This is a genomic window from Butyrivibrio sp. WCD3002 (assembly GCF_000424265.1).
In the GTDB taxonomy this organism is placed as follows: Bacteria; Bacillota; Clostridia; order Lachnospirales; family Lachnospiraceae; genus Butyrivibrio.
Map to the genome: position 1 here is coordinate 1 of NZ_AUJO01000015.1, position 113,903 is coordinate 113,903.

Below are 113,903 nucleotides of genomic sequence, written 5' to 3' on the forward strand. Positions count from 1 at the left end.
ATTTTATCACAATTAAGGGTATAATATGAACATAGGATGTCGATAAATAATAATATATGCACACTTTTACAAAAGCTTTCTTTGATGAGGGGAAAAGACATGAAAAGCTTCGGAAGATTGTGTGACAGGGTTATTTTGGTTATTAACTCCAACTATCCCAATCGCACCGACGACTATGATAAAAACATTGAAGCTCTTACTTTGGAATTAAAAGAAAATAAATGGGACTCAGAAGAAGTCCTTTCTCTTGCTGACAATGCTTTTCAAAATGATGTCCAGCTATATATCCTTTTCTTATCTGCAGTTTATCTGTGTACAATGGATTCAGCTTATCTTGTCCAGATTGAGAACATCCTTCTTAAGGATTCTCTTGATATGTCTATGACAACCTCTCTTCTTTTCCAGACCAGATATTTTCGTTTTATTGAAGGAAAAAACGACGACTATCCCTTCAGGAGAAAAGTCTACAGACATATTGCCACTCGATTTCTAAATAAGCTTGGGGCATCAATCGATATGATCCCTTATGATAAGCGCGATCACGAGCTTGTTTTTGTTGTCACAGGGCAGCTCCTTGACGAAAGGCACGCTCCCTCCCGTATAGTTCTTTCTATTTGCTATTATCTACAGAAATATTTTGGCTATCTGGTTCAGCTCATTGTCACAGGCGAACCCATAGATACCAATGCCACATCTGCCTATTGGTCAGGTGACATCGTTATGCCTACCTACATGCCCTATTGGGGTGATCAGGTCTATCGTTTTCACGATGAGGATATCCATTACTACCAGATCGATTTAAATAGTTCCACTAAAGAAAAAATCCTTGATGTCATTGGAAAACTATATATTAAAAGACCGGAATTTATCCTTCAGTTTGGCGGGTTTCCAATGACGGATCTGGTATGGCGGTCAATGTCGACATTTATCTCCATTCCTGCAGGGAATAACTATGATGTGTCAGATGCACATCTTCTTGTTTCTTATCAGAAAAATGATGCCGATGCAGAAGAAGAGGAAAAATACATACATTCTCTAGGTCAGGAAACCTTATTTATCAATATGCAGGCGCTTCCTCTTACAGAAAACTCAAAGGAAGAAGAATATACAAAGAAGGCCTTTGGCATAGACCCCGACAGCTTTACAATAGTCATTGCCGGCAACAGGCTCGATGATGAGATAACGGATGAATTCAAGGATGTAATGAACAGAATCATAAATGAAAACGATAATGTTACATTTGTCCTTATCGGCAAATATGAATTACCTCTTCCTGAAGGTATTGATTCCCATACCGTCAGACTTGGTTACAGAGAGGATTTCGTTCAGACAGTCTGCATAACCGATCTTTTCCTAAATCCAAAGCGTGCAGGCGGATCAGGCGGTGCGCTGCGATCCATGTCAAACGGAATTCCCGTGATCACTTTACCTGACTGTGATGTAAGCGCATTTACGGGAGAAGACTTTGTATGCGACAGCTATGACGAGATGGTCTCCCTGACTCACAGATATATAACAGATGCTGAGTTTTATACATCACAATCTCAAAAAGCCAGACAGCACTTTAATGAACGTAACGTAGGCGTAAATATGAAAGAACAGATGCAAAAATTAGTCGACAAAGCACTGGAGATAGGGAGAACCCAGAAATGAAAAGGATAAATATCACACAGTCATCCATGCCGTCCTATGAAGAATATATTGAAGCAATAAAACCCCTTTGGGACTCCCACTGGCTCACAAACATGGGCAATTACCATCAGGAGCTTGAAAACAAACTGAGGGAATATCTTGATGTTCCCTTTGTATCCCTCATGGTAAACGGTCATATGTCTCTGGAGCTCACGCTGCAGTCCTTTGGTTTTCCTGAGGGGAGTGAAGTTATCACTACGCCCTTTACCTTTATTTCCACTACTCACGCAATAGTACGAAACAGATTAGAGCCTATCTTCTGTGATATCAAGCCGGAGGACGGCACTATTGATGAGTCGAAAATCGAGGATCTTATCACTGAAAAAACCGTGGCCATTATGCCTGTCCACGTGTACGGCAATATATGCGATTATGAAAAAATCGAGGATATCGCATATAAATACGGGCTTAAGGTAATATATGACGCGGCCCACGCCTTTGGCGAAAGGATAACCATAGCGGATCCTTCAGGCCAAAAGAAGGAAACTGTCGGAGTAGGCAATCTCGGAGATGCATCCATCTTCAGTTTCCATGCCACAAAGGTATTCAACACCATAGAAGGCGGTGCTGCTGTTTTCTCAAACCCTGCTCTCTATGATAAGCTTTATAACCTGAAAAACTTTGGCATCAGAGGCGAGGAACTGGTTGTAGAGGTTGGTGCCAATGCAAAAATGAACGAGTTCTGCGCAATAATGGGACTTTGTAATCTTAAGCACATCGACGATTCCATAGCTTCAAGAAAAAAATGTGCTAAGAGATATGACGATGCTCTTGCATCCGCTAAGGGAATAAGCTTTCTTACTCAGAGAGCTGATTCTTCAAAAAATTACGCCTACTATCCGATTGTTATTGAAGAAAGCTATGGACAAACCAGAGATTTCCTTTATGAAAAGCTGAGAGCAAATAATATTTTCTCAAGAAAGTATTTTCATCCTATTACATCAGATCAGGCCTGCTTTAAAAACAAATACAAGAACTGCAATCTTGATATCGCGAGAGATCTTTCAAAGAAAGTTCTTGTGCTTCCGATCTTCGAGGCTATGCCGCAGGAGAGCCAGGATAAAATAATAGACATAGTACTTAACCCTGCAAAATAGTGCTTGCTATTAATTCGGTGTGGTGTTATATTAGCATACGCTACATTTTTAATACGAGTGTTTACGATCTGTTTAACAGATCTTCCTTCCCACTCGCAAAAACCTAAAGGAGAAAGAAATGAAAAAGAATGTATTATTTATGACTCAGGCAGCCATTATCGCTGCTATCTATGTTGTGCTTACCATGATGGTAGCAACAGTCAACCTTGCAAGCGGTGCTATTCAGTTCCGCGTATCCGAAGCACTTTGCGTACTTCCATTTTTCACACCTGCTGCTGTTCCGGGCGTTATCATCGGATGCTTCCTTAGTAACGTACTTACAGGCTGTGCACTTCCGGACATCATTTTTGGAACACTTGCTACAGCAATAGCTGCGGTAGTTTCTTACAAGCTTAAGAATCACAGATTCCTTGTAACACTTCCGCCTGTTATCTCAAACGCACTTATTATTCCTTTTGTACTTAAGTTTGCGTATGGTATGGAAGGTACCATTCCGTTCTTTATGGTTACAGTTGCTGCCGGAGAGATTCTTGCATGTGTTATCTGCGGATCAATCCTGATCACAGCTCTTATGCCTGTTCGCAAGTATATTTTCAGCGCTGAAGCTGCAAACTAATATTATATTCATGAGTCAAAAAAGCGGCGGATTAAAATAATCAAATCCGCCGCTTTTTCATGTCTACGATATCTTTGCCATATCTATCTGATGCACTACCCCCGCTTCTCCTGTGGACTCTTTTAAAAAGACTCCGCTTGATCTGAACTGGGCATTTATCATGAAATCATTTCCTCTTGATGTAAACTGCGTATCTGCTTTTCCAAGATAGATTGCTCCTACATCCGCTTCCTTCAGTGTCATAAGTGTTTCATTTCCGTTTTCATCATGGCACCAGACCCTGAGCTTTTCATAGATTTCATCAGCTTCATCTATCCAGTCGTTATTATCCTTATCGAATTCTGCCAGCTCTGCAAAGCCATCGCCGGTTCTTGCCCCAAAGAGCTCTGTTCCATTATTTATAACACCGTCACCGTTTCTGTCATAAGAAAGGAAGCCGCTTCCTGAATCAAGTCTTCTTATTTTATCTTCTGTGCCGTCTGCGTCCAGATCAAACACAAAGGACTGATCCGATACGCTGGTCACTCCGCTGCCGACATTTATTACCAGGGGATCGATAAGCTCTGCAGGCTGCATATGAGTTATTCCGATGGACTCACAGAATTTACTTGTCATGGATACATTTATTCCAAAATGAAGCTCTCTCCCATCCGCTGTCATGGCAGTTCCCTGGGCTTCAAAGGCTGTATGCTCCTCTTCAATGTGGGTGTAGGTTGCTGTAGTAACGCTCATAAGCTGATAGGAGCCGCCATTCATTTTTGCGGTTAACTCCTTCATGTACTCGTTCATTTTATTGTTTTTTCCTTCACCGCCTCCAAACAATATCTGCATAATGTTTAACAGCTTTTCTACTATCTGCCGCCTGAGCTCATCTATCTCCGATACCTTCTTATCCACAGGCGTATCACTCATCACGGCAAATTCACCGTCTGCATTATAATTGGTAAACAGCACATCCTTGAAATCCGCTACCCCTTCACTTTTGTTACTGATGGAAGTCATCCCTTTCTCCATGCGGAATTCGGAGCGTGACACATACTTTCTCTCCGAAACCAAATTGATGTTGCTACTGGCAATTCTCATAAGCATCCCTCCATATTAAATGAAAAAAACACAACACTTAACTAAGCTATGCCCATTTTGAGAATTACTTTTCTGGTAAAAAAAGAAACCGGGCATAACTATATAAGCTCTGCCCAGCTTCTGATTCTTATATCGTCATTTCGCTCTTTTTTTATTAGCATTGTGGTATAATATTTTTATGAAACTCAGTGACGTAATGAAAGATTCCAAAATAAAAATTCACGCTAGTATTAACGGACATGGGATTCTTCTCATAACCAAGGCTGCCATCGGTGTTCGAGACGGCCTGTTAGTTGAGTCTTTAACTTATTTTGATCATGATCTCACGTTTCGTGAACCCTGCAAAATAATCGCAGTCAACAAAAGAGACGGCAGAAGCTATCAGTTTGAATCAAAATCCATCGGTCCTGTAGAAACAAAATACGGTAAGTACCACCTTATAAGATGTCCTGAGGATGGTCTTGTGATCAACAGAAGACAGGCTGAACGCTACGACATCGATAAGCTTGGTGTTATTCGAATCGGTAAAGAAGGCGATATCAGAAATGCACTTGTATATGATATCTCCATGAAGGGAATTGCATTCATTCTGGATAATGACGCTGTGTGCAGAGTAGGCGACCATATCACGGCTTCCTTCAGATATGATCCGAACTACTTCCATTTCTATGCCTGCGAGGCCACCGTCGTAAGAGTTTTCACACTTGATAATCAGCTGGCGATCGGTTGTACCCTTGATTCTATGGGTGCTGATCTTGTTACGCTTATAAGTAATAAAAAGAAAGAGAAAGCCGGCATTAAGATTAATGATATTCTGAATTATTCTCAGTCATCTGATGAGGCCGTAGCATCGGGAGATAAGATTCCTGTTAACTATGTTCCTCCGATTCCTGCTGCCGAGTCTGATGATATTACAAGGCGTCTTGCCGAGCAGCTTCTGTCACCGGATGATGCCGCAGATCTTATTCCTGAGCGCGGAGAAAATGAAATCATAAGATCAAGAGCAAGCCGTGTTGCTGATGCTCATAATATACCCGAGATAGCAGATAATCGAAAGGATAAGACTCCTGCTTCAGATTCTTCTGCAAGGCAGGGATCACTGTCCATTGAACAGCTTGTTGATCCGAATGATCTGGCAGAGCTCCAGTCTATAGAAGACAGGACTCCCTCAAAGGCAAAAGCAAATCAGGAGCCAAAACAAGCGCAGACTGCTACGCAAAAGCCTGAGTCCGCAGCTCCTTCCGCAGCCGCAAAAAAACAGGCAAGCTCTTACGATCCTGCCCGTTCTCTTGCAAATGCAGCTAATGCAAATAATTCAAAGGTTCATCTAAAGAGCGCTGCTCCCTCTGAATTTGATGGATATTTCAATCAGAAGGGCAATGCCGTTGATGAAAGCCTCTTCATAAAAGGAAACAAAGAAGATGGCTTCCTGACTCCCGAGCAGATAGCTGATATCATTGATCTCGAGAGAATAAATAAAAGTGAATTTTAAGCCATTGCCGGCGGCATTCCATCTGTAGATGTTATAAAGAACTGCTCTACACGGATGCCGGCTGACATAGCATAATATCTAAGGGTATGTCTTCCGTTTCGAAGCTTCACATCCACCAGAGGTACCCAGCGCCAGATGTTCTCAGCTGAGAATCTCCAGATTCCCTGGCCACCGTAAAGGTCCTGCTCTGAGTATATCTTGTCATCAATGCCTATTGTGAAGTGCGATTTTGCAGCATCCCACATAAGAACCCTAGCCCATATACGGTAGGTTCCTCCCCTTGCTTCAAATACATAGTGAAGTGAAGGGGCTTTTTTTATGGCACTTGTACCGCCCCATTTTGTCTTGTGGAAATTCTCAAGCGCCGCCTCATCTCTTATATACATTGCAAGGCCTGTCTCCCCGTGGGAGGGCGAATTACAGTAATCCCAAAGATCACTCTCAGTATATGCAGCCTTGGATCCGCAAAGGGCAGAAGCTGCTTCTATGAGAATTCTTCCATCCTTTTCCTGCATGGGGTGAAGTCCCTGAGCAAGGATCTCGGAAGCCGGGATAGGTGTTCCATAATGACTGAGGAATTCCATATGTTCACCGATTCCATCGCCCTTCTGCTTTCTCAGGGCATAGTATACGGGTCTTGGCGGCAGCTCATAAGCTTCCTTACCATAGAAATCCCATGAAAATCCCGCAGCATCAAAGGAAAGGGGAAGGCGCAGATCGCCGCCTCTGATTCCAAGTGTATTTTCTCTTCTCTCCTTTGTATAAATAACAAATCTTGAGAACGCAAAATACTTGTCCACTGCGTGGAATATAATTCTGTGGGCACCGGCCTTTATGTTTGGAAGACGCAGATAAAGCTTATCCACATTATTTCTTACGTTATTCTTCCAATCACCCTTATACTCATCGATGGACTCGGATTCTATCAGCTCCGCAGGATTTTCATCCACGGATACTCCTATTCTAATCCTGCCCATGGCATTAAGAGACGGGAATCTGTGAAGCTCCAAAAGGAACGCACCCTCACTGGTAACCGTTACCTCATAGGTAAGAGTTGCCCTCTCCATTCTTGCTTCTACAAGAGATCCTCTGTTTCTTCCAAGGTTCGGAATGCGAATCCATGCACCGGAAAGATCCCTTACCATGTCGGCCTCGATTCGGAGCATTCCGTCATCCTCCATGTGCGGAGGGAAGACAATATTGTTTTGTCCAAGAAGAGTTATGCCTCTGAAAAGTCTGATCTCTACAGGTATAACACAGCTTTCACCTGTCATGAGAGCCATGATATGTATTTCATCCTTGATGGAAACTATCTTATCCTCAGGCTTAACATCGCCCCTTTCGGACATCTGGGTAATCATTTCCGGAACGGATTCCCAGTCTACCTCAAGAAGGATTCTTTCTTCGCCCTTTATTCTGATGTCGCCATGACCCTCAAAGCCTACTATGCTATCCTCAGCAATTCTGAGCCATCCCGGCAGATCAACCGTTACCACGATTTCATTCTCGCCGGCATTTGCAATTTCAAACCACTTTTCAACGGGCTTAACAAAGGTAATGGCACTGTCATCGTTCTGACAGGTGATTATCAGATGGTCCGCTGCCTTCTCAAGGGGAGGCTTGCAGGCCGGATACATGGCAGTTCGCGGCGGCGGAAAATCCTCAGGGGTAAGTATTCCATCCCATTTTCCGTTTGCCATAACATGGTTGTAGAAGTAAAGCATACCTCTTCTTGCATGGTCAAAGGACAGCGCTTTTTCCGTATAATCGGCGGCACTGTGGGTCTTACCCTGTCTCATGCAGAGGTTACTTCTGTCCGCATAATAATACATGGTATAGGTATAATATGCGGCGTGAATTTTCATAAGTATAAGCTGGAAAAACGCATCCTTCTCGTTGTCCGGAAGAGAATGGTAGATACGGTTTCCTGTTTTAAACATATATTCATAGCGGTGAATTCTGCTTACCGCCTCGTCTGTATAAGCAGTCTGTGAAAAAGCATCCACATCCATCTGCTCGACCTTGCGCACATTGGTAAGCTGGTCAAACTCAACCAAAAGGGGAGCCAGCTTCTTTCCATGTCTTCCGCTGAAGGTCTCATCTATCCACTGGGCAAGGAATTGCACCTCATCACCGCAGATAGTGTTTTCTTTTCCTATATCCCATGCCAGCTGGGCATAGTAGGTAATCTGCTGCTCAAGGGGTTTTATCGCACCAAAGTTTGTTACCCAGAGCTTTCTGATTCCCTCCTCGTATGCCTTTTTCAGCTCGTTACGGGTCTGAGCAAGGGGCACGGAACAGATGAAAAGATATGACTGTCCTGGCGGTGCCCAATAGGAATTGTGATAATAAATACCGTTTCCGCCGGGGCGTCTCTTCTCTTCCTCATTAGGATATCTTCTGACATGACCGTAATTATCATTAACCCATATAAGGGTATAATCATCCGGAACATGTAATCCGTTATCATATAATTCAAGAACTTCCTTGTAGGGAACGAAAATACGCATGGGCTTATAATCTAAGGTTGTATCAAGAATCTCCTGCTGGATTTCCATTACATCCTCTAAAAGCTCTATCTTTCCTCTAAGGAGGTCATCCCCCTGAAGTCCCGAAAGGGCAACGGTCTCAAAGCCCGAATCGTGAATTCCGCGCATTCCGAGAGTATAGGTAACCTCATAGTCCTTATTCTGTTCAACACTCTCACGCCAATATTCGATTATTGCGTCACGGCTTTTATCTGAGGCAGTGATATCATATCTGACATCGCTGTAGCCCTTTTTCTCAAGCCATGGTCTCCACTCCTTATTGTTGCTGCGCATCAGCATGTCGCAGTGGGAGGAACCCACTACTATGCCCATCTTGTTAGCAAGAGCACCATTCTGTTTGTCGGCATTAAAGGAGTTCACATGCATGGCAGGCCATATGTAATTAAGCCTAAGCCTTAGCATAAGCTCAAATATTTTTTCATAGGTCCTGACGCCTATGGTAGTCTCGCCGATATAACGCTGAACCCACTGTTCCAGCTCTTCCTCGTCGTTAATAAAAATTCCGCGGTACTCAATGCTTGGATGATCGGAAACATGATAATCATCCGGAAGCATCACTTCCATCTTTGGTTTAACCGGCACATCCGCCATGAAATACCAGGGTGATACCCCAAGAATGGTTCTGCAAAATTCATAGATACCATAGATTGTTCCGCGCTTATCTGATCCTGCTATGACCAGCATTCCGCGCCTGTCGCGTATTACATAGGCTTCCTTGCGCCTTCTTCCGGACGTGCTGAAAAGGCCTGTAAGATCTTCCTCTTCCAAGTCATCACACACGCCAACCGTTCCTACCAGTACTCTCTGGCAGTCCGGATCTGCAGCTTCAGTATTAATTTGTAGCACACGTTTAAAGTCCCGGATCAGATTCGATACCGCAATTTTGACTGCTTCTGATTCGCGCTCGCTGATTGTCACCACAACCGATGAGTACTGCCTGATTGTTATCCCCATCCTTATCCCCCTCGTGAGATTTTTAGTCAAGCATATAATCTATTTTACCAATTTTTTATAATTATGTGCTATAGCAATTTTACGAAATTTTCATAATTAATTGTATAAAATGCCAATGAAACAATTAAGAAAAATAAATGCTTGTTTTAGTGGTTCATTTGTTGCAAAATAAAGATTGTACCGATAGTGAAGTATTTTCATATCAGAAAATGGGCGAAAACATGCAGAATTACATCTTACTTGACCGATTTATTCAGGTGCTTTCAAGCACTGAGAACTCTGTCGATTCCGCTCAGGAAGCATTCGACGAGATTGCTCCTGCCTATAGTATCACTCGTATTACATTGGATATGAATATCCCCGAAACGCGTCAAACCCCTACAGGTGAGGTGCGCCATTTATCTGTTTACGAGGGTGAGATTTCTGATGATACCGAAGCCGAGATTGTATGGCTTGAGGAATCATACAGGACTTTTGAGAACGGGATAATAACCGCAAAGGTTTATGCACCCATCAGTACCAACTGGAGTCCCGAGGAGCGCCAGGTTCTGCTTTCGATCATGAAGGTATTTCTAATTCACATCGGCAGATGCAGGCTTGTTGAGCTTGTTCAGAGAAGTGTTCTTACCCAGTATCTAACAGGACTTCCCAATTCAGGAGGCTTCCTTTCCTTTGCCACGCAGAAAATGCTGGCGGGAGAGCTTAAAAAATATAATTCCTATTACTTTAATCTTCGCGGCTTTGGTCTTATAAACAGGCGCTACGGCCCCGAGGAAACAGACAATATCATAGTCAGATATTCCCGGGTACTTTTAGAGTTCACCTCAGAGGATGAGATCATAGGTCACCTTGGTGGCGACAATTTCGTTGCGCTTATCAGGAAAGAAAAAACCGAAGCTTTCCTTAATCTTTTACAAAAAACAGAAACCTTCGGAATCAAGGACGGAGCAAAGGTTCCCATTACCATCAGCGCAGTTGCGGGAGTTTTTGATATCGACGACTCAGTAAAAAATCCCGGACAGGTTATTGGCAGAAGCTCCATAGCCTGCAGCGTTGCAAGATCCTTATCCAATGAGCCCTTCCTCTTTGTAACAAAGGAGATGAGCACAAGGGTTTACCGCGAAAAGCAGATTGAAGACCGTTTTGAAGAAGGACTTTCACAAAGGGAATTTAAGATTTATTACCAGCCCAAGGTAAATACCCAGACAGGCGAGCTTGTAGGTGCTGAAGCCCTCTCCCGCTGGCTGTGTAAAGGCGAATATGTCTATCCCGCAGAGTTTGTTCCCGTTCTTGAAAGAAACAGCTATTCTGTAGGTCTTGATATATATGTTATTGAGGATGTTTGTCGCACCCTCAGAGAATGGATTGATCACGGAATGGATCCTGTTCCTGTATCAGTCAATTTTTCAAGAAGCGATCTTACAGACGAGCATCTGGCGGAGCAGATACTTAAGATAATTCATAAATACGATATTGATCTTGATTATATTCAGATAGAGGTAACAGAGACTGCCACTTCAAAGGAAAAGGGACTTATTACCGATTTCCTCCATAAGCTGAAGGGCATGCATATCGCCAGCTCCATAGATGATTTCGGTACCGGCTATTCATCCCTTGGAATTTTGAGAGACCTGCCGGTCAATACCATAAAAATCGACAAGTCCTTCATAGATGCCGAGGTTCTGACCTCCCGCGATGAGACCATTCTAAGAAACATTATCCGAATGGCAAAGGAGCTCGATATCGAGGTAATAACAGAGGGAGTTGAAAGAAAGGATCAGATAGACCTTCTCCACAGAGTGGGCTGCGATCTGGTACAGGGCTTTTATTTTGATAAGCCCCTTGAAAAAACAGAATTCGAAAAACGCTTACAGACAAAAAAATATGATGTATAAAAAATTTGCGGCATTATTTCAATGCCGCAAAAATTATGCTTGCTACTATCTGCAAAATTACAAATCTAATCACAACCTGGGTATCTGACCATTCCATATTTTTACGAACATGATCATGAATAGGTGTGCGAATATTGTTCATGATATGAATTTTGCAAAAACGAATAAGTGACACCTTGATAAGTCCAAGGCCGCCATCAATTATCAGCACGATTGACAAAATAAGGTAAGCAAAAGGGTGTCCTGACTTCATGGCAAGTATCGCGATAAAAAATCCCAGCGCTCTTGAACCCGCATCTCCCATAAGCATGCTGCTGGGTGAACAGTTAAAGTACAAATATGCCAGAAGCACAGCGCAAAGTATCTGGCCTGCGGTTGCCATACTTCCAAGATTTTCAGAAAACAGGAAAGCAAATGACATTACAGTTACAATTACCAGCGATCCGCAAAGACCGTCAACTCCGTCAGAGCAGTTTGTAACATTAACCGCAATCCATATCAGGATCACCCCAAGGATGAAATAAACCACATAGGGGATATTGAACTGAAGCGTGAAAAAGGACACTTCCGTTCCGTTATACTTTAGGAATGTGACCATGGTCAAAACTGAGATAACCAGATCGATCAGACCTTTTTTATACTCGTTCCAGGGTTTTTCTGCCGCATCATCAAGATATCCGCTTAGCATCATCAAAAACAGAAATACCAGATACAGTATGTACTCAAAGGAAAGCGGAAGGAACAGCAGGGATGCAATTATAAAATCAATCACAAACACTATGCCAACGCCTCGAAGTTTCCCCTTGGAAAGCGCTCCGTTAATAGCAAAAGCGCGGCCCTGATCCTGAGGAAGAAAGCCAAATCTCATATTAAGAGTGATGAAGGTAAGTAAAAATGCTACTGCCATTGCGATAGCAGCTGTCTGAACCGGCGCAAAATATCCGAATAAAATATCATATAACATAAACTAACTCCTTTATATTTATAATAATATGTTATAATTTTACTCATGTTTACTGATTATAATAGCGAAGGAATTAAATAATGGCAACTTTTTCAAATAAACTAAAGGACCTTTTTGCTCCTTATATTCACCCATCTATCAGGGAAAGTATTTATCACATCAATTTACAGTCAAACAGAGCTTTCACTCTTTTCATGTCCATTTTAGAGTCCGCTATTTTTATATTCATGATTTTCTTTGAAAAGGGAATCTTCGGTGAGCCTTTCGTGCTTCTGATGTGCTTATATGCTATTTCCACAAGCTTGTTATTCTTTTTTATAACAAACTATGCCCTAAGGAAATCACACAAGCCCTATAGCAGGTACAGATTTATTTACATAGCCTATTACATTTCTATCCTGGCATTTGGCATGTTCACTTCTTTTTACCATTATTCCCATGGTGAACAGATGCTGGCCTTTTTTGCTACAGAATTCTGCGTAGCCAGCTTTCTGATTTTACCGCCCTGGTGTTCTATTTTACTTATCATTGGCTCATATATCGGATTTTATGGCATTTTGTTTGCTTATGACGGTGCTCCTACAGTAAATCTGGTCAACTATATTATACTTACCTTTCTTACTACCGCAGGTTCAATCCGTAAATATCGCACCCAGGCTACTGAGCTTGAGCGAATTCACAGAATAGAGACTATGAATGAGATGATGCAAAATCTTCCCGTTCATGATGCCACAACCAATTTAAAGAGCAGATATGCTCTTCGCGATGATTTTACCTCTTATCAGAATCATCCCATAATAGTAATCATGCTTGATATTGATGATTTCGCATCCATAAACGAAACCTACGGCACAAAGACAGGTAATGAAATTCTTAGTAATATCGGCGATCTTGTAAGTAAATATCTTACAGAAAATGCAGCCTACAGATATGGTGATGACTCCTTCCTGATTATTCTTCAGGATGTTGACGTTGATGTCGCAATGCAAAAGCTGTCAAGATTTGAGCGTAGCATAGCAACACTTAAGATTCCGGAAACTGAAATCCCCGTGCACAGCAACAGCGGATATTCCCACGGAACACCTCGTGATGAAGAGGATCTGCGCCTCCTTATTGATGCTGCCGCAGCAAAAAGAAGAGAGTTCTCATAAAAGCACTTTCTATATTTAATTATTGCGGAATTGTTAATTTGGACTTTTTCAGAATGACCTTTTCTGTTAAAATGGTAAAGGCGTTTTCTTACGCCGCATAATAAGGAGGATTATATTATGAAGTTAAATAAGAGATTTATGAGCATTGTTCTTACATCAGTAATGCTCACAGCTGCTGTTGGTTGCAGCAAGTCTACTGAAACAGAAGACGCTTCAGAGGGACTTTCATGGGAGACAATTGAAGATACTACATCAAGCGATGCATCTTCAGAGGAAAGTGTCGAAGAAGAAGTCGTAGCCGAAGAAGAGCCCGTAGTAGCTGCTGAGGTTCCTGCAGGAATGTATCTCAGTGAGCTCACAGGTGAGCCTATAGATGAAGCACTTAAGGATCAGCGTCCTATCGCTGTTATGGTTGATAACGAATCAATCGCTCTTCCCCACTACGGAACATCTGAAGCAGATGTTGTATATGAGATGATGAACAGTACTCAGAACGGCCGTATCACACGTCTTATGTGCCTCGTAAAGGATTGGGCATCAATCAAGCAGATGGGTTCTATCAGAAGTACAAGACCTACAAACATCATCCTTGCAGCTGAGTGGAACGCAGTTCTTTGCCACGATGGCGGTCCTGCTGTTCACATCAATCCTTACCTTGCTAAGGAATGGGGTACAAACCACTTCTCAGGAACATTCTCTCGTGTAGATAACGGTAAGAGCCGTGAGTATACAGAGTACATCCTTCCCGGAGATCTTGAGAACAACTTCTCCAGCAGCGGATTCTCAACAACCTACAACGAGTTCACACCTGAGGGCGTTAAGGAGAACCACTTCAACTTCACAACATGGGGTAACGAAGTTAACCTCGAGAACAAGGGCTATGCTAAGTGCCTTGATGCTACAACAATTGACATCGCATCATTTACACACAACACTTCAAAGCTTGTTTACAACGAGTCAACTAAAGAATATGAGTACTATGAATATGGTAAGCAGCACCTCGATGCAGAGGATAGCGCACCTCTTTCATTCAAGAACGTTATTCTTCAGAAGTGTACCTTCAATCAGCTTGATGATCACGGTTATCTGATCTACAACTGTATCGATATCAACCAGCCCGGTTACTACTGCACAAACGGTAAGGCTACAGATATCGTATGGACCAAGGTTGGTGAGCTGAACAAGACTCAGTACTTCGATTCACAGGCTAACGAGCTTGAAATCAACAACGGTAAGACCTACATCGCTCTCGTTCCTGCTGATACATGGGATACTCTTGTAATCGAGTAAATCAGAAACATCTGAATAAATGACTATAAAAACCTCCGGTGGTATCCATCGGAGGTTTTTATTATTTGATCATCTCTTTGAATTTTTCAGGAGGAACAGGACGGGAGAAGTAATATCCCTGAATCATGTCGCAGCCTATTCCCTTTACATATTCATACTGGCCTTCGGTTTCTACGCCCTCTACTACAATTGGCATATCCAATTGTCTGGCCATCTCTACAATCGTATTTATAACTATCTTGCCCTTATCTGAGCTCTCTATTCCATCCATGAAGTGCATGTCTGCTTTAAGAACATCCACATGAGCATCCTTGAAGGTATTAAAACTTGAATACCCGGATCCAAAGTCATCCATAAGGATTCTAAAGCCCACTTCCTTAAGAACTTCAATAGTTTTAAAGAATCTCTGGTTATCCGCAACGAATGCACTCTCAGTGATCTCAAGCTTTATATCAAGCGGAGATAAATGGTACTTCTTTATAAGGTCCACTATTACCTCATACAGATTATCCATCTGAAGGTCACGTCTTGAAATATTTACCGATACCGGAGGTACCAGAATTCCTTCCTTCCTCCACTCAGCTATATATTTGCAAACCTGCTCCCATACATAGACATCCAGCTTATTGATAAAGCCGTTTTTCTCAAATAGAGGAATAAAATCCCCAGGGCTAATAAGGCCATACTGCTTGTCCTTCCAGCGAACCAGCGCCTCTGCGCTACATATCTGCTTGGTATTTGCATCATAGATTGGCTGGAAATAAGGCACAAATGCATTCTCATGGATTGCTCTTTCGCAGTTATGAAGCATATATGCCTGCATCTCGAAGGCATGATCCTGACTCATATCATATACGCATTCATGCTTATCATAGTCATACCTTATAGACTGCATCGCAAACCGGGCTCTGTCACACATAAGGATAGGATTCATTGTCCTGTCCTTAATCTTATACACGCCGGAATATAGAGAAAGGTTGTAATCCATATTCTCTCCGGGATACATTTCATCCAGTGACAGAATCCCCTGCAGCATCCAGTAAGTGCCTTCAGGGAAAAGCCCTACGAAATTGTCCTCTCCAAGATATCCAAGCTCAACCTCCCAGGAAAAGCTTTTTCTCATGGCAGCCGCCACTCTTATGAGGATATCATCACCGCGTTCAAATCCAAACCTCTCGTTTACGTCCTGGAAATTTCTGATATCCAGAACACAAAGCTGATAATTTGTATCGGGATTAAGCGCCAAATCTTCCTCTACTGCCCTGAAGAAGGCTTCTGACTTATAAATACCTATCTTGGGATCTACGGGATTGTCCACAATATACAGCATTATCAGATTGAAGGTTACAAAGGTAGCAAACACAGCTCCCATGAATTTAAAATCGGATATTCTGTAATTCAGCGCCGTGATACAAAAGACAAGCACTACAATCGCAACAATAGTTGACGAAGCAAGTACTCCCAGTCGTCTTCTGTGTCTGATTACCAGATATGCTGTCATTATCACATAAGCAAGAAGTATTACTGTGGATACGAAAATAAATGTTAACTTTTCTAAAGTGACTTCTCCTCTTACCTCAGGATAATAAGCCACATGATTGATCGGATTGATAACAAGTAAGAAAATCATTTGAAGCACGCAGGGAAAAATAGAAAGTAGAGGCCTTTTCTCCTTTGCGCGCACGAGACCAATGGTAATTTTCATTGCAAACAAAAGATACGACGTAAGCGCCAGGGTAAATGCGGATATATTGAAAACATGTATCCTGCCGTCGCTTAACGGTACGAATCTCTTTACAAAATCACTTCCCCATACTAAAAGGATATATAAAATTGTGACAATGATTTCCATATCTATCCATAGCTTTCCTACACTACGGCTGATACTTCTCGCCCTAATTGCAAGAATACCTATGGCTAAGATTCCAAAACTCAGCAGTGTAATCATGGATAATCTCCCACTTCGCGTATATTATCATTATACACAAAAAAATCGGCGAACCATCAGTTCACCGATTTTTTCAGATTTTTTTTATATCGTTTTTATTTTTTCGAATTACAGGAACTTAAATGCATGAACAATAGGTAATTCCTTAGCCTTACCGTTACAAGCATTTACAAAACCGATAATCTGAACTACAAAAAGGACCAGACCAAATACACCGGCTACGATAGGAACAATGATTGTCCAGCAAAGAGCAAGTGCAACAATAGTTACAAGTGACTCAAGAACTAAGAGTCTTAAAACCTCACGAAGATGGAAACCAACAAACTTAGAATCCTTTGCTGCAAGTAAAGCAATGATCATTCCTGCCCAGCTAAGAACATAAATAGCAATAGCAAGGATCTTGTTCTCTGCTATATCTGCAGGATCCATCTCTCCTGTGTGATCTGAAGGATCAACTACATATACCGGCTGATATCCGGGTGCTGCATAAGGCTGCTGCATATTAGGTGCCACTCCGGGTGCGGGATTGGGTGTAGCATTTGCTGCTCCAACCGGTGTTCCACACTTAGGGCATACCTGAGCATCCTCCTCTAAGCTCTCTCCACAATTTGTACAAAACTTCATACCATATACCTCCCAAACGTATTTTAATGCTTTTGCATCCCTATAATAATACACGATTTTACGCAAATATGCTATATTAAAGATATGTCGGACGGAAACATTATTGTCTCATTAAAAAACGTCACCCGCTCCTTTAAATCAGGTGACAACAGGCTTGAAGCCCTGAAGAATATTAGCCTTGAAATTTATGAAAAAGAGTTCGTAGTTATACTTGGCGAAAGCGGTTGCGGCAAGACTACCATTCTGAACATCATTGGAGGCATGGATCACATGTCAGATGGCAGTCTTTTTATCGACGGAAAGGATTACTCCAATCCCACAAGCCAGGAGCTTACTGCGTACAGACGGAATTTCATAGGCTTTGTTTTCCAGGATTATCATCTGATGCCAAATTTAACCGCTAAAGAAAATGTGGACTTTATAGCAGAGCTCCTTCCGAATTCAATGGATTCCGATGAGGCGTTAAAGCTTGTAGGTCTAACAGACAGAGCCGATAATTATCCCTCTCAGCTAAGCGGCGGACAGCAGCAGAGAGTTTCGATAGCAAGGGCTATTGCCAAAAGACCAAGACTTATCCTTGCAGATGAGCCTACAGCAGCGCTTGATTTTACTACTAGCATCGAGATTCTGACCGTTTTTGAAGACATTGTCAGATCTCAGGGCACCACAGTTGTAATGGTCACACACAATAATGAGATAGCTAAAATGGCCAATCGAATTATAAAAATAAAAGATGGTCAGATTGATAGAATAATCACTAATGAACATGTTGCAAAAGCAACTGACCTTTCCTGGTAGCTATAAAGTGTTTTTCAATAAGGTCCCGGCAAGTGTACTTACGCTTATAGGAAAGCCTTAATCTCGGGTATTTATATGGCTAAAACAGGTCGAAAGGACACTTTACGTAACATCAAAAAACAGCTGGTTTCCTGGCTGTCTATCATCATAATTACCTCATTTGCAATCACTGCTTATCTGGGGCTTTCTTATTCTGCGTTTTCTATGGCAAGAGAAGGTAAACGCATCTATGATTCCACAAACTTCCATGACATACAAATATCCTCAAATTGTCTCTTATCGGAGGATGATCTAAATGCAATAGCCGGACTTGATGGAATCGAAAAGATTGAAGGAGTCCTTAGGACCTCCGCTAGAATATCAAATGGAACAAAAACAAAGTCTGCATACATCACATCAATTTGCAGGGAAATCGATATTCCCATACTTCAATCCGGAACACTTCCTGCTTCATCAACCGAATGTGCTGTTGAGCAAAGCATAGCCGATGAACTTTCTCTGTCTATCGGAGATGAACTCTCCCCTCATGATGCATATAATGAAAAGCTTCCCGAGCTGGCAGAGGAAGCTTTTATAATCACAGGTATTTTCAAGCATGCAGAGCATGTAAGCTACGATCTGGATGAACCCTACTGCATTCTCGTCACCAAAGATGCCTTTGACGCAGAGCGTTTTGACGACTGCTATGCTCTTGCGAATATCGTTATAGATAAGCCTGCTTATTCAAAGGCATACGACAAAAAATACTACTCTCTTGTTTCAAAAAGATGTGATGCAATAAAAGAGCTTTCAGATTTTCGCTCAAAGGCCAGATATGAAGACTACACCCTGTTTCTCGAAGATCAGATAATTGACAGTGAAAAAGATCTGAATAATGCCAAGCATGACCTTGCTCTTGCAGGTCGTATGATACCTTCTATGTCCGGAAAAACAGGTCAGATTATGGCTGATCTTGGAAATATGCTCTCTGTAATAATCTCCAAAGAGCCCTCGGAGTATAAAACCGTACCGGAACAAATCTCTGACTATGATAAAGCACTGATTGAATATAACAATGCTCTACTAAAACTGGAGGACTCAAAAAAACGCCTTGATAAACTGCAAAATCAAGGCGAATGCGATTGGTATGTCCTGGATAGGAATTCAAATATTTCCTACTTATATCTAAAAAACAACTCTGAGAACCTTAATAAACTTACTTCCACTTTCTCTATATTGTTTGTGGTCATAGCTATTATGGTCATCTTTGCTTCTCTGTCAAGAATGCTATACTCACAGCGCACTCTTATCGGTGCCTCAAAAGCCCTGGGCCTTACTGACACAGAAATATTCTCAAAATATATTATATTTGGCTTATCGGCCACTATTATTGGCAATGTCCTTGGAATTCTATTGTCCGTATTCATCCTCGAATTAGTTATTTCCATTGGCTATGATAATCATTTTATTTTTGGTCGCTTTCCCTTTGCCATATCTATCCTGCCAACTATAATAATATCCGCGCTGGCTATTACCACAGCATACCTTGCTATTTATGCCTCCTGCTCAAAGCTTATGCGACAGACTGCCAAAAAGCTTATGTCTCCCCTTGCTCCGGACAGCAAGCGTGAGAGCCTTAAAAAAAATAAATTTCTCTCTAAGCTAAGTCTTTACAGTAGGATGATTATTCTGAACATGCAGACTGATATTCTGCGAGTGCTGGTAACAATTATAAGTGTAGCAGGGTGCTGTTCTTTAATTGTTATCGGATTCTCTCTTAGAAGCTCCATATCGGGCTCTTTTGACGGTCAGCTGGCAGAAATATCAACCTATGATGGAAAAATTACTTATAACGCAAATATTTCTGATTCCATTGAAAAAGAAATCTCAAAAGAAATATCTGCAAGCGAGATAGACTATGTAAATCTTTTAGATAAATACGGAAGTTTACAGATAAATGATGTAATGGAGTTTACTGAGTTTTTTATTACAGACGACATAGAGTCTCTTTCAAGATTCCATAATATCCTGGATTATCCAACAGGTAAGCCTCTTTTAGGTAATAACTCACAAGACATAGAAAACCTTTCTGATGGAATAATCATAACAAACAGACTTTCAGAGCTATACGATCTGTCCGTTGGTGACAGCATAGAACTCATCGATGATATGGGACTCCCCCACTCAACAAAGGTTTCCGGCATAATGAAGAACTACATCGGACGCTTTGCCATTATCTCAAAGTCATTATATGAAAAGCTTGTAGATGACAGTTTTTCCAACAACACATTTCTGATAAGAACGAAGAGCTCGATGCAGGTTGCTTCAATAGGCACTGTCATTGATAATATTTCGGGATTACAGGGCTTTGATAACTACTCACCTGCGTCGGAGCTGACTGCCATGTTCCGTAACGTTATGATAGTGCTAAACCTTATAGTTTGGCTGCTTATTATTTTGTCGGGAGTGCTGTCTATGTTTGTGCTTTTAAATCTTGCGAACATGTATCTGATATCCAAGCATTCAGAACTGACAATCATGAGGATAAACGGCTTTACAGTTAAGGAAACGATTGTTTACGCCATTAGAGAAGTCATTATTACCACCTCTATAGGCATCTTCTTTGGAATTATATTTGGCGCTGTTATGGTCTATTCGATTATCAGAAAAATGGAGCAGGTTCATCTTATGTTTGTACGAACTCCGGATGTTTCGGCATGGATCATCAGTGCAATTATAACCATACTTTTTTCTGCCGGAATCTACTATATTCCAATGTCAAAAATAAAGGATCTGTCACTTACAGATCTTTTCTGATTATTGTATCAACGAGTCTTGCAGAGTCCTTGCTTATCACAAAGTTTTTAAACATGCGAAATGGCAGCCATTACAGCTGCCATCTCTTATAGATATTTTTATTTAGAAGTTTTCAAATTATTTGTCGTCATATAAGTGACATCTTACAACATGTCCGTTACCCATATCCTTGGCCTTAGGATCCTGCTCCTTACAAATTCCCATGCAATGAGGGCATCTTGTATGGAACTTACATCCCTTAGGCGGATTAGCAGGTGAAGGGATATCTCCCTCAAGGAGTACTCTTTCCTTCTTGATATCGGGATCCGGCATCGGAATAGCACTGAAAAGCGCCTTTGTGTATGGATGAAGCGGATTTGCAAAAATATCCTCTGTCTCACCTGTCTCAACAAGATTACCAAGATACATAACACCTACTGCATCTGAAATATGCTCAACGACAGACAGATCGTGTGAGATAAACAGATATGTAAGATTATTCTTTTCCTGAAGTTCCTTAAGAAGGTTGATGATCTGTGCCTGGATAGAAACGTCAAGCGCTGATACAGGCTCATCACATACAACGAACTCAGGCTTTACAGCCAGTGCTCTTGCAATACAGATACGCTGTCTCTGTCCGCCGGAGAACTCATGAGGATAACGATCCTTGTGATACTCCTGAAGGCCACACTCCTTCATAACCTCGGTAATATAGTCATCAAACTGTTCCTTGGGAACAAGACCGTGCTCACGTACAGCCTCACCGATAATCTCACCGATAGGAAGACGGGGAGACAGTGAAGAATAGGGATCCTGGAAAATGATCTGCATCTTTGTACGAAGCTCACGAAGCTGCTTCTTATCAAAAGTGCTTATATCTTTACCATTGAAAATGATATCACCTTCAGTTTTCTCAATAAGTCTGAGGATAGTTCTTCCTGTTGTAGACTTACCACAGCCTGACTCTCCAACGAGACCCATTGTGGTTCCGCGGGGAATTGAAAAAGTAACATCATCAACTGCCTTTACATTGCCGGTAACACCACCAAAGAACCCTCCCTTAATAGGGAAATACTTTTTGAGGTGCCTTACTTCAAGAATGTTATCTTTTATTTCATTTGTCTTATCACTCATTAGTTTGCACCTCCTTCCTCAGTTTTCTTACCGATAAGCTCCTCACATCTGTAGCAGCTAACCTCATGAGTAGGTGACACCTTGTAAACTCCGGGATATTTGCCACTGCACTTCTCTACACACATTTCACATCTGTCCTTGAAGTAGCAGTAATCTGGCATATCGATAGGGTTAGGAACATTGCCGGGTATGCTATAAAGCTTGTCAACGTGCTTACCTACAACGGGCTTTGAATTCATAAGTCCGATAGTGTAGGGATGTCTGGGATCTTTGAATATTTCTCTTGCAGTACCTTTTTCAACAACACGGCCTGCATACATTACTACAACATAATCAGCCATCTCTGCTACAACACCAAGGTCGTGAGTGATAAGCATGATTGATGAATTGATCTTGTCCTTAAGGTTTCTAAGAAGGTCAAGTATCTGAGCCTGGATTGTAACGTCCAGCGCTGTTGTAGGCTCATCGGCGATGATAAGCTTAGGATCGCAGGCAAGAGCCATAGCGATCATAATACGCTGTCTCATACCACCTGAGAGCTCATGAGGATACATTGAATAAACACCCTCTTTGTTGGCGATACCAACCATCTGAAGCATCTCAATTGTTCTTTCCTTAACCTGTTCAGGTGTCATCTCGGGATTGTGAAGTGCGATAACCTCATCTACCTGTGCGCCAATTCTGAAAACAGGGTTAAGTGATGTCATGGGCTCCTGGAAGATCATTGACATCTTGTTGCCGCGAAGCTTCTGCATAACAGAAGCGGGAGCATTAACAACATTTATTGTTCTCTCGCCATCATTAAAGCGAATCTCGCCTTCAACTGTCTGACCTGAAGGTCTCTGAACAAGCTGCATAAGTGAAAGGCTTGTTACAGACTTACCGCAGCCTGACTCACCAACGATACCAACAGTTTTTCCCTGAGGTACCTCGAAGGATACACCGTCAACTGCCTTAACTGTACCTATATCTGTAAAGAAATATGTATGTACATTATCAAACTCTACACAGTTGTCAGGATTCTTCATCTGTGTAACATATTCACTTTCAGGAATATGTTTTCTATTTCTCTTTTTCTCAATCTCGGAAGTAATCTTTCTGTTCTCTCTTGAGATTTTTCTGGACTCCCTGGCCGAGATATAATTTGAATTCTTTGCCATCTTAGTCTCCTTATCTCTTCATTTTCGGGTCAAACGCATCACGAAGACCATCACCAATAAAGTTGAATGCAAGAACTGTAAGAAGGATAAATGTTCCTGCAGGAATCCATACAAAGAGGTAATTGGTCATAACGTATGAATCTGTAACTGCGTTGATGATACTTCCCCATGAAGCAGCAGGGTACTTGATACCAAGACCAAGGAAACTAAGTGAAGCCTCTGAAAGGATAACCTCACCAAGACCCATACTTGCAAATACAATAAGCTGAGGAATTACATTCGGTATAAGGTGCTTGAAGATTCTGCGGTATGTGCTGATACCAAGCGCTTCAGCAGCAACCATGAACTCCTGCTCACGAAGTGAAAGGATCTGACCTCTTACAATACGAGCAATTCCAACCCAACCGATAACAGCCATTACGATACAGAGCAGATAAATACGTGCTCTGGGGCTTGCCTGATAATAGTCCATGATTGAACCAAGGATCAGGTAAAGAGGCATTGCAGGGATACAATATACAACGTCTACAAGTCTCATAAGAAGGTTATCTACCCATCCACCAAAGAAACCTGCTACACCACCGATGATCATACCGATGAATACCTCAATGAATATTACAACGAAGCCAATCATAAGTGAAATTCTGCCACCGTACATAAGTCTTGCAAGAAGATCCATACCATTTGCATCAGTTCCTACAAGATGAGCCTTGGAAGGAGCTGCATATGTATCGATAAGTCTGGTCTCCTGGAATTTCTTAATTGTATACTGACCTGTTTTCTTTTCAAATCTGTACTCAATCATATTGCCATCTGCATCAGGATACTCAAATGAACCCGAATTGCCCTGAGCCTCAAAAGCCTCAAGAGCAACTGCCTTGTATGCAGGATCAAGGAATGTGCCCGGATCTATCGCATTGAAGTTCATATTTGATACAACTGCATATCCTTCGCCGCCTGCCTCGATCATTCCTTCGCTGTCAGCACTGTATGTCGTGCCATCAGCTTCAAAAGTGCTCTCACCGGTAGCAACAGCTACAAGAGCATTTCTGTAAAACTCATATGAAAATTGTGTGTCTTTGCTGTAACCGGTAAATGATCTCTTACTTGCAACTGCAAGCTCAGTAGCCTCATATACATCGGCCTTGAAATCCTCACCGTCGAACATGTAAATCTTTCCATCCTGCTCGAAGTCACATCTTCCTGCTTCTACAGCAGCATCAAATTCCTTGTTTCCCTTAAGAAAAACCTGAGCGGGCTCAAGTGAATAAATAAGATAGACATCTGAATCCTCTGCAGCAGGTGCCATTCCCAACATCTGACCATCACGTGTCTGGAAAACATACTTTTTCTTGGAAACAGCAATAAGTGCCTTAGAGTTTATATCAGAAGGAAGCTTTGCTCCATCAACTGACTGGAACTGGAACTGATCTATTTCAGTTGCACCTGCGAAATCCTTCAATACTTCTTCGGTCTTATAGAACACCTTACTCTCTGAATAGGGATAAAGTGCTCCACCTACAAATGCAAAAAGGAACATGCATACAATGATTACCATTCCTACGATAGCAAGCCTGTTTCTAAGAAATCTCTTAAGAACCATCATTCCCGGAGAGAGGACTTTTACTCTGGCTGCATCATCAAGGTGCATTTCTTCCTGACTGTTATCATTTACGTTCTTATTTTCTTCTGCCATTTCTTTATCCTCCTTCCTTAGTTTACTCTGACTCTGGGATCAACCACAGCATAAAGAATATCAGCAATAAGGTTACCAAGTAGTATAAGTACTGCCATAAATACCATGTAGAACATAACAAAAGGTATATCTCCCTGTACTACGCACTGATATGATGTATAACCTATACCGGGAATCTGGAACAATGTCTCAGTGATCATAGCACCGGAGAAAAGTCCGGGAAGTGATCCGCCAAGAAGAGTTACGATCGGTATAAGTGTATTTCTGAAGGCATGGTAATTAACTACTCTGTCTTCTGAAAGTCCCTTAGCTCTTGCAGTACGGATATAATCCGCATTAAGCACTTCGAGCATATTGGTTCTTGTATAACGCATAAGTGAACCTACACTTACAACGGTAAGTGTGATTACGGGCATAATCATATGTCTTGCCATATCAAGGATCTTACCAAATGATGAATAAGACTCGTGGTATCTTCCTACTATTCCGTAAAGGTCAAGCCAGCCAAGCTTAACTGAGAATATATATTTCAAAATCGTCGCAAAGAAGAAACTCGGAAGTGAAATTCCGATAAGTGCGATTACCGTAACAGTGTAATCTGTTGCAGAATACTGTCTTCTTGCAGCAGCAACACCTGCAGGTATTGCGATTATAATTTCCAAAATAAATGTCACAAGTCCGAGTGCAAATGAATACCATATAACACCACTGAACTTCTGAAGTACCGGCTGATTCCAAAACCATGAATCACCGAAATCAAGTTTAATAGCCTTTGATGCCCACTTAAAGTAGCCCTGGATTACCCCCGTGTCCAGACCATACTGAGCGTTTAACTGTTCAACCCACTCAGAGTAGCTTTTTGCACCCGGCTTTGTAGACAAAGCCATAGCCTGCTGCTCAACATATGATGTAGGCATACATCTCATGATCGTATAAATAATCATAGATACAAAAAACAGCAAAACTACTGATATGAGTAGACGCTTTAATATGAATTTCTTCATTGTTGTCTATACTCCTTCTAAATAAAATGTCTTCCACCTGAATAAAATTAAGAAATTTCCCGGGGAGTTTGTGTAATCTATATATAATTTCGCAAAGCGAAAATTATTTTCTAAAATAAAAGTTCCAAATAATAATTCTCTGTCGTTTTAAAGCTATAAAGTATTTTTTTACATAATATGTCCGCGGGAGCTAAATTAGCCCCCACGGACAAAGTTATACGTATTATTTTATAAATACGAATTACTTAGTCTTAAGTGTGTTGATCTGATCAAATCCACTTGTTGTGCTGTAGAAGTTGTAGAAAGTTGTCTGATCCTGAAGCATTACAGACTCATCTACATTTACACGCTCAGGAGCGTAAACGGAGCATTCCTGTCTCTGATAGATCGGAATCTCTACTGCATAGTCAACAATATAGTCAAGGCACTCTTTATAGATAGCCTTACGTACTGCCTGATCTGTTGTTGAACGAGCTTCGATAATGAGGTCATCAAGTTCAGGCTGGTTGATTCTGTACATATAAGCAGAACCACCTTCTGAATGATATACCTGGAACATATCAGGGTCAATTGTTGCACCCCATGCTGCACACCAGATCTCAGCTGTACCACCTTCAGTTGCTGTCCAAAGAACAGAAGAATCTGAGAGGTCATTGATGATAAGATCGAAGCCAATCTTAGCAAGGTCTTCCTTAGCTGCTGTAAGGATACCAAATGAAGGATGATCACCTGAACCATCTGCAGGAATCATTGCTTCGTATGAAAGCTTAGCACCTTCAGGAGCTGCTGTAAGCTTACCATCTTCTACTGTGTAACCAGCCTTCTCGAAGAAACCAAGTGCTGCCTGAAGAGCTGCATCATACTTCTCATCTTCTGACATGCCGTCTGTATAAATATCATTACCCTCAGCATCTACTGAGAAAGCAACCTTGTAATCAGGATCTGAAGCCTGAGGTGCTGCCCATGATGTATTTGAGATAGGATAGTTGATTACGTTAGCTGCTTCGCCATAGTAAGAATCAATTACAACGTCACGGTGTACAGCAAGTACTGTTGCAATAGCCTTACGAAGTGCCTTTGACTCTTCGCTTGAAGGATCATCGCCAACCTTAACGTTTTCAGAGTTCATTCCGATGTAACCATATCCGTTAAAGTCTGTAAGAGCTGTATAAACTGTCTCACCCTGTAATTCGCCGTTTGAGTTGTCACCCTTGATCTGCTCAAGTGTTGACTTGTTTGCAGAAGGCTGAGCAATATCGAGTGTTCCCTGTACGATAGCGGGCTCAGCATCAGCCTGCTGTGTAACCTTCATCTGAATTTCCTTTACCTCAGGAGCTCCAAGATAGAAGTCCTCGTTTGCTGTAAAGTAAACGATCTTGTTCTCATACTTCTGGAATACATAAGGGCCTGCTCCAAGAGGAGATGTTGTCTTTGCACGAACTGTTGAAAGATCACCCTTATCGAAACCAAAGTGTCCAGCCTCGTAATCATACTTGGAAGGATCGCCATAGTAGTGAAGAGGACATACAGGTAATGCTAAGCTATAGATAGCTGTTGCATCAAGCTTATCCATATGAACTGTGAATGAATAATCACCAGTCTTCTCGATACCTTCGATTGTTGTAACAGAGTCACCGGTTTCTACTGCATTCTTGTACTCGTCGCCAAGCATATCAAGGATGCTGTCTCCAGCTTTCTCTGCATCTGTAGCTGCAACAACGTCTCCGTCGTAAGCTGCAACGATTTCATTCCAGAAATCATCAACTGTAGGAGCTGTGCCACCCTTAACATCGAATGTAGCACCTGAAGGAGCAGTAAGTACGCCATCTGCTACCTGACCATAGCCCCAGTTTGCCATAGCATTTGCAATAGGATCAGCTGCAACTGCTTCATCTTCTGATACAGCACCGTTTGCTGTGCAGTAATCTGCGATATCGTTGATGAACTGTTCCTTAGCTGCAGGGAAATCTGTCTCCCAGAACTTCTTCTGCTGATCTTCTGTGAAGTATGTGAAGTCTGTGTTGTCCTCACCGGCCTTAACAAGAAGGTTGAAGAGTGTATCAGAACCGCTTCTGTATGCTTCCATACCAGTGATGGGAAGTGCATTGAATGATGAACTTCCATCATAAGAAGGATCAGCAAATACATACATAGAGAAAATAGCATCATCTGCTGTAAGAGGCTCTCCATCTGAGAACTTAACATCGTCACGAAGCTGGAATGCATAATCAACTGTTCCATCCTCGTTCTCTGTTACAGTGATGTCAGAAAGTCCCTTGTATTCATAGGAATTACCTTCATATTCCTTAGTCTCACCCTCGATGCCGTTCATGATAACTTCGCCGAGACGGTCTGTCATAATAAGACCTACTGTTGTGAGGTTCTGTACATTAGAATCATAAGTTGTTGTAGAGAAGAACGGACTGAATTTCTCAGAGAATTCAGACTCTCCAATAACGAGCGGTGCGCCGCTTCCTGTGCTCTCAGCAGCATCTGTTGCCTCTTCTGTGGATTCAGCTTCTGTTGCTTCTGCAGTTTCAGTGCTCTCCTCAGTTGAAGCATCTGCAGTAGATTCTGTCTGATCTGCAGACTCTGTAGTTGCAGTATCTGAGCCTGTGTTTGTAGCGCCGCCACAGCCTACAGCTGATGCAACCATTGTTCCGGCAAGTCCAAGTGCCAGAAGTTTGCCTAACTTTTTCATAGTGCCCTCCATTCCGGGGTTCTCCCCAAAGTGATATATGTGCATCCACCTAAGTGGTTGTCACCTTCATATTCAAAAGCATTACGTAGTCTTTTCTATAGTAATGCCAGCAAAATGCTTGTCGTAATATTTTCCAAACAAAAAAGCTATAACAATAACAGGTATATGCAAAGCCAGATAAATCAGCTCTGATCCGATTTCGTACTGACCTCTTCTTATAATAAGGTAAAGCAGTTCACATAATGAACTGATAACTGCCAGCACAATTACTGCTATCCCGCAAAAGTGCATACGTCCAATACCTTTGTCATATTGTGGGCGTGTCATTCTGGGAGTTGCCCAGGCATATTCCAAAATTCCTACCATATAATACAGAACCGGCAGAAACTGAAAAAAGTACGGAACCACAACCCATAAAGTATGTGATGATGTCTGATTGACCATTCCCTGCAGAATGACAGACACAAACATACCAAGGCCGTATAAAATACACGGCAGATAGGTTTTCTTCTTTACATTCTCATCAAACGGAAGCTGATAGATATCCCCTTTATAGAAAAATCTGTCCCGAAACCTACCCCTTTTATCCAACTCAGGAGCATGATCAAAGTCTCCCTTGTACGGATTACGTAAAATACTCATTAACAAAAAACCCCAAAAAATAAAGCCTAAACAAATTGCCGACAATAAATTATATCAAATGATTAAAAAAAGTCAAGCATTGGCGTACTTTTGTCTTTGTAGCGCGGACACTCACATACTTTAAAGCACCATAGCGGAAACGTAAAAAAACTAGATGCCAGTTATTTCCTTGTAAAAAAGACTTTCCAAATAAACTTTGCATTGGACACAAGGTATCTCATGAAAAGACGTTTTGGATCCTGGAACAATCTGTAGAGCCATTCCATTCCAAGCTTCTGAATCCATACAGGCGCTCTTTTTATATTTCCGGCAAAGAAATTAAAGCCTGCACCAACACCCAGCATCACTCCACTGAGCTGTCCCTGATGAGCTGCCATCCACTTTTCCTGCTTGGGCGCACCCAAACCTATCCAAATAAGATCAGCACCGGATGAGTTGAGCATATCGACAACTGCCTCATCTTCCTCAGGTGTAAGCTCTCTGTAGGGCGGTGAATAATATCCCTTTATATCCATTCCGGGAAATCTTGCCGGAAGCTTTTGCTTTAGCAGTTCTATTGTCTCCTCGGAAGCACCATAGAAAAAGTGTGAAACCTTGCCATCCATTGTGGACTTAAACATAGCCTCCATAAAATCAGGACCGGCAATCCTTTCTGCTTTTACAAATCCTGCCTTCTGAATAAGATTTACGATGGGCTGGCCATCCGGGAATGTCAGAGCAGAACCATTTTGAATTCGCATATAATCTTCATTTTCACTGGCTTCCACAGTTGTATGCACATTACAAAAGCAAATGTATTTTCCTATGAGAGATTTCAAATGACTTCTTACATATAAAACCGCATTCTCAACATTTGAGACTGCAAAGTTTACTCCAAGTACGCCGCATCTCTTTACCATGGCAGAATAATAAACCGCCTGATAATATCCCATATCCCTGATAAGCTTACCTGTGATCCAGATACCATCGAGAGACAATCCAAAATAGGTATTTACACCTATCTTGCCCAGTCTTTCCACTATGTCATTTCTTATGTAATCAGCCGTATCATTCATGGGCTTATTCGGTATACATACGAAAGCATCGCTGCATCCAAGCTTTTCTATCTGCCTGATAAGCTCACTTCTGTTTTTCTCAATATTATCGTTTTCTGTTCTGACTGATTCTCTGGGATATGCTTCATCCAGCTTAAGAATACCCGAAAGCTCATATTCGATGTCCAGATCCTTTAAATGGCTGTGAAGCGCCTCACTGTCATTTTCATAAACAAGGGCAACCAGCTTTCTTCTGTGTCTGTCGGGATTACCTCTCTTTTTCAGAACAAATCTGTAGACAAGTCTGCCTCCAAGAACTATCACCATGTTAAGAATCACCAGATATGCCATGGCGAGTCGTGACATGTAATAGGTGTTCTGAGTCATCATCAGTACCACCAGCAAAAATGCAAACTGCAGTACCTGATTTTCGAAAACAACCTTAAACACCTCAACAGGATCACAATCTTCAAGATTCTTATAGCCTTTACGTCTGCTTCTGTATACATCCAAAAGCACAGCAAACATAACCTCTACAACAAAAATCATACTATAGAGAGGCGGCATCCATTTCTTTTCAAAATACCAGTGAAAACGGATTGTGATCATAGCTATATAGGCAATGCTTAATGAGACCGCATCAACTATCAGCAATATTCTGTTTCTTTTATGCGAGCGGGAAAGGCTCATATTATCAATTTCCTCTTTTACTTAAAGCATCTGTGAATTATGTCTATTACTATATCCTGTTCTTGCTCAGTCATCTTTACATCCGAAGGAAGGCATAAGCCCCTTTCAAAGATATCCATACTCACATCGACTGCTTTACCTTCATCAATGTAAGCATTGCTTCGGCCTCGCAGAAGTCCCTGCACAGTTACAAAGCTGTTTGTTCTGTACATGGGCTGCATATGCATGGGCTTCCAGATTGGTCTTCCCTCTGCATTAAAGGCCATAAGACTTTCAAGTATTTCGGTAGGACAGGATTTTCCGGGCTCTGTATTGTAAAGCACCTTCCTCTCCGATCTTACCTGGGGACACATTGCATTCTCATCGATTATCATACAGCTTAGCCAATAATTAGGCTCTGTATTTTCAGGTATGGGATTCATGGACACCGGAAGGTCCTTAAATCCATCCCTGTATCTCTCATAAATTCTCTTTTTGCCTGCGATATGCTCTTCCAGATAAGGGAGCTGTCCTCTTATAACACCGGCAACAATATTGGACATTCGGTAATTATATCCAAGCTCCTCATGCTGATACCAGGGTGCATCCTCTCTCGCCTGAGTGCTGAGCTTTCTGACTTTATGTGCATCAGCCTCGGAATCTGTTATAAACATTCCTCCGCAGCTTCCTGTAATTATCTTGTTTCCATTAAAGGATATGATAGAGTAATCACCGAACTTACCTGTCTGAACACCCTTGTAGGAAGCGCCGAAGGACTCTGCCGCATCCTCAATAATAAGCGCACCGTGCTTATTAGCAATACTTCTGATCTCATCAATCTTTCCGGGTGTACCGTATAAATGGGCAACCACTATGAGCTTTACATCAGGAAAAATCTCAAAGGCTTTCTCAAGAGCCTCAGGACTCATATTCCAGCTGTCTGTCTCAGTGTCGATAAAAACAGCCTCGCCGCCTTCATAGGCAACAGGATTAACAGTAGCATCAAAGGTCATATCCGAGCAGAAAACCTTATGTCCTGTCAGGGTGCCGACATTTGCCGGCTTTGGTCCGTAAAGTCTCTCTCCGGCCATTCTGATGGCAAGGTGAAGCGCAGCTGTACCAGAACTAAGAGCAACGGCATATTTAAGCCCGATCTTTTCCTGCACCATTCTTTCCACTTCATTGATGTTTTCACCAACTGTACTTACCCAGTTAGTCTCAATTGCTTCATTTATCCACTTACTTTCTTCACCGTGTAGTGTGGGAGAAGCAAGCCATACCCTGTTCTTAAAGCTTTCTATTCCTTCAAATCTCTTATCCATATTTTTACTCCGATTCATTAATGAGCTCTGCCGCGCGCTCCAGCGCCTTTTGATGCTCTTCAGTATGGTCCTCGGCATTATCCTCAGGATGATATGTAACAACTATCCTTTGAACAATTTCTCTTATCTCATCAGCATGCTCTGCCTTGGCCGCTCCGTTAAGTTCCTCAAGCTGAGCGAAAAATCTCATATCGTCCATTGCTATCGGCTTTCCGATATGAATCATTCTGTTTGCTGTATCCTGGAGTCCCTCTTCATCCATAAGCATCTCCTCATACAGCTTCTCACCGGGACGAAGTCCAGTGAATTCAATCTTGATATCCTCGCCCACCTTATAACCTGAAAGCTTAATAAGGTTCTCGGCAAGATCAAGGATTCTTACGGGCTCGCCCATATCAAGAACGAATATCTCTCCGCCCTTTGCATAAGCTCCTGCCTGCATGACAAGACTTACCGCTTCAGGGATTGTCATAAAGTATCTGATAATATTAGGGTCTGTTACGGTAACGGGACCTCCGGCTGCGATCTGCTTTTTAAAAAGCGGAATAACGGAACCGTTGGAGCCAAGAACATTACCAAAACGCACAGCCACAAATTCAGTATCATAATGCTTGTTGAAGGTCTGTACGATCATCTCACAGATACGCTTACTTGCACCCATGATGTTTGTGGGATTAACAGCCTTATCTGTAGATATCATTACGAATTTGCTGCAACCATTCATTGCTGCAGCCATGGCAGTCTTAAAGGTACCAAAAACATTATTCTTGATAGCTTCTCCCGGGCTGTCCTCCATAAGAGGCACATGCTTATGAGCTGCTGCATGATAAACGATATCAGGCTTGTAGGTCTCAAAGATCCTGTTAATTCTGTTGGTATTTCTTACTGATGCAATAAGAACCACCAGATCAAGCTCAGGATGCTTTGTTTTCAGCTCCTGCTGAATATCGTAGGCATTGTTTTCATAAATATCTACTATTATAAGCTTTCCCGGCTTATGGTTTGCTATCTGTCTGCAAAGCTCGGAACCGATGGAGCCGCCGCCACCTGTTACAAGAACAGTCTTACCGCTTACATATCCGGCAATCTGACCAAGATCAACCGCTATAGGATCACGACCAAGAAGATCCTCTACTTCAACATCTCTCAGCTTAGAAACATTGACTTCACCGTTAACAAGCTGATAAACACCCGGCAGGGAACGAAGCTTACAATTGGTCTCCTTACAAAGATCAAGAAGCTTTCTCATATCACTTCTTGAAAGTGAAGGAATTGCAACAATAATTTCTTCTATATCATAGAGATCTGCGCACTCAATTATCTTGTCGCGTCCGCCTACTACTCTTATACCCTGAATGTAATGTCCCCACTTGCTGCGGTCATCATCGATGATACATCTGATAACCATAGTGGAGTAGTTACTGTTAACAATCTCCTTGATGATAAGATTACCGGCTTCACCGGCACCGATCACCATTACGGATATGGAATTCTTTTTATTTTCTGATTTATGCTTAACACTTCTAAAAAATCTGTAGCTGAATCTGCTTATAAAAATAAAGGTTATAAGCAGGAAGGTATACAAAAAATAATAGCTCTGGGGAACCGGCTGTCTTCCAACTCTGAAAAACTGGAGTCCAATGGCATTCATAATTCCGGAGGACACACAGCCCATTACCAGATTCTGCAGCTCTGTCTCACCTGCATAGGCCCACAGGCTGTGATAGAGCCTGAAAAAGTAAAATACGATTATCGTCAGAACTATGTTTATTCCCAAAAACTCTGTTACGGGAACCATAAATTCCGTAGGTGCCAGGTCCACATTAAACTCATATCGCATAAGCAGAGCCAAAAAGCTTGCCGCTATTATACTGATAATGTCATATACGATTAAACCTGCACTTCTATAAAATTTAGCATAATTAAAAGGTTTCTTTTCTGAATTCATAATACTCTATAATACCACAATTTCATTTTTTCTGCTCTCTGATGCACAGAGGCATAAGTGACAGCATCAGAGCAATCGTCATGGGATTACTGAGCTGGAACACCCACTCAGATAACGATGCTACTGCAAAGCATACTGTCATTGCACCGGGAAGAAGTGCACCGGGAATCTCTCCCTTATATCTTATGTAATAAAGCCATCCCGAAATAATAGATATGAGAATAATTGCCGCAAACAATATTCCCGTAATGATTCCATTATCGTACATCACCTGAAGATAGGTGTTATGTGCATGAACCGCAATTTCTCCGGAAGGAAGCTCCGCTCCCATTTCCTCATGTCCCCACAGATTCATCTGCTGAAGGTATGACTTGAAAATAGTAATTCTTCCGTTTGAGAACTCTTCTATTCCATCTGAAAGATTCTGCTCAGTAGAAGCTTCCTCTGTTACCTCTTCAGCAGGAGCATCTTCCACCTCTTCCTGAGGCTGATCCAGCCCAAGCTCGTAGCCTGCCGTATCAAGAAGATACTGTTTGTCCTCTTCAGAAGTAAGGGCTGATTCCAAAAGATCTTTGATCTCAACCTTATAAAACTCACCCTGAACCTCTGTAAGCTTTACACCGTTCTGACCATAGATCGGTCTGCCCTTTTCATCAAAATTGTACTTGTCCTCAGGATATTTGTAGTTGATCAGATCAACGCCAAGTATCTTTTCAGAAAACAGATCGGCAAATCTCTCCACATTCATGAAAAGAGTGCTGCCGGGATTACCGCCACCGTTTAAGCCCGGATTCCAATATTCAATCAGGAAGGTCTTTGGATGAGCTGAAATTGCGGGAAGTATTCTCTGCATGGTAAACGCAGCAGGGAAGCACAAAATCACAGCAAAAGCCATGGTGATAAGCTGTCTAAGGAAATACTTAAACCTTCCGTCTTTATTGTCAGAAGCTGTGACAACACATACAAACAGGAACATCACAATGCATGCAAGGTAAGATGTTCTGGAAATAGTGAATATCAGGTATGCACTTACAAAGCCAAAAAGAATGAATTCCTTCCAAAGATATCTGAATCTGTCCTTAAAGCGCTTGATATCTCTGGTGTCATATATCTTATATGCCAAAAGCACCATTGCCATGCATTCCATAGCTGTCATATACTCAGCCGTTACAGTTACAGTATGGAACACAAAAGGAAATCTTCCTGTATTAAATGCCGGGAACATTCTAAATGCCCAGCAGTAAAGCATAGACACTACAAAATTAAGAAGCAGTCCTCCCATCACAAGCTCAGGATAACCCTTCCTGCTCTCTTTTTCAGGAAAACAGAATCTTCCATAGCAGAACATCAGCATAAGAACGAATGCAGCAAGCACTACGCCCCACCATCTGGTGTTTCTGAAAACAGCAATGGCCGCAAAAAACAAAATAGCTACTACAGCCATAACAGTAATACTGTATCTGCCCTTCTTATCCGATTTCTTTTCGCTTATCATGCGGACGATTTCCACAACGATATTGATAATTAAAAATCCGAAGAGAATTGCAATTACAACGCCATAGGTCATGGCAGCGTTATGAAGATCATATTCCTTCTCGGTTTCTGCCATAAGATGTCCGTTTCTATAGATAACACCGGCCACAACAGTGGCAGCGCAATAGATAAGATTATAAATCTTAAGTATCTTTTCTCTCGGGATAAACAGGCACAGCAGCGCAAGAAGACAGATCATCTCCTTACGTTCTGCAATACTCTGATAAATCGTGTAAAAAGCATTCATGTATTCGCAGCAAAACCATACAGCTGCCGCGATCATACTCATTTTTATAAAATTCAGGACATTGTGCCAAAGCTTTACCTCAAGAGTCGCATCGTTTTCATGGTTAATTGCATAAAGCATGAAAAATCCGCATATAATGACACCTGCCTCATAAAAGACAATATCAATCACTCTGTCATCAAAAATCTTAAGAGGAAAGATCATGATCATGAGCGCTAAGGTTATGGCAACCGCAATGGGATTTCCAACAAATCTTATTACCCTGTGGACAGTAACAAGCTTATTTCTTTTTCCTCCGTAAATAACCGATACCAAAAGGCAAAGCACTGCTGCCGCAAGGACAGTCGCAAGTATTACAAGAAGTGACATTTTCTTTGTAATAGGCTGCTCATAATTATATATAGCAGCAAGGCTGACTCCGCCAACTTCAGTATCATGATAGGCAAAAGAAAGCACATAGGGAAATCTTGCAGGATCATAGGTACTGTATCCAACCCTGAAAGATGAGAAGCATCCGTTTAGAAGAATCGTGTAGGTCTCTCCCACCTCAAGATCAAGTCCAAGGGGAATCGTTACATATCCGGGAAGAGTTTTGTCCCCAAGATAAACATAACGCTCATACAAAACCTCCATTGTCGGTTTATATACCACAACCGACATGTACTGACCTCTTTCAAGCTCACTTACATATACGTCAATTGAATCAATCCTGTCGTACTGGGCAATAAACTTCTGTACCACATCATGATAATCATTTACCCTGTCGGAGGTCATAGTAACCTCTACATCCGCATGCTCACTGATAGTCCTCTGCCAGATTCTTAAGGGAAACACCGACAGCACAATAAGTAAAGCAAAAAGTATAATAACAGCCCTTGCAGCTGTCTGTTTTGTTACAACCGTTCTTCTCATAATTCCTCCACCTGCAATGCTCCAACCTGAAACAAAACAGGAATAATATACCACAAATATACAACGTATCTAACCAGATAAGTAGGTCCTAGAAGCACTGTCATCCATACCAGCATAATGAGCAGGTAAGGATACAAAAGCTCCTTTTTCCTGTGATGGGCCGTCATAAACAAATAAAGACAGCCAAAGAAGTATGCAGCAGGCGAAAACAAAAGCGAAATCACAGGTATATTCTGCTGAAACCTCTCTATTGAAAGCTTTCTGTAAAAATCATCGATAACAGGAATAAATGAAGACCTCTCTCCCGGCAGCTCCACCTCATATCCAAAATATGAGCTGTCCTTATAAGTAAAGGTGAAAACCGTATTCCCCTGATATACGTTTATAACAGCACCGGGATACCAATATCCGTAGGACGTCAAAAACCACGCATTTACGTAGCACATGGGATGCTGTATAAAAAGCTTCGCCCACAGCTTCCAGAAGCCTACTCTGTCACTCTCATATAAAGAATTATTAAAATAAATCTTTAATATATCTGATATTCTCGGAGTGTAATGTGTAAGCCCCTCTTCGCTTAAATAACTGACAATTGCAGCCTTATCTTCCTCAGAAAGCTCATCGCCCTCATACACATAAGTTCTTGCCAGCTGCTGAATTGGCACTGTAAGCATCTCCTGATGTTCACCGCTTTCTGCCTTAAGAGCAGCACCCATTACAGTATTTATGACAAGATAAAGCACAATAGGCACAATAAGAAAAACTTTCCTGCCATGCTTTATTACACTCTTTTTTTGCTTTTCTCTGCCTGCAATCATCACAAAGACCGCAAATACAAGGTACGCATACAATCCGTTATGTCTAAAAAGCATCATAAGAAGTGCACTTATAATTATCTGTCTCTGCTTGCATTTCTTCTTATCATTACCGGAAAGCTCCTCCCATTCCAAAATAAGAATGACAGTAAGCACAAGAAAGGCTGAAAAAAGCCCGTCCTTGCTGGAGCAGAGAGTATACATAACAACCGTTGGAAAAATGCCAAAAAACAAAGCAGTAGCTGTTCTTAACCTTCTGCCTGCACCATGCCTTTTCATGAAGCTGATGATATAGGTAAAAATCCAGGTCATCACAAGCATCTGCAGGACTGTATACGCAAATATCCCTACGTTATAGCTTCCAGTCAGCTTATGAAAAAAAGCAACGCTTCCGCCAAGCATAAGCACATGCAAAAGCGGATGGTGTGTATTAAAGCTTCTTGTTAAAACCTCTGTTACCTCTGTCTGGGCATCATAAACAAAAAAGCCGGGATAAACACCAAGAAGTACGATAAAGCTAAAAAGTGCTATAGCAAACCATACCGCAAGAAAACAGCCTCTGTCGTATCCATTGTATTTACTCATCTCTCTTTTATGGACAACATGTATCTGCTCCTCGCTGCGGCTTAGCCTTACATCTCTTCTGTCCAGGAAAACCCAGCTGAAATGTACCAAAAGAGCAAAACCCATCGCGAGAATCGCAAATACAACGATACCCTTTATATCCGTAAGAACGATATGATCATAATGTTCAAGCTGATATCCCCAGGTTATGGAGAGGGACAGCAATACGCCAAATAAGACCGGCAACAGCCAGGTCTTATTTCTATTACTTTGATTCCTCATGTGTGACCTCGTCGCGAATCACGTACTGCGGATTATTGTTCTGAGAAATATATATTCTTCCGATGTATTCACCAACCAGTCCAAGCATTATCATTAACATTCCGCTCATGAAGGTCATCATTGACATCAGAGCACTGAATCCGACAATAGGAAGGTCAGGATACAAAAGCTTCTTGATTATGGTATATATTCCATATAAAAAGCCAAAGCATGCGATCAGGCCTCCCATCAGTGTTCCTATTCTAAGAGGCTTGATACTGAATGCAGTGAAACCGTTTATCCACAATGCCATGAGCTTTGAAAAGGTATATCCGCTGCTGCCAACAGTCCTTGCTCTGTGGGTAACATCCACATTAACGATATTTCTTGTGGTTCTAAGAACAAGTCCGATTACGTAAGGATAAGAGCTCTTATACTTCACCATCTCATCCACAACAAATCTTCTGGCTGCAAAATAGCTGGATACAAACAGATCCTTTGGCTTACCAAGCATCACATGAGCCATCCACTCATTCATGGCTGTACCGAAATTCCTGAAAAGATTGTGCTGCTTATGACCATATCTGGCATACACAACATCAGCTCCCATCTCTATCTGATAAAGAAGCTTACCAACCTCATCAGCGGGAGTCTGCCCGTCATCATCAAGGCACACGATGATATCGCCCTTGGCCTCGTTAAAGCCGGCCATAAGAGCTGCGTGCTGACCAAAGTTCTTCGCCAGATTATAGCCGCGAATTTCATCATGCTCCTTTACAAGCTCACAGATTTTCTGCCAGGTGTTATCCGGAGAACAATCATTCACCAGAATGATTTCGTAGCTGTAAAGCACAAGCATATCCATTGCGCCTTCAATCTCATTTATAACATCTTCAATTGTCTTCTCCGAGCGATAGCACGGAATAATAAAACTTACTAATTTATGCATAGGATTATTCTACCATATCTGTTAATTTCTTTTCCATCAGAATCATGTCCCTGACCTCGCCGTCAGAGCATTCTACATCAGGGAGCGCCTGCATCTTGACAAAGCCCGCATGCTCATAGCTCTTTCTTGCAGGCTCATTATCCGTGAACACTCTGAGAATAAGCCGTCTTAGCCCCACTTCGTCTTTTGCATAATCACACATAAGAGTGGCCGCTTCATTACCATAGCCCTTACCAAGAGCATCGTCCTCTCCTATGAAAATGCCATACTCAGCTTCCCTAAGCTCCATATCCACATCACGAAGATATACGCTTCCAACGGGCCTTCCATCAGTCTTTTCACAAATGATCAGCTGAATAGCCTCTCCTGTCTCCACCTGGTTCTTCATCCAGCTGTTATGTCCCTCTTCGGTAAACACCTCTCTGTAGATGAAATTATTCCTGACCCTTTCATTGTTACGCCATTTCACAATTAAGGGTGTATCATCGTATGTGATTTTTCTTAAAAAAACCTTAGTTCCATCTTTAACCATAATCTCATTCCTAAGCTCATTGTCCGTGCTAAAGGCAGTGGTCTCAATGCTTTTACCGGCTATTTACCATATAAATAACAAACTCGCCTGCAATTTCATCAATCTCGGTAAGTGAAACACTGATACCTTTTTCTTCATAGTAGTTGGTAAGCCACTGCATATCCGTATCCTTATCGGCAGCAATAAAGCTATTTGCTTCCAGAACGGCATCCTGCATATTGTCAGGTAGTCCGCGGGCTGTAAGCTTCTTTTTTTCAATGGGACTTTTGCTGGCCCAGCCGCCCATCAAAATACTGTTAGAGCCCTTATTTCCATTGGCATTAAACATCCTCTGTGAATAAGTAAAACCATTATCCTCATAAGCAACAGAGGAATACACATCCACAAAATAGAAATTCTCAGAATGCTCTTCAAAATAGCTTTCAAGAATCTCATATACTTCATTATATTCGTATCTGCCTAAGCATTCTCTGCGGGTTACATCAGCCTGAACAGGTATATAGATGAGCATAACCACTGCCAATACAGCCGCAAGAATATTTATAGGGCTTTTATAAAATGGCACTTTTTCAGAATCATCAGTGGAAGCTCTTCCGGCATGTATGCCTGCAATAACCGTAATCAGCACGATGATTTCCAGCATATAAAGAGAATGGGTAATCCTTATGGGATCCCTTCCTCTGACCAGAATATAAAGCCACAGACTGCTTCTTCCAAGGAAAAGAATTATAACCTTACCAATCAGAAGAGCGCCCTTCTTCGCAGCATCTCCCAGAATGGCAATGACAGCCATAACTATCACGTACACATAGAGAATAAGAGCAACGATATTCCACGGCGAATCTGTCATGGGATACTCAAAGCTCTTAGGAAACGATATGCTCCTTAGCCTGTAGAAATAACCAGGCAGCGCTGCCTTAAGCCTTGATGGTAAACTCTCCTCATGCTTTATGGATGCAGCATACTCTGCAATTTTCTTCATGGTATCTGCGTTTATCTCATCATCAAGTCCAAAATTATAATTTATCAAAAGCTCATACTCAGTCTTATCAAGCCCGATAGAATCGTAGAACTCTTTGTTTTCATCATAATCAGGAACCTGATAAAAATCGTAAACTTCCGTCCTGCTATCGAAAAAGGAATTAAATTCTCTCCAACCGGCAGAGCTGTAACCTGCAAAGTGGATTCCTTCGGAAATAAGCAGGCCTGCAGCTATCATCAAAAAGCAGGTCAGTGCCTTCTTAAATGCACCGGTTTCCCTGAAATTATCAATGAACCTGAAAAACAAAACCACCATCACCAGAGGCAGCATCAAAAGTGTCATCTCTGATCTTGTAAGAAAAGCAACAACTATAAAGGCCGCTGCAGTTTTATCTCTGCCCTCTGCGATCAAAACCGCCGCTGCTCCGCACATCATGGCAACAGCGAAGGTGTACTGAACTATAACAAGGTGCCCAAGCATCAAGGATGAACAGATAAGAAGTACAAAGGCTGCTGCCTTCAGGGCCTTCTTTGTTTTACCTGCAACAAAATCCATGATAAGCGAAAGGCTAAGATACTGACAAACCAGAAGGTAAAGTCCATACCAGTCCGCCACGCGAATTATCCTATAGAAAATACTTATAAAAAGACTGACAGGATACAGCATCTGAATGTTATGCCCTTCGGGCTTTCCGGTATAAACGCCTGATAAAATATCCTTCATAAGGACATCATCATTAAGATCATAGAAATAACCGTACAAAAGTCCCACAGCCACCGCAAATGCAGTAACCATGAGACCTGTGCTTATAAAATTACGTTTTCTGTTTTCACAAATATTATTCATATTATCAGTCTTTTCTCCGACTTCCCCATTATCTTCAAAATGACTCATTAAACTGCCTTATAGAATTCCTTTACTCTCTGGATAACCTCTCCCTGATCCTCCTTTGTAAGCTTGTAATACATAGGAAGTCGAAGAAGTCTAAGGCTCTCCTTTGTAGTGTATTTATCCTCACCGTGGAATCTTGAATACTTAAGTCCGGCTGTAGATGTATGAAGCGGTACATAATGTGAAGCAGGCAGGATATCATTACTCTTGAGATAGTCAATCAGGTGACCTCTCTCCTCGCCGTCCTTACATTTAATATAAAACATATGAGCATTGTGTACACACTCATCAGGTACATAAGGAAGCTCGATAAGTCCTGCCTCCTCAAGAGGCTTAAATTCCTCTATATATCTGTTGTAATGGGAAATTCTGTCCTCATTGATCTCATCTGCCATCTGAAGCTGCGCATAGAGATACGCCGCATTCATGTCGCTTGGAAGATAAGATGATCCGGGCATAAGCCAGGTGTACTTATCAACCTTTCCAAGCTGATAGAGAGTTCTGTTGGTACCCTTTTCTCTGATGATTATCGCATCATTTATATAATCCTCATCACGAAGAAGAAGGGCTCCGCCTTCTCCCATGCTGTAGTTCTTGGTCTCATGGAAACTGTAATTACCAAAATCGCCGATGGCACCAAGAGCTTTTCCCTTATAGGTAGACATAACACCCTGGGCAGCATCCTCAATAACAAAAAGATTATGTCTCTTTGCTATATCAAGAATTGTATCCATCTCGCAGCCGACACCAGCGTAATGCACAGGTACAATTGCTCTTGTCTTAGGTGTTATCGCAGCCTCAATAAGCTTCTCATCGATATTCATGGTATCAGGGCGAATATCAACAAATACTACAGTAGCACCGCGAAGTACAAATGCATTGGCAGTGGATACGAAGGTAAAGGATGGCATGATAACCTCATCACCTTCTTTAATACCTGCAAGGATGGCAGCCATCTCTGTGGCATGGGTACATGAGGTTGTAAGAAGACATTTACTTACGCCTGTCTTCTCCTCGAACCACTCATTATCCTTTTTGGTATATATGCCGTCACCGCAGATTTTCTGGTTCTCAACGCATTCCCTGATATATTCCATTTCCTTCCCTGTATAGGGAGGTACGTTAAAATTTATACGCATAAGTTAATCCTCGTTTTTCTTAAATACTATCAGCTTACTGATAAAATAGTTAAGAACTATAACTACAAAAGTTGCAGCCAGTTTTACAGGCATCTTGGGGAATTTCAATAAAGTAATGAAAATAAATATTAAAACATCCTCTACTACAAGTGTAAACAGTCTTCCTGCTGTAAAAGATCCTGCCTGCTTTATGAAGTCTTTCTTTGTATCAACTTTACCGTCAAAGACCCAGGTTCTGTTGGTAAAGAACTGAAACGCAACACATATAACCCAATCGATGGTGTTGTTGACCACCTCATTAAGGTGCATCACACTATCCATAAACCAAAAAAGGAAAATACTTAAAAAGAAGGCCAGTCCTCCAAAGAATAAATATAACAGTCCTTCCTTATACTTTTTGTAAAAGGGTTCAAATATATTAAGAACCGGCAGCGACATTATTTTGTCAAAGATATCCTTCTTTGGTAATTCATTTAATTCCATAATTCCTCTTTTCTTCCTTCAGTCTCTGAAAAACAGTCTGTCATCACTCAGAAACCGCATAAACAATAAAACGACCATTATCAAAAACACTATTATACTTAAAACTGTGAAGGAAGTCCAATAAAAGGTCACATTTTTCTTCTGCCAGTACTTCACCCTCAAGATCCGGATTCACGATAACAACAGGCAGCTCACTGGCATTGGCGCCGCCATAGGAATCCAGAGCGATGGCAAATTTTTCTACGGTATTGGAATCAAGATCCGGCCATGTACTGAAAATCGCAGGCTCCATCTTAAACAAGTATGAAAGACCGGGAGCCTTACCAAACTGCAGAAGCCTTTTATTCTGGAGCTCGTTATCACACAGAAACTCATACAAATCCGTAAGGGACTTGGCATTATTCTTTGTGGTATGCATACCTGCTGCCCTTGGAACATCCTGAGAACCCACAACTGTATCTCTCTTTTCGCCGTCAGTTCCGTCAACAAAGCTATGATAAACATGGAACAGTCCGCCCTGAATGCAAAGAACAGTCAGCAGCATAATAAACATTGCCTTCCATGTAAAATTAAGCTCGCTTTTTCCTGCTGCCTGTCTTACTCGTCTGAACATCCACAAAATGACAGGTGCCACAATGAAGAGATTGTTGATAACAGGATAAGTATAATTGTTACTTCCAAGAGGTGTGATCAGTATTATCAATATTGATGCCAGGCAAAAGGACCTCTCCGAAGCCTGTCCGTGAAGGAGCGGTGTAACTCCAAGCACCAGGAAAACAAGACCTGCAATAAGAAACATCATAGCCGGCTCAAACATACTGTCGTAGTAAAAATAGCTTCTTGTAATGATTTCGCTCTTAAAGAAATATCTTACAAGCACAAGAATACCTGCCACATACAAAAGTCTCTTGATCCAGTAATACTTACCGGGCTTTAGCATTAAAAGGATAGCCGCAGCCATCATAAAGGGTGCAATTATAAGCATATGTCTAAGGCTGCTCCACCAGGCTCCAAGGATAAGTGCCAGCATTCCTGCGCTGGAATAATCGCTGGCCCCCTCTGACATTGCAAACAGTGATCCTATCATCTGTGGATAAGCCGAAAATCCAAAGGCTATACAAATAATTAAAAAAGGAATGATAAATCCAATGAAAAAGCCAAGAACACAATATCCCAGCTTTTTAAAGATCACTTCCTTTTCTCTCTTATGAAGGACCTCATAGTATACCAGAATTACTATCAAAGCAGTTTCAACTATGTTAGGAAATCTCACCATGACGTTAAGACCAAAGAATACTCCCGCAAGAGCAAATCTGTAGGCCTTCTTTTCATAGTCGGTCATGGCATGAAGAAGCATCAGCACGCCCAAGGTAAAAAACATGTAGGTCATGTAGTTATAGAGAATAACTCTTGGGCACCAGCATAAGCTGATAGCTATCATCTCTCCGAGGAAGGTCATCCATCCCGGAATCCATCTTTGCAGCATATAGTATGCGGAAAGGGCCGTGATGCATATAAAGATCGTGCAGTAAATATTCATTCCCAGCATTCCGTCTCCGCCCGGAAGAAGCGTGAAAAGTTTTCCCATAAGATTCGGAATAAAGGTTGCCAGAAACCACATGGGATCTATTGTCCCTGAATACACGTAGTTACCAAGACTGTAGGTGGTATCCGTAACATCTACGCCCTGGGATACTCCTATAAAAGGATAAAGAAATATGATCAGCGGAAACAGCCACTTCTCCATGGGTTCCTGATATTTTTTAAGTCTGAAAATCTCGTTTTTAACAGCTGTAAGCGTAAGCATACTGTTCCCCCGGGTATGTTATCTTTCTTGTGTAACCTTCTGACCATTTACTCTGTAAACCATATCGCACTTCTCAATGGTCTGAAGTCTGTGCGCAATTATTATAAGAGTCTTCTTTCCGTGAAGCCTGTTGATGGAATCCATGATTGCTGCTTCTGTCTCATTGTCCAGAGCACTTGTTGCTTCATCAAGAACCAGAACCTCCGGATCCTCAAAAAGAGCCCTGGCAATACCGATACGCTGCCTCTGTCCACCGGAAAGTCTGATACCTCTCTCACCGATTGTAGTATCAAGTCCATCGGGAAGATTTCTTACATATTCATCAAGCTGGGCTTCCTTCAGCGCCGCCCATACCTTTGCATCATCAATATTCTCATCGGGAATACCAAAGGCCACATTCTTTCTGATGGTTGAATCCAGCATGAAAATAGTCTGAGGAATGTATCCGATATTCTTAAGCCACTGGGGATAATGCTCTCTTACCTCAACTCCGTCAGCAAGAATTTCACCTGTCTCTATTTTCAAAAGACCAAGCATGATATCAACAATTGTTGTCTTTCCTGCACCCGAGGTTCCCACAATTCCAATGGCCTTGCCTACAGGAATCTGCATATCCGCATTCTTAAGAACATAGGCCTCGGAATTAGGATAACGATAGGTGATATTTTTAAGATCGATCAGCTTATGAACAGGAAGCTTTTCTACTTCCTTCATTTCCCTGTAATCCTCGGCATTGTACGAAACAGAGCCGTCGTTTATCTCCTGCTGGAGATTATCGCTTACATTCATGAAAAATGGCTCAAAATATGCTATTGAAGTAAGATAATTATTAATTCTGTTTGCACTTGGAATAAGCCTTGTTGCAGCAGCTCCCATGACACCTACAAGTGCCACCATGTCCTTAAGTGCTTCGCCGCTAATAATTACAAACAGCATATATCCAACCATTCCCACAACGCTTATGGTCTCGATAAGAAGTCTTGGGGTTGAATTATAAAGGTTGTATTTTTGTACCGCATGAACATAGCCGGCACCGCAGTCTGCATAACCGTTTATGAAATAGTTTTCCTTATTGGCAATCTTGATTTCCTTGATACCCATAACGGACTCCTCAATCCATTTAAAAAGTCCGCTGTAGTAATCCTGGTTGTCCTGACCTGCCTTAACCATGATAGGCTTAATGATGAACTTAATTATCAAAAGAACAGTCACAAGCAAAAACGCAATGGACAGCGTCATCTTGGCATCAATATAAAGAAGCATGATAACAAGACAAGCAAAAACGATCATCTCCGAAATAAGCTGCAGACAGCTTAAGATGAGGCCATACATATTGTTTACATCGGAGGTGATATTTCTCTGAATAACCGACGTGTCCGCATTGAGATAATACTCGTAAGGCCTTTGCATGAAATTGATCATCATGCGCCTTGATGTGGCAAACTGATTGGTATAAACAAACCTGAGCTGTATCACATTTATGAAAAACAAAACGATGTTCTTTATGATAAATACAGCTATCAATGCCAAAAAGATTACAATAGCAAACTGGGTAATGCTTGTGCATCCAAGAAAGTTATAAATCGCCGAGAGCTTTTCATTCTCTGACACCTTATCCGGATCTATTACTGTTGTCATTGCAGGTAGCAGCATTGCGATACCAAGAGTCTCAAGAAGACCTCCAAGCAGCATCATAAGCACAATGAGTACCATCTGTTTCTTCTGGCGCTTATCCAAAAGCACCATCATCTTTTGATAAATCTTTTTCATGTTTCTCCTATAGTACCCTCATCCGCCCTTCGGGCACCTTCCCCCATAGGGGGAAGGCAATGTTTTAATACCTTCTCCCTTTTAGGGGAGGCAATGTTTTAATACCTTCTCCCTTTTGGGGGGAGGCAATTTTTAATGCCTTCTCCCTTTTGGGGGAGGCAATTTTTAATGCCTTCTCCCTTTGGGAGAAGGTGGCACGAAGTGCCGGATGAGGGCATCTTAATCGTCAATAATCTGTTCGTTAAGTCGGTGAATCTCAGGCGCTTCATACTTATCCATGAAATCATCACCAAGGAACAGCTTTTCGTCCACAAACTTTATTGAATCAACAACTGTATATACAGATACTAGTCTATCAAATTTGAGCCCTTCGATAAAGTTGAGCATCTCCATGGGGAATGTGCCCGCAAGCAGGATCACATCCGGGAATTTCTCCTTGTAGTCAAGATAATCCCTTGGATGCTGCTTGATCATTACAACAGCTTCTTTACCGTTAACCCTGCCATACTCATTCACAAGGTCTCTGAATAACCGTTCTCTTGTCTCAAGGTCGCAGAGAGGCTCAGATAAAATAAGTACCCTCGGCTTATCCTTACCCTCTTCAAGCTGGGCGGTAAGCTCATCCATATTTTCCACAAAAAGCTTAAGCATAAGCTCCTTGTCGGTTCTTGTAAGCTCCTCCACAAGGGGCTCCCTTGGAACCTCAATGTACTTGGGACAGGGATAATCCAATATGGAAATATCATTAACTTCCATATCTATGCAATATCTTCCCCAGCCGTTCTGTATGAAAATAAGCCCCGTGGAGGCAAGCCACGCCTTGAACTTAAAATGCCCGTTATTGTCATATCTTGCCTGATCACCGTATTTAATACAGTTAAGGCCATCCTCGAGAGCATGATATTTTATCTTCTTGTAATTCAGATAATAGCCGATAGGGTCTGAATCACAGAATACATATATGTCCTTATATTTTTTGAAATTTACAGGAACATATTTCTCCTGAAGCTGTGCAAAGCGCTTGCAAAACTTAATCCTGTTGATCATGTTCTTTGCAAGATTTCCTGTGTTGGTGCGAAGAGGCTTAAGCTCAGGGAAAAAGGTATCCACCTTTTCATCATACTCTATTACTTCTTCAAAGAGTCCGCACTCTCTTGCCCGCTCAACCATCGATCCGAACTTGTTGCTCATCTTAGAGAGCACCAGGGTTGCACGGCCTGCCATATCGCTGCCGATTCCGGCCTTTTCCTTTGCAAAAAAGCCGTCCTCGCTTCTCATTACCTCATGTAAAATATGAAATTCCTTAAGGCATGCCACATACACATGATAAAAGGTGTGGCACACATAAATTCTCTCGTACAAATTAACTCCTTATACCCTCATCCGGCGCTCCGCGCCACCTTCCCCCAGAGGGGGAAGGCTCTTTTTGTCTTCCCCCTTTGAGGGAAGGCTCTTTTTGTCTTCCCCCTTTGAGGGAAGGCTCTTTTTGTCTTCCCCCTTTGAGAGGGAAGGCTCTTTTTGTCTTCCCCCTTTGAGGGAAGGCTCTTTTTGTCTTCCCCCTCTGGGGGAAGATGTCAGCGAAGCTGACAGATGAGGGTTCTATTTTCTTAAGCCTCTATACATCCACAAAAGCCTGTAATATACATAGAATAGCAGATGTGACTTCATCTGCATTGAAATAAGCTTTTTCTCCTCAGGATGAATTCGCTCCTTATAATAAGGATTCTCCTGAAAATCAGGGAAGGCTTCCTTCATTTCCTTAGCCATTTTCTTTGTAAAATTGTAACAACCCTCAATATGCTGTTCTTTTGGCATTGCCGAAAACAGCGTATTAACATAGAAAAGCACAGTATACATGAATTCTATTTCAGGCTTGTAGGTTTCAAGATAGCCATTCTCCTTAGCTTCCGCAAGAATCTGACGTCCTGCAGTCATCCTGTCCTCAAGATTTTTCTTTGAAACAGTATGTACCGTGGAAGCATTGTGCTGATAATAGAAATACAAGGGCTCCTCTATGTACTCAAAGTGCTTAACCCGAAGCATCCAGGTATTACTTACCGCATTATCCTCATAGAAAATATCTTCGGGGAAAATCTTCCTGTTTTCACAGAGCTCATTTCCGAAAACAATATTTCTCTTATAGATTTTTACAACAAGGCTTCCGGTATCAAGAAGAAGCTTTCTGTATTTCTCCTGATCCATGACGCCGGTCTGATCGGCATTGTTATTATGAACTATCTGTCCCGGTTCAAAGGTATAGTGATCAACAAGACTGTAGTCACAGCCAACCATATCTGCACCGGTCTCATCTGCCTTCCCAAGGAGTCTCTCATAGTAGTCAGAGACAACCCAGTCATCAGCATCTATAAAACCGATCCATTCTCCCTTTGCAATCTGCAGGCCTATATTTTTGGCTCCGCCCTGGTGATGATTTTTCTCTGAGTGAAGCGCCTTAAATCTATTTGGATAATCTCTTTCATATTCCTTCATTATTTCGAAGGAATTATCCGTAGAGCAGTCATCCACCGCAATTATCTCTATTTCGCCATCGGGCATTGTCTGTTGCACAAGCGAATCAAGACAGTGCTTTAATTTATCATCACCTGCCATGTTATAAACAGGTACTATCACACTAAGTCGCATTTATCTTATCTTCCGTAATCAAAATAATTATCAGAGTCTGCTAAGCTCTTCATCAAATACCCTGGCAGCCTGCTCCATATCGAAGCGGTTATAACGCTGATCGATCCAGAACGCCAGCATATTATCAGAAAACCTTGCAGATATCTCACATACCTTTGCAGCTTCATCAGCTATGGGCCAAAGCACAGGTGCATATACACCGCGGGCTGCAAGCTTTTTCTCAAAGCCGTCTCTGGTGATATTCTTACCCTCTTCGGTAATTGCGCTTCTTCTCATGAAATCAATATCAAGTACTATAGGCAACATGAAAGGAGTGTACTCATAATCTATTCCGTACTCTGAAAGCTCAGTTTCGGAAAGAAGCTTAAATGCCTTACCGCAAAGAGGAAGTCTGCTAAGTCTTTTGTACAGGTTTCTGTAATTTACATTTCTCCTTGCTTCCAAGGATCCTGCATCCACATTACTCAGAATCTCTGCACTCAAATCAGAAATATGATAGGGATCAAGGCCGTCGCTTAAGGTATCCTCTGCATCAGATAAAAGCTTTCTGTAGTGATCCTTCAGCTCCTGATCTCCGTTTTCAAGATACTCTGTTTTCTCCTTAAGAGCCTCGTATCTCATGGCAGAAAAATCCGTCTCCCCTGTAAGAGCTCCCATAATGAACTCTTTTTTGCTGACAGCAAAGGCTCCGTCGGGAACACCCAGCCACTTTCTTATACTGCCCACCTGGTAATCAGGAACATATTCTTCTTTTCCGTAAAAAGCTTTATCCAGATACTTTTCAGGGTTAAAAAGAATGTGGGTCACATCCTCAATCAAAACAGCATCGGGATATTTATCCCTTAATGCCTCAATGTATCCTCTTACCTCAGTTATTCCATAGAAATTCATAAGAAGTACAACCGGTGCTTTCACATCACCGATCGCTTCTATTAAGCGGTCTGTGCGCACTGTCAGATTGTCATTTAATCTGTAATATACTACCTTAAATCCCCTTACCTCAAAGGGTCTTACCATTGAGTCACAAGAAAGCGCAGGAATAAATACCGTTCTCTGCTCATCTTCTGTATTATCAGCAATTATGTCATCCGCAACAAAACCGATGGCATCTCTGCCGCATCTCAAAAACTCTATATATCTTCCGCTGCCTTCAGCTTTATCAGTAAAGAAGCTGATAAGGTTTTTCCTGTCAAAATTCTCAGTTAAGTTAAATTCGCTTCCGATTTCATACATATCGACAATTCCTCCAGACAGATTAATTACATTATATACGAATTGCTTACCGGCTTTTGATGCCACATGATATACGAATTGCTCCGTTTCTTCGAAGCTCTCGCAATTCTATCATAATTATATATATTCAATGTTAATGCGGGCAAGGGCTCGTTCCGCGTTCTGTGCCGCTTCGTCAGCATCCCTTCCAGTAGCGATAACATGTCCAAGCCTGTCGCCGCTGTTCTTTATACGCTCTGCTTTATCACCGGCTGCCTTATACATAACAACCTCTTCAACACCGGGCATTTTTTTCGCATCCTCCACGCCCTCAATGGATTTTATGGTGCGCACTTCATCATCAGAATCCTCTGCAAATATGTATCTGATGGCACTGCCGTTTTCCCTGGTTCTTTGCCACTTTACCTCTTCGCCAAGGGTAGATGCTATACAGCAATCGATCATATCTACTCCGGTTGAAAGAGGAACCAGCCTTGAGGTTATATAGTCTCCGCCAAGTCTTGCCGCGATCTCCACCAGCTTAGCCCCGGTGGGAGTAACCTTTATCTCTGTATGTGTAGGACCATCCTTTACACCAAGTGCTTTAATAGCCATAAGAGCAACTCTTCTTATATCAAGCTGCTGCTCCCCCGTCAGTCTTGAGGGCTCTGTATGTCCCGTCTCAACAAAGAAGGGAACCTCTGTAACCATCTTATCTGTGATGGTGATAATATGTGTCTCACCGCCTGTTGTAAATGACTCGACACTTACCTCAGGACCTGTCATAAATTCTTCGAGAAGAACCTCTCCATTTCTTGAATACTCATGGGTGTATTCATATATTTCTTTGAGAGATTCCCTTACGCCCTCATCACCTGCAAGGTCTTTGATGCGTCCCTTATTTACCAGAACAACACCTCTGCTGGCCGCATTATCCGCAGGCTTACTTATGAATACATCGGCAAAGTTCTCGGCCTTTTCGAGAAATTCCTCCAGTGACGCTGCCACATAGTAGGCAGGAACCGGCACACCGCTGCTTTTCATGCGTTTTCTCATGGCAGCCTTATTGGTTGCACAGATTGCATCCTCATAGGAAATATCGCATCCTTTTCCAAGCTGCTCATTTACCCATGCGACCGTCCTTACCGGCATGTCGCTGGTGGATGTGATTATATAATCCGGCTCATATTTTTTTGCTGCTTCAAGAACAGCTTCCTTATCAATTGTACTGATACACAAAAATTCATCGGCATCCTTTATTCCAACTGCCTCCGGATCATAATCCAGGGCATATACGTAAAGGCCCTTTTCCTTCGCTCTTCTGATGGCAGGTACCTGCAATGCACTGGCACCAAGGATAAATATTTTTTTCATAAACACCTCGCTAAGTCCTCTCAGCTATAGTTCTGCGAGCGCTTCTGCTATTCTGTCAGCGCCTTGTCCGTCTATAACTGCCTTAAGCTTTTCTCCGATCTCTGCTCTCTCATCTATGCTCATCTCAGAATACTTCCTGAGGGTTGTCATGATATTCATGATGACAAGTCTTTCATCATTTCTGAAATCGCCGGCATAGGGAATAAGCTTTTTCTTTTCAAAGTAGAGTGCATCGGGCTCCATATTTTCCGCAAAAACATAACTGACGGAAGGAACTCCCACTGCACAAAGCTCATACAATGTGGTTCCGGCAGGAGTGATGGCCACATCGCAGCACCCCATTATATCCGCAACATTATCAACATTCTGATGAAGGATCACGTAGCCATCCTCTATATATCTTTGAACCTTATCAGATACCCTGTAGTATCTGCCTGCAAGTACGTGAATCTTTTTCTTATCCTTATCTCTAAAGCCAAGCTCCGGTTCCGTGAGAATTGCCGTGATCAAAATCTCCGATAAGCCTCTTGAATCCGCGCCGCCCGTGGTCAGGAAAATATTATTAAGACCTTCTCCAAAGCCATAAGCTCTGTGGGCTCCTGCGGAGGCCTCTTCATTTTCATCTGCCACAAGATCGATATTCATCAAAAGCTCGCCATCTGTTCCGTAGCGCTCTTCCTTTTGTTCCTCGGTCATTCCCGCAGCAAAAGCCCTGCGCTTCCAGAACTGTTCACGAAGCGGAATATACTTGGTACCAAGAAGAAGCATCGGCATATCCTCTGCATACTTTTCCTCGTAGCCAAGCTCCGGTGCTCCCGGACTGTAATTGACGATGGCCTTAACGGGATATACCTCCTTAAGCATATCGTCCATATACATGACTCTGATACCACCGTTTCTTAGCATCTCAAAATATGGCATAGTCACCTGATAGCTGTCCACCAGCAGAGTTCTTATCTCCTCTTCCTTAAGCAGCCCTAAGAGAACAGGCACCTCGCTCTCCATCCTTCTCCAGTTTGAACCGAGAATCTGTACCTCATAGTCATCACCGATATAAGGTAAAATATTGTCATCTGCGGACACAAAAACGACAGCGCACCCCATCTGCTTCAAACTCGCTGCTATGGTTCTGCAGCGCATGATGTGCCCTGTCGCCACTATTTCATTTGCATCTACACGAATCGCAATCTTATTCAAATTGACTCCAATCCAGCGGCGTTCCGCGTGTTAGCCTGGTCTTAACTTTTTTGCCAAGTACCTCTTCATAGTACTTAGGCTTAATTCCCTGAATATTGTAAGAACGTATACTTCTCACATTCTTCTCTGTGAGCTCTTCGCCCTCTTCCACATCCTCAACAATAAAAAGTGATCTGCGGTTAGTGTACTCTCCGGCCTCTGCTTCCGTGGGGCCATAGAAAACCTTGCCAAGTGCAAGCTCAGCATCGTGAACACCCTTGATCATATCTGCAAACTCTGCGGGTTCCATCGAAAAAGCAGAATCAGCAGAAGGAATATCCCTGCTGAGACAAAAATGCTTTTCAATTACAACTGCGCCGAGAGCTGCTGCCGCAATAGCAGCCGTACTTCCCATGGAATGATCGGAAAGGCCCACAGGCACACCGAATTTTTCACGCATATCTGTAATTGTTCTGAGATTTAAATCCTCTGAAACAGTGGGATATACGCTGCAGCATTTAAGCAGGATTATCTGATCGTTACCCTGAGATCTTATGGCATCAACAGCCTCTCTAATCTCTTCCTCACTGCCCATTCCGCAGGACATAATGATGGGCTTGCCTGTAGCTGCAATATACTTAATAAGAGGAATATCCACAAGCTCGAAGGAAGCGATCTTGTAGAACTCCTCGCCTATATTTTCCAGATAATCCACCGAAGTCTTATCAAAGGGTGTTGATAAGAAGTCAATTCCAAGCTCTTCGCATTTTTTCTTAATAGGCTCCATCCACTCCCAGGGAGTATAGGCCTCCTTATAGAGATCATGGAGATTGTATCCATCCCACAATCCGCCGTGGATCTTAAAAGCCTCTGCATCGCAATCTATTGTAATGGTATCAGCGGTATAGGTCTGAGTCTTAAGACAATCAGCCCCTGCCTTTGCAGCAGCTTCAACTATTGCAAGTGCATTTTCAAGAGAGCCGCCGTGGTTGGCACTCATCTCCGCTATCATGTATGCTCTGTTTTTTTCAAGACATTCCTGTAATCTCATAAAACCTCGTTATCTAAGTATTCCCTGCTCCGTAAGGAAGCGGTACTTAAGCTCTGCAAGTAACCAGTCGCTCTCATTATCAATGTCCTGAGATTCCACAGGGCTTATGATGTAAGGAATCGACCTCTCCATTGTGGTATCCTTCTGAATACGGAATGCATCATTTCTGAAAATATAAAACTGTCCGCACTCATGATACTGGGTCTGAAGATCCTGACTTCTGGTCTCCGCATATTCCGGATGAAGCATCTTCACAAGACCCTTATCATCTATAAAAAGACCACGCTGAGGCGGATAGGAAAACTCCTGCATGGGAACTATGGATTCTGCTCCTGACTTAACAAGCTCGTCCATGGCTTCCTTTAGCTTTCTGGCTGTAATAAAAGGTGCTGTCGGATAAATACAGCAGCCATATTCAAAGCTCTGTCCTCTTTTTTCATATTCACCGAGGACCTCTAGAAGCACATCTGCAGTGGTTGCTGTATCACTTGAGGTCTCTGCCGATCTGAAGAAAGGTACCTTTGCACCTGCTGCCTTGGCAATCTCAGCAATCTCTTCATCATCGGTAGATACCATAACTTCATCAAATATTCCTGACTGTATGGCAGCCTCTATCGAATAGTGAATTATAGGCTTTCCGCAAAAAACCTTGATATTCTTTCTGGGAATTCTCTTACTGCCTCCCCGGGCTGTAATTATAGCTATTGCACTCATGTAACAAACTCCGAAAAACTCTTATTTTCTGTAATAGCTTACGATCTTCTTAACCGCCTCTATTACATCCTTCGCATCATCATCAGACATTCCTGAATACAGCGGAATGGTGATCATCTCATCATAGAGCTTCTCAGCATTGGGGCAAAGTCCCTTCTTATAGCCAAGCTTCTCATAATAAGGGAAATAGTAGGTAGGTATATAATGCACGTTGCAGATGATGTTCTCTGCGCCAAGTGCATCGAAGAATTCCCTGCGGCCAATCTTAAGCTTTTCGGGAACAATTCTCAAAATATAGAGATGGCGTGTACTATCACAGCCTTCTGTTTCCTTCTGAACAAAAATCTCAGGCATCTGAGAAAAGGCTTCGTCGTAAAGCTTCTTTATGGTTTTTCTTCTTTCCATAAACTCAGGAAGCCTGTCAAGCTGGCTGCTTATAAGCCCTGCCTGAATATCTGTAATTCTGTAGTTAGGAGCAAGCATAAGCTGCTCATAATACCAGGGGCCGTCACTCTCATGCTCCATCTGAGCTTCATTTCTTGTTATTCCATGAGCTCTTAAAAGCATAAGCTTATCGTAAAACTCTTTGTTATCTGTAACTATCGCTCCGCCTTCACCGCCTGTTACAGTCTTAACTGCATGGAAGCTGAAGGTACTCATATCAGCAATAGTACCCACATGGGCACCTTTATATTTTGTTCCCACGGAATGAGCCGCATCCTCGATCATAACAAGGCCGTGTCTGTCACAGATTTCTCTGATCTTATCAAGATCTGCTGTCTGTCCTGTGTAATCAACAGGGATAACTGCCTTTGTTTTATCGGTGATTTTTCTCTCAATATCCTGGGGATCAATCTGATAGGTCTCAGGATTGATATCAGCAAATACAGGTCTTGCACCGCAGTACAGAGCGCAGTTTGCACTGGCAGCAAAGGTAATTGGTGTGGTTATAACCTCATCACCCTCTCCTACACCTGCCGCAAGGCACGCAACGTGAAGAGCTGCAGTATCATTACTGATAGCCACGGCATATTTAGCGCCGGTAAGCTCGCACAGCTTTCTCTCCATATCTGTTATTGCAGGTCCTGTAGTCAGATAATCGCTTTTAAGGACATTCACTACTGCCTGAATGTCCTTATCGCTGATATCCTGATGGGAATAATATAATTTTGTAGCTCTTACAGGTGTTCCGCCGCATACAGCAGGAATACCTGTTTTCTCATTATTTAAATCGCTCATTTTTTTCGCCTGTTTTCTTAATGATCAACTGCCTCGTGAAGTCTTGCCTTGATATCCTCAACGCTCATCCACTCAGTGTTATTGCCTGAATCGTAGGAGAATCCATCGGGAACTCTCTTTCCTCTCGGATCGGGCTTCTGACGATCATTAAAGGTAACCTGAGGATATACGATAAAGTGCTTATCAAACTCGTAGGTGAAAGGAGCATCCTCAACTGTAACCATTATCTCATCAAGCTTCTCACCGGGTCTTATACCGATCTCCCTTGTGGCAATTCCGGGGCACATAGCCTCTGCAAGATCCTTAACGTTGAAGGAAGGAATCTTACTGATAAAGGTCTCACCGCCCTTAGCTTCTTCAAGTGCCTTAAGCACAAGCTCAACGCCCTCCGGAAGACTAATCCAGAATCTTGTCATACGATAGTCAGTAACGGGAAGCTCCTTCTCGCCCTTTTCAATAAGGCTCTTAAAGAGCGGAATGATTGATCCGCGGCTTCCTGCCACATTACCGTATCTTACGATTGAGAAATTAATATCCTTGTTGCCTGCATAAGCATTGGCAGCAATGAAAAGCTTATCTGAAACCATCTTGGTAGCACCGTAAAGGTTAACAGGATTAACCGCCTTATCGGTACTGAGTGCAACAACTCTCTTTACCCCAGTATTAAGTGCTGCGTTTATAACATTCTGAGCACCGTTTACATTGGTCTTAATAGCCTCGTCCGGATTATACTCACAGGCAGGTACCTGCTTAAGGGCTGCAGCATGGATAACGTAATCAACACCCTCCATGGCTCTCTCCATACGAGCGCCGTCTCTGACATCACCAATGAAGAATCTCATCTTATCGGCATGCTCTCTGTATACCTTTTCATTAGCCATAGTGTACTGCTTGTACTCATCCCTTGAATACACAATGATTTTCTTGGGGTTGTAATGCTCAAGCACGTATTCGGTAAAGCAATGTCCGAATGAACCTGTTCCGCCTGTTACAAGTATGGTTTTATCATCTAATTTCATTTTTTAACCTCTTTTCAAAGCATAGTTCTAATAGATTATACTATAAAAACTAAAATGTTTCAGCCTTCTTAAGTTTTCGCAAATCAGTAGCATCTATACAGTGTCCACATATCCTTTACGGAAACTTCTTCGATATTGTCTATGTTTGGATTACTCCGGGTTATCTCATCAAGGATAATATCTCTGTTTTCATGATCTGCCGCGTATACTATAACTTCATCTGAGGAATTTATAGAAGCGTCCTCTATCTCGCCGGCATTCTCCTCACTTACGTAGAAGAACTTATCGTATTCCAGAAGCTCATCCGTAAGTCTCCAGATATTGTCAGGAGTTTTTTCGTTAAACATTATAACAACAGGAATATCCTTCTCGTTAACACTCCTTGCGTAAGCAATTCTCGAAGCATCCTCCGGATACAGGAAAAGTACATTTTGATCTACAACCAATCCCTTTATGGTTATAAGCAGGAAAATCAAAAATGTTACAAGAGTAGGAATACTTACTTCCATGAGTCTTCTATGTCCCACAATTACCCTTATTCCAACCTTTATAAAATATACAGCCAAAAGAAGGATAATCGGATAGATCGGCATCTCGTAGCGATTTGAGGTGTTCCCCAGAAGCAGCGCTGTTTTTGCAACTATCAGGAAGTAACCGGCAGTGGCCGCCACAAGAATTCTGACATGAGCTATATGGAGCTTATCCTTTTTATTTTTCATCCTTACAAAAAAGAATAAACCAATTAGCGCCAACACTGAGATTGCTATAACAAGCCACGCAAATCCCGAAAGCAGGTAATCATCAACAAGTCCTACAAAGAATCTGAATCTTTCCCATATATTTGAGCTGTCTGCAAAAGCTGCCTGTGCTTCCTGGCCTCTGTAGCCTCTGAAAATATGAGAAAAAGCTGCAGGATAAAGTAGAACCGCCCCAATGAGTGCAACGCCGCAGCCAAATCCGTAAACCAGAAGATACCCGAATCTCTCTGCCATGGAGGCTGCCTGCTGGGCAAATTCCTCATCATCAAGCAGTTCTCCTATTGTCATATTTATAGGTGTCCGTTCCGGAGCTTCCGGCATCCCTGATGAATCCAATTTCCTCTTTTTCTTTTTAGGCACCATGAAAAGAAACCATAACCCAAAGGAAAGTGCCATCATTACCATAAAGATCAGAAAATAATACTGGGTACTGAATCCCAAAAAACTTACAACCGCTATGCCAAGTACGGTATTCACAAATCCCTTTTTGAATTCTTTATCGAAAGGTCTTGCCAGAACATAGCCAGTAATCTCATTTCCCACATAGTATCTTTTTATAAGACTTATCAGCCTCATGTGGCAAAGTGCCAAAGCAAGCATAAACACCGTGAGCCACATGTACATCCTGATAAACATCACACAGGATATTGTCATGGGATTAAATCCATAGGCAAACATAAGCACAAGTCTCTCACCATCTGACATTCCAATGCTTCTTGAAAGCTTATTCAGAAGAAAAAAGCTGATGGCAAAGCCTATAAGGTTTAACAAAATCCCCTGCCATTTTGAAAACACTCCTGCCGTAAACGAACAGATAGTATGGAGCATATCGTAAAAAAGGGGCGGATGTACATCCCAGGACTGTACAAGATGGACAAGTCCGTAATTAAAGCCCTCCCCGGGTAAAACAACAAACTCATTTCTAACTGTCTCGGAATCCACCCACTCCCTGTCAGGATAATAGAATCCAAGAGTTCTGTTTGTTGAAAAAAAGGAATAATACTCATCCTGATGAAAGCCCGACTTTTGAACGCCATAAAAGCATATCGTTGCAATCTGCAGGATAAGCATTGCAATAAGTATTAAATTGATTTTCTTAGTGACTGTTTCCTTCATTTTCCTGTCTAATAATCGATTCCTTTTAATTTTGCGTGGAGCTTTCTGATTCCCTTAGGGGCAAGTGCAAAAAGCGTAAGATATGCTTTGTTTTTGCCCGTCAGATACTTATTTGAAAGCATATCTCCAAAATGCTTTCTCAAAAAGCCAACCACTTCCTTATTGTAAAAAGCATTATCCTTTGTCATCCTGCTGATCGGAATGTGCAAAAGATAGTCGAGCCTCTGGAAAAGGCAAAATCTGACAGCTGCCTCCCGCAGCTCCGGAAAATCCTTATCTACAAGTCTGTATGCCACATCGGAGTTACGTACAATATCCGTAAATACCGGCGGAAAATAATCCTTCTGATCATTCTTTTTTCTGCTGTTACTGCCCGTTCTGTAAAAGACATGATAGTACTGTCCGGGAAGTATGGCCAACTTTTCCACCCTTTTTAGCATATGTATCATCAGGTAAAAATCTTCGTTGAGCTCATCCTCAGGAAATCCTTTGCACATACCTGTAAAAAGCTCTCTGCTTGTAAGCTTTGTGCAAAAGGAAGCATCTCCTGTGTGCATAAGCAGTGTTCTGAGATGCTCCTGTCCTGTAATAATCTTCTTAGTAGAAGGCGGAATACAAACATCTGGGAGTCTTTCGCCGCTTTCCGCAATCTCATCTCTCGAAGCCTGTACCATAAGAAACGGCGTTCCATCACCATCTCCCTCAAGAGCAGCCTTCATAAGCTCCTCGTACATGTGAGGATCAATATAATCATCCGCATCGACAAAGCCCAGGTAATCTCCTGTAGCTACGCTAAGTCCATGATTTCTTGCCTTACTGCTGCCGCCGTTTTCCTGATGGATGACGATAATATTGTCATGCCCCCCGGCAAACTCCTGAATCCTTGAAAGAGTTCCGTCAGTGGAGCCGTCATCCACAACTATAATCTCCATGAGTTCCTTTGGATAGGTCTGATTGCAAACGGATTCAAGGCATTTTATTATTAAATTCTCTATGTTATAAGCAGGAATTATTACGCTTATTTTCTTTGTAAACAAAAAGCTTCTCCTCTATAAGGTAGTGTTCTCTACTCCAGGTGATTATCCTCCATAAGGGTTCTCCAAAATGAAGGTGCCTTAATAACGTCAGCAGTACTCATAGGACCCTTGGCAGGTACTGCAATGCTTCCTCCCGATATCACCTGATTACAAAAAGCTAACAGTCTCTTAGCGGCATTCTCCGCATTCCACAAGGACACTATAGTCTCATAGGCTGCGCTCTGAAATCTCCGTATCATGGTATCACCGCTATCTCCTGTCAGCATCAAAAGCTTGTTTTTAAAATCCTTTTTGCTGCATCCATCGAAGGTCAGGCCGTTCTCGCCATCCCTTATAAGATATGGAACCGCTCCGGCTTCAGAGGATGCAATGACAGCGCAGGCACTGTTCATGGCTTCATTGACAACAGCTCCCCAGCCCTCAAGATAGTTACTTGCAAAAATAAATACATGACTTTTTTCCATGACGGACCTGACTTCATCAGGATTTTTAGATCCGCATAACGTGATGTATTCCTCCAGCCCGCCAGCCTTTATTTTTTCTGAAAGCTCTGCTCTAAGAGGTCCGTCTCCCACTACATCTATATGAAAATCCACCTTTTCTTTTCGCAAAATCTCTGCAGCATATAAAACAAATTCGGGATGCTTAAGCTTTATAAGTCTTGCCGCAAAGCATATCCTTAGCTGTTCTCCGCGTCTGTACAGCATGGAGGAAAGTGTCGCATCATCATATCTTTTAAGGGGCGGAAAATATCCCCACTTAAAAAGCTTTTCAGGATAGGCGCCTATGAGCTTAAAATCTCCCGATACGTAAGCCCCTGCACAAAGCATATAAACAGGACTGTTTTTATATCTTACATGCTCGTCATATTTCGCCATAAGACCTCTTGGCGAAACTGCTTTCCATCTGCCCTCTCTGTATATTCTCTCACTTACTCTTATTACAGGTTTTCCGGAATTCATCCTCTGCCTTATGAGTCTGTCTCCATCGCTATCCTTTGGAAGTCCTGTCCAGCCAAGCATTAAAACATCGCAGTTCCTGATACAATCTCCACAGAGAGCCTCTTCCTCATAAAACCTATGCACATATGGCAGCTCTTTCGAATCATCGCTCCATCCCATGTCCTTACGCTCCTGCTCCATGGGCACAGCCTCAATAAACCTGAAGGAATCTCCAAGACTCTTATACATCTCATCACAAAAGGGAATCTGATGATGATTTATGAAGTTCGAAACAAAGGTTACAATTATCATACTCCGGTTATTTCCTGATATATTTCCACAAGCCTTTTAAAATTTGCCTCCGCATCATGGGTGATAAGAGCATGCTTTCTGGCATTATCACCATAAACTGCCGCAATCACAGGCTCCCTGAAAATCTGAATGACACATTTTGCAAGGTCGTGAGGATTACCCTCTTCAAATAAAAGACCATCAACATTTTTATCAAGCATGCTGGGAATACCGCCTGTCTGCGAAGCAACCACAGGCACTCCCAGCAGCATAGCCTCCGCAAGAGAATTAGGAGAATTCTCAATTGTGGAAGGACATATAAATACATTGCTCTTAAGAAGCTGTTCCTTCATCTGCTCGGCAGAAAGCTTTCCAAGCATTATCACCTTTCCGCCAAGGTGATTCTTTCGGATAAGTCTTTTTAGATATTTACCATATCCGGTAATTCGAATGGCCAGCGGATATTTGCTCTTACCGGAGGCTCCCTTTTGCTCGTCGGGAACAGTTACGGTTTTGCGCCTGATTTTTCCAATGACACTGTTTCCGGCAACATAAATTTTCGTATCAGGAAACTCTGCCAGTATCTCCGGCATTGCTTCCAGCACAAAATGAAAGCCCTTTAACGGATAATCACCCTGGGATAAAAAGATACTGTGGGTCACCGTATTTACAGATCTCCAGGTACCTTTATAGAAGGTGGATCTCATGGTCTCATTCATGTGGTGATAAATGGCAGAAGGATGTATCTCTTCCGTAACCCTCTTATCAAACTCCGTTCTTCCTGTGATATGTCCCGCAAGAGCAATTGTCTTCTTTTCAGTCTCGCCGCGAAGTCTGAATTTCTCCATCTGCTGAATAAGACTGTCATTTTTATATTTATCTCTGAAGGTCATATCATTCTGAACAGCCTCGGGAAGATGTGCCATATACACCTTTGCTATCTCGCTGCAAACGCCCTGAATTCCAAGAAGCGTCCTGAACGGTCTTCCAAAGGCTTTTATCGCCGCAAGACTATGAGGAAATTCTGTTCCAAAAACATGGATCATGTCAGGCTTAAAGTCATCTATTATCTCCTTAAACCTGTCCTCCATTTTTTCATCATATATCTCGGGAGTATTCAGATCCTCGCTAAATCCGTAGAACCTTACTCCATCAATTTCTTCCACGTCAAAATCGCCCGGAAAACAAATTCCGAGCTGTATCTTTTCCAAATTTCTGCCTGCCCTCAGCTTCTCATAGGCACCGGAAAGCCATCCCTCTCTGTCTGACCAGGGAAGCCCCTTAGCCCTTGCAAAGGCAGGAAGCATTATGTTACATACCCACAAAACTTTCATACTAAGACTCCTTCTATAGTAAGAGGCAAATACTTTTGACGCTTACTATATGAGCAGTTATTTTCGCCCATATATAAGGCTTTTTATTTTGTTATAAAAACCTGCTGTCTTAGGATTCTGCGCTATTTTAGTACGAACAGGAGCAAGGGTAAGCGCCCTTAACAGATCGTACTTCTGAATCTGAGACCTGCTTAGATAAAGATGAATGATCTGCTCCCTCTCCCTCTCGGATATTTTCCTGTTCTCAACTGTCTCTGAAAAGCCGCCACCCTCATAGTCTGCAATGAGCATCTTTAGGTATACGGTCTGAGCCTTTTCAACATATACACATCTAAGAAACTGCTCATAATCAGCGCGGACCTTCCACACTGTATCGAACTGATATCTGAACATAAGTCTGACATCATAGAAGCAGGCCTGATGTGAAGGAACATTTCTGTAGCAGGCAAAATCATTTATCTTTGGAACCGATGAAACTCTCTGGCCTGTCTGCATCTCATAAATATCGCCATAGTAAATGGCAGGAAGCGTCGTTCCAAGACTCTTTATCTGATTCATGATCTGCTCATGAACCTTGGACAGCACAAGAGCACTTGAGAAAACATCTCCGCAGTTTAAGAAGTACACAAATCCCGGCACTTCACCTGCACTTATCTCTGTGCCATATTCCTCCTTGATGCTTTCAATTGCAATATTCATGGCATCGTAAATTCCATGATCCTTGCCCTTAATAATCTTCGCCTTTTTGTCCGGTGATTCTCCCAAAGAAGTAATTCCCAGCATCTGCGCCGCTTTTTCAAGAGAACCGTCTGTAGAGCCTCCGTCCTTTATCACGATTCTGTAATCGCTAAAGCTTTGCGTTTTAATACTGTCAATTGTTTTAATCAGGTCATCACCTGCATTGTAGGCAACAACAATTATTGTAAAAAAAGGTCTTTTCATATTCACACCTCGATAAACTCTTCCCCCGGTCAGCCAAAGCCTCTTTCTGACAGGGTCGCAGGAAGCTCATGGAAAAAGATCGTCACATAGGGCAGAACCCTCACTCCGTCATCAGCTGCTCTTCTCATGTACATTGCAAAGTACAAAACGCAAAAGGCTATAACAGCAACTCTTGCCAGAAACTTAAGGTTCACTCTGGACTTGATGTCCTCCTTCATTCTAAGAAGGATTGCAGGCACATAAAAAATCTGTGTCACCGTAAGATAATAAGCAATTCTGGATACCGTTGGCAAAAATGAGCAGAACACATACAGTGCAAAGGCACCCAGATTACACATGAAGTAAAATCTCATTTTCTTATCGGCCAGTACATCTTTTCCGAGAACATACGCGGCAAAAATCATTACTCCAAGACACCTTGCAATACTTACCGTACTTGTACCGCCGCTTAAAAACTCTGTCCCTTCATAGGAGGGATAAATCTTTATGGCGATCTTTAAATAAATATCCTTAAGAAAAAGCGTTGAGATACAAAGAGCTCCAAAGGCTCCGTACATCCATCTTTTCCACCTGAATGCTGCCAGAGGATAAAGCACCAGAACCACCAAAAGGGACTTATGAAAAAGGGATCCCAAAAGTACCACAAATACAAAGGCCGGCCAGTCCCTCTTAAGGCAAAATCTCATGGCAACAAGAGCTGCACCCAGTGCAAGATAATACCTGACTGTGCTTATGGACTGGAAGTAATACCCCAGAAGCATAAACATCATAAAGGACATCCAAAAATCCTCAGATTGTCTGTAAATCTCACTTAAAAACAGCGCAACAGTAACCGCCGCAAAAATGGCAAACACCGCTACATAATTCTCAAAGCCGGAAATCCTGTAAACAATTCTTGTCAGGGTATTAAATCCCCATTCCGTCGGAACAATGGCATCACTGTAAGCCCTGTGCATAATCTCCACATATTTACTGTAATCGTTACCCACATTCAGCCTTATGGCAGATATTCCTGTAAGCAGCACAAAAATTGCCAGAAGACCAGCACGACTTTTTAACTGGCTTCTGGTAATTCCGCGATATACATAATTATAATCATCTCTTACTAATGCCGTGGGCAGCTTCTGCTTCGACTTTATGGTAAGTGCGATCAAAAGAACCGAAGCTGTCAGCAACAGATATACTATCATAGTCTTTCCACCATACAGTTCTTATCTACTTGCATCCTTTACGCCTTTTGTCATGATAATAAAGCATCTTGGCATCGATATTTCTCTGCACATCTGCTTTCTGTGTGCAAGTAAAAATCTCAGACACATAGGTATCGCAAGATCTCCATACAAATGCTTATAGAGATATCCTCTGTCATAGAAAAACTTCTCGTTATATCCAGAAAACCAAGTAGAAGGACGTCCGCCCTCTTCATGTCCGATCTGGATGCTGGTTCTGTAAATTCTGATTCCCTTATCAAGACATTCCTTTATAAAAAGAGAATCTTCCCCATTACTGTACTTTGCCCCTCCGCCAAAAAGAAGTGAAAAGGTTATGTTTTTTTTGTGAAGCTTCTCCCTTCTGGCAATAATGGCATAGGCGGGATATCTTCCATAGTTCTTGTAAGTCACTCTGGCAAAATCAGTGTTGTGATAGGTCTCTCTTCCCTTAGCCTGCTTCACATTGAACATGATCATATCAGCCTCCGGATGGGAATCAAATTCCTTCTCCACAAGCGCTGTATACCCATCATTCAGAACTATATCTTCATCGCAGAACTGAATAAACTCGTGATCAGCACGCATAAGTGCAAGATTCCTTGAAAGTCCGACGCCTTTCTCATTGCAGTTATATATCTTAAGCTTGTAGCCCTTGTAGCTTTGCTCAGCATAACTGAATTTCATCTTCTGATTGATGACAATGGTATCAGACTGAATATTCATTTTTACGGGCAGTCTGTCCGTATCCTCAGACAGCGCCGAAACCAAAAGCTGTATTCTCGTCATATTAAAGTCCCAAATATCGCTCCATAAACCTCTTGTCCGCATCAATAAGTATCATGCCAAGTACAGGGCATCCCAGCTTTTTAAGCTGCGATATCAGATGTGCGGTCATTGCTCCGTTCCTCTTACCTGCCGTGATCATTATCAGGGCACCGTTAACTGTTTTAAGACTCCCCTCTGCATCCTTGTTATCACCGGGAAGCGGCAAGGGAACAAATTTCATTCTTTCGGAAACAGTGCTTCCAAGTACCGCCTTTAGCTTATCGGTATTTTTCACAGCAAGCTCAGCGCCGCCTCTGTCATCCACGCAGAACACCGCAGCCTCCATAACGCTGCTCATATTTGCCTCATAGGCTGAGAGAAGTTCATTTCTGAAAAATGAAGGCTCCTCCTGTCCATCTCTTGTTATCACTCCAAAAACAGGAATGCGATATCTTTTCTCTGCATCCTCCGGAATAAATACCGCATCGTTCATGGACTCCAAAATAAGCTCAGCAAGAATGGCAATTATAAGCGCTGCTACTGCGCCAAGAATTATTGCTGTACAAATCCTGTCAGATAAAAGTCTAAGCTTTACCTCAGACCTTCCAAGAAGCTTTATCTGATCAAAGGCCGTATTATTTTTTCCGTAGTTTACAAGTGCATCATTCATGGCCAGAGTCATGGCCTCGGTGAGCTCTAAATCAGGGTTTTCCACTGTAAGTACCATAACTCTTACGTCTGATGGAATATCCGCGCTTACACTCTCAGCTATTACATCCTTGGTTATCCCGTTATAACCGGCATTCTCCAAGCCCTTTATCACATCGCCGACTATAGCATCATCCGTCTTTATAAGAGTGTTCCAGGTATAAGCATTGTACCAGTCAACCTGAGTTCCCTTATTTTCATCATAGGCAAAATAAATATATAAAGTGGAATCAGTGTAGTAATTCCTTGGAGCAGCAAAAACTACATTCGAAAGAAAATATATCAGTCCGCCTACAGCAGCACCTGCAACTGCAGCTAATACCACAACCCATAGCTTTGATAACAGCCTTAAGTAAAATGCTCGTAAATTTATTATCTCACTGTCGTAATTCTCTGTTTTTCTACTCATAGTCAGGCAGCTCCTGTCACGTAGCGTTAAGATCAGTTATTATCGATATCCTTTTTGAGAGCAGTTATCTGCGTCTCCTCCACGCCCTCAGTTGCATCAGGCGTAAACAGTATCTTCAGTGTCAAAAGCATAAGCTTAAAATCAAGCCATACCGAATAATTCTCTATATATGCAAGATCCAGCTTAAGCTTGTCATAGGGAGTTGTATTGTACTTGCCATAAACCTGCGCATAACCTGCAAGTCCTGCCTTCACCTTCATTCTGAAAGCAAATTCCGGCATGGTCTCCATGTACTGCTCAATAATCTCCGGTCTTTCCGGTCTTGGTCCGATAAAGGACATGTCACCGCGAAGAATGTTAAACAACTGCGGAAGCTCGTCTATTCGCACGGCTCTGATGAACTTTCCGATAGGTGTAATTCTGGAATCGTTCTTGGTGGCAAGTCTTGCAACACCGTCCTTTTCAGCATCAACGCGCATACTTCTGAACTTCATGATCTTGAACTGCCTCTGATTCTCAGTACATCTAATCTGCTTATAAAGCACAGGACCGCCATCATAAAGCTTGATTATGATTGCTGTGATCAGCATGACAGGTGAAGAAAGCACGACAAGAATAAGAGCACAGACAATATCTACCATTCTCTTAATGGCTCGTTCTTCAACCTTAAGGTAATACTCTCTAAGTAAAAGCACCGGAGTATCAAACAGATGCATCTGAGTAGAGCCCTTTACAAGTACATCCGTAATCTTGGGCATCAGATATACCCTGATTGAATGTGCGTACAGGAACTTAAGAAGCTTATTTCTGTCCTGTGTTGGAATATCCCAGATTACAACCGCATCATATCTTTCAAGGCTTTCCTGCTCGATCTTTTCAATGCCTTCCTTGATATTCATGCACTTTACAATATTATATTTGTCTTTTCTTGAATTGAATTTCCGAAGGATATCATCGACAGGGTATTCTCCGCTTACAAGAAGCATCTGTCTTGCCGGGAAAATAGACCGGTACAGCCAGTTGGTGCAAACAGCCCAAAGGAAAGAAATAATAAGCTGTATTGCCAAAAGCTCCAGCATAGGATAAACCTTTACCAATGCCAGTCCAAACAGTGATATCTGGAAATATGAGATCACATTTACCATCAAAAGGGCGAATATCTGCGACAGGAAAATATCCATGGATTTCAGATATCCTATCTTAAGCCCTCCGTAGGTATTAGATAAAAAGAGTAATAAAACAAAATAGATTGCTATTACAAGCAGGTGTCCACGAAAATACAGGTGGAGTCCGGGACCAACATAATAACCGCCTGCATATCTCGGTTCATGAACCAGCGGATAGTAAATCTTAAGCCAGAAGAAGGCATATACTGCCGTCTGCATGGAAAGACCTATGAGTCCAAGACACAACACAAAAATTCTCTTTATGGATTCAACCTGTTTCATACAATATCCCTTTAGCTTCCTGTCACAGTCTCCTTAGCGTAGCCCGCAGCCCCCATGCCACGAAATGAAAAGCGCTGGAAACAATTGACAATTCTGCAATATTTCTATATAAACCCCAAATACGTTTAACTGCTTTAAGCTTATTGGACGAAAGTGATTTTGAAGGCCTTCTGTAAATAACATGTACCTCATCAAGTCCGTAAGCTGTAATTCCACTCTTTAATATTCTCCACCAGGTGGCAGTATCCTCACTTGCAATGTGCGGCATATAAATCAGCTCGCCGGGAACCGCCTTCCTGTCAATCAAAACCGTGGAGGTAAAAATAATTGTTCTTGATAATGCCTGCTTATAGCTCAGAGTTTTCGGAACATGAACCACCTTACCTGTAGGCTTTGCGTTTTCATCACCGAATTCGTATGCTGTAAAAACAAAGCCTGCATTGTTATCCTTCATGAAAGCCAGCTCTTTATCAAGCTTATAAGGATCCCAGATATCATCAGCATCAAGAAATGCTATATATCTTCCCTCTGCTGCATCGATGCCGTCATTTCTGGCAGCTGCCGCCCCTTCATTTTTCTCTTTGCAAATAAGCTTAATTCGCTCATCTCCTGATGCCATTTCCCTGATGATTTCTTCACTATTATCATTAGATGAATCAAGCACCAGAATCATCTCAAAATCGCTGTAGGTCTGCTTCTGCACCTGCTCTATAGTCTGCCTGATATAATCCTGTGCCTTATAAACCGGCACGATTATGCTGACCTTTGTATCAGAGGTGACTAAATTACTCATCAAATTTCTTCCTTAACAATATAAATAGGTCTTTTCTTTACCTCAAGATAGGTCTTACTAAGGTACTGTCCCAAAATTCCCAGACAAAACAGCTGAACACCGCTTACAAGACTGATAATACATACAAGTGACGGCCATCCGCTGGTGGGATCTCCGTAAACAGCCTTTCTCACAATGGTTACTATAATAAGAGCCGCTGCAAGGAAGCAGAACAAAACGCCCAGAATAGATGCCACTGCCAAAGGTACTGTTGAAAAGGCAGTTATTCCATCTATGGCATATATGAAAAGCTTCCAGAAGGACCATTTAGTCTCTCCCTTTTTCCGCTCAATATTCTCGTACTCAAGCCACTTAGTCTCGAAGCCTACCCATCCAAAAATTCCCTTAGAGAATCTGTTGTACTCCTCCATTGAAAGGATAGCATTCACAAACTGTCTGGTCATAAGCCTGTAGTCTCTTGCCCCATCAACAATTTCCGTCTTAGACATTTTGTTGATGAGACTGTAGAATCTCCTGGCAAAAAAGGATCTTATGGGAGGCTCACCTTTTCTGGTTACTCTTCTTGTAGCAACGGAGTCAAATCCATCATTAACGATGTAGCCATACATTTCAGGCAAAAGCGCCGGCGGATCCTGCAGATCACAGTCAAGCATAACTACATAATCACCCTTGGATTTCTGAAGTCCAGCGTAAATAGCTGACTCCTTACCGAAATTCCTGGAAAAGTTAATAAGATGAACCCTCTCATCCTTCTCATGCAGCTTCTTTACTTCGCACGCTGTATGGTCCTTTGATCCGTCATTGACATATAAAATCTCAAAGTCCACCTCATGCTGCTTAAAGAAGCTCTCAGTCTTCATAAGCTCATTATAGAAATCTGCAATATTCTCTTCTTCGTTATAGCATGGAACTATAATGGTAAGCAGTTTCATCTTATCTCTCCGCTCTCATTGGATTATTCAGGAAATCATCATATGCAAGTCTTATACCATCTTCAAGCTCTGTCTTATAGGTCCAGCCAAGTCCTGCTGCCTTAGACACATCAAGAAGCTTTCTGGGGGTTCCGTTGGGCTTTGTTGTATCCCACTCGATCTCACCCTCATAGCCAACAACCTTCGCAATAGTCTCAGCCAGTTCTTTGATAGTAAGCTCCTTACCGGTGCCTGCATTAACGGTCTCGTTACCGCTGTAATTATTCATAAGGAATACGCAAAGGTTAGCAAGATCATCTACATACAAAAATTCTCTTAATGGTGATCCGTCACCCCAGCAGGTTACCTTTGGAAGTCCTGCCTCCTTTGCCTCATGGAATCTTCTCAGCATTGCAGGAAGCACATGAGAGTGTGTAGGATGATAATTATCATTGGGACCATAAAGGTTTGTAGGCATAACAGAAATGTAATCTGTTCCGTACTGTCTGTTCAGGAACTCGCAGTACTTGAGTCCCGATATCTTTGCAAGGGCATAGGCCTCGTTTGTCTTCTCAAGCTCACTTGTAAGAAGGCAGCTCTCCTTCATGGGCTGAGGTGCCATGCGGGGATAAATGCAGGATGATCCAAGAAACTCAAGCTTCTTGCAGCCATTTCTCCATGCAGCGTTGATAACATTCATCTCAAGAATCATGTTGTCATACATGAAATCTGCAAGCGCGCTCTGGTTTGCCTCAATTCCTCCAACCTTTGCTGCTGCAAGGAAAACATACTCAGGCTTCTCCTTGGCAAAAAACTCCTCTACCTGATCCTGTCTTGTAAGATCAAGTTCCTTGTGAGTACGTGTAATTATATTTGTATAGCCCTGCTTCTCAAGCTCTCTTACAATAGCAGAGCCAACCATTCCGCGATGTCCTGCTACATATATTTTTGCATTCTTTTCCATATCTGTATTTCTCCATGTAAAAAATAATTCAACATACTATTTTACCTTATTTTAGCATTTTTTTCCACTTACCCGGGATCAGTGTATCTTATACCGGCACGGATATCATCCCCCATAAGCTCAACCCCATCAAGGCTCGGAGCTGAAGGAAACGCATAATATCCGGTTCTGTCTCCCGTCACGGGATAATAAAAGGTTATACCTGAGATTTCCTTGCTTTCTACCTCGTATCTGTTGTAATCCTGCTGCTTTACAACATACCCCGGATTAAATCTCACGATATCCTCAAGGCAGTAATAAATACTCTTGTAAGCAATAAACAGTAAAAACAGCGCAAATACCACCTTGTGCAGATATTCATATCTGGCAAGCCCTGCCCTGTTGTAGAAAAGGCACAAAAATCGTCCGATAAGTATAACCGCAGGAAGCCATAAATACACGCATCCGTACCTTATAAGCGGTGATGAAAAAAGCCAGTAGAAAAGTGACAGATACGCTACGCACTCAAGGAACATAAAATCCGAAAGCGCAACTGCCTTTCTGTGACTTAAGTGGAAAATATTCCCCTGCCTGCTGTCTTTATTTCCGGAAGCTCCGGCAAAAAGATAATATATGCAGCATCCCGCAAAAGCAGGAAAACACACGCCATCCAATATGAGCATCATCTTATTGAAAAGCCCGAGGGACATAACCCACGCAGGGAACCACTCCCTGAAGGGAATACCATAGTCCGCCACATTAGTAAATCCGCGACCGTAAGCAATAATCTCATGAGCATCTGACACAGCTCTGTCCATGGGTATTTTCCAGGCCACACCAAATATATCTATGGATGTAAACGGATAAATCAGCCATCCGGTCAGTATTATATTTCTCATGATATAGGGAAACACAATGAAAAAGCCTATAAGCGCAAAGTATAATATCGGCTTTATTGCCCCCTTCTTACGTTTGCTTATCAGTCTGTGAATGGGATAGATAGCAAGCAAAAACACCGGAGCAGCTGAAAGCTTTATTGTCACTGCATACAGAGCCACCATACTTAAAAACGCATGAGGCAAAAAGGATCTCTCATGAATTGAATAAAGATCAAGCCAGTGTATAACAATATAAAGCACCAGCGTCGTCATATAATAATCCGATGCCGGCGATACCATCTCATCAAGAATAGTGAAAAGATAATAGATTGCAAGAATTCTCACAAAATCCGGAAGAATAGGATAACGTCTCCTTGCTATCTCTACGATATCAGCACATTTAATTGCAAGAAGAAATGCGAAATACCCTGCCATACCATGGAGAGACTGCCCCATAAAGCCCATACTGAAAAGCGCAGAAAGAGCAAAGGAAGCGCTGTTATATCCAAGTCGCAAATGCAGATTACCAAGTCCCTTTATAACGCCATACTCCTCAATCCATCTGATCGCCTGAGCGTGATAAAGATCTGTGTCATAATGCATAAGCCCATGGGATGTTGCATAGGCAAGAACCAAAGCTATAGCAACGTATATTCCGATTACTTTTTTATCCCTGAATTTTGTAAACAGATTAGATAAGCTCTCAAGAAGCTCATCCCTTTTTAGAATAACTATAAGCAGGCAGACACCCACATAAAGAACATTGGCAATAAGCCCTACCTTGTAAACAATACTAAAAAGCTGCGCATATGAAGTCGCAGCTATTATGCCCGCAATAAGATAGCTCTCATGATATCTGACCTCATATATACACTGCTTTTTCCCTTTTGCAGTGAACATATGAGGCATATTTACAACAGCCTGTAATACTGCGAATCCCCAAATATATGTAGTTACTATTACATAAGTCCAGTTAAGTAAAATCGACAGCATTCACTGTGACTCCCTTATTTTAAGATATATTCCTTCATATACTTCTCAATTGCATCATGCCAGTCAGCAAACATGAAATCTGATGTAAGCTTAAGCATGTAGTTCTCAAGAATTGAATATGCCGGTCTCGGTGCTGCCTGAGGGTTCTTCTGTGCATACTCTGCACTTGTAACATGATTTACATGTGTGCTCTTACCTGCAATTCTGAATATCTCCTCAGTAAAATCAGCCCAGTTGGTATCGCCTTCGCAGGTACCATGAAAAAGGCCGTAATTCTCAGTCTCAAGAAGGAAATGAATGGCTCTTGCAAGCTCGTAAGTACTTGTAGGTGTTCCAAGCTGATCACATACAACACTAACCTCATCAAGCTTCTCCGAAAGCCCCATCATTGTCTTAACAAAGTTCTTTCCGTCACCGTAGAGCCATGCAGTTCTGATAGTGAAGTATCTGTTGGCAAATTTCTCAACAAACTGCTCACCGGCAAGCTTGGTTATACCATACTTGCTGACAGGGCCGGTCTGATCAAATTCAATATAAGGGCGTGTTCCGTTTCCTGCAAAAACATAATCGGTAGAAACATGCACAAGCTTTGCTCCGACCTCATTGGAAGCTATTGCAAGATTCCTCGGACCAATGGCATTGATTTTATATGCCAGATCCACATCCTTCTCCTGTGCATCAACTGCCGTATATGCAGCACAGTTGATAATAGCGTAGGGCTTAACATCTCTTACAAGTCCGGCAACCTTATCTATATTTGTAATATCAAGCGGAGTAATACCCTTCCCTTCAAATACATCGGTATTTACCAGTTCATATTCTCCGGTCTTACCAAGTTCAAGATTTATGGCTCTTCCTAACTGTCCATTACAGCCTGTGACTATAAGCTTTTTCATAATACACCCTTTCACTTCAAATTATATGGACGACAAAACTGCCGTCCATCATTAGTCAATTATATTATTCTCCAAGACCGCTCTCTATAGCAGCAACAAGAGCATCAAGTGCCTCCTGCTCGTCCGGTCCTTCACATTTAAATTCAAGTTCATCTCCGCATTTAATACAAGCTCCGAGTACGCTCAGTACGCTCTTTGCGTTTGCGGAATTTTGACCATACATAAATGTGATATGCGATTTGTAGTTCATCGCGACTTTACATAAATTTCCCGCAGGGCGCAAATGCAACCCTGTAGGGTTTTTTATAACAACTTTTCTAGTAACCATAGTATAACCTTTATAATCAGAGCATTACATTCTGTATAAGCTCAGCGAGTTTCTTAGCTTCTTCTTCAATAACCTTCTGATCCTTACCCTCGATCATGACACGAACAAGGGGTTCGGTACCTGAGGGTCTGATCAGTACTCTTCCGTCACCTGCAAACTTCATTTCAAGAGCATCTATTGCATCTGCGATTTCAGGATACTCCATATAATGATCCTTCTTATGTGTAGGCACAGTTGCGTTATAAAGTGCCTGAGGCATAACCTCCATAACTGACGCAAGCTGAGAAAGCTTCTTACCTGTTTCCTTCATAACCTTAAGAAGGTGAAGAGCAGAAAGAAGTCCGTCTCCGGTAGTATTATCATCGAGGAAAATGATGTGTCCCGACTGCTCACCGCCAAGGTTTGCACCGATTTCCTTCATTCTCTCAAGAACATATCTGTCGCCCACCTTGGTTTTCTCGATTGTGATGCCTTCGCGCTCACCCATTTTGAAAAATCCAAGGTTACTCATTACTGTAGCAACTACTGTATTCTTTTTGAGCTCTCCGTTATCCTTCATATGCTTTCCGATGATGGCCATAATCTCATCACCGTCAACCATTTTACCATTCTCATCAACAGCCAGGAATCTGTCAGCGTCACCGTCAAAGGCAAGACCGATATCTGCCTTCTCAGTAACCACTCGTCCCATAAGCTCTTCCATATGTGTGGAACCACAGTTAGCATTGATATTTGTTCCATCAGGATTGGTATGGATAGCTATTACCTCTGCGCCTGTCTGTCTCAGGGTTTCAACAGAAGTATATGAGCTGGCCCCCTCTGCACAGTCCATTACAATCTTAAAGCCATCGAGATGAACATCGACGCAGTTAAGATTATGATTTATATATTCCTCTTTAGCATCAGGGCGATTCTTTATCTTACCGATACCTGCTCCTGTAGGCATTTTAACACCTTCCATGTTGTTACGGATAAGCTCTTCTATCTCATCCTCCATGGCATCAGGCAGCTTAAAGCCCTGCCCGTCAAAAAATTTGATACCGTTAAATTCCATGGGATTATGTGATGCAGAAATAACCACACCGGCATCTACCCTGTACTTCTTAGTAAGATATGCAACAGCAGGAGTAGGAAGGACTCCTACATTTACAACATTTGCGCCTACAGAGCATGCGCCTGCCATAAGTGCTGCAGCGAGCATATCACCTGACAATCTTGTATCGCATCCAACCATGATAGTAGGCTTATGCTTATTCTCCTTAGAAAGGACATAAGCACCTGCCTGTCCAAGCTGCATAGCAAGGAGCGGCGTGAGCTCGTCGTTCGCTACACCTCTTACTCCATCTGTACCAAATAATCTAGACATAATTCCTCCAATATTACTCTTCTTTTGTTAATCTGACTGTTACTTCCGCAGAATCATTTGTCGTAACACCTCCGGGCAGTGAAAGTATAACATTTGCACTGTAATCTCCCGAAAGATCCGCTCCCTCCTCATCACTGCCAAGTAGTCCCGAAACATCAATGGTTCCTGTAACCTCTGAGGGTCTTGTTCCTCTTACAGTTGCTTCAAGTCCCTTTATCTTAATACTAAAGCTCTTTGTTTCCTCTTCATCATCAGCTACTATCTCAGCCTCATATCCTTCAGGAACGTTCGTGAGTTCAACCTGTCCAAAGGGTATATCAAGCTCATTTTCAAGAGTAGCTTCGATATGCGCAACAACTGTTGCTATTCCGTTAAAGTCCTCATCTCCAAAGGAAACATTACTGGGCAGATAACCGGAAAGATCAATTGTTGCTTCAAGATTTCCGGTAAGTCCTGTAATATCCAGTGATGCATCCGAAACGGTGATCTCTTCGATCTTATTAAGAACCGACTGTCTTCCTGCAAGAAGCACTGATTCCGGATTAGCCTCAACTTCTCCCGTAGAAGCATATCCATCTGCCGCAACACCTGTAACCTGATAAACAACAGGCACTCTCTTTGTAGCAAGGATAGTTACGTTAACACCGACAGAAGTACTGCTGAGCTTCAGATTATCCTTGGGAATCTCTTCACCGTCAGCATCATAGAGATGTATTTCGGCATTGGTTCCGATATTGGTGGTATAACCTGTCACCTCAACATTAACTGATGCAGTAGCAACACTTCCTACAACTGATTCAGCACCGGTGATTCTGATCTGGTTCTGATCAGTCACAACATCTCCAATTATATACCCATCAGTCAAGCTTCCTGTAGTAGCTGCAGAAAGAGCGATGGTCTTGGATGCACGATTCTCAATATTCAGCAGTACTTTATCACTGCTTCCTGCTATGCTCTGTATCTGATTGCTGTACTTATTGGTAGAGAGCTGAATCTGAACCTCATAAGCTCCGTCCACGCTCTTGGTCTCCTCGAGATCAGCCACAGCCACGATATTATCCCTGTTAAGGGAGTCCACGATAGACCTTGGAGCATAAACAGTAACGGTAGATAAAAGGTCCGTATCATCCAGTATCTCGTACACCTTGTTTTCATCAGTAATGCTGTTGGCATTCCTGAGTTGCACAGATATATTACTGAATCTGACCGAATCTACCGGGTCATTTATATTTGTTACCAGGAACCAAAGTAAAGCGGCAAAAAGCAGCGAAGCAATCTTTAGGCCCCAGTTGGCTGTCAAATTGAACTTCTTCATTTCGCCTTTCCTTTCCCCTTCTTACCCGGCATTATCTTCTTCTTTTTATCTTTTTTACCATCAGATGCTTTATTCTGGATCTGTCTGAGCCTCTCCTTGAGTGCATCGCTGTCAAGAGCCCTCTCAAGCTCACCCATGTAAGCAACACTGATCTTACCTGTTTCCTCGGAAACAATAATTGTAAGAGAGTCTGTTACCTCTGAAACACCGACACCTGCACGATGTCTGGTTCCCAGCTCCTTTCCCAGCTCCATATTATCCGAAAGCGGAAGGTAACATGTCGCTGATGTGATCCTGTCGCCTCTTATGATAACAGCACCATCATGAAGCGGTGTGTTATGTTCAAAGATATTGATAAGCAGCTGACTTGTAACTATACCATCTACATCAATACCTGTTCTCTCATATTCACTAAGTGATGAAAGCTGCTCTATAACGATAAGAGCACCTGTTCTGACCTTCGCCATTTCCACACAGGCTCTTACTATCTCATTTATGGTCTTATCCGAAAATCTGCCTTCCTCTGTTGCTTCTGAAAAATTGAACAGTCCGTGGAAAAAATTTCTCCTTCCGATTCCCTCAAGGGCTTTTCGCAGCTCAGGCTGTAAGATTACAACCATGGCAGTAACTGCAATCCCAAACACATTCCGTACGATCCACAAAATAGTGGTCATATTGAAGGCTGCAGCAATAACGATAAACACAATAATAACTACGACCCCTTTAAGAAGGGACCATAGTCTCGTTGTTTTCGCCCAAACCAAAATATGATAGATCAGGAAAGCAATGATCAACATCTCAATGATGTCGAGCGCTCTCACTGTCGGCATATGCAAGCTTGTCAGATTATTTTCAAGGAAAAATCCTATCTGTTGCATTTAAATTCACTCGCCTCTGTCTCTACCTCTGTAATCACGACTAACACTTGACTGGTTAATCTTCTTTACCTGCGGAGCCGGAGTTGAAACTGATACCTTCGGAACCGCTTTAACATAGTAATAATATTCGTCATCCTCAAACTGGACCTTTTCAATTCTTGTGTAGTCCAGATTAAATGCGAAGAACTGAAGTACAAAAAGAATAAGTACTGCAATTAACGACTTGATTATAACGCCAACAAATGAAATTTCTGTGGTGTAAATCAGGTCTGCAATAAGCAGCGCGATTATATTTGTGATAGCACCAGCAATAATTGCAATTGTCCAGGAATAATCAACTGACATTCTTCTGATAATATAGACAACCGCAAGAGTAAGAGCAAAGCATGCCACGTACATCCACATCTGTTTGTTGGCAAGAAGCTCTGTTATTATAGCCTGAAACTGTGTTGCCTTAGCCTCCATATCAGAAGCCGTAAGAGCTGTCGCATTGCCTGAAAAATATGAGATCATAAATGCAATGATGACTCCGAAGGACATTGAGACTATAGATACCGGTGAACCAAGAAGTCCCAGTGCTATAGGCATTACATAAGGGATACCAATATAAAATGCCATTGGTGTCAACATAACTGCAAGAGTATCCTTCGGTGAAAATCTGAAATACAGAAGAAACATCATAAGGAAAACTATAAGCGCCACTATTGCGCATGGCAGTGACAGCTTATATAAATGTGCAAGTATAAAGCCTGTTGACAACAGAACCATGAAATTTGAAGGCATTATTGAACACAACAAAGAAGCCATCAAAATAATTGGCAGCTTCATAAGACTGGTCTGATATCCTATCTTGTTACCTATCATTGTAAAGGCCAACAGTGCAAGAAAAAACTTCCAGACATACGTTATATAGATTTCAAATTTGATGTAAAAGCTTTTGATATATTCTCGTAATTCAAGTAAAGACGTCATTTTATTATTCCTTTTCGTACATTCTTCCTAATTTTTTCAGGCAACCGTAATATGCCCTCATGCTGCCTCGCATCTTGCGATAACGGATGGAATATATGATGAACGAAATCACTGAATATACAACTACAAGAGCTATGTAGTACACAAGATATTTTTTGGCTGTTGCCATAATGTCTGTATTATATACATCCTGCAGAACATCAGAAAAATGATACATCACATAGGCAGCGACCAGTATCAGATATACAATAGTGGCACTCAAGATTGATTTAAGCACCTGAAATCCAACATAGTCGCTGCGAAAGTATGTATTTATTGCGTTATTCTTTTTCCCCTCATGCTGCTGATACGCAGCCATCCTGGTCATCAGGATCACTCGCTCCTCGTTTAGCATAATCTCCTCACGTTTTCAGGAATTTCATTCCCGACTTAGGATCAGCCGGCTTCTGCTTTTTGGCAATCTCTGCCGCAAGGGCCTGCTGACGCTGTTTTACTGTATCGTTAAGTGCATTGGTAACAGTAGCCTTGCACTTAGCGCAAAGTCTACCGGTCTGAATCCTAGCTCCGCAATTCTCACAGGTAATCTGAATAGGTGAATTCTCAGTAAACATAAGTCTCTCCTCAAGAATCCACTTTTTAAGCTGCTTTGTTGCAACGTCACATTCTTCAGAAATCTGCCTAAGACCACTTCCGGGATTTTCCTGGATATACTTCTTAACCTCCTGGAACTTCTCCTCAATCTCTTTCTTGCAGACATCACATATTACTTCGCCTGCAATATAGTTGAACATCTTACCGCATCTGGCACAATTCTTAATATTACTCATATTAACCTCCTACTGTGGTAAATATATAATTACACAACCTGGCCAATCGCAAGTGTTACAAAATAGATCCGTTCGACGCCCAGCCGGCGGAACTCTTTTGCCACAGCATCGACTGTACTGCCCGTTGTATAAATGTCATCAATAAGGATAATACATTTAAATTTTACATCATTTCTTCTTATATTAAAAGCCTTTTTCAAATTGGAGCGGCGTCCCTGCTGGTCTAAAAGCTTCATGGGGACTGTGTTTCTGGTCCTAATTATTACATTTTCATAAACTGGCACATCACAGCTTTTTCCAATTGCCTTTGCAAGGACTGCAGCCTGATTGTAGCCTCGTTTTCTCATCTTGGCAGCATACATCGGAATAGGAATAATGGCATCCGGTTTTATGTCCTTTATGATATCTCCAAGATATTCTCCGGTCTTTTGTCCATAGAAATCCGCATATTCCCTTCTGCCTGCATATTTGAATCTGTATATAGAGCCCGAAACAGATCTGTATCTGAAAACCGAATAGCCTCTGTCAAAGTAATGGATTGTACTGCTGCAGTCCTGACAAAGCTCTCTGGTTTTGTCCTTGATGGGCTTTCCGCATTTCATACAGGTGATTCTTCCTACAGGCTTTATCTTCTTTTCACAATTCTCATGAATAAGCTTACTCCCGGGCCTCAAAACATCATCACACACCGGGCACCTTCTCGGATACAGCAGCGAAATAACATAATCTGCTGTTTTATTCATTTAGCTTCATCGCCTCCTCTATTCTGCTTTTTAGTCCCGTATATCTTTTAAGCTGCTCCTCATTATCTATCATTTCCTGTACGGTGCTCTCACTTCCAAGCACCACAACACAGCTCTTTGCACGGGTCACCGCAGTATACAAAAGATTTCTGTTAAGCAGCATTCTTGGTCCGCCGAGAAGCGGAAGAATAACTGCCGGGTACTCTGACCCCTGGGACTTATGAATTGTTATGGCGTAGGCAAGCTCCAGCTCATCAAGTTCAGAGAAAGGATATGTTACACACCTTCCCTCATCAAACTCAACCGTCAGCTCGTGCATAGCATTATTTATTTCCTTAACAAATCCCATGTCGCCATTAAAAACTCCCATGCCGCTGTCCGTGGGAATGCCATATCTCCCAAGCACCTCCCACTCAGCCTGATAGTTATTCTTTATCTGCATCACCTTGTCGCCTTCCCTGAAAAGGCGCTCTCCATAGGTGTACTCCCGCTTTTTATCATCTACGGGATTAAGGTATTTCTGTAAAACAACATTCAGCGTTTCCGCACCAAGAGGTCCTCTCTTCATTGGCGTCAGCACCTGAATGTCACCGCTTTTTGAATTCACATAGCCGGGAAGCTTTTTCTGTATCAGCTCAAGCATATGCTTGTAAATTACATCAACGTTATCTCTTCTTAGGAAAAAGAAATCCTTACTCTTATTGTCCATTGTTATATGCTCGCCGCGCTTAATGTGGTGAGCATTCATAACAATATCACTCTCCTTGGCCTGTCTGAAAATCTTCTGGAGTATAAGCGTAGGAAAAGCTCCCGTTACAATAATATCCGACAAAACCTGTCCCGGACCAACACTTGGAAGCTGAGAGCTGTCACCCACAAGGATAAGATGTGTTCCCGGGATAACCGCCTTTAGCAGGGCATTGAAAAGATGCATGTCTACCATAGACATCTCATCGATTATGATTGCATCTGCTTCGAGAGGATTATCGGAATTTTTCTCAAAATGAATTCTTTCTCTTCCCTTTTCTCCGTTATCATCCGAAACCGGCATTCCGCCAACACCAAGAAGTCTGTGTATGGTCTGAGCTTCATATCCCGTTGCTTCCGTCATACGCTTCGCTGCTCTTCCCGTAGGCGCAGCAAGAAGGATATCCATCTGTTCCTGGGCATAGTACTGAATTATGGTGTTTATCGTCGTGGTTTTTCCTGTTCCGGGTCCTCCTGTTATTATCACGACACCATTTTTAGCACTGGCCATAACAGCTTCCCGCTGAAGATCATCCAGTTCAATTCCTCTGTCCTTCTCGATGGATTTTATCCTGTTAAGCAGCGATTCATCATCTGTTCTTACTTCATCGGACAGATTAAGATTTAAGCCCGAGAGCATGGCAGCTATTGACTGCTCCTCATAGTAATACGTCGACGAATACACCGCATCATCACGTAATATAAGCTTTCTCTCGATCATAAGGTTATCGATCTGAGTATCGATTGCAGTCTCTTCAACCTTTAAAAGCTCACTGCTTTTACTAAGAAGAATCTTCCTCGGAAGATAACTGTTTCCGTCAGATGCTGCTTCAAGAAGTGTATAAAGAATTCCGCTCCTTATACGATAATCCGAGTCAACGCTGATCCCCACTCTTGAAGCAATCTCATCCGCTGTCTTAAATCCAACGCCCTCGATGTCATCTGCCAGTCTGTAGGGATTTTCCTTCATGATCCTGTAGACCTGATTGCCGTATTTATCAAATATTTTCACTGACAAAGTGTTGGATATGCCATAGCCTGCAAGAAAAACCATGGCTTCACGCATATCTCTTTTATCCGCCAGCTGTATCGCTATATCTCTGGCCTTCCGTTCACTGATACCTTTTATCTCGGCAAGTCTCTCAGGCTCATCCTCTATTATTCTGAAGGTGTCGGCCCCGAACTTTTTTACTATGCGCCTTGCCATGGTCTCGCCGATACCCTTTATTGCTCCTGATCCCAGGTATCTCTCTATGGACTCCGCATCATCCGGTACCGAAACCTCATAGGAGCTTACCTTTATCTGTTCTCCATACACAGGATGCTCTATGAGCTCACCCTCTATCTCGAGAGTATCACCGGTATCCACATCAATAAATGTGCCTACGCAGGTGATTTCCTCGCTGTCAGAAACAAAGACCATTACCCCATAGCCATTCTCACTGTTCCTGTATATAAAATGATCTATATATCCTTTTATTTTTTCCATACTTTCTTCCCTGAAATGTTTAAAACGTAAAAAGGCTGCCATTTTTTCAAAACATGGCAGCCCTTGGATTATTTTTGTAATGAATTATAAATCGTAATTCCTCTTCATATTCTCATACAACATCTGCGCAAGGCCCGTACTCTGCTTGTCCGACTGTAACGAGGACACCTCCTGGATGGTCACATCCTTAAAGTAATCGACCAGTGTACCCATGGAACCGGATTCATCCTTACTGAATACCTTCGCAGTTTTCTCATACCCTTTATAAATCTGCTCCATAAAATATGCTTCAAACTGCTTGCAGGCATCCATAAGTTCCTTATCAGCCTGTGCTTTGTCGTCTTCGGTCTTAATCGTTCTGATTCTTGAAGCCGCTGAATTAACCTTATCGACCTGCGCCTGACCGCTGGCATATTGCGATATTCCTGACAGATTCATTGAATTCATATCTAATGCCATATCGTCATCCCCTTAGATTATCTCTTGAGCTGGTTAGCTGTCTGCATCATCTCGTTGGTGGTTGTGATTGCTGTTGAATTCATTTCGTAAGCTCTCTGTGCAACAATAAGGTTAACCATCTCTGTTGCAACATTTACATTCGATCCCTCAAGGTATCCCTGTACAATAACACTTCTTCTGATACCCTGTGTGGTTGCCTCGGGAAGAGGCTCACCGCTAGCAGGTGTAACTGAAAAGCTTGTATCGCCTGTTCTCTCAAGACCTTCTGCATTGCGGAACTGGAAAAGTGCAATCTGTCCAACATCCACACGCTCCTGGTTGGCATCAAGATAATACAAAGCACCTTCCTGATCACAGGTAATATCGGTTGCTTTTACTGTCTCATCGGTTACAACGATGGGACCACCGTCTATTCCAAGAACCGGATTACCTTCAGAGGTTGTAAGCTCCAGTGTATTCTGCTCTGTAAGAGCCCAAACGAAATTACCGTTTCTGGTATATCTCGTATTTGCTTCATTGATTTCCTGAGCATCTACGGAATATGCAAAAAATCCATCGCCCTGAATAGCAAATGCAGAGCTTGAATCATTATCCTGCAAACTGCCCTGTGTAAAAAATGAATTGATAGATGATACTCTGACACCAAGACCCACATCGGAATTTACAGGAGATCCGGTGTTCTGAACGGTCTTTGTCTTAAGCTCCTGGTAAAGAAGTGACTTGAATTTTGCACTCTGCGCCTTGTATCCGGCTGAGTTAACATTGGCCAGATTGTTGGCTATAGTATCAACATTTGTCTGCTGCGCATTCATACCTGATGCAGCTGTCCATAAGCTTCTTACCATATCGTTGCCTCCTAGTTCGTGTATACCCTCAAAAAAAACACGCACCTTACCATTTATTATTTCGTCACATTATTCTGAAATCTTTAGTCTTATCCACTAATTTTTCCAAGCTGTGTAACGGCAATGTTAAGGGTATCATCTTCAGCCTGCATTACCTTGGAATTAGTCTCGTAATTCCTCTGTATAGATATAATGCTGACCATCTCGTCAACAACGCTTATATTCGATTTTTCCAAAAATCCCTGATTAACGGTAGCATTAGCCTCGGCTGCTGTGAGACTCACTACCTGGGCCGGCCCATCACCTATAATAAAGGCATTGTCCTGATATCTCTGTAAAAACTGCGGATTATCAAACCTTGCCACCTGAATGGTTGTAATAGTATTTCCATTCTGAGAAATACTGCCATCCTGTAAAATTGTTGTCTCTTGTGTCGGATCGACCTGAATGGGATTGTTGTTGACATCCAGGACATAGTTCCCCTCACTGGTGACCAAAAAGCCATCCTGTGTAAGGGTGAACGTACCGTCTCTGGTATATTTGATAAGTGCTTCTCCCTGTGTAAAGTCAGATGTATAGGAAGTAGCAAAAAAAGCATTTCCTCCGGCTCCCATATTATCATTTACGTCAGCCGAATTCTTGTCAGGAAGATTATTATTGATCGCCAGGTCAAAGGTATTACCTGTAGATTCAAGACCTCCCTGCTCGAAGTTAGTATATGATCCCGCAAGCTTAACTCCGGGATTTATGAGGCCGAGTCTTCGTGCGGTCCAGGGCGCATCAGTATAGTCCTTGATCTTAAGTCCTAAAAGATCACGGAAAGATCTACTGACTGAGCGTTCCTCCTTGAAACCTGTAGAATTCGCATTTGCAAGGTTGTTCGTCTGTATGTCCATGCGATTCTGCTCGTTAACCATACCTGTATACGCCGTGTACAGCCCTTTTACCATATACTCTTACCCCTATTAAATTATTTTTTGCCCTGAGACAGACTAAGGAAGTTACGCCTCGTTTCACTCAGCGTAACACGTTCGAACCAGGCTCAACAATACTTCGCCAGGTTCTCTCAGCTGCCAGAACAAGCTTCACACTAAGCTCGTAAGGACCTCGCTAAGTGTTCAGCTTTCGCGATAGCCAGCCAAAAACTCAACATATCTGCCGGTGCCGATGGCAACTGCAGTCATGGGATCCTCAGCGGTTACAGTGTTGATACCTGTCTTGGAAGCGATAAGGTCATCAAGTCCTCTAAGAAGACTTCCGCCACCTGTAAGCACGATACCTCTATCTGCAATATCAGCAGCAAGTTCCGGAGGAGTCTTCTCCAGAACGCTGTGAATAGCTTCTACAATCTGAGCTGTTGTCTCTCTGAGAGCTTCCTCTGTCTCTTCTGAGGATACCTTTACAGTCTTGGGAAGACCTGTTACAAGGTTACGTCCTCTTACATCAAGATAATCAGCCTCTGCTCTGGGATAAGCTGCACCAATCTTAATCTTGATATCCTCGGCAGTTCTTTCACCGATAAGAAGATTGTGCTTCTTACGCATATAACGAACAATAGCTTCATCAAAATCATCACCGGCGATCTTAACAGAAGTACTTACAACGGTTCCGCCAAGTGAAATAACAGCGATATCTGATGTACCGCCACCTATATCTACGATCATATTTCCGCAGGGCTTTGTGATATCGATGCCGGCACCGATTGCTGCTGCAATAGGCTCCTCGATGATACGAACATCTCTGGCACCTGCCATAAGAGTAGCATCCTCAACCGCCTTACGCTCTACTTCTGTAACACCACTGGGAACACAAACAGCTATAAGGGGTTTTCTGAATGTTCTGTGTCCGATTGCCTTTGTGATGAAATACTTCATCATCTGCTCTGTTACTTTATAATCTGAAATAACGCCCTGTCTGAGCGGTCTAACTGCAACTATATTACCGGGTGTACGACCAAGCATAAGTCTTGCGTCTTCGCCGATAGCCTTAATCTTCTCAGTATCTCTGTCATAAGCTACAACTGAGGGCTCTTTAAGCACAACACCCTTTCCACGGATATATACAAGAATGCTGGCTGTTCCTAAATCGATTCCTATATCTGTATACTGCATTTACTCTATTACCCCTTTCTAAAGGTCAAAAGCGCATATTCGCTCACATTAACTGTCATCAAACCATAATTCAATGCAATTATAAACCAAAGGGCAATATTTTAAAATACTAAACACAAAAAAATCATATTAAGGCTATATTTAATCATATAGAGTATCGGCAGCTCTTTATGTATTCTTTACACTATTTATGATATTATTTTAATCTTTTTCCAGCATTCTCTTAATATATGCACCGGTGTAGGATTCCTTGCACTTTGCAACCTTCTCGGGAGTTCCGCAGGTAACCACGGTGCCTCCGCCGGATCCGCCTTCAGGTCCCATATCGATGATGTAATCACCTGTCTTTATAACATCCAGGTTGTGTTCGATGACAACCACTGTGTTGCCTGCATCGACAAGATCGTGAAGAATCTTTACCAGCTTCTGCACATCCGCAAAATGAAGTCCTGTTGTAGGCTCATCGAGAATGTATATGGTCTTACCTGTGCTGGCCCTTGAAAGCTCTGTGGCAAGCTTGATTCTCTGGGCCTCACCTCCGGACAGCTCTGTTGAGGGCTGACCAAGCTTAACATATCCCAGTCCCACATCATAAAGAGTTTTTATCTTGCGCTTGATGGTCTTTATGTTTTCAAAGAAAGGAAGAGCCTCTTCAACTGTCATATCAAGAACATCATAGATGCTCTTGCCCTTATACTTAACTTCAAGAGTTTCACGATTATACCTCTTTCCTCCGCAGACCTCGCAGGGCACATAAACATCAGGAAGGAAATGCATCTCAATCTTGATGATTCCGTCACCGCCGCAGGCTTCGCAGCGTCCGCCCTTAACATTGAAAGAGAATCTGCCCTTCTTATAGCCCCTTGCCTTGGCATCCGGAGTCCCGGCAAAAAGGTCCCTTATCATATCAAATACGCCGGTATAGGTGGCAGGGTTTGATCTCGGTGTCCTTCCAATAGGAGACTGATCAATCGCGATTACCTTATCAAGCTGATCTATTCCTTCGATGCCCTTATGCTTACCGGGAATGCATCTTGCCCTGTTAAGATCCCTTTCGAGATGCTTATACAAAATCTCATTTACAAGAGAGCTCTTACCGGATCCGGAGACACCGGTAACTATGGTAAGCACTCCCAGTGGGAACTTCACATCGATATTCTTAAGGTTGTTCTCCTGGGCGCCTTTTACATTAAGCCAGCCTGTAGGCTTCCTCCTGCGATCAGGAACCGCTATCTTAAGATTACCGGAGAGATACTTACCTGTTATGGACTCCGGAACCTTCATGATATCCTCCGCAGTACCAACAGCAACAATCTCTCCTCCATGGGAGCCTGCTCCGGGGCCCACATCAACGATATAGTCCGCAGCCCACATGGTATCTTCATCATGCTCAACCACAATAAGAGTGTTTCCAAGGTCCCTCAGATTTTTTAATGTATTAAGAAGCTTGTCGTTATCTCTCTGATGAAGGCCGATACTGGGCTCATCAAGAATGTAGCATACTCCGCAAAGTCCCGAACCGATCTGAGTTGCAAGACGAATTCTCTGGGCCTCTCCACCTGATAACGTTCCTGTAGCTCTTGAAAGCGACAAATAATCAAGACCCACATCTATAAGGAAGCCAACTCGTGCTCTTATCTCTTTAAGAACCTGAGCACCGATCAGCTCCTGCTGCTTTGTAAGAGATAAATTCTGAAGATAATCGCTGAGCTCACCTATGGACATTGAGGTAATCTCAAAGATATTTTTATCATCTATGGTAACCGCAAGAGATTCAGGCTTAAGCCTCTGGCCCTTACAAACAGCGCAGGGTGTTATACGCATATACTGCTCATACTCAGCCTTTTGCTGCTCGGAATAGGTCTCGCGGTACCTCTGCTCAACATTCTTAACGAGTCCGTCGAAGGTAATGGGATATTTGCCCTCACCCCTTTGACCCTTATATTCAACTGTAACCTCTCTGTCGGCACCGTTAATCAGCATATCCTGAACCTTGGCAGGAAGCTTTTCAAAGGGCGTATCCAGCTTAAACTTATATTCATTAGCCAGAGCCCTAAGGATCGCGTTTGTAAAGCTGCCCTCCTTAGCAGAGGATGCCCAGCCGGTTACCTGAAAGCAGCCTTCATTAATAGAAAGACTCTTATCGGGAATCATAAGGTCAGCATCAAATTCCATCTTATAGCCAAGACCGGTACACTCGGGGCAGGCACCAAAGGGATTATTGAAGGAAAAGCTTCTGGGTGCTATCTCCGGAATACTGATTCCGCAATCAGGGCATGCAAAGTTCTGGCTAAAGCTCATGGTCTTGCCATCAATAACATCAACATCAAGAAGTCCCTCTGCAAGATTTAAGGCACTCTCGATTGAATCAGTAAGACGCCCTCTCATCTCATCGGGGTTATCCCTTATGATAAGTCTGTCCACAATTATCTCAATGCTGTGCTTAATGTTTTTATCAAGCTTTATCTCTTCCGACAGGTCGTACTGGCTGCCATCCACACGCACACGCACAAAGCCGGCACGCTTTGCTCTGTCAAATACCTTGGCGTGCTCACCCTTCCTGCCCCGGACAACCGGTGCAAGAACCTGGAACTTGGTTCCTTCAGGCAGAGAGAGAATCTGATCAGCCATCTCATCAACGGTCTGCCTTCTGATCTCACGACCGCAGTTAGGACAATGGGGTACACCTATACGGGCATATAAAAGTCTGAAGTGGTCGTAAATCTCTGTCACTGTTCCGACAGTAGATCTTGGGTTCCTGTTTGTGGATTTCTGATCAATGGAAATCGTAGGAGAGAGTCCGTCAATTTTCTCAACATCCGGCTTATCCATCTGTCCAAGGAACATTCTTGCGTAGGAGGAAAGTGACTCCATGTACCTTCTCTGTCCTTCAGCAAAAATGGTATCAAAGGCAAGGGATGACTTTCCCGAGCCTGAAAGTCCTGTAAAAACAGTAAGGGTCTCTCTTGGAATATTTACATCTATATGCTTCAGATTGTGCTCATTTGCGCCTCTCACCCTTATATAGTCGTGGATATCCGTAGGTAAAATACGCTTAGCAGCTGTATTAACTTTTGTCATTTGTGAATTATCTTCTCTCATAATTCTCCTTATGGCATTTTCTTGTGCCTGAAAATACTGCAGGTTCCAATGTGGCGTTACTTACCGCCTGTAAGTTCAAGTAAATTTTTCTTAAGATCTATCATTTGGTCACGGAGCATAGCGGCAGATTCAAAGTCAAGCTCCGCTGCTGCCTTCTTCATCTTCTTCTGAACCTCTCCGATCAGCTTCTCAAGCTCATCTCTGTTCATGGATTCAGGATCCTTCTCAAACTGGACTTCCTGTTTTGCAACAGCTTTACTGATACTGATAAGGTCTCTTACTGCCTTCTTGATTGTCTGAGGCGTAATTCCATGCTCATCATTGTACTGCTGCTGAATCTTCCTCCTGCGCTCTGTGATCTCTATGGCATTCTTCATGGAATCCGTCATATTGTCCGCATACATTATTACACGTCCCTCGGCGTTTCTCGCAGCTCGTCCGATGGTCTGAATAAGTGATGTCTCGGAACGAAGGAAGCCCTCCTTATCCGCATCGATTATGGCAACCAGTGAAATCTCCGGAATATCCAGCCCCTCTCTAAGAAGGTTGATTCCCACAAGCACGTCGAAGACATCAAGTCTCATATCCCTGATGATCTCAGCTCTCTGGAGAGTATCGATATCGGAGTGCATGTATTTTACTCTGATGCCTGTCTCTGCAAGATATTCCGTAAGGTCCTCCGCCATCTTCTTGGTAAGAGTGGTGATAAGAACCTTGTTCTTTTTATCAGTCTCTTTGTTAATCTCCGTAATAAGGTCATCAATCTGACCCTCCACAGGTCTTACGGAAATCTCAGGATCAAGCAGTCCCGTAGGTCTTATAATCTGCTCAGCCCTTAGCAGCTCGTGCTCCTCCTCGTAGGGTCCCGGAGTAGCTGAACAAAACAGCATCTGATCTATACGCGACTCGAACTCTTCAAAGTTAAGAGGTCTGTTATCCAGGGCTGATGGCAGTCTGAAGCCATAGTCCACCAGCGTATTCTTACGAGATCTGTCTCCATGGAACATGGCACCTATCTGCGGAATCGTCATATGGGACTCATCCACTATAATAAGAAACTCTCCGTTAAAGAAATCCATCAGTGTAAGGGGCGTTGCACCGGGCTCCATAAAATTAAGATGTCTTGAATAGTTCTCAATACCGGAGCAGAATCCTGTCTCCCTTAGCATCTCCACATCAAAATTAGTCCGCTCCGCGATGCGCTGAGCCTCTATAAGCTTATCCTCGCTCTTGAAAAATCTGACCCGTTCCTCAAGCTCCGCTTCAATATTCTTGCATGCAAGATTGATCTTTTCCTGGGGCACAACGTAATGTGATGCAGGATAAATCATCACGTGGGACAGCTCTTTTCTTACCACTCCGGTAACAGGCTCAATCTCACAAATCCTGTCTATCTCATCTCCAAAAAGCTCTATCCTTATAAGATAATCATCGGCCTGGGCGGGGAAAACCTCTATGGTGTCACCGCGAACCCTGAAATTACATCTGTTTATATCAAGATCGTTCCTGTCATACTGAATAGCCACAAGGTCTCTGATGATATCATCTCTGCTCTTCTCCATACCCGGCCTTAAAGAAATAGACATGCCCTTAAATTCCTCCGGGCTTCCCAGACCATATATACACGAAACACTGGCCACAACTATGACATCCTTCCTCTCTGTAAGGGATGCTGTTGCTGAAAGTCTGAGCTTATCAATCTCATCATTTATTGAAGAGTCCTTTGCTATATATGTATCCGTCTGCGGCACATAGGCTTCAGGCTGATAATAATCATAGTAAGAAACAAAGTACTCAACAGCGTTTTCAGGGAAAAATTCCTTGAACTCACCGTAGAGCTGTCCTGCCAGAGTCTTGTTATGACTGATGACAAGCGTAGGCTTATTAAGTGCCTGTATTACATTCGCCATGGCAAAGGTTTTACCCGAACCGGTAACACCCTGCAGAGTCTCAAATTGATTTCCGTTTTTAAAACCATCTACCAGCGCCTTAATTGCCTGGGGCTGATCACCTGTAGGCTTATAATCTGAACGTAATTTAAAATCCATGATTGTCCTCAATCCTTTATAAAATCAAGAATGATACACTATTTCTAGTTTAACACTCTTTATAGTGTCTGTCTATAAAATTCAGAACATCTGTTCGCGCGTCAGTTCTATCGTATCATAGGTCTTAACTATATCTATGAAGTAGGAAGAATCATCAGGCCTCTCCTTTTTCTCGCAGTTTTTTCCGCAAAAAACATAAAGGCTTTCTTCCATTATCTCATTGTTCCATATATACCGCCCAAGAAGCACACTGATAATTCCATATATCACACTGATTTTCCCCATAAAAAACATAAGGATAAATAGTACCGATAAAACAAATAACGTAAAGCCCATCATCAGTCCTGCCACAAAGAAATGCTTCCTTTTTAAACCCTTTTTCCGGCACGTAAGTAGCGCCTCCCTGACCTCTCTACAGCCTGAATACCTGGCGCCTTTCCTAGCGGCAGTGCACCTGTCTATGACTTTCATCAGCTCGTCAGCAAGAAATACATCCTTCCTGCTTTTTTTAAAAACCGCATCCAGCGTTCTGCCAAGAAGATAAATATCAGTCTGGATACTCTCGCATATCAGTCCTCCATATTGTTCAGGGGCTGCATACCCCTTTGTTCCCGCGCCGTACCCTGTGTCTATAGCACCGGCCCTGTAATTACCGGGAATTCTTGCCGTTCCAAAATCAATAAGAAAAATTCCGCCGGACTCACTTCTAATTATGTTAGAAGGCTTTAGATCAAGATAAAGTACCGAGGGCTCTCCCTCGTGAAGACCGCAAAGAATATCGCACAGGGCTGTCCCCAGCTCTATACACTGCCTTGCCCCAAGTTCATTTTTACCAAAGGTTCTGCCCCTGACATATTCCATTACATAGAAGGAATCGCCTTTTCCCAGGAGCCTTGGTATACCTTTAACCCCCTTGCGGTTAAGCATATCCAGAACACGCATCTCAGCATCAAGCTCTCTTTTTGCCTCGGTCATGTCCTTTCCCTGCTCTGAACTCTTAAGCATTTTTACTGCAACCATGCTACCATCCGCTTCACTCCATGCAGAAAAAACCTTACTCATTCCGCCGCTTCCTATACACTGTCCGGTTATGAAGTTTTCACCACTGTAAGTTGTAATTCTCATTTTTACCTGATGCACAGCGCCGCAGCACTGCGTGGTCTCTCCTCTCCCTTTCCAAGTACGCTCCGGGACATGAAATCAAGTGCATACTCCATGTACTTACTGTCAACACACATCTGAGGGCATAGATTTCCTATAAGTTCCCTGTCGGATAACCTCTCTGAATATGAATCTGTTGAGAGTAGTATCGTACAGCCTTCCATAAGACTACCCTTAAGACAAAACGCCTCCCTGTAAAAATATCCATCCCGGGGATTATCAAGAATTTCCTTCCCACGTACACCAATTTTTAAAATATGTCCGACATAATTACTGACGATAAAATAATCCGCTCCGCGAAAACAAATAATGCCAAGCCTATTATTTGAAGAAAGCCTTCTGTCAAAAAACAGCTCCCTGCAGCTGTCAAAAAGCTCTGAAGGCTCGTTATTCTCAAATATTTCTTCTATAGTCCGAATCACATGGTCGCTAAGCCTTGCTCCTTTCCTGTTTTTTCTGTAAGGAGTAAAAAGTGCCATCATGACAACGCCTTCGCCGTTAAATCTCCGCCCCTTTACCATAAGACCATCAGGGTTCTCAGCTCCAATACCATGCTCCCGGACAGCCGCAGCAAAATAATCCATACAAATTTCCTTTCAAAAAATGAAAATCCGGTGAATCACCAAACTGAATTACAAAGAATAAAGATATGCGAATGAATATACAAAAAAATTCTCAGGTTGTAAATACCCTATAGAAAAATTACAATAAACTCGAGATTTATTCCTCGTTTAACAATAAAGGAGACATGTTATGAAAAAAGAACTCGCATTACTTCTTTGTACATCTCTTACTGCTGCTTCCTTAAGCGGCTGCGGAATGATAGGAAAGCTTACCGGTTCATCTACTGATACAGACGCAGGATCGGAGAATTCAAATTTCGTAAACAAGATTAAGGATGGTCTTTCTGAGGAGTCCGGTGAAACATCCGAAGTTACTGATGAAGCAGTCACTAAAGAAGCTGAAGCAGAAACATCATCAGATGCAGACGACCAGCAGGAAAATGAGATAACTGATGATACTGCGGCAGATGAAAACAAGGCCCCTTCTGAGTCAGAACACAAAACTCCCACCTACAAAATAGCCAAAAAGTATTTCACAGCTGTTTACGATGGCGATCTTAAATTCAGCAATCCCGAAAATGACTACTCCCAGGGTGTTCTTATCTCTGCTCAGGATGCCTATATAGTTATGGATGAATCCTACGAAAAAGATTATCCGGAGTTATATAAGGCCCTTAAGGAAAGAGCCACTGTAAAAGCTGACTCAGGCTATGACAACTGGGTAGCTGAAGCAAAAGCCACATACGAAGATGCCATTGCGAATGATTACGGCTTCTTTGGCCCCTGGACCTCGACCCAGAATTATTATCTGACAAGATCCGACGAAACCGTTCTTAGTATCTACGATTATTCCAGCGATTACGAGGGTGGTGCCCATGGAATGTACGGTGCTGTCGGCATAAACTACGACGTTCAGACAGGTAAAGAACTTACTCTGGGCGATGTAGTGCAATATTCCAAGGAAGAGCTTGATAAAATCATCAAAGAGAAGCTCTATGAAATTCCGGATTCAGCAGATGCTTACTGGGAGCTTGATGAAACTCTTGCAAACTACAAATTTGATCCTTCTGAAGCAGACGATGGTTATAGCTACAAATGGTATCTCAGTAACGACGGTCTTCATATCATTTTCAATCCATATGAAGTCGCAGCCTATGCATACGGAATGATTGAGGTTTCCATCGGCTATAACGAGTATGACGGACTAATAAATGAAAAGTTCATACCGGAGGAAGGCCGCGGATTCATCTCCCACTCAGACTTAAGTCTCTGCAATGCAAAATGGGCAGATGATATAAAAGTACTTCACCTGGAATTTGAAGGCAGTGAAGACAATGAATACGGCGATTATGCCGAAAACCTCTCCCTTGTTGATGGGGACAAGAGGGCCACTGTTCCTGCAAGTTTTGAAGTAGACTATGAAAGAACAGCCAGCTACAATGTCAAAACCGATGACGGTAGAGAATATATCTACGTTACTGTTCCTGACTACAATGACTACTATATGCTTTTCGTATTTGATATTTCAGGAAATGAATTCAAGGCTACCGAGCCGGAGTACTTCCACTACGCAGGAGAGGATTTTGGCAATGATTACTTTGGAGAAGCTCTTTTATCTGATCCTGACAACATGCCCTTTGCCATCGTTTCAGACTGCTTTGGAACCATGAACATCTACAACAGCTATAAGGTAGGTGATGACGGAAGACCTGTTCCTACAGAGACTGTCTATACTGTCGGTTCCTATTGCTCTCCGGATGCAAAATCAAACAGAGACATCAAAGGCGATATCGTTGATGAAGCTGGCAACGTCATCTCATCCGGGGAAATAATAAAAAGCGGCGAGTCCTTTGAGCCCATAAGAACTGACAACAAGAGCTTTGTAGACTGCAGACTCGGCGATGGCAGAATTGTACGACTTACACTAAAGTCAGCCTCCTACCCTGTTTCAATCCAGGAGGGCGAACTTACAGAGGTCTTTGACAACATAGTTTATGCAGGATAAAAACAACCCTAATGAAAAAAAAATATCACTTAGATAAAAGGTTCATGACATGGAAAGGGGCTGTCGCACTAATGCGACAGCCCCTTCTACTATAAATCAACCCTTCTTGAATTTAAAGGTTGCGCCTTTAGCTCCGGCTTTCTTAAGCTTCTTCACAAGCTTGTTGAAGGTCTTCTTGTCCTTGCAGACAACTGTAATCTTAGCGCCTTTCTTAATGTTCTTGAAAGCATTCTTTCCTACAGATGTTAAATTGTTGCCATAAATTTTGATTTTATCAAGGTTTTCACATCCGCTGAAAGCCTTGCTTCCAATCTTTGTGACAGTGCCAGGTATTGTTACGCTTTGAAGCTTCTTGTTCTTGGAGCATGCACTTGAAGAAACCTCTGTTACAGCATACTCAACGCCATTTGCGTCCTTGACAGATGAAGGTATTGCAACCTTCTTTGCCTTCTTGTTGAAAGCTGCCTCATAAGCTACAGCAGGTGCGTTCGCATCTGAGGATACAACCTTGAAATTGCCATTTTTACCAGCAGTATTGCCATCTATTTCTGTTCCATTAGCTGCCGGTGTAGCATTCTGTTCTGCAGGAGCAGGATTCTGTGCTGCAGGTGTATTATTTTGTCCTGCCTGATTTCCTGAACCATTCTGGTTGTTATCCCCTGCCGCATTCCCATTACCCGGCTGGTCATTGTTATTGTGTGGCTCGTCATTATTGCCAGGCTCTTCGCTGTTATTACCGGGCTCGTCACCTGCTTCACCATTTACAAAATTGATATCGTAATAGTGTCTGTACAGTCTTCTTCCGTCCTCGTCATCAATCTCATAAATATCTACTTCATCACCATCAACAAAAACTCTAAGCCTCAGATTTATCCAGTCACCATCCTGTATTCCCTGTGAATAACCGGTAAAATCAAGCTTAAGGGTCGCTTTATTTGTATCTGATAAACTTACAACACTTGATGGATCAGGAATGGACCCGGAGGAACTTTCAATCTCCCACAAATATGACACATTTCCCTCAGGAGCAGGATCCAATGTCATGCTAACTGTTCTTGATTCTCTTTTTCCTATTGTTTCTTCAAAATATGAAGGGGACAGGGTCACCTGATATTGCGGCGTAACATCTGCTGAAACAATAATCTCTTTACTATCATATATCTGTGTGCCGTCCTGACTCTTGGATGTCAAAATCAGGTTAGCCGTTGCATTTGATGCACTTACTGTATCAGCCATATGGATAATAAAACATGCAACAGGATGGTCTTCATCATCCTCATCTGGATTTCCTCGCTCAATTTTCTCTATTAAGTTGTTGCCATATCTTATATTCAAATCATATTTCGGATCTGCTACAGTATTTCCACCTTGTTCATATACATACAAATATTGGAATTGACCGGGCTTTATTGATAATTCGGAATCATCAACATACAACTGATATTCGTCATCATCGGGATCATCTACCCCATTATCCGGATCATACTTGACATAAATAGTGATGTCTGCGTTAACCTGGAGTTCATAAGAATTACCATCTTCACAATATGGATGTGAGCACGTCTCATTCTTATAGTGTCTGTAATATCCATGATCCTCGAGAGTAATTGTGTCCCCCTTCTTTACATACTCATAATATTCTTCAAAAGGACCGTCATCTCCCGTAACGGGATTACCATCGAATTCACCATCAATACATTTATAGCGAACACTCCAGACATTACTTGTGTACTGTGCATAAAGAGTCTTTTCGCCGCTTCCGGATATAGGTGTATCCTCTTTTATAGTAGTTCCGGTTCCATCTGCCTGGGTATTCCATCCAATAAATGCTTTTCCAGGAGCATATGCTTTAGTCGGAAAATGACCATAAACATCCTTGAATGATGCTCCGGATTTTATAGAAAACGGACCATCCGTCTTAGGATGATCAATATCTACTATATATCCTTCTCCAGCGTCAAAAGTCACTTCACATCCATCATCCCACATTGCGTAGAATGTAACATCCTCTGTAGGAAAATAATTTTCCAATGATGTAATTATGTTTTCTCTGTCATTTTTATCTCTGGAATATCCTGCAAATACGCTGCCTTGCTTATCCGGTAAACTAACATTAATATCGGCGCTCTTAAAGGATCTGCCTTTTTCAATTTTATATGCAGCTACATTATCATTAACTATCTGTCCGCCATTGCCATCTATCGTAACAACATAAGCATCTGCCCAGACCGCGTATAATGTTGCATCTTCAGTTGCCTGGTAAGAAGTAATCACGCTGCCATTTTTCTTCTTACTCCAGCCCTTAAAATATTTTGCTTGGTCAGTGCCAATCTGGCCATAGTTCGATCCCCAAGATGTTCTATTTGATAATCTAATCCTATCTATGCGTAAATTTACGCTTTCTCCGGGAGCACACAATTGGGAAAAGGTATTTATCTTTTCACCGTTCTCGAAAAAAAATCCGCCATTAGGATCGTATGTTATTACAGCTGCATCACCCCACGCTGCATACAGATTATTGTTCTGCGGTGAAACTATTGCATTAAAATAATCCTCTTCTTCCGCATCATCCTCATCATCTACTGCCGCATATTTTACAGGCTGTGTCAATTCTTCATCATAAAACCAACCTGTTATAAGCTTGTTTCCAGCTATATGATCATTGCTGTTTATATATTCGTATACATTGATTTTGGTCGCATTTATATCAATATAGTCAATCTTTTTTGTTTTCTTCTCCGGGGTATTATTGAAGTATCCTTCCCCTGCATGTAATGTGACCGTGTATGTGTCCTCTTCAGCATGAACCTGCGTCGATACCCCAAGTACAATCACTGAAAAGACTAGTAAAACCAGCCATTTTAAATAATTCTTCATAACAAAAATTTCCCTTCAACATAATTTAGCAAAGCTACTTCCATTTACCCGGCGCCTATCCGCCTTCTATATGCATAATAATCATTGTATTAAAAACGCAGCCACTCAGGGCTGTTCTGGTACTTAGCATATGCCTCCTCCATCTCATATTCAAACCACCATTTTACATAATCTCATATTTGTGTGATATTTACAACCTGATTTTCGTTATGAGAGTACGTCAAAACAGCAGACTTTTCCTAAAAAAAAGATATTATTAAATGTTTTATAGATTATTTGGAGGCCAAATTTTCCCTTCTCAATGACTATCCCCGATAAGTAGCGACAGGAACCCGTAAAACTTGCCTATATAGCGATAGATATACACCTATAAATCAGCAAGATGTCATTCCCACTTCAATTGAAAAGGGGCTGTCGCATAATGATATGCTCCCTTCTAGGTAGACAAGAGAAATAATAAAAACCTTGTTCTGCTTGGAAGGGGGCATATTTTGTCTTTTAAACATAAGTACACATTTGAAGAAAAAGAAAGGATTTTACTAGAATACCAGACTGGTACTCATGGTTTTAAAGAACTCTGCCGGATTTATTGCATGGCAGAGCAGGCATTAAAAGACTGGATAAGGTTATACGAAACATTTGGGATGGAGGGATTGAAAACAGGAAGCAAAGCTTCTTGCTATTCAAAAGAGGTTAAGGAAGCTGCAATCCAAGACTATCTGATGCACACTCTTCCCGTTAAAGAAATTCTTATCAAATATCGGATTCGTTCTACAACACAACTAAAACGATGGGTTAAGAAGTATAATGGTCATGAGAAGCTTAAGGCTTCCGGAACGGGAGGAACTGCCATCATGACTAAAGGGAGAAAAACTACTTTTGATGAACGAGTGGAGATTGTTCAATACTGCATTGCACATGACCATAATTATACAGAAACAGCAGCAAAATTTGGTGTTTCTTATCAACAGGCAAGAAGTTATACCGTCAAGTATGAAGCAGGTGGAGTAGATGCTCTTAATGACCGGCGCGGTAGATCAAAGCCAATTAAAGAGATGTCTGAATTGGAGAAGCTCCGGGCAGAAAACAGGATTCTGCGTGCTGAAAAAAGGCAGGCAGAAATGGAGGTATCTTTCTTAAAAAAACTCGACGAAATAGAGAGGAGGCGAGGCTAAGCCTGGTCAGAAATGAACATATCTATCAGGCCATCAAATAAGAGCATGAAGAACATAATTACCCCATCGGAACTCTTTGCAAACTGGGGCATATAAGCCGTGCAGCATACTATAAATGGCTTCACAGAGATATTCCGTCTTATGAAGCAGAAAATGAACGAATTGCTGTGGAGATTGAAAAAATTCACATGGATAGTCCAGATAAAGGTTATAGAAGAATACGAGATGATCTGGAACGTTATAGTGGAATCAAGGCAAACGATAAACGCATACTTCGTATCTGCCGAAAGAAGGGAATTAAGTCTACTATCAAATATTCCAACAACGGATGCACCAGACAAGCGGCAAATCCTCAGTTTATCGCAGAAAATGTGTTAAACAGAGAATCCTCAGCAGAAGCCCCAAACCATAAATGGCTAACAGATGTCACTGAATTCAAGTATTACATCGGCATTGAGGTTCATAAGATTAATCTTAGTGCAATCCTCGATTTATTTGATAGAAGAATTGTATCATTTGTTATCAGGGACTCAAACAATAACGCTCTGGTATTTGATACCTTTGATGCAGCCATCGCAGCAAATCCTGGAGCAACACCCTTGTGCTATTCCGATCGTGGATTTCAATATACCAACCGCGCTTTTCACGCCAAGCTTGAAGCTGCTGGAATGACACAAAGCATGTCCCGTGTAGCTAAATGCATCGATAATGGTCCGATGGAAGGATTTTGGGGAATACTTAAACGCGAACGGTATTATGGGAACCGATTCACTGACAGAGACACTCTTGTGAAAATGATAGAGGACTACATAGAATACTACAATACCAGGCGATTACAGAGAAAACTTGGGATTTTAACACCATTCGAGAAGTACGAGCAGTATCTGGCGGTAGCATAAAAACTGCCACCAGATCAACAATCTGATGGCAGAAAATTTTGTTTTTTCTATTGTCTACTTGACGGGTAGCAGTTCATCTAATGCGACAGCCCCTTTTACTCTGGAGTCTTTGTATTTAGGAAGACTTATTTAACTTCGTCTGTGGAGCCGTCCTTATGAACAACCTCAAGCTTGCATCCAAAACCAAATGCTGCTACAGCGCCTGCAATAAGAGCCCAGGGAGCTGCTGCAAGGCCAAGAACGCCGCCGATGATACCAACATTTACAGGAACACTGAGAACGATTTCATCATCCTTACGAATCTGGATTCTGTCTACATTTCCTTCCTCAACTGTCTTCTTAAGCTTATCGATAAGGCACTTAATATCTTCGCCGATATCCTTTGTCTCAGGCTGAATAAGCTTTACTGCTTCCTCAACGTTACCTTCTGTTCTCTCAAGCGCTTCCTTAGCAACCTTGTATTCAACGCCTGTGAGTTCCATTACCTTTTCAACTGCCTCTAATGTAATCATTCTTTTCTCCTCTCTGCAAAGTGTATCCCCTTGCAAACAAAATTTTCGAAATTCATAAACCGGAATCGGTTTTCTTATGATTGTATTATATGACAACTCGGGTGTATGTTATACATATAATAGAGCAAATAATTTAAATTTATTTTACTTATTTTGAAAAATAGCTAAGAGGTATCATCATGGATGAACAGACTTTGATCAGAAAAATGTCCAGAGTGGGCGTTCTCGGCAATGTGCTGCTTGCAGCATTTAAGCTTATTGCAGGTATACTTGGAAAATCCGGTGCCATGGTATCAGATGCTGTACACTCGCTGTCCGACGTTCTGGCAACCATAATCGCATACATCGGTGTAAAGCTGGCAGGCCAGCAGGAGGATGCAGAACACCCCTATGGCCATGAAAGATTCGAGTGCGTGGCATCACTTATTTTGGGGCTTATCCTTGCAGGAACAGGCCTTGGTATAGGTTATAACGGCATCAAAATGCTTCTTTTTGAAAAGTCAGCAATCGAAGTACCGACCATACTGCCGCTTATCGCAGCCATCGTATCAATCGCAGTAAAAGAGGGAATGTTCTGGTACACCATGCACTACGCAAAGATCCTTGACTCACCTGCTTTCAAGGCAGATGCCTGGCACCACCGCTCAGATGCGCTCTCATCAGTTGGCTCCTTCATCGGTATCGGCCTGGCAAGACTTGGTTTTCCCTTCATGGATCCAATCGCAAGTATTCTGATATGCGTTTTAATTCTAAAAGTAGCCTACGACATTTTAAAGGATGCCCTTAATAAAATGCTGGATACATCCTGTGATGCCACTTATGAAGGAAAGCTTCGTTCATTCATATTAGAGCAACCCGGAGTCCTTGGCATAGACCTGCTTCACACAAGACAGTTTGGAAATAAGATTTATGTAGACTTGGAGATTACCGTTCAACGAGACATCACATTGGTTTACGCTCATGCCATAGCAGAGCATGTACACAGCAACGTAGAGAAAAATTTCCCTAACGTAAAACACATAATGATCCACGTTAATCCCGAACCTGCAAAAGATTAAAAAAGCAGCACACATCGCCTTGTGTGCTGCTTTTTTATATCATCAGCTCATTTTTGATACGTGCTCGAACTCTTCCGTGATCTTATCTGCAGGTGCGGGAGTGATAAGGCTCACAACCACGATTACGATAAGTGCCACAAGGAAAGCAGGTGCAAGTTCGTAGAGATCCCAAACACCGCCCATGGGGCGAACCATGTACTTCCAAATGAATACCATAGCACCGCCGGAGATCATACCTGCTACTGCTCCGAACTTATTTGTGCGCTTCCAGTAAAGTGACAGCAGCATAATCGGTCCAAATACTGCTCCGAAGCCGGCCCATGCAAAGGATACGATTCCGAATACTGAGCTGCTTGGGTTCCATGCAATTACTACGCCAAGCACTGCTACCGCAACAAGAGTTGCTCTTGCAGTAAGCATTGCTGCTGCCTCTGACAGATTGATTCCGAAGGTCTCCTGAATCAGGTTCTCTGATACTGAAGAAGAAGCTGCTATAAGCTGTGAATCTGCAGTGGACATGGTTGATGCAAGAATTCCTGCAAGAACCATACCTGCAAGAAGTGCAAATATGAAGCCATGCTCACTTATCTGTCTTGCAAGGACTACGATAAGAGTCTCAGCAAGGGATGAGCTTGTGGGATTTGCAGGATCAATGAGGTCTTCAAGGACTCCTGCTGTTGTCATTGCTCTTCCTACAACGCCAAGAACAACTGCGATTCCAAGGGAGAAAACAACCCATACAGATGCGATTCTTCTTGAAAGCTTAAGCTCGCTGGACTTTCTGATGGCCATGAATCTAAGAAGAATGTGAGGCATTCCGAAATATCCAAGGCCCCAGCAGAACATTGTGATCTTATTGAAAACACCATAAGGATTTGCTGCATTTGCTACATTGTCGTGGGTTGCGCTCATATTGAGGAAGCCCGGAAGACTCTGAGCATTTGCTATTACATTGCTGGCGCCGCCTGCCGTTACCACGCCATAACCAAGAACGAAGAAAAGCGCAATAGTCATAACTATGGACTGGATAAAATCGGTCTTGGAAGCTGCAAGGAAACCGCCTGTTGTGGTGTAACCTACAATGATGACTGCAGATGTGATCATAGCAAGCTGGTAATTGATTCCGAAAAGTGATGAGAACAATTTACCGCAGGCAGAGAATCCTGATGCTGTGTAGGGTACGAAGAACACAATAATGAAAAGTGCACCGATACAAAGCAGTACATTATTTTTATCATCAAATCTCTTCTTGAAATAATCAGGTATTGTGATGGCATCCAGCTTCTCTGTGTAATTACGAAGCCTCTTTGCGGTGAAAAGCCAGTTCAGATATGTACCTGCGATAAGACCAAGGCAGGTCCAGCCGGCATCAGCAATTCCGGAAAAATAAGCAAGTCCCGGAACACCCATCAAAAGATAAGAACTCATATCGGAAGCCTCAGCACTCATGGCCGTAACAAAGGGACCAAGCTTTCTTCCTCCGAGATAGAAATCCTTAACATCATTTGTGGATTTGGAAGCAACGAATCCGACAAGAAGCATGCCTGCCAGATAGACCAGAATAGAGATAATAATTCCTATTTGCGATATAGACATAATTTCCTCCCCAGAAAACTTTTTTAGTAGTTTATCACAATAAAGTGATAAAGTATAGACCCAAATTAAAAGCCCCGCACATTTCTGAACGGGGCCATAAAATCTACATTCTCTTATTTGATTATCTTTACTTTATCAGCTTATTTGCTACTCTCTTTTCGTTTATACCAAATGTGTTGTAGTGCTCAAGGAGCTTTACAGGATCTGCGCCAAAGGCTTCCTGAAGATCCTTATAATTAGTGTAGTAGTTGTAAGCATTGAAATCTGCTGTGTTGCCACTGAAGGTCTTAAGTGCATTTATCTGAGCTTCCTGCTGTGCCTTTAAAGCAGCTGCAGCGGGATCGGGATTCTGTACATAAACCTCTATGCAGTCGTGATGATCATAGGTTGTTCCATCCTCATCTGTTGAATAGAAATGGAAGAATACGTTCTTGGTGGTCTCATCGGGACCAATGTGAAGTCTCACATACTCTGAGCCCTTCTTATAAGTGCACTCCATATATGTGCCCTTGCTGGTATGGTCACCAACATAATAGGTATAGTCAGTGAAAGCTCTTACCCATACATCCTTATAGGTTCCGGCATCCATCTTGAAAACTGTTTCACCAAAATCAAAATAATCAGGAACCTCACTGTAAGCAAGTGCAGTATTGCTTGTCAGAGCAAAAAGAAAAAGTGCTGCAGAAAAAGTACATAAAATACGTTTTGCGATTTTTTTCATAAACTCGTCCTTGCCCCGCAGATAGCCAGGGTATTTCCTTTCTTATAAATAGTTTAAGCGGTTATTACACCTATATTATAGATTTAGCGTAGTTGTTATGCACATTAAATTTTCATAAAAAGTTTCCATTTCGTATTATTCTATATGATTTATCATAGATGCCAGATATCCTGCACCGAAGCCGTTATCAATATTTACTACGCTTACGCCGCTGGCACAGGAGTTAAGCATGGATAAAAGCGCCGACACTCCGCCAAAGGAAGCACCGTATCCAACACTTGTGGGTACAGCAATTACAGGGCAGTCTGCAAGGCCGCCTATAACGCTTGCCAGAGCTCCCTCCATTCCTGCGATGGCGATTATGACTCTTGCTGACATTATCTCATCCATGTGTCCAAGAAGCCTGTGAAGACCTGCAACTCCAACGTCATAAAGACGAACCACTTCGTTGCCATAAACCTCCGCAGTTTTGGCTGCTTCCTCAGCTACGGGTATATCACTGGTGCCGCCTGTTGCCACAACTATTTTGCCTCTTCCGTCCTTCTCAGGGAGACTTCCGGCGATTCCCACCCTGCTAAGCTCATCAAATGAAAAGTCTTCGATTTCCTTTTTTAGCAGCTCTGCCGCATCATCCTTCATCCTTGTTATAAGAACCGTTTTTTGACCGTTCTCGCGAAGAGACTTTGTTATTTTAAGTACCTGCTCGGGAGTCTTACCTGCACCGTAAATAACCTCTGCTGCCCCCTGTCTTACACCTCTGTGAAAGTCAGGCTTGGCAAAACCAAGGTCTTCAAAAGGAGCCTCCTTAAACTTAAGCATAGCTTCGTCAACGGAAGTTGTACCCTCCGCTACACTTTTCAGCATCTGTTCCAATTCTTTTTTATCCATTCTTATGTCACCTCATCAAGTCTTTTGAAATACATGCTCTTACTTATAAATATAACCCTCACTGTGCAAGGAGGAAACTTAAAATATTCTTAAAAATCTCTCTTTTTCAATAACGAAAAAAGTCCCACAGCAAGCAGGATGATTGCTACGTGCCGTGGGACCTCATTTCTTAAATATGGTTTTTATCAGATCGCTGCAAAGCCCTTCTCAAGATCTGCAATGATGTCATCGATGTGCTCTGTACCGATTGAAAGTCTGATGGTGCTCTGAGTGATGCCCTGATCCTTAAGCTCCTCATCAGAAAGCTGTGAGTGAGTAGTTGTTGCAGGATGGATAACAAGGCTCTTAACATCAGCTACATTTGCAAGCAGTGAGAAAATCTCAAGGTTATCAATAAACTTCCATGCTTCCTCTTTTCCGCCCCCTATCTCAAATGTGAAAATAGATGCTCCGCCGTTAGGGAAGTATTTCTCATAAAGAGCGTGATCAGGGTGATCTTCGATAGAAGGATGATTTACCTTAGCTACCTTAGGGTGGTTTTTAAGGAACTCAACTACCTTCTTTGTGTTCTCTGCATGTCTGTCAAGACGAAGTGATAGTGTCTCAACACCCTGAAGAAGCAGGAATGCGTTGAAGGGTGAAAGTGTCGCACCTGTATCTCTAAGTAAAATAGCTCTGATATAAGTTACAAATGCTGCAGGTCCAACCACATCGTAGAAGGATACACCGTGATAGCTGGGATTAGGAGAAGCGATTCCGGGATACTTACCGCTTGCCTTCCAGTCAAACTTACCTGACTCTACGATAACACCACCAAGAGTTGTGCCGTGTCCGCCGATGAACTTGGTAGCTGAGTGAACAACGATATCTGCGCCGTGCTCGATGGGTCTGATGAGGTAAGGTGTTCCAAAGGTGTTGTCGATAACAAGAGGAAGACCATGCTTATGAGCTATCTCTGCAATTGCATCGATGTCCGGAATATCACTGTTGGGATTTCCAAGGGTCTCAAGATAGATTGCTCTTGTGTCATCCTTGATAGCTGCTTCTACTTCAGCAAGGTTATGTGCATCAACGAAGGTTGTGCTTATTCCGTACTGAGGAAGTGTATGTGCAAGAAGGTTGTAGCTTCCGCCGTAGATAGTTTTCTGAGCTACGATATGTCCGCCATTTGCTGCAAGAGCCTGAATGGTATAAGTGATTGCTGCTGCACCTGATGCAACTGCCAGGGCTGCACTACCGCCTTCAAGAGCTGCGATTCTCTTCTCAAAAACATCCTGTGTTGAATTTGTAAGTCTTCCGTAAATATTACCTGCATCAGCAAGGCCGAATCTGTCAGCTGCATGCTGGCTGTTTCTGAACACATAAGAGGTTGTCTGATAAATCGGAACCGCTCTTGCATCTGTTGCCGGATCAGGCTGCTCTTGTCCTACGTGTAACTGTAATGTCTCAAATCTGTAATCACTCATTTCATCATCCTCCTGCTTTATATTCTGCTTTTTTCTGCGTTTTTATTGAAACCAATAATACATATATTTACATACTGTGTCAATAGGTAAATAGGTAAAAAAGCAAAAAAATTTCTGCCACCTCTAAAAGCGGCAGAAATCTGCATTTTGTTATGATAAAGCTTTATCCAGTTCAGTCAAATCCTCATCCGTTGTGGACCAGCTTGTGGCAAGTCTTACAACCGTGTGATTTTCATCCTGCTTCTCCCAGAAGCTTACGGCGACCTTTTCCTGTAATTTCTTAAGCTTCTCATCTTCAAAAATTACAAACTGCTGGTTTGTGGGAGACTCCAAAAACATCGTAAGGTCGTGAGCCTTACAAATAGCTTTAAGCTTTTCAGCCATGACTATGGCGTGTTTACTGATCTTAAAATACAGATCATCCGTGAAAAGTGCATCGAACTGGACACCTAAAAGTCTTCCCTTTGCAAGAAGAGCACCGCGCCTTTTGATGGAGGTCAACAAGTGCTTTGGTTTATTTCCCTTTGTGAAAACCACTGCTTCTCCGCACAGTGCACCGACCTTGGTGCCTCCGATATAAAAAACATCGCAAAGTCTTGCTATATCCTGCAATGACACATCGGTATCATTACTCATAAGTCCGTAGCCAAGCCTTGCTCCGTCAAGGAAAAGCGGGATCTCATACTCCCCGCATACCTCTGAAATAGCGGTAAGCTCAGCCTTGGAATACAGTGTTCCGTATTCTGTGGGATGGGATATATACACCATTCCGGGTCTTGTCATATGCTCATGATTCTCATCTGCAAAATATCCTGCAAGATAGTCTTTTAGCACCTTTGCTTCCATCTTGCCGTTTTCCTGAGGGATCTCTAAAACCTCGTGGCCTGTATATTCTATTGCCCCGGCTTCGTGGGTACTTATATGTCCTGTTTTTGCTGCTACAACGCCCTCATAATCCGAAAGCATGGTAGATATAATTACTGAATTAGTCTGTGTTCCTCCAACGAGAAATTCTACCTCGGCTCCTTGAACTCCAATCGCCTTTAAAATCTTCTCCTTTGCACTGTCGCAGTACTTATCGCTTCCGTAACCTGAGAGACACTCAAGATTAGTATCAGCAAGCGCCTTAAGTACTTCAGGGTGAGCCCCGCAAATGTAGTCACTCTCAAATGAAATCATTATTATGTCCTTCCTTTACCAGTCTTCGTCGTAACTAAGCTCATCCAATTCAGCCATATAAAATTCCGACCAGCTGTACTGACTCATGAATTCTCCGGCATATCTGTACTTGGATTCATCTTTGTTTTCCAACCAGTCATAATAATCGCACGCAATTCGATCTTTTGCAATAGCCATACTTCCGCGCTGCTTTAAAATTATCCCGTCAAGCTTCAGCTTTTTAAATGTATTCTGCAGGTCCTGCCTCAGATTACAAAGGTATGAAAGCTTTTTTTCAGGATCCCCGTCATCCTCCCAGAGGTTTGCAATGATCTCGCCGTTGGTGGTCTGGGCTCCCTTATTTGCGATAAGAAGAGCTACTATTTCCTTGGTTCTCTTATACTTAAAGTCCACAGGCTCCCCGTCCACGAAAAATTCAAAGTTTCCAAAGGTCTGTGCAAATACTCTTTTAAACTTCTTGCGCATCTCGGGATAGCGCATAAGCTCCAGTTCCTTCTGAACCTCAGCTCCTGTACCGGGCTTTTTGATATATCCGCTGGCATGAAGCTTCATGGCATCATAAGCATGCTCTGTCTCCTCAGAAACATAGATCAGATTTATATAGGGATTCAGCTCTGAAAGATATTTTCCAAGATCCAAACCGGAAAGCTCGGGCATATTCACATCAAGAAATGCCACGTCCATCTCCTCCTCTCTGGCCTTGGCAAGAGCGGAAAGAGGGCTGTCAAAATAAAAGCATGTAGCGTCAGGCTTAACCTTCCCGAGAATAGTTTTCATTTTCTTAAGAGATGCTTCGTTACTGTCAACTGCCAAAATATTCACTGCGCACCTCCTGTAGGTAAGGTTATGGACTTAACCTTCTGATTCTGACGCTGCCGCGCTGTCATATGAAGAGGATCAGCCTCCCCAACCACAAGAGTATCTCCGTCATTAAGTGCAGCCTCATGTAATGGTCCGGAGTTCATATCTGCCAGCACGAGAGCTGCAAATCTGTCGTAATTGTCATCATCGATAACCGGAAAATGATACTTCATTCTGTACCAGTGTTCAGGATCATAGCCGGCTCCGCCGATGTATAGTCTGTCCGCAGTATCAGCAACCTCATCTACACCTGCCTTTTCCCCGGGCTCAAGTCCTGCCTCCTCGCAAAAAAGCATAGCGTAGGCCTTAAGCACCCTGTCTCTTACGGTTTCATCACTGCCGCTTTTATTTTTTCTCCCTGTTGGAGTGTCCATTACCTGATAGTAAAAATCCTGAGCTTCTTCGCTATCATCAAAATTCACGATAGCCTCATAGAATTTCCTGACATCTATGTCTTTAGCTATTGAAGCCATTTCTTTCTCCTTTCAGAGTGCTCTTATTCTCGTACATATTCTTATCTGCCCTGGCAAATACCGCCGCCACATTCTCATCATACTCAAATCTTGACATGCCTGCCGCAATAACAACCTTTCGCTCAAACTTATTTATTCTGTTACTCTGGGCAACGCTCTCCATAAGAATCTCCACATTATCATAGTCAGTGCCCTGAACAATAATGGCAAACTCATCACCGCCAAGTCTGAAAACAGGACTATGCTTGAATATCTGACATATACTGTCACATCCATCCTTGATAAACTGATCTCCGGCCTGGTGACCAAGGGTATCGTTTATCTGCTTAAGTCCGTTAATATCAAATACTGCAATTGCGAATTCAGGATTTTTGCCTGACTTGATCTTTTTATTGAGCTTTGCCTCCATCTCAGCATAGGCATGCTTATTCTTAACGCCGGTAAGCTCGTCATAGTTTGCTTTCTCCTTTGCTTCAAGAATGGTGGATTCGTATGCCTGCTCTCTTCTTACTTCCTCATCAATATTAACAACACCAATTATTACACTGTCCACACCATCCTCATGCACCATGGTGGCTTTCAGCATGGCATAAATCGGCTTTCCATTTATCACAAGCCTGTAGTTAAGAGTATACATGCCTTTATTCTTTATCTGAGACATGACTTTTTCCTTCTTGAACATTTTGAGGAAATAATCAAGATCATCAGGATAAATAACGCTTAGGGCTGTTTCCGCGGTGTCATCATAAAAATGTTCACCCTCTTTGCCGGTTCCAATATGTTCAAAATAATTGCTGGAGGTGTATTTTGTATACTCATCCGTTTCAGGATTGACCGTATAAAGAGCCATATAATCTCCGGAAAGAGCAATGATCCTTGAATAGGTAAGCTGCTCCTCCCTCATCTTTTCAAGGGCCTCTTCATGCTTCATCTGGGCATCCACATTATTGATTCCTATGATAATATTGTTGCCCTTATTTCTGACCTTAACAACCTTCATACTTACATAGACAGGCTCTCCGTCCATCATTACCCTGTAGGTCAATGTGAAAATGCCGTTTTCCTTAAGGCTTTTTTCCACCTTCTCCGGGGTGAAGCTCTTAACAAACTCTTCTGCGTCTTCCTGATATACATTATTCTTTGCCACACTTGCTGTAAGTCCAAAGAAATCATGACCACGAGTTGAGACATTCATATCCCGGTTCACCCCATCCGGGCTGTACTCTGTATAATCTCCGTTATCCATATTTACAAAATACAGGTGAATATAATCCTCTGACAGCGCTCTTGCCACATAGTTGTAGGTGAGGGTGGTGTCATCATCGGGGCTATCTGAGACAGATAAAATCGCAACATTTACGGCTGCTGCTCTCGTAACAGGATTAACTGCCACTCTTCTTATAAACAGCTGTAACGTCTTACCATCTCTGGTTCTGTCATCGATTATTAGTCTTCGACCATCTTTTGCGCACTGAACCGCAGCATTCAAGGAATATGCTCCGGGCTGACCTTCAAAATCCGAAACCAAAACCTCTGTCCTGTATACACTGTCAGGGAAATTTCTTTCCATGAATTCCCTAAAGGTTCCATTGCATCTGGCCAAAATGAGCTTTCCATCCAAATACTCAACAAGGCACATTGGCCATGTATCAAAATAATCACTAAGAGAATCATCATCTCTTCTTGAAATTGACAGATCATAGAGATTTACTTTTCCAAGCTGGATATAATAGTCCGTCTCTGAAGGATTCTCAAATCCAATCTGAATACCCTTTTTGTTTCTCTCAATAATCCCCGCAAGGGAATGTGCCTCGCAGTAATAATAGCCCTGTAATTTGGTACAGCCTATCTCTTTTAGAAATTCTGCCTGTACCTCTGTCTCAACACCCTCTGCTATAGTCTCAACACCCAGAGCCATAGCCATTCTGACAAGCTCAGTGAGTATGATCTTAACGCTTTCTCTTTCACCTATCTGCTGAATAAAAAGCATGTCCAGTTTGAGTAGGTCAAAAGGTATCTTCTGAAGGATTACGGGTGATGAATATCCGCTGCCGTAATCATCCATCCATACACTAAAGCCGAGCCTCTTGAATTCTCCTATCCTGTCCGCCATGTAATCAACGTCATCAAGGAGAACCGTTTCCGTAATCTCTATGACAAGCTTATCCCTGCTAAGCCCGGAATCATCAACCCGCTTTTTAATCTCTTCCACAATATCGCAGGTATAAAAATCAGAGAGGGACAGATTGACAGAATTCGGAACCACATAAAGTCCGTTCTCTCCCTGCTCTTTCATCTTCTTGAGAACTTTATCCACAACACACAGATCAAGCTTATATATACTGTTTGCTTCCTCAAGATATGGAATAAAGGAATCCGGGGTCAGAATGCCTCTCTCCGGATCCTCCCACCGTACAAGAGCTTCCTCGTTGCAGACCCTGCCATTGGCCGTTCTGATTATGGGCTGATAATAAACCTTTATCCAGTCCTCTTCTATAGCTCTGTCAAGATTCTCAGCCACATACTGTCTGTGTTCTATCTGATGCATCATTGCATCATCAAAATAATAGATATCGGATTCGTAGTTCTTTTTGTGGAAATCACAGGCGATCTTTGCCCTGTCACAGGCTGCACTTATACTTATATCATCGCTGTCACAGGAATAAACTCCGATTCTGATGGGCATACTTTTACCGCCGTTTAGGAGCTTGCTCTTTTCAATCAGCTCATGGAGTTTCTCATTTAATCCATCGGGATTAGTATAGACACAAAAATGATCAGCACTAAATCGGCTGCATCTGCTGCTGCCAAAATAGCTGCTTAGAAGTTTTGCAAAGGCAACAAGAAGAACATCACCCTCTGCCATTCCGTATTTACGGTTATAATTTTTCATACCGTTGAAATCCGTAAAGAGGATTGCCGGTTTAATTCCATCTCTTCGCAGCTCCTCACAGCCTTCTCCTGCAAGTTCAAAGAAGTGCGTCATTGTGGGGAGACCCGTCAGATAATCGTAGCTGATATTACCGAATCTGCTTCTCTCATCAAGAGTCCTGCTAAGCATGGCTGTAATGCCCTGTACATTGCTGCCCATATTGGGGGTATATGCTCCCTGATCCGTGTACCATATAAAGGCCAGTCTTACACCATCTTCCTTGAAAACATGCTTACCATAAGCATGAATGATCCTGTACTCTCCATCCACTTTAGATCTGTAGATAACATCATACTGGGCATCCTCTACGGCAAAGCGATAGGCAGCATCACTTATGGATGCCACATCGTCCGGATGAACATCCCTATACATGTCATTGTCCATAAGCTCGTATGCTTCGTCCCTGTCCTTAAGTCCAAAGAGCTCACAAAAGCCAGCTGAAAGAGCAATAGTAACAACATGTTTATTTATAAACTGATAAACTGCAAACGGTACAAAGCTGCCTTCTATCAGTGCTATCTGTTCGTCGCTATATCTGTACTTTTCCAAGAGTAATACCTCCTGATAAATCACATAATATCAGACAAAAATATCAACTATATTACATTTTATCACAAATGTAAAACAGTTTGTTTTCCAAAATAATAAACTAAAAATAAAAACTCCATTACCACTTTTAAAACTAAAAAGCAGTAATGGAAGTCATTCTTTAAAGCAATTAACTCCGTTTTGAAAATATCCAACAGGATGAATCATATGATCCTCAGCCTTGGCATCAAGACCGGATAATGCTTTGTCATAATACATGAGTCCCCTTAGAACCGCATCGTAACCGAAACGCCTCCTGATATCCTCAATGGCAAGGTCGGCCCTGCGATATTTCTCTCTTACATCCTCCCTTAGGAAAAGATCTGTCTGGTGAGGCATGGTATCAGGCACCAGATTGGACACTCTTACTCCCACACTGCGTATAGGATGTGCCCAGTCATAATTGGCCTTAAAGAGCTGCCAGGCATAGCCTGCTATCTCCTCGGAAATATTGGTAGGTATGTGGACCCTGTGCTGTCTTGTAAAGCTGTAAAGCCCGTTATCCCTAATACTTATACCTATAACATCACCTATGAAATGATTCTCCTTAAGCCTTGCTGCCACGCTTTCAGACAAAAGATATATGACCATTCTCACATCATCATCATTTACAAGATCTCTTGGGGTAGTGGTGCTGTTGCCCACACTTTTAACAGGCGCATAGTCATCTGCTGCCGCAACCGGGGTCTGATCCTCGCCTCTTGCAAATGTGGAAAGCACATATCCTATTTTCCCAAAAATCTGATGCAAAAACTCAGGGTCTGCCCTGGCTATATCACCTATGGTAAGAATCCCGTACTTCTTAAGCTTGGCAGTCGTGCGCCTCCCCACATACAGAAGATCCGATGCGGGAGCTGTCCAGAGAATGTCCTTATAATTCTCCCTGGAAATCTGAGTTATGGCATCCGGCTTCTTGTAGTCAGAGCCAAACTTCGCAAATATCTTATTCCAGGAAACGCCTATTGATACAGTGATTCCAAGCTCTGTCTTGATGCGGTCCGATATCTCTCTGGCAACAGTCATTCCTGTGGATGTAGAAAGCATGGACTTAGAATCTGTTATATCTATCCAGGATTCATCAAGTCCGTAGGGTTCCACCAGATCAGTGTAATCACCGTATATCTTCCTGGCCTTCCTGGAAAACCTTATGTACTCATCATAATTGGGTGTAACAAAGACCACATCCCTGCAGGCCTGTCTCGCCTCCCACAAAGCCATGCCGGTCTTAACTCCGCGCCTCTTGGCAATATAATTGGCTGTAAGCACGATACCGTGCCTGGCCTCCGGATCTCCGCCCACCGCCATAGGCACATCCCGAAGCTCCGGATTATGCAGCATCTCCACTGCCGCATAAAAGCAGTTGCAGTCCGAATGGAGTATTATTCGATCATCATTCATAAAAAATAGCCACCTCGAACAGTTGTTCTTGTATGGCTATATTATACGAATGTATGTTCTGTTTTTCAAGTACCTGATCTGAATTCTTTTGACCTTACTTAAATGTAATTTTTAATTCCAGTTTGCAAGAGTAAATTCTAGGGTTATGGAAGTTACTCTTACACATATATACTTGCCATATTGATATTCACATATAGATCTCTATATAATGTTCGGGCAGCTGATTGCCTGCCTGTGCAGATTGGAGATTTATTATGAATAAAGGCAATCAGAAACATATAACATTTGAACAACGTGTAGAGATTGAAAAAGGATTGACCGAAAACAAGTCCTTTGCTGAGATAGCAAGGATAATCGGGAAAGATCCTTCAACTGTCTCAAAGGAAGTACGTTTGC

Annotated in this window: 87 protein-coding genes and 1 pseudogene; 14 read left to right on the forward strand and 74 right to left on the reverse strand. The window is 42.4% G+C overall.

Annotated elements, in window-relative coordinates; genetic code table 11:
* Positions 1–99 precede the first annotated feature (99 nt).
* The 3 genes from G608_RS0112815 (at position 100) to G608_RS0112825 (ending at position 3,405) form a co-directional block, all read left to right on the forward strand.
* Entirely contained in the window at positions 100–1,653 is a 1,554-nt protein-coding gene (locus G608_RS0112815) for a glycosyltransferase family 4 protein (protein WP_026496364.1), read from the forward strand.
* Positions 1,650–2,789, forward strand: a complete 1,140-nt coding sequence (locus G608_RS0112820; protein WP_026496365.1) for a DegT/DnrJ/EryC1/StrS family aminotransferase — start codon at positions 1,650–1,652, stop codon at positions 2,787–2,789. Before G608_RS0112815 ends, G608_RS0112820 begins: the two co-directional genes overlap by 4 nt.
* A 118-nt stretch (positions 2,790–2,907) precedes the next feature.
* On the forward strand, positions 2,908–3,405 hold the full coding sequence (locus tag G608_RS0112825; RefSeq protein WP_026496366.1) for a QueT transporter family protein: 498 nt from the start codon (positions 2,908–2,910) through the stop codon (positions 3,403–3,405).
* Between the two features lie 63 nt (positions 3,406–3,468).
* On the opposite strand, the gene G608_RS22555 is transcribed toward G608_RS0112825, so the two are convergent.
* Positions 3,469–4,488 carry a hypothetical protein gene (locus tag G608_RS22555; RefSeq protein WP_051209317.1) on the reverse strand — a complete coding sequence of 340 codons (1,020 nt, stop codon included), beginning with the start codon at positions 4,486–4,488 and terminating at the stop codon, positions 3,469–3,471.
* A 196-nt stretch (positions 4,489–4,684) separates the two neighbouring features.
* Here G608_RS22555 and G608_RS0112835 point away from each other — a divergent pair, with 196 nt between their 5' ends.
* The gene (locus G608_RS0112835) at positions 4,685–5,980 is read left to right on the forward strand and encodes a PilZ domain-containing protein (protein WP_026496367.1); all 1,296 of its coding nucleotides are present in this window, start codon (positions 4,685–4,687) and stop codon (positions 5,978–5,980) included.
* Here the strand turns inward: G608_RS0112835 and G608_RS0112840 are convergent.
* Positions 5,977–9,483 carry a glycosyl hydrolase 115 family protein gene (locus G608_RS0112840; protein ID WP_026496368.1) on the reverse strand — a complete coding sequence of 1,169 codons (3,507 nt, stop codon included), beginning with the start codon at positions 9,481–9,483 and terminating at the stop codon, positions 5,977–5,979. The genes G608_RS0112835 and G608_RS0112840 overlap by 4 nt on opposite strands.
* Before the next feature lie 209 nt (positions 9,484–9,692).
* On the opposite strand from G608_RS0112840, the gene G608_RS0112845 reads away from it, so the two are divergent.
* Positions 9,693–11,378, forward strand: a complete 1,686-nt coding sequence (locus G608_RS0112845; RefSeq protein ID WP_207637695.1) for a putative bifunctional diguanylate cyclase/phosphodiesterase — start codon at positions 9,693–9,695, stop codon at positions 11,376–11,378.
* A 13-nt stretch (positions 11,379–11,391) separates the two neighbouring features.
* Here G608_RS0112845 and G608_RS0112850 read toward each other — a convergent pair whose 3' ends face one another.
* Entirely contained in the window at positions 11,392–12,342 is a 951-nt protein-coding gene (locus tag G608_RS0112850) for a phospho-N-acetylmuramoyl-pentapeptide-transferase (protein ID WP_051209319.1), read from the reverse strand.
* An 80-nt stretch (positions 12,343–12,422) separates the two neighbouring features.
* Between G608_RS0112850 and G608_RS0112855 the strand changes: the two genes are divergently transcribed.
* Both G608_RS0112855 and G608_RS0112860 read left to right on the forward strand, forming a co-directional pair.
* Positions 12,423–13,493: a GGDEF domain-containing protein gene (locus G608_RS0112855; RefSeq protein WP_026496371.1), complete on the forward strand. Its 1,071-nt coding sequence runs from the start codon at positions 12,423–12,425 to the stop codon at positions 13,491–13,493.
* Positions 13,494–13,610: 117 nt separating this feature from the next.
* Entirely contained in the window at positions 13,611–14,783 is a 1,173-nt protein-coding gene (locus tag G608_RS0112860; protein ID WP_026496372.1) for a DUF3048 domain-containing protein, read from the forward strand.
* Between the two features lie 61 nt (positions 14,784–14,844).
* On the opposite strand, the gene G608_RS22560 is transcribed toward G608_RS0112860, so the two are convergent.
* Together G608_RS22560 and G608_RS0112875 are read right to left on the reverse strand one after the other, a co-directional pair.
* The gene (locus G608_RS22560; RefSeq protein ID WP_051209320.1) at positions 14,845–16,731 is read right to left on the reverse strand and encodes a putative bifunctional diguanylate cyclase/phosphodiesterase; all 1,887 of its coding nucleotides are present in this window, start codon (positions 16,729–16,731) and stop codon (positions 14,845–14,847) included.
* A gap of 108 nt (positions 16,732–16,839) precedes the next feature.
* Positions 16,840–17,355, reverse strand: a complete 516-nt coding sequence (locus G608_RS0112875) for a zinc-ribbon domain-containing protein (protein WP_026496374.1) — start codon at positions 17,353–17,355, stop codon at positions 16,840–16,842.
* 84 nt (positions 17,356–17,439) lie between these two features.
* Between G608_RS0112875 and G608_RS0112880 the strand changes: the two genes are divergently transcribed.
* Together G608_RS0112880 and G608_RS0112885 are read left to right on the forward strand one after the other, a co-directional pair.
* Positions 17,440–18,153 (forward strand): ABC transporter ATP-binding protein, encoded by a 714-nt coding sequence (locus G608_RS0112880; RefSeq protein WP_026496375.1) that lies wholly within the window; start codon positions 17,440–17,442, stop codon positions 18,151–18,153.
* 75 nt (positions 18,154–18,228) lie between these two features.
* A complete protein-coding gene (locus tag G608_RS0112885) occupies positions 18,229–20,949 on the forward strand; it encodes an ABC transporter permease (protein ID WP_026496376.1) in 2,721 nt (906 codons plus the stop codon).
* Between the two features lie 117 nt (positions 20,950–21,066).
* On the opposite strand, the gene G608_RS0112890 is transcribed toward G608_RS0112885, so the two are convergent.
* The 58 genes from G608_RS0112890 to G608_RS0113175 form a co-directional block, all read right to left on the reverse strand.
* On the reverse strand, positions 21,067–22,062 hold the full coding sequence (locus tag G608_RS0112890) for an ABC transporter ATP-binding protein (RefSeq protein ID WP_026496377.1): 996 nt from the start codon (positions 22,060–22,062) through the stop codon (positions 21,067–21,069).
* The gene (locus tag G608_RS0112895; protein WP_026496378.1) at positions 22,062–23,222 is read right to left on the reverse strand and encodes an ABC transporter ATP-binding protein; all 1,161 of its coding nucleotides are present in this window, start codon (positions 23,220–23,222) and stop codon (positions 22,062–22,064) included. Before G608_RS0112895 ends, G608_RS0112890 begins: the two co-directional genes overlap by 1 nt.
* Before the next feature lie 10 nt (positions 23,223–23,232).
* On the reverse strand, positions 23,233–24,918 hold the full coding sequence (locus tag G608_RS22905) for an ABC transporter permease (protein ID WP_026496379.1): 1,686 nt from the start codon (positions 24,916–24,918) through the stop codon (positions 23,233–23,235).
* A gap of 17 nt (positions 24,919–24,935) precedes the next feature.
* Entirely contained in the window at positions 24,936–25,922 is a 987-nt protein-coding gene (locus tag G608_RS0112905) for an ABC transporter permease (protein WP_026496380.1), read from the reverse strand.
* A 241-nt stretch (positions 25,923–26,163) separates the two neighbouring features.
* Positions 26,164–28,623, reverse strand: a complete 2,460-nt coding sequence (locus tag G608_RS21160; protein ID WP_051209327.1) for an ABC transporter substrate-binding protein — start codon at positions 28,621–28,623, stop codon at positions 26,164–26,166.
* Positions 28,624–28,704: 81 nt separating this feature from the next.
* The gene (locus G608_RS0112915) at positions 28,705–29,265 is read right to left on the reverse strand and encodes a hypothetical protein (RefSeq protein ID WP_026496381.1); all 561 of its coding nucleotides are present in this window, start codon (positions 29,263–29,265) and stop codon (positions 28,705–28,707) included.
* A gap of 161 nt (positions 29,266–29,426) precedes the next feature.
* A complete protein-coding gene (locus tag G608_RS23915; protein WP_442852223.1) occupies positions 29,427–30,989 on the reverse strand; it encodes a WecB/TagA/CpsF family glycosyltransferase in 1,563 nt (520 codons plus the stop codon).
* A gap of 17 nt (positions 30,990–31,006) precedes the next feature.
* Complete coding sequence (locus G608_RS0112925) at positions 31,007–32,290, reverse strand: DegT/DnrJ/EryC1/StrS family aminotransferase (RefSeq protein ID WP_026496383.1); 1,284 nt, start codon at positions 32,288–32,290, stop codon at positions 31,007–31,009.
* A 4-nt stretch (positions 32,291–32,294) separates the two neighbouring features.
* Positions 32,295–34,238 carry a polysaccharide biosynthesis protein gene (locus G608_RS0112930; protein WP_026496384.1) on the reverse strand — a complete coding sequence of 648 codons (1,944 nt, stop codon included), beginning with the start codon at positions 34,236–34,238 and terminating at the stop codon, positions 32,295–32,297.
* A 22-nt stretch (positions 34,239–34,260) separates the two neighbouring features.
* Positions 34,261–36,930: a hypothetical protein gene (locus tag G608_RS23600; protein ID WP_026496385.1), complete on the reverse strand. Its 2,670-nt coding sequence runs from the start codon at positions 36,928–36,930 to the stop codon at positions 34,261–34,263.
* Positions 36,927–38,591, reverse strand: a complete 1,665-nt coding sequence (locus G608_RS0112940; RefSeq protein WP_026496386.1) for a DUF6020 family protein — start codon at positions 38,589–38,591, stop codon at positions 36,927–36,929. Before G608_RS0112940 ends, G608_RS23600 begins: the two co-directional genes overlap by 4 nt.
* Entirely contained in the window at positions 38,575–39,519 is a 945-nt protein-coding gene (locus G608_RS0112945; protein WP_026496387.1) for a glycosyltransferase family 2 protein, read from the reverse strand. Before G608_RS0112945 ends, G608_RS0112940 begins: the two co-directional genes overlap by 17 nt.
* Before the next feature lie 4 nt (positions 39,520–39,523).
* Positions 39,524–40,051: a GNAT family N-acetyltransferase gene (locus G608_RS21165; RefSeq protein WP_051209322.1), complete on the reverse strand. Its 528-nt coding sequence runs from the start codon at positions 40,049–40,051 to the stop codon at positions 39,524–39,526.
* A gap of 52 nt (positions 40,052–40,103) precedes the next feature.
* Positions 40,104–41,927 carry a hypothetical protein gene (locus tag G608_RS0112955; RefSeq protein ID WP_026496388.1) on the reverse strand — a complete coding sequence of 608 codons (1,824 nt, stop codon included), beginning with the start codon at positions 41,925–41,927 and terminating at the stop codon, positions 40,104–40,106.
* Positions 41,927–43,063 carry a dTDP-4-amino-4,6-dideoxygalactose transaminase gene (gene rffA, locus G608_RS0112960; RefSeq protein ID WP_026496389.1) on the reverse strand — a complete coding sequence of 379 codons (1,137 nt, stop codon included), beginning with the start codon at positions 43,061–43,063 and terminating at the stop codon, positions 41,927–41,929. The genes G608_RS0112955 and rffA overlap by 1 nt, the downstream gene beginning before the upstream one ends.
* Before the next feature lie 3 nt (positions 43,064–43,066).
* Complete coding sequence (locus G608_RS0112965; protein WP_026496390.1) at positions 43,067–43,546, reverse strand: GtrA family protein; 480 nt, start codon at positions 43,544–43,546, stop codon at positions 43,067–43,069.
* Positions 43,547–43,589: 43 nt separating this feature from the next.
* Positions 43,590–45,353 (reverse strand): hypothetical protein, encoded by a 1,764-nt coding sequence (locus G608_RS0112970; protein WP_026496391.1) that lies wholly within the window; start codon positions 45,351–45,353, stop codon positions 43,590–43,592.
* Between the two features lie 18 nt (positions 45,354–45,371).
* Entirely contained in the window at positions 45,372–47,123 is a 1,752-nt protein-coding gene (locus G608_RS0112975) for an ABC transporter ATP-binding protein (protein WP_026496392.1), read from the reverse strand.
* Between the two features lie 219 nt (positions 47,124–47,342).
* Entirely contained in the window at positions 47,343–48,485 is a 1,143-nt protein-coding gene (locus G608_RS0112980) for a glycosyltransferase family 52 (RefSeq protein ID WP_026496393.1), read from the reverse strand.
* Positions 48,486–48,722: 237 nt separating this feature from the next.
* Positions 48,723–49,766 carry a glycosyltransferase family 2 protein gene (locus G608_RS0112985; RefSeq protein WP_026496394.1) on the reverse strand — a complete coding sequence of 348 codons (1,044 nt, stop codon included), beginning with the start codon at positions 49,764–49,766 and terminating at the stop codon, positions 48,723–48,725.
* Positions 49,767–49,796: 30 nt separating this feature from the next.
* The gene (locus G608_RS0112990; RefSeq protein WP_026496395.1) at positions 49,797–50,999 is read right to left on the reverse strand and encodes a hypothetical protein; all 1,203 of its coding nucleotides are present in this window, start codon (positions 50,997–50,999) and stop codon (positions 49,797–49,799) included.
* Between the two features lie 117 nt (positions 51,000–51,116).
* Positions 51,117–52,352, reverse strand: coding sequence for an ATP-grasp domain-containing protein (locus tag G608_RS0112995; protein ID WP_026496396.1), 1,236 nt, complete (start codon positions 52,350–52,352; stop codon positions 51,117–51,119).
* A gap of 24 nt (positions 52,353–52,376) precedes the next feature.
* Positions 52,377–53,549 carry a PseG/SpsG family protein gene (locus tag G608_RS0113000; RefSeq protein WP_026496397.1) on the reverse strand — a complete coding sequence of 391 codons (1,173 nt, stop codon included), beginning with the start codon at positions 53,547–53,549 and terminating at the stop codon, positions 52,377–52,379.
* A complete protein-coding gene (gene pseI, locus G608_RS21170; RefSeq protein WP_035795600.1) occupies positions 53,542–54,579 on the reverse strand; it encodes a pseudaminic acid synthase in 1,038 nt (345 codons plus the stop codon). Before pseI ends, G608_RS0113000 begins: the two co-directional genes overlap by 8 nt.
* 9 nt (positions 54,580–54,588) lie before the next feature.
* Complete coding sequence (pseF, locus tag G608_RS0113010) at positions 54,589–55,293, reverse strand: pseudaminic acid cytidylyltransferase (RefSeq protein WP_026496398.1); 705 nt, start codon at positions 55,291–55,293, stop codon at positions 54,589–54,591.
* Positions 55,294–55,314: 21 nt separating this feature from the next.
* Positions 55,315–56,532, reverse strand: a complete 1,218-nt coding sequence (gene pseC / locus G608_RS0113015; protein ID WP_035795602.1) for a UDP-4-amino-4,6-dideoxy-N-acetyl-beta-L-altrosamine transaminase — start codon at positions 56,530–56,532, stop codon at positions 55,315–55,317.
* Positions 56,533–56,549: 17 nt separating this feature from the next.
* The gene (gene pseB, locus G608_RS0113020) at positions 56,550–57,551 is read right to left on the reverse strand and encodes a UDP-N-acetylglucosamine 4,6-dehydratase (inverting) (protein ID WP_026496400.1); all 1,002 of its coding nucleotides are present in this window, start codon (positions 57,549–57,551) and stop codon (positions 56,550–56,552) included.
* Between the two features lie 83 nt (positions 57,552–57,634).
* On the reverse strand, positions 57,635–59,425 hold the full coding sequence (locus G608_RS0113025; RefSeq protein WP_026496401.1) for a hypothetical protein: 1,791 nt from the start codon (positions 59,423–59,425) through the stop codon (positions 57,635–57,637).
* An 8-nt stretch (positions 59,426–59,433) separates the two neighbouring features.
* Entirely contained in the window at positions 59,434–60,462 is a 1,029-nt protein-coding gene (locus G608_RS0113030) for a glycosyltransferase family 2 protein (RefSeq protein WP_026496402.1), read from the reverse strand.
* Between the two features lie 29 nt (positions 60,463–60,491).
* Positions 60,492–61,715: a glycosyltransferase family 4 protein gene (locus G608_RS0113035; RefSeq protein WP_051209323.1), complete on the reverse strand. Its 1,224-nt coding sequence runs from the start codon at positions 61,713–61,715 to the stop codon at positions 60,492–60,494.
* A complete protein-coding gene (locus G608_RS0113040; protein ID WP_026496404.1) occupies positions 61,712–63,028 on the reverse strand; it encodes a glycosyltransferase family 4 protein in 1,317 nt (438 codons plus the stop codon). Before G608_RS0113040 ends, G608_RS0113035 begins: the two co-directional genes overlap by 4 nt.
* A gap of 57 nt (positions 63,029–63,085) precedes the next feature.
* A complete protein-coding gene (locus G608_RS0113045; protein WP_026496405.1) occupies positions 63,086–63,970 on the reverse strand; it encodes a glycosyltransferase in 885 nt (294 codons plus the stop codon).
* A 29-nt stretch (positions 63,971–63,999) separates the two neighbouring features.
* On the reverse strand, positions 64,000–65,160 hold the full coding sequence (locus tag G608_RS0113050) for an EpsG family protein (protein ID WP_026496406.1): 1,161 nt from the start codon (positions 65,158–65,160) through the stop codon (positions 64,000–64,002).
* Positions 65,161–65,181: 21 nt separating this feature from the next.
* Complete coding sequence (locus tag G608_RS0113055; RefSeq protein WP_035795604.1) at positions 65,182–65,967, reverse strand: glycosyltransferase family A protein; 786 nt, start codon at positions 65,965–65,967, stop codon at positions 65,182–65,184.
* Position 65,968: 1 nt separating this feature from the next.
* Positions 65,969–67,063 (reverse strand): hypothetical protein, encoded by a 1,095-nt coding sequence (locus G608_RS0113060; protein WP_026496408.1) that lies wholly within the window; start codon positions 67,061–67,063, stop codon positions 65,969–65,971.
* Positions 67,064–67,095: 32 nt separating this feature from the next.
* Positions 67,096–68,511, reverse strand: a complete 1,416-nt coding sequence (locus G608_RS0113065; RefSeq protein WP_026496409.1) for a sugar transferase — start codon at positions 68,509–68,511, stop codon at positions 67,096–67,098.
* 22 nt (positions 68,512–68,533) lie between these two features.
* The gene (locus G608_RS0113070; RefSeq protein WP_035795606.1) at positions 68,534–69,304 is read right to left on the reverse strand and encodes a glycosyltransferase family 2 protein; all 771 of its coding nucleotides are present in this window, start codon (positions 69,302–69,304) and stop codon (positions 68,534–68,536) included.
* Complete coding sequence (locus tag G608_RS0113075) at positions 69,304–70,236, reverse strand: glycosyltransferase family 2 protein (protein WP_026496411.1); 933 nt, start codon at positions 70,234–70,236, stop codon at positions 69,304–69,306. The genes G608_RS0113070 and G608_RS0113075 overlap by 1 nt, the downstream gene beginning before the upstream one ends.
* A 1-nt stretch (position 70,237) precedes the next feature.
* Positions 70,238–71,179 (reverse strand): GDP-L-fucose synthase family protein, encoded by a 942-nt coding sequence (locus G608_RS0113080; protein ID WP_026496412.1) that lies wholly within the window; start codon positions 71,177–71,179, stop codon positions 70,238–70,240.
* 68 nt (positions 71,180–71,247) lie between these two features.
* Complete coding sequence (locus G608_RS0113085) at positions 71,248–73,029, reverse strand: LIC_10190 family membrane protein (RefSeq protein WP_026496413.1); 1,782 nt, start codon at positions 73,027–73,029, stop codon at positions 71,248–71,250.
* A gap of 14 nt (positions 73,030–73,043) precedes the next feature.
* The gene (rfbD, locus tag G608_RS0113090) at positions 73,044–73,925 is read right to left on the reverse strand and encodes a dTDP-4-dehydrorhamnose reductase (protein WP_026496414.1); all 882 of its coding nucleotides are present in this window, start codon (positions 73,923–73,925) and stop codon (positions 73,044–73,046) included.
* Positions 73,926–73,989: 64 nt separating this feature from the next.
* Positions 73,990–74,253: an HPr family phosphocarrier protein gene (locus G608_RS0113095; protein WP_026496415.1), complete on the reverse strand. Its 264-nt coding sequence runs from the start codon at positions 74,251–74,253 to the stop codon at positions 73,990–73,992.
* 16 nt (positions 74,254–74,269) lie between these two features.
* Positions 74,270–75,619 carry a phosphoglucosamine mutase gene (gene glmM, locus G608_RS0113100; protein ID WP_026496416.1) on the reverse strand — a complete coding sequence of 450 codons (1,350 nt, stop codon included), beginning with the start codon at positions 75,617–75,619 and terminating at the stop codon, positions 74,270–74,272.
* Positions 75,620–75,632: 13 nt separating this feature from the next.
* Positions 75,633–76,934, reverse strand: a complete 1,302-nt coding sequence (locus G608_RS21175) for a CdaR family protein (RefSeq protein ID WP_035795609.1) — start codon at positions 76,932–76,934, stop codon at positions 75,633–75,635.
* Positions 76,931–77,812, reverse strand: coding sequence for a diadenylate cyclase CdaA (gene cdaA / locus G608_RS0113110; RefSeq protein ID WP_026496417.1), 882 nt, complete (start codon positions 77,810–77,812; stop codon positions 76,931–76,933). Before cdaA ends, G608_RS21175 begins: the two co-directional genes overlap by 4 nt.
* A gap of 6 nt (positions 77,813–77,818) precedes the next feature.
* Complete coding sequence (locus G608_RS21180) at positions 77,819–78,784, reverse strand: hypothetical protein (RefSeq protein WP_035795612.1); 966 nt, start codon at positions 78,782–78,784, stop codon at positions 77,819–77,821.
* Between the two features lie 4 nt (positions 78,785–78,788).
* A complete protein-coding gene (locus G608_RS0113120; protein WP_026496418.1) occupies positions 78,789–79,178 on the reverse strand; it encodes a hypothetical protein in 390 nt (129 codons plus the stop codon).
* 7 nt (positions 79,179–79,185) lie between these two features.
* Entirely contained in the window at positions 79,186–79,611 is a 426-nt protein-coding gene (locus G608_RS0113125; protein ID WP_026496419.1) for a flagellar protein, read from the reverse strand.
* 29 nt (positions 79,612–79,640) lie between these two features.
* A complete protein-coding gene (locus tag G608_RS0113130) occupies positions 79,641–80,354 on the reverse strand; it encodes a ComF family protein (RefSeq protein ID WP_026496420.1) in 714 nt (237 codons plus the stop codon).
* On the reverse strand, positions 80,347–82,590 hold the full coding sequence (gene recD2, locus G608_RS0113135) for an SF1B family DNA helicase RecD2 (RefSeq protein ID WP_026496421.1): 2,244 nt from the start codon (positions 82,588–82,590) through the stop codon (positions 80,347–80,349). The genes G608_RS0113130 and recD2 overlap by 8 nt, the downstream gene beginning before the upstream one ends.
* An 84-nt stretch (positions 82,591–82,674) precedes the next feature.
* Positions 82,675–83,049 (reverse strand): hypothetical protein, encoded by a 375-nt coding sequence (locus tag G608_RS0113140; RefSeq protein ID WP_026496422.1) that lies wholly within the window; start codon positions 83,047–83,049, stop codon positions 82,675–82,677.
* Between the two features lie 17 nt (positions 83,050–83,066).
* Entirely contained in the window at positions 83,067–83,894 is an 828-nt protein-coding gene (locus G608_RS0113145) for a flagellar hook-basal body protein (protein WP_026496423.1), read from the reverse strand.
* A gap of 89 nt (positions 83,895–83,983) precedes the next feature.
* Positions 83,984–84,844: a flagellar hook-basal body protein gene (locus G608_RS0113150; protein WP_026496424.1), complete on the reverse strand. Its 861-nt coding sequence runs from the start codon at positions 84,842–84,844 to the stop codon at positions 83,984–83,986.
* Positions 84,845–85,012: 168 nt separating this feature from the next.
* The gene (locus tag G608_RS0113155; RefSeq protein ID WP_026496425.1) at positions 85,013–86,005 is read right to left on the reverse strand and encodes a rod shape-determining protein; all 993 of its coding nucleotides are present in this window, start codon (positions 86,003–86,005) and stop codon (positions 85,013–85,015) included.
* A gap of 201 nt (positions 86,006–86,206) precedes the next feature.
* On the reverse strand, positions 86,207–89,086 hold the full coding sequence (uvrA, locus tag G608_RS0113160; protein WP_051209328.1) for an excinuclease ABC subunit UvrA: 2,880 nt from the start codon (positions 89,084–89,086) through the stop codon (positions 86,207–86,209).
* 77 nt (positions 89,087–89,163) lie between these two features.
* Positions 89,164–91,155, reverse strand: coding sequence for an excinuclease ABC subunit UvrB (gene uvrB, locus G608_RS0113165; RefSeq protein ID WP_026496427.1), 1,992 nt, complete (start codon positions 91,153–91,155; stop codon positions 89,164–89,166).
* Between the two features lie 81 nt (positions 91,156–91,236).
* Positions 91,237–92,280: a serine/threonine protein kinase gene (locus G608_RS0113170; protein ID WP_035795615.1), complete on the reverse strand. Its 1,044-nt coding sequence runs from the start codon at positions 92,278–92,280 to the stop codon at positions 91,237–91,239.
* A 2-nt stretch (positions 92,281–92,282) separates the two neighbouring features.
* Positions 92,283–92,900 carry a hypothetical protein gene (locus tag G608_RS0113175; RefSeq protein ID WP_026496429.1) on the reverse strand — a complete coding sequence of 206 codons (618 nt, stop codon included), beginning with the start codon at positions 92,898–92,900 and terminating at the stop codon, positions 92,283–92,285.
* A 169-nt stretch (positions 92,901–93,069) separates the two neighbouring features.
* Between G608_RS0113175 and G608_RS0113180 the strand changes: the two genes are divergently transcribed.
* Positions 93,070–94,884, forward strand: coding sequence for a DUF3298 and DUF4163 domain-containing protein (locus G608_RS0113180; RefSeq protein WP_026496430.1), 1,815 nt, complete (start codon positions 93,070–93,072; stop codon positions 94,882–94,884).
* A 96-nt stretch (positions 94,885–94,980) separates the two neighbouring features.
* Here the strand turns inward: G608_RS0113180 and G608_RS0113185 are convergent, their stop codons facing one another.
* Entirely contained in the window at positions 94,981–97,761 is a 2,781-nt protein-coding gene (locus G608_RS0113185) for a leucine-rich repeat protein (protein ID WP_026496431.1), read from the reverse strand.
* A gap of 491 nt (positions 97,762–98,252) precedes the next feature.
* Between G608_RS0113185 and G608_RS0113190 the strand changes: the two genes are divergently transcribed.
* Positions 98,253–98,936: a helix-turn-helix domain-containing protein gene (locus G608_RS0113190; RefSeq protein WP_026496432.1), complete on the forward strand. Its 684-nt coding sequence runs from the start codon at positions 98,253–98,255 to the stop codon at positions 98,934–98,936.
* Between the two features lie 62 nt (positions 98,937–98,998).
* Positions 98,999–99,835, forward strand: a pseudogene (locus G608_RS0113195) (IS3 family transposase); the annotation flags it as partial.
* Between the two features lie 125 nt (positions 99,836–99,960).
* Here G608_RS0113195 and G608_RS21185 read toward each other — a convergent pair.
* Positions 99,961–100,347: a DUF4342 domain-containing protein gene (locus G608_RS21185; protein ID WP_035795631.1), complete on the reverse strand. Its 387-nt coding sequence runs from the start codon at positions 100,345–100,347 to the stop codon at positions 99,961–99,963.
* A gap of 179 nt (positions 100,348–100,526) precedes the next feature.
* On the opposite strand from G608_RS21185, the gene G608_RS0113205 reads away from it, so the two are divergent.
* Positions 100,527–101,405 carry a cation diffusion facilitator family transporter gene (locus G608_RS0113205; RefSeq protein ID WP_035795618.1) on the forward strand — a complete coding sequence of 293 codons (879 nt, stop codon included), beginning with the start codon at positions 100,527–100,529 and terminating at the stop codon, positions 101,403–101,405.
* 42 nt (positions 101,406–101,447) lie between these two features.
* Here the strand turns inward: G608_RS0113205 and G608_RS0113210 are convergent, their stop codons facing one another.
* The 9 genes from G608_RS0113210 to dinB all read right to left on the reverse strand — a co-directional run bounded on the left by G608_RS0113210 (position 101,448) and on the right by dinB (position 113,507).
* Positions 101,448–103,001 carry a sodium/proline symporter gene (locus G608_RS0113210; protein WP_026496435.1) on the reverse strand — a complete coding sequence of 518 codons (1,554 nt, stop codon included), beginning with the start codon at positions 102,999–103,001 and terminating at the stop codon, positions 101,448–101,450.
* A 127-nt stretch (positions 103,002–103,128) separates the two neighbouring features.
* Positions 103,129–103,722, reverse strand: coding sequence for a hypothetical protein (locus G608_RS0113215; RefSeq protein ID WP_026496436.1), 594 nt, complete (start codon positions 103,720–103,722; stop codon positions 103,129–103,131).
* A 135-nt stretch (positions 103,723–103,857) separates the two neighbouring features.
* Entirely contained in the window at positions 103,858–104,610 is a 753-nt protein-coding gene (gene larB / locus G608_RS0113220) for a nickel pincer cofactor biosynthesis protein LarB (RefSeq protein ID WP_026496437.1), read from the reverse strand.
* Between the two features lie 185 nt (positions 104,611–104,795).
* Positions 104,796–106,076, reverse strand: a complete 1,281-nt coding sequence (locus tag G608_RS0113225) for an O-acetylhomoserine aminocarboxypropyltransferase/cysteine synthase family protein (protein WP_026496438.1) — start codon at positions 106,074–106,076, stop codon at positions 104,796–104,798.
* A gap of 150 nt (positions 106,077–106,226) precedes the next feature.
* Positions 106,227–107,255, reverse strand: a complete 1,029-nt coding sequence (locus tag G608_RS0113230) for a threonine aldolase family protein (protein WP_026496439.1) — start codon at positions 107,253–107,255, stop codon at positions 106,227–106,229.
* Between the two features lie 15 nt (positions 107,256–107,270).
* Positions 107,271–108,077, reverse strand: a complete 807-nt coding sequence (locus G608_RS21190) for a LytR/AlgR family response regulator transcription factor (protein WP_051209325.1) — start codon at positions 108,075–108,077, stop codon at positions 107,271–107,273.
* Complete coding sequence (locus G608_RS0113240) at positions 108,074–108,589, reverse strand: hypothetical protein (protein ID WP_026496440.1); 516 nt, start codon at positions 108,587–108,589, stop codon at positions 108,074–108,076. Before G608_RS0113240 ends, G608_RS21190 begins: the two co-directional genes overlap by 4 nt.
* Positions 108,573–112,070, reverse strand: coding sequence for a sensor domain-containing diguanylate cyclase (locus G608_RS0113245; RefSeq protein ID WP_026496441.1), 3,498 nt, complete (start codon positions 112,068–112,070; stop codon positions 108,573–108,575). The genes G608_RS0113240 and G608_RS0113245 overlap by 17 nt, the downstream gene beginning before the upstream one ends.
* 153 nt (positions 112,071–112,223) lie before the next feature.
* The gene (dinB, locus tag G608_RS0113250) at positions 112,224–113,507 is read right to left on the reverse strand and encodes a DNA polymerase IV (protein ID WP_026496442.1); all 1,284 of its coding nucleotides are present in this window, start codon (positions 113,505–113,507) and stop codon (positions 112,224–112,226) included.
* A gap of 254 nt (positions 113,508–113,761) precedes the next feature.
* Here dinB and G608_RS24430 point away from each other — a divergent pair.
* A partial coding sequence (locus tag G608_RS24430; RefSeq protein ID WP_155833290.1) for a helix-turn-helix domain-containing protein occupies positions 113,762–113,903 on the forward strand: 142 nt, incomplete at its 3' end.

Bases quoted from the DNA above. Each gene is read 5' to 3' on its own strand.
- G608_RS0112815 (WP_026496364.1), top strand. From the start codon at position 100: ATGAAAAGCTTCGGAAGATTGTGTGACAGGGTTATTTTGGTTATTAAC.
- G608_RS0112820 (WP_026496365.1), top strand. From the start codon at position 1,650: ATGAAAAGGATAAATATCACACAGTCATCCATGCCGTCCTATGAAGAA.
- G608_RS0112825 (WP_026496366.1), top strand. From the start codon at position 2,908: ATGAAAAAGAATGTATTATTTATGACTCAGGCAGCCATTATCGCTGCT.
- G608_RS22555 (WP_051209317.1), bottom strand. From the start codon at position 4,488: ATGAGAATTGCCAGTAGCAACATCAATTTGGTTTCGGAGAGAAAGTAT.
- G608_RS0112835 (WP_026496367.1), top strand. From the start codon at position 4,685: ATGAAAGATTCCAAAATAAAAATTCACGCTAGTATTAACGGACATGGG.
- G608_RS0112840 (WP_026496368.1), bottom strand. From the start codon at position 9,483: ATGGGGATAACAATCAGGCAGTACTCATCGGTTGTGGTGACAATCAGC.
- G608_RS0112845 (WP_207637695.1), top strand. From the start codon at position 9,693: ATGGGCGAAAACATGCAGAATTACATCTTACTTGACCGATTTATTCAG.
- G608_RS0112850 (WP_051209319.1), bottom strand. From the start codon at position 12,342: ATGTTATATGATATTTTATTCGGATATTTTGCGCCGGTTCAGACAGCT.
- G608_RS0112855 (WP_026496371.1), top strand. From the start codon at position 12,423: ATGGCAACTTTTTCAAATAAACTAAAGGACCTTTTTGCTCCTTATATT.
- G608_RS0112860 (WP_026496372.1), top strand. From the start codon at position 13,611: ATGAAGTTAAATAAGAGATTTATGAGCATTGTTCTTACATCAGTAATG.
- G608_RS22560 (WP_051209320.1), bottom strand. From the start codon at position 16,731: ATGATTACACTGCTGAGTTTTGGAATCTTAGCCATAGGTATTCTTGCA.
- G608_RS0112875 (WP_026496374.1), bottom strand. From the start codon at position 17,355: ATGAAGTTTTGTACAAATTGTGGAGAGAGCTTAGAGGAGGATGCTCAG.
- G608_RS0112880 (WP_026496375.1), top strand. From the start codon at position 17,440: ATGTCGGACGGAAACATTATTGTCTCATTAAAAAACGTCACCCGCTCC.
- G608_RS0112885 (WP_026496376.1), top strand. From the start codon at position 18,229: ATGGCTAAAACAGGTCGAAAGGACACTTTACGTAACATCAAAAAACAG.
- G608_RS0112890 (WP_026496377.1), bottom strand. From the start codon at position 22,062: ATGAGTGATAAGACAAATGAAATAAAAGATAACATTCTTGAAGTAAGG.
- G608_RS0112895 (WP_026496378.1), bottom strand. From the start codon at position 23,222: ATGGCAAAGAATTCAAATTATATCTCGGCCAGGGAGTCCAGAAAAATC.
- G608_RS22905 (WP_026496379.1), bottom strand. From the start codon at position 24,918: ATGGCAGAAGAAAATAAGAACGTAAATGATAACAGTCAGGAAGAAATG.
- G608_RS0112905 (WP_026496380.1), bottom strand. From the start codon at position 25,922: ATGAAGAAATTCATATTAAAGCGTCTACTCATATCAGTAGTTTTGCTG.
- G608_RS21160 (WP_051209327.1), bottom strand. From the start codon at position 28,623: ATGAAAAAGTTAGGCAAACTTCTGGCACTTGGACTTGCCGGAACAATG.
- G608_RS0112915 (WP_026496381.1), bottom strand. From the start codon at position 29,265: ATGAGTATTTTACGTAATCCGTACAAGGGAGACTTTGATCATGCTCCT.
- G608_RS23915 (WP_442852223.1), bottom strand. From the start codon at position 30,989: ATGAGCCTTTCCCGCTCGCATAAAAGAAACAGAATATTGCTGATAGTT.
- G608_RS0112925 (WP_026496383.1), bottom strand. From the start codon at position 32,290: ATGGATAAGAGATTTGAAGGAATAGAAAGCTTTAAGAACAGGGTATGG.
- G608_RS0112930 (WP_026496384.1), bottom strand. From the start codon at position 34,238: ATGAATTCAGAAAAGAAACCTTTTAATTATGCTAAATTTTATAGAAGT.
- G608_RS23600 (WP_026496385.1), bottom strand. From the start codon at position 36,930: ATGAGAAGAACGGTTGTAACAAAACAGACAGCTGCAAGGGCTGTTATT.
- G608_RS0112940 (WP_026496386.1), bottom strand. From the start codon at position 38,591: ATGAGGAATCAAAGTAATAGAAATAAGACCTGGCTGTTGCCGGTCTTA.
- G608_RS0112945 (WP_026496387.1), bottom strand. From the start codon at position 39,519: ATGCATAAATTAGTAAGTTTTATTATTCCGTGCTATCGCTCGGAGAAG.
- G608_RS21165 (WP_051209322.1), bottom strand. From the start codon at position 40,051: ATGGTTAAAGATGGAACTAAGGTTTTTTTAAGAAAAATCACATACGAT.
- G608_RS0112955 (WP_026496388.1), bottom strand. From the start codon at position 41,927: ATGAGTCATTTTGAAGATAATGGGGAAGTCGGAGAAAAGACTGATAAT.
- rffA (WP_026496389.1), bottom strand. From the start codon at position 43,063: ATGCGTATAAATTTTAACGTACCTCCCTATACAGGGAAGGAAATGGAA.
- G608_RS0112965 (WP_026496390.1), bottom strand. From the start codon at position 43,546: ATGGAATTAAATGAATTACCAAAGAAGGATATCTTTGACAAAATAATG.
- G608_RS0112970 (WP_026496391.1), bottom strand. From the start codon at position 45,353: ATGCTTACGCTTACAGCTGTTAAAAACGAGATTTTCAGACTTAAAAAA.
- G608_RS0112975 (WP_026496392.1), bottom strand. From the start codon at position 47,123: ATGAAAAAGATTTATCAAAAGATGATGGTGCTTTTGGATAAGCGCCAG.
- G608_RS0112985 (WP_026496394.1), bottom strand. From the start codon at position 49,766: ATGCGACTTAGTGTGATAGTACCTGTTTATAACATGGCAGGTGATGAT.
- G608_RS0112990 (WP_026496395.1), bottom strand. From the start codon at position 50,999: ATGTATGAAATCGGAAGCGAATTTAACTTAACTGAGAATTTTGACAGG.
- G608_RS0112995 (WP_026496396.1), bottom strand. From the start codon at position 52,352: ATGAAAAAAATATTTATCCTTGGTGCCAGTGCATTGCAGGTACCTGCC.
- pseI (WP_035795600.1), bottom strand. From the start codon at position 54,579: ATGAGATTACAGGAATGTCTTGAAAAAAACAGAGCATACATGATAGCG.
- pseF (WP_026496398.1), bottom strand. From the start codon at position 55,293: ATGAGTGCAATAGCTATAATTACAGCCCGGGGAGGCAGTAAGAGAATT.
- pseC (WP_035795602.1), bottom strand. From the start codon at position 56,532: ATGAGCGATTTAAATAATGAGAAAACAGGTATTCCTGCTGTATGCGGC.
- pseB (WP_026496400.1), bottom strand. From the start codon at position 57,551: ATGAAATTAGATGATAAAACCATACTTGTAACAGGCGGAACAGGTTCA.
- G608_RS0113025 (WP_026496401.1), bottom strand. From the start codon at position 59,425: ATGAAGGAAACAGTCACTAAGAAAATCAATTTAATACTTATTGCAATG.
- G608_RS0113035 (WP_051209323.1), bottom strand. From the start codon at position 61,715: ATGATAATTGTAACCTTTGTTTCGAACTTCATAAATCATCATCAGATT.
- G608_RS0113040 (WP_026496404.1), bottom strand. From the start codon at position 63,028: ATGAAAGTTTTGTGGGTATGTAACATAATGCTTCCTGCCTTTGCAAGG.
- G608_RS0113045 (WP_026496405.1), bottom strand. From the start codon at position 63,970: ATGAAAAGACCTTTTTTTACAATAATTGTTGTTGCCTACAATGCAGGT.
- G608_RS0113050 (WP_026496406.1), bottom strand. From the start codon at position 65,160: ATGATAGTATATCTGTTGCTGACAGCTTCGGTTCTTTTGATCGCACTT.
- G608_RS0113055 (WP_035795604.1), bottom strand. From the start codon at position 65,967: ATGACGAGAATACAGCTTTTGGTTTCGGCGCTGTCTGAGGATACGGAC.
- G608_RS0113060 (WP_026496408.1), bottom strand. From the start codon at position 67,063: ATGAGTAGAAAAACAGAGAATTACGACAGTGAGATAATAAATTTACGA.
- G608_RS0113065 (WP_026496409.1), bottom strand. From the start codon at position 68,511: ATGAAACAGGTTGAATCCATAAAGAGAATTTTTGTGTTGTGTCTTGGA.
- G608_RS0113070 (WP_035795606.1), bottom strand. From the start codon at position 69,304: ATGAGTAATTTAGTCACCTCTGATACAAAGGTCAGCATAATCGTGCCG.
- G608_RS0113075 (WP_026496411.1), bottom strand. From the start codon at position 70,236: ATGAAACTGCTTACCATTATAGTTCCATGCTATAACGAAGAAGAGAAT.
- G608_RS0113080 (WP_026496412.1), bottom strand. From the start codon at position 71,179: ATGGAAAAGAATGCAAAAATATATGTAGCAGGACATCGCGGAATGGTT.
- G608_RS0113085 (WP_026496413.1), bottom strand. From the start codon at position 73,029: ATGCTGTCGATTTTACTTAACTGGACTTATGTAATAGTAACTACATAT.
- rfbD (WP_026496414.1), bottom strand. From the start codon at position 73,925: ATGAAAAAGCTTATAGTCACAGGCTGTAATGGACAGTTAGGAAGAGCC.
- G608_RS0113095 (WP_026496415.1), bottom strand. From the start codon at position 74,253: ATGGTTACTAGAAAAGTTGTTATAAAAAACCCTACAGGGTTGCATTTG.
- glmM (WP_026496416.1), bottom strand. From the start codon at position 75,619: ATGTCTAGATTATTTGGTACAGATGGAGTAAGAGGTGTAGCGAACGAC.
- G608_RS21175 (WP_035795609.1), bottom strand. From the start codon at position 76,934: ATGAAGAAGTTCAATTTGACAGCCAACTGGGGCCTAAAGATTGCTTCG.
- cdaA (WP_026496417.1), bottom strand. From the start codon at position 77,812: ATGCAACAGATAGGATTTTTCCTTGAAAATAATCTGACAAGCTTGCAT.
- G608_RS21180 (WP_035795612.1), bottom strand. From the start codon at position 78,784: ATGACGTCTTTACTTGAATTACGAGAATATATCAAAAGCTTTTACATC.
- G608_RS0113120 (WP_026496418.1), bottom strand. From the start codon at position 79,178: ATGCTAAACGAGGAGCGAGTGATCCTGATGACCAGGATGGCTGCGTAT.
- G608_RS0113125 (WP_026496419.1), bottom strand. From the start codon at position 79,611: ATGAGTAATATTAAGAATTGTGCCAGATGCGGTAAGATGTTCAACTAT.
- G608_RS0113130 (WP_026496420.1), bottom strand. From the start codon at position 80,354: ATGAATAAAACAGCAGATTATGTTATTTCGCTGCTGTATCCGAGAAGG.
- recD2 (WP_026496421.1), bottom strand. From the start codon at position 82,590: ATGGAAAAAATAAAAGGATATATAGATCATTTTATATACAGGAACAGT.
- G608_RS0113140 (WP_026496422.1), bottom strand. From the start codon at position 83,049: ATGGCATTAGATATGAATTCAATGAATCTGTCAGGAATATCGCAATAT.
- G608_RS0113145 (WP_026496423.1), bottom strand. From the start codon at position 83,894: ATGGTAAGAAGCTTATGGACAGCTGCATCAGGTATGAATGCGCAGCAG.
- G608_RS0113150 (WP_026496424.1), bottom strand. From the start codon at position 84,844: ATGGTAAAAGGGCTGTACACGGCGTATACAGGTATGGTTAACGAGCAG.
- G608_RS0113155 (WP_026496425.1), bottom strand. From the start codon at position 86,005: ATGCAGTATACAGATATAGGAATCGATTTAGGAACAGCCAGCATTCTT.
- uvrA (WP_051209328.1), bottom strand. From the start codon at position 89,086: ATGACAAAAGTTAATACAGCTGCTAAGCGTATTTTACCTACGGATATC.
- uvrB (WP_026496427.1), bottom strand. From the start codon at position 91,155: ATGGATTTTAAATTACGTTCAGATTATAAGCCTACAGGTGATCAGCCC.
- G608_RS0113170 (WP_035795615.1), bottom strand. From the start codon at position 92,280: ATGAGAATTACAACTTACAGTGGTGAAAACTTCATAACCGGACAGTGT.
- G608_RS0113175 (WP_026496429.1), bottom strand. From the start codon at position 92,900: ATGGATTATTTTGCTGCGGCTGTCCGGGAGCATGGTATTGGAGCTGAG.
- G608_RS0113180 (WP_026496430.1), top strand. From the start codon at position 93,070: ATGAAAAAAGAACTCGCATTACTTCTTTGTACATCTCTTACTGCTGCT.
- G608_RS0113185 (WP_026496431.1), bottom strand. From the start codon at position 97,761: ATGAAGAATTATTTAAAATGGCTGGTTTTACTAGTCTTTTCAGTGATT.
- G608_RS21185 (WP_035795631.1), bottom strand. From the start codon at position 100,347: ATGATTACATTAGAGGCAGTTGAAAAGGTAATGGAACTCACAGGCGTT.
- G608_RS0113205 (WP_035795618.1), top strand. From the start codon at position 100,527: ATGGATGAACAGACTTTGATCAGAAAAATGTCCAGAGTGGGCGTTCTC.
- G608_RS0113210 (WP_026496435.1), bottom strand. From the start codon at position 103,001: ATGTCTATATCGCAAATAGGAATTATTATCTCTATTCTGGTCTATCTG.
- G608_RS0113215 (WP_026496436.1), bottom strand. From the start codon at position 103,722: ATGAAAAAAATCGCAAAACGTATTTTATGTACTTTTTCTGCAGCACTT.
- larB (WP_026496437.1), bottom strand. From the start codon at position 104,610: ATGGATAAAAAAGAATTGGAACAGATGCTGAAAAGTGTAGCGGAGGGT.
- G608_RS0113225 (WP_026496438.1), bottom strand. From the start codon at position 106,076: ATGAGTGATTACAGATTTGAGACATTACAGTTACACGTAGGACAAGAG.
- G608_RS0113230 (WP_026496439.1), bottom strand. From the start codon at position 107,255: ATGATTTCATTTGAGAGTGACTACATTTGCGGGGCTCACCCTGAAGTA.
- G608_RS0113240 (WP_026496440.1), bottom strand. From the start codon at position 108,589: ATGGCTTCAATAGCTAAAGACATAGATGTCAGGAAATTCTATGAGGCT.
- dinB (WP_026496442.1), bottom strand. From the start codon at position 113,507: ATGAATGATGATCGAATAATACTCCATTCGGACTGCAACTGCTTTTAT.